This window comes from Nocardioides ultimimeridianus, from assembly GCF_054777895.1.
The window spans coordinates 1-111946 of record NZ_BAAHAB010000017.1 but is presented as its reverse complement, the minus strand read 5'-3'; the positions used below and the strand labels follow the sequence as shown (position 1 = coordinate 111946).

Below are 111946 nucleotides of genomic sequence, written 5' to 3'. Positions count from 1 at the left end.
CGACGCCGCCCACGACGGCCCGGGCCGAGCGCTCGGCCCGCAAGGAGGCGCCGCGCCTCGCCCGCCGGGAGGTACGCCGCCTGGCCGGCCTCGCCGACGACGCGGCCCGGCTGCCCACCGACGCCGAGCGGTGGGAGGCGCTGCACGACGTGCGCAAGGCAGCGAAGCGGACGCGCTACCTGCTCGAGGCCACCCGCAAGGTGCCGGGCGTGCGCGACGGCGCCCGGATCAAGGAGCTGACCGGCCTGCAGGACGTCCTCGGCGACCAGCACGACCTCGTCGTCGCGGCCGGGGTCGTGCGGGCGCTGGGGGCCGCCGAGCCGGCCGGGCTGGTCACGCTGGCCGACGCGCTCGAGGACGAGGCGGAGTCGCTCACGGCGGCGTACCTCGAGGCGTGGGCGGTGGTGCGCGACCGGGCCGCGGCTGCAGGATGGCTCGGGTGACGCGATCGTGGTGGGGCTGGGGCTCCGACGCCGCCCAGCTGGACGCGGCCGAGACCGCGGAGCTCACCGCGCGGGTGGGTGCGCTGCTCCCCGGTCACGACCTGACCGACCACCCGCCGCCCGACCCGCGATCGCTGGGGGTGCCGGCTCCCCGCATCGCTCCCCCGGCCTCGCTCGCCGGGCTGTGCTCCGACGACGTCGTCGACCGGCTCGGGCACGCCCGCGGCAAGGCCTTCCGCGACGTCGTCCGCAACCTGGCCGGCGACGTCGCGCACGTCCCCGACCTCGTCGTACGCCCGCGGGACGAGCAGGACGTGGTCGACGTCCTCGACTGGTGCACCACCACCGGCACACCGCTCATCCCGTACGGCGGCGGCAGCTCGGTCGTCGGCGGCGTCGAGCCGCGCTTCGAGGGTCCGGCGGTCACCCTCGACCTGGAGCGGCTGGGACGGGTGCTCGAGGTGGACCCGGTCAGCCGCGCGGCGCGGATCCAGGCCGGCGCCTACGGACCCGCGCTGGAGGACCAGCTGCGCCCGCACGGGCTGACGCTGCGGCACTTCCCGCAGTCCTTCGAGTTCTCCACGCTCGGCGGCTGGCTGGCGACCCGGGCCGGCGGCCACTTCGCCACCCTCGCCACCCACATCGACGACCTGACCGAGTCGATCCGGGTCGTGTCGCCCGCAGGGGTGGGCGAGTCCCGGCGACTCCCGGGCTCCGGAGCCGGCCCCTCCCCGGACCGGATGTTCCTGGGGTCGGAGGGCTCGCTCGGCGTGATCACCGAGGCCTGGATGCGCCTGCAGCAGCGGCCGGTCTGGCAGCAGACGGCGACCGTTGGCTTCGCGTCGTACGACGCCGCGGTGGGGGCCACGCGCGCCCTCGCCCAGTCGGGCCTGCACCCCTCGAACTGCCGGCTGCTCGACCCCGGGGAGGCCTTCCTCAACGCCGGCACCTCCACCACCGGTGGGTTGCTGTTGGTCGCCTTCGAGTCGGCCGACCACCCGGTCGACGCGTGGCTGGCCCGGGCGCTGGAGCTGGCCGGCGACCACGGCGGCACGCTGCTCGCGCGCCGCGACCGCTCCACGACCCCGGACGCCTCCTCCGACGCGGCCGCCGACGCCTCCCGGTCGTGGCGCTCGACCTTCATCCGGATGCCCTACCAGCGCGACGCCCTGGCCCGCCGCTCGATGATCGTGGAGACCTTCGAGACCGCGTGCACCTGGGATGCGTTCCCCGCGTTCCACGCGGCCGTGACGGCGGCGGCGCAGCGGGCGATCGCCGAGGTGTGCGGCGGGCAGGGTGTGGTGACCTGCCGCTTCACCCACGTCTACCCGGACGGCCCGGCGCCGTACTACGGCGTCTTCGCCCCCGGCCGCTGGGGCAGCGCCGTCGCGCAGTGGGACGAGATCAAGGCGGCCGTGTCCGACGCCATCGCCGCCAACGGCGGCACGATCACCCACCACCACGCGGTCGGCCGCGACCACCGCCCCTGGTACGACGCCCAGCGGCCCGCGCCCTTCGCCGCCGCCCTGGCGGCAGCCAAGCAGGCGCTCGACCCGGCGGGGATCCTCAACCCCGGCGTGATCGTCTGAATCAGGCCACCCATGCCTCGCTGCGCTCCCAGAGCTCGGCGGCCAGCTCGGGGGTCGCGACCTTCGACGGCTCCTTCTCGCGCTGGTTGTCGTAGTAGCGGCCGGTCGCGTCGGCGACCTCGGGCGAGGTCGCGCAGTAGATCGAGGTCTTGGCGCCCTCGGTCGTCGACTTCATGAACAGCTTCATCACCTGGCGCAGCCCCGGCGGCACCTCGCGCCACACGTCCGAGGCGATGGCACCGGGGTGCAGGGAGTACGTCGTCACCCCGGTGCCCGCCAGCCGGCGGCCGAGCTCCTGGGCGTGCAGCACGTTGGCCAGCTTGGAGACGCAGTACTCGTCGAACGCGGTCCGCGTGACCGACGGCTTGCGCACCGCGTCCCAGTCGATCCCCTTGGCCCGGTAGTGGCCGGTGCTGGCCACGTTGACGATCCGGCCGGGGCCCGTCTCGGCGACCCGGTCGCGGAGCAGCTCGGTGAGCAGGAAGGTGCCGACGTGGTTGGTGCCGAAGGCGAGCTCGAAGCCGCTCTCGGTCATCCCGCGCCTGCCCGCCAGGCCGGCGTTGTTGATCAGCACGTCGAGCCGGTCGCCGCTCGCCAGGAAGGTCGCGGCCGCGGCCCGCACCGACGCCAGGTCGCCCAGGTCCAGCGGGATCCAGTCGAGGTCGCTGTTGCCGGTGTCGGCCGCGATCTCGCGGATCGCCTCCCGGTTCCTCTCCTCCGAGCGGCCCGCCATCACCACCCGCGCACCCCGCCCCGCGAGGTTGCGCACGGTCTCCTTGCCGATGCCCGTGTTCGCGCCGGTCACCAGGAACGTCTTGCCGCTCAGCTCAGCCATGGTGGCCATCCTGGCGGCGTACGACGCCCCTGTCGTCCTCCCACGGTCGGAGCTACCCGAGGTAGCTCATCACGTGCTTGATGCGGGTGTAGTCCTCCAGGCCGTACATCGAGAGGTCCTTGCCGTAGCCGGAGTGCTTGAAGCCGCCGTGGGGCATCTCGGAGACGAACGGGATGTGGGTGTTGATCCACACCACGCCGAAGTCGAGCTTGCGGCTCATCCGCATGGCGCGGGCGTGGTCCTTGGTCCAGACCGAGGACGACAGGCCGTACTGCACGCCGTTGGCGTAGGACAGCGCCTGCGCCTCGTCGGCGAACGGCTGCACGGTGATGACCGGCCCGAAGATCTCGCTCTGGACCTGCTCATCGTCCTGCCGCAGGCCGGAGAGGACGGTCGGCTCGTAGAAGTAGCCGCCCTCGCCACCCGCGACGGTCGCGAAGCGACCGCCCGCGGCGACCGTCGCGTGGTCCGGGAGCCGGTCGACGATGCCGGCCACGCGGGCCAGCTGGTCGGCGTTGTTGAGGGCGCCGTAGAGCACGTCGGCGTCGTCGGGCAGGCCGGTGCGGGTCGCCCGCGCCTGCTCGGTCAGCGCGGCCACGAACTCGTCGTGCACGCCCGCGCCCACCAGCACGCGGGTCGCGGCGGTGCAGTCCTGGCCGGCGTTGAAGTAGCCGGCCGTCGCGATCGCCTCGGCCGCGGAGGCGATGTCGGCGTCGTCGAAGACGACCACGGGCGCCTTGCCGCCGAGCTCGAGGTGGACCCGCTTCAGGTCCGTCGCCGCCGAGCCCGCGACCTCCATGCCCGCGCGCACCGAGCCGGTGATCGCGACCATCTGCGGGGTCGGGTGCGCGACCAGCGCGCGCCCGGTGTCGCGGTCGCCGCACACCACGTTGAGCACGCCGGGAGGCAGGAACTCCTGGCACAGCTCGGCCAGCAGGGTGGACGACGCCGGGGTGGTGTCGCTCGGCTTGAGGACGACCGTGTTGCCGGCCGCCAGAGCCGGCGCGATCTTCCAGATCATCATCATCAGCGGGTAGTTCCAGGGCGTGACCTGGCCGACGACGCCGATCGGCTCGCGCCGGATCCAGCTGGTGTGGTCGGCGAGGTACTCGCCGGCCGACTTGCCCTCCAGCACCCGCGAGGCACCGGCGAAGAACCGGAAGTGGTCCCCCGCCATCCCGAGCTCCTCGTCCATGGTGAGCTGGAACGGCTTGCCCGTGTCGCGCACCTCGACGCGGCAGATGTCCTCGGCCCGCTCGTCGATCGCGTCGGCGATCCGGAGCAGGGCGCGGGCCCGCTCGCGCGGGGTCGTGTCGGCCCACCCCTCGAAGGCGGCGTCGGCGGCGGCGTACGCCACCTCCACGTCGTGCTCGTCGGACAGCGGCGCCGTGGCGTAGACCTTGCCGGTGGCCGGGTCGATCACGTCGTACGTCGCACCGCTGGCCGCATCGACCGGCTTGCCGTCGATGACGTTGCGGAACTGGATCTCAGACATCTCTATCCCTGGTCTGTCTCTTCGGATGGATCAGCGCGCCAGGGCCCGGGCGCGGCGTCGGTTGTTGATCTCGCCGGCGAGCACGATCGTGATCGAGATCAGGAACATGGCCGTGCCGATGACGTTGACCTGCATCGGCACGCCGCGCTGGGCGGCGCCCCACACGAACATCGGGAACGTGACGGTCTGGCCGGCGTTCAGGTTCGTGATGATGAAGTCGTCGAAGGACAGCGACAGGCTCAGCAGCGCGGCCCCCAGGATGCCGGGGAGCACCAGCGGGAAGGTGATCCGCCAGAACGTCTGCGACTCGGTGGCGTAGAGGTCCATCGCGGCCTGCTCGAGGTTCTCGTCCATGCCCGCCAACCGCGACTTGACCGTCACGATCACGAACGACAGGCAGAACATCACGTGGGCGATGAAGATCGTCCAGAAGCCGAGCCGTCCGCCCAGGCCCGCGGACAGGAACAGCGCCAGCAGCGAGGACCCCATCACGATCTCGGGCGAGGCCATCGGCAGGAAGATCACCGTGTTCGCGAAGGAGCGTCCGCCGAACTGGTGGCGGACCAGGCCGAAGGCGGCCATCGTCCCGATCGCCGTGGCGACGATCGTGGCCAGCAGGCCGATCAGCATGCTGACCCCGACGGCGTGGCACATGCCCTCGGGGGCGCACGGATGCAGCCAGTTGGCCCAGGTGAAGCCCTTGAACTCGTAGACGTTCTTGGACTTGCCGGGATCGTTGAAGCTCATCAGCACGACGACCGCGATCGGCACGAACATGTAGACCAGCACGAGCAGGCCGAGGATGAGGACCAGGTGGTCCTTGACCCAACGCCAGGTCTTCGCGAACCCGCTCACAGGAGCTCCTCCGTCCCGGCCTTGCGGATGTAGAGCAGCACCAGCGCCACGATGATCGCCATCAGGATCACCGAGAGCGCGCCGGCCTGCGCGTAGTCCTGGGTGGTGGTGAACAGGCTCTGGATCACGTTGCCGACCATGCGGCCGGTGGGGCTGCCGAGCAGCTGGGCGTTGATGTAGTCACCGGCCGCCGGGATGAAGGTCAGCAGGGTGCCGGCGACGACGCCGGGCATGGACAGCGGCCAGGTCACCTTGAAGAACGCGACGAACGGCGATGCGTAGAGGTCACCCGCGGCCTCGACCAGCCGGCCGTCGATCTTCTCCAGGCTGGCGTAGAGCGGGAGCACCATGAACGGCAGGAAGTTGTAGACGATGCCCGCGATCACGGCGAAGGAGGTGTTCAGCAGCCGGCCGTCCGCGCCCAGGATGTGCAGGTGGCGCATCGTGCTCACCACCGGGCCGTGGTCGGCCAGGATCAGCTTCCACGACAGCGTGCGCAGCAGGAAGCTGGTGAAGAACGGCGCGATCACCAGCACCAGCAGCAGCGTGCGCCAGCGGCCGGCCTTGAAGGCGATCGCGTACGCCAGGACGTAGCCGATCACCAGGCAGATCAAGGTCGCACCGGCGGCGTACCCGAGCGAGCGGAGGATCTCGGGGTAGTAGGTCTTGACCGCGTCGACGAAGTTCGCGACGTGGTAGCTCACGTGGTAGCCGCTGAGCACCGACCCCTTCGGGTCGTACAGGCTCGTGGCGATCAGCGAGTAGAACGGGATGACGAAGAACAGGCCGAGCCAGATGGCGCCCGGCAGGATCAGCAGGTAGCCGGTGGACCGGCGCTTGGCCGCCATCAGTCCTCCTCGATGCCCGCGTTCGCGTCCTGGCTCGCGTCGAGCAGGAAGGCGAACTCGGGCCGCCACGAGACGTCGACCTTGGTGCCCGGCGCGATGATGCCGCGGGTGCCGGTGTTCTGCTCGAAGGCGATCAGCTCCTGGCCCCACGGCATCTTGACCTGGTACTGCGTCGAGACGCCGATGAAGCTGACGTCGGTCACGACCGCGCCGTGCAGGTGGTTGCCCGGGGCGTCGATGGCCTCGCCGGCGGGGGCGAGCAGCACCTTCTCCGGTCGGATGCCGACCCAGCCGCGGCCCGAGTCGGCGTGTGCCCGCTCGGAGGGGATGGAGGCCTTGATGCCGTGCATGTCGACGACGACGCTGTCGCCGTCGCGGCCCTGGACGGTGGCCTCGATCAGGTTCGACTGGCCCAGGAAGTTCGCCACGAACGTGGTGCGCGGGTTCTCGTAGAGCTCGGCGGGCGAGCCCATCTGCTCGATCACGCCGGCGTTCATGACCGCGATGGTGTCGGCCATGGTCATGGCCTCCTCCTGGTCGTGCGTGACGTGCACGAAGGTCAGGCCCACCTCGGTCTGGATCCGCTTGAGCTCCAACTGCATCGCGCGGCGCAGCTTCAGGTCGAGCGCGCCGAGCGGCTCGTCGAGGAGCAGTACGTCGGGCCGGTTGATCAGCGCGCGGGCGAGGGCCACCCGCTGCTGCTGACCGCCGGAGAGCTGCGGCGGCTTCTTGCGCGCCTGGGAGGTGAGCTCGACCAGCTCCAGCATGTGCTCCACCTGCTGGGCGACCTCGGACTTCCGCTGCCGCCGCAGGCCGAACGCCACGTTCTCGTAGATGTCGAGGTGCGGGAACAGCGCATAGCTCTGGAAGACGGTGTTCACCGGCCGCTGGTAGGGCTTGGCATAGGTGATGTCGGTGTCGCCGATCCGGATCGACCCCGAGGTCGGCGTCTCGAGGCCGGCGACCATCCGCAGGGTGGTGGTCTTGCCGCACCCGGACGGGCCGAGCAGCGCGAAGAACGTGCCGTGCGGCACCTCCAGGTCGAGCGACTTCACCGCGGTGAAGGTGGCGAACTCCTTGGTGAGCTGCGAGATCCGCAGGCTCCGCGAGCCGTCGGTGGTGACGTCAGACGCCTGTGACATCGGAGAACGCTCCTTCGTATTCGCGCATCTGGTACTCCTCGAGCGCCATGAACGTGTGACAGACCGCGAGGGTCTTCTCGGTGGGGAAGATCAGCTCGTTGTGGGCAGCGGCGGGATCGATCTGCTCCATCGCCTGCTGGGCGCCCTTGACCGGGCAGATGTAGAAGTTGTAGTCGGAGAGCGTCGCCGCGATGACCGGGTCGTAGTAGAAGTTGATCCAGTCCTCGGCGTTCTCCTTGTGGGTCGCGAGGTTGGGGACCAGCATGTTGTCGGCCCAGATGTTCATGCCCTCCTCGGGCGCCACGAAGACGACGTTGTCGTCGTCCAGGTTCGCGATGTCACCGGACCAGGCCTCGCAGGCCAACACGTTGCCCGACTGCAGGTCGGCGGTGTAGTCGTTGCCGGTGAAGCGGCGTACCTGACCGTCGCTGGTGGCCTTCTTCAGCGCCTCCATGGCGTTGCCCCACTGGGCGTCGGTGAAGTTGGCGGGGTCCGCTCCCTGGGAGAGCATGATCAGGCCCATGGTGTCGCGCATCTCGGTGAGCAGCGTCATCTTGCCCTTGAACTTGGGGTTCGTGAGCAGGTCGTTGAACGACTTCACGCCCTCGGGCAGGTACTTCTTGTTGTAGGCCATCCCGGTCAGGCCGCTCTGCCAGGGCGCGGAGTACTCCCGGTCCGGGTCCCAGTCGACCTTGAGGGTGTCGATCAGGTTGTTGTGCAGGTTCGGCACCTTGCTCGCGTCGAGCTTCTGGATCCACCCCATCTGGATCATCCGGGCGGCCATCCAGTCGGTCAGCACGAACATGTCGCGCTTGGTGGATTGGCAGGCACCGAGCTGGTTGACGACCTTGGCGAAGAACTCGTTGTTGTCGTTGACGTCGGCGGTGTAGTCGACCGTGATCCCGTACTTCTCGGTGAAGAGCTGGCGCGTCGACGTGCCCTTCTTGTTGTTCGGGTCGATGTAGAGCGGCCAGTTGGAGACGATCAGCTCGCGCTGCGACGCGGACAGGTCCGGGGTCGTGCACGTGGCCGGGTCCTGCTTGCGGTCGGGGGTCGAGAACAGCGGCAGTACGCCGAGACTCGCGGCGGCGAAAGCTCCGGCGCCGACCCCCTTGAGCACGTTCCGGCGCGAAAGCGGCGCGCGCCGGGGCGGTGGCTCGATGGACATGCGTGTTCCCTCCGTCACATGATGGGCAGGGCGGACTCTGCCAGTCATTGCCCGGATGTGCAAGGGAATCCGTTGTCTGGAAACATGATTGCAACGGATTCCGTCATTTGACGTTCGGTTGAAGGACGAACCCGAAACGTGGCAACATCGCGCCCATGTCCGACGTACGCGCCACCACGGTCCTCGACAGCGTCTCCAAGGCGATCATCGAGCAGCTCCAGCAGGACGGCCGGCGCTCCTACGCCTCGATCGGGAAGGTCGTCGGACTGTCCGAGGCCGCCGTCCGGCAGCGCGTCCAGCGCCTGGTCGAGACCGGTGTCATGCAGATCGTCGCGGTCACCGACCCGATGGAGCTGGGGTTCGCGCGGCAGGCGATGGTCGGGGTCAAGGTGAACGGCCCCGTGACCCCGATCGCGGACAAGATCGCCGAGCTCGAGGAGGTCGACTACGTGGTCATCACCGCCGGCAACTTCGACGTCCTGGTCGAGGTCGTCGTGGAGTCCGACGCGCACCTGCTCGACGTCGTCTCCAGCGGGATCCGCTCCATCGAGGGCGTCTCCACCACCGAGACGTTCATGTACCTCGGCCTGCGCAAGCAGACCTACTCGTGGGGCGTCCGGTAGCCGAGAGGAACCCGCGACCAAGAAAAACAGAGCCGCCGCAGACGTCTCGGGTCATCTGCGGCGGCAAGAAGAATGGTGCCAGATGGGGAACCCGCTCGTCACCTCTTCGTGACCTCTCAAAGGTAAAGTTTTCCGGCACAGGTAACACCCGCCCCCACCCGTGACAGGTCCAGTGCCCCCGGGGCTCGCTAGCCTCGGGTCGTGTTCATCTACGAGTTCGAGGGCAAGCGGCCGCAGATCCACCCCGATGCGTTCGTGGCGCCGACCGCGACGCTGGTCGGCGACGTGGTGATCGAGGCGGGCGCGAGCGTCTGGTACGGCGCCGTGCTGCGCGGGGACGACTGCACGATCGTGGTCCGCGAGGGGGCGAACATCCAGGACAACGCGGTCCTGCACGCGGGCCCGGGCGAGACCCTGGAGATCGGCGCGTACGCGACCATCGCGCACGCCGTCGTGGCGCACGGCAAGTCCGTCGGGGAGCGCGCGCTCATCGCGAACGGCACCGTCCTGCTCGACGGCGTCGTCATCGGCGCGGGCTCCCTCGTCGCGGCCGGGTCGGTCGTCACCCCCGGCACCGAGATCGCCGAGGGCATGCTCGTCTCCGGCACGCCGGCCAAGCCGGTCAAGGAGCTCGCCGGGACGGGCGCCGCGATCTGGGTCGAGCTGAACCCGCAGTACTACCCGGCCCTCGCCCAGCGCCACAAGAACGGCGTCAAGCCGGTCGAGTGAAAGGCCCCGGCTAGCGGCGCGGCTTGGCGACGACGAAGCCCAGCGCCAGGCCGAGGCCGGCCAGTCCTCCGCCGATGTTGGCCCAGTAGGAGCTGGTGTCGCCCGAGCCCCCCACCCAGCCCATGCCGGCCGACCACAGGAACGCGCCACCGCCGATCAGCGCCAGCGCCAGCACCAGACCCACCACCCGACCGAAGCTCACACCGCGAGCCTAGAGGTCGACCAGACCCGCGAGCGCCGCGCGGTGGGCACCGGCGGTGCCGAGCGCGATCTGGTCGGCCTTGGCCTTCTTCAGGTACAGGTGCGTCGGGTGCTCCCAGGTCATGCCGATGCCGCCGTGCAGCTGGACGGCCTCCTCGGCGGCGTGGACCGCGATGTCGGAGCAGTACGCCGCTGCGACCCGGGTCGCGACCTCGACGTCCTCGCCGACGGCCAGCGCGGCCGCGGCGTAGCGGGCCGTGGCGGAGGCCGACTCGACCTCGGCGTACAGGTCGGCGAGGCGGTGCTTGAGCGCCTGGAACCCGCCGACCACGCGGCCGAACTGCTTGCGGATCTTCAGGTAGGCGACGGTCTCCTCGAGGCACCAGCGCGCGACGCCCACCTGCTCGGAGGCGAGCAGCGCGGCACCGGCGATCAGTGCCGAGCGGACCGCGGCGGCGCCCTGCTCGCCGTCGGCGAGCACCTGCGCCGGCGTACCGGTGAAGGTGACGTCGGCGAGCTGGCGGGCCATGTCGAGCGAGCTCACCGCCGTGATCCCGGCGGCCTGCGCCTCGACCAGCAGCAGGGAGCCGCCCGCGGCGACCAGCAGCACGTCGGCCTCGAGCGCGCCCGCGACCGAGCGGACGGTGCCGGTGACCGCGCCGTCGGCGACGGTCAGCTCGGGCAGCGGGGCGTCCGGCCCGGCCGACAGCGGTACGACGAGGGCGGCCGTCCGGTCGCCCGAGGCGACCGCCGCGAGGGTGGTCCGCGCCAGGTCGCTGTCGAGCGCGAGCAGGGCCGTCGTGGCGACGACCGCGCTGGTCAGGAAGGGCACCGGCGCGCACGCGCGGCCCAGCTCGTCGAGCACCGCGGCGGCCTCGCGGGCCGAGGCCCCGACGCCGCCGAGGTCCTCGGGCACGAGCAGTCCGGCCAGGCCGAGGTCGCCGGCGAGGGCCTTCCACAGCGGGGCGACCACCGAGCGGTCGCCGTCGTAGATGGCGGCGACGGCGGAGGACGGGCACTGGTCGGCCAGCAGGTCGCGGACGGTGCCGCGCAGGTCGGTCTCGACGTCGGTGGCGAGCAGGTCCACGTCGGCGGGGGGAGGCACGGTGCTCACTTGGCGAGCTCCTTCCAGGGACGGTCCTTGTCGGTGCGGTGCTCGGACGGGAGGCCCAGCACGCGCTCGGACACGATGTTGCGGATGATCTCGGAGGTGCCGCCCTCGATGGAGTTGCCCTTCGCGCGCAGGTAGCGGTAGCCGGCGTCGCGTCCGGTGAAGGACACCTTGCCGGGCCGCACCATCTCCCAGCCCTGCTCGTCCTCGAAGCGCAGGCCGTCCTCGCCGAGGATCTCGACCTCGAGGCCGGACAGCGCCTGGGCGGTCTTCGCGAAGAGCAGCTTCATCATCGACCCCTCGGGCCCGGGCTGGCCGGACGCGAGCTTCTGGGCGAGCTGCCGGCCGGTGATCCGGGCGGCCTCGGCGTCGACCCAGAGCCGCAGCAGGCGGTCCTGGAGCTCGGGGGTGTGCCGGTCGGGGTGCTCGCGCCAGGTCTTCGCGACCCGGCCGATCATCCCGGCCTCGCGACCGCCGCCGCTGCCGATCGCGACCCGCTCGTTGTTGAGCGTGGCGTTGGCGACCTTCCACCCCTCGCCGACCGCGCCGAGGCGCTGGCTGTCCGGGATGCGTACGTCGGACAGGAAGACCTCGTTGAACTCGGCCTCGCCGGTGATCTGCCGCAGCGGCCGAACCTCGACGCCGGGGTCGGTCATCGGGCAGAGGAAGTAGGTCAGGCCGGCGTGCTTGACCGCGTCGGGGTCGGTGCGCGCGACGAGGATCGCGAAGGAGGCGTTGTGCGCCCCGGAGGTCCACACCTTCTGGCCGTTGACGACCCACTCGTCACCGTCGCGGACCGCGCGGGTGGAGACGTTGGCGAGGTCCGACCCGGCGCCGGGCTCGCTGAAGAGCTGGCACCAGATCTCCTCGCCGGTCCACAGCGGGCGCAGGAAGCGCTGCTTCTGCTCCTCGGTGCCGAACGCCAGGATGGTCGGGGCGGCCATGCCGAGCCCGATGCCGTTGACCTCGGGCCGGTTGCTCGGCGCGCCCGCCTCCTCGAAGAGCCGGTCGACGTCGGGCTGCAGCGCGCGGGGCAGCCCCTGCCCGCCGTACCCCTCCGGGTAGGCGACCCAGGCCAGGCCCGCGTCGAAGCGCGCCCGGAGGAACTCCAGCGGCTCGGTCGCCGCGGGGTCGTGGGCCGCGAGGAAGTCGGCGACCTGCCGAGCGAGGTCGGCGCCCATCTCGGTGCGGAGGTCGGTCACGCCCGCGCCTCCCGGGCCGAGGACTGCCGGGCCAGCTCGGCCTTGGCGAGCGCGTTCTTGTGGACCTCGTCGGGTCCGTCGGCGAAGCGCAGGGTGCGGATGCCGGCGATCATGTTGGCCAGCGGGAAGTCCTGCGACAGGCCGCCGGCGCCGTGGGTCTGGATCGCCTTGTCCAGGATCCACTCCACCGTGGCGGGCGTGGCGATCTTGATCATCTGGATCTCGGTGTGGGCGGCCTTGTTGCCCTGGGTGTCCATCAGCCACGCGGCCTTGAGGCACATCAGCCGCAGCTGCTCGATCCGGACCCGAGCCTCGGCGATCCAGTCGCGGATGACGCCCTGCTCCGACAGCGGCTTGCCGAAGGCGACGCGGCTCTCGGCGCGGGCGCACATCAGCTCCAGGGCGCGCTCGGCCAGGCCGAGGGAGCGCATGCAGTGGTGGATGCGGCCCGGGCCCAGGCGCATCTGGGCGATCGCGAAGCCGTCGCCCTCGCCCATCAGCAGGTTGCCCGCGGGCACCCGGACGTCGGTGAAGCGCAGCTCGGCGTGGCCGCCGTGCTCGTGGTCGTCGTACCCGAGCACGTGCATGGGCCGCACGACCTCGAAGCCGGGGGTGTCGCGCTCGACCAGGATCATCGACTGCTGGCGGTGCCGCGCGGCCGACGGGTCGGTCTTGCCCATGACCACGAAGATCTTGGCGTTGGGGTTCATCGCGCCGGTGATCCACCACTTGCGCCCGTTGAGGACGTACTCGTCGCCGTCCCGGATGATGCTGAGCTCGATGTTGGTCGCGTCCGAGGAGGCGACGTCGGGCTCGGTCATCGCGAAGGCCGAGCGGATCTCGGCGTTGAGCAGCGGCTCGAGCCACTTCTTCTTCTGCTCGTCGTTGCCCGCGACCGCGAGGACCTCCATGTTGCCGGTGTCGGGCGCCGCGCAGTTCATCGCCGCAGGGGCCAGGTGCATGCTGCGGCCGGAGATCTCGGCCAGGGTGGCGTACTGCAGGTTGGTCAGGCCGCCGCCCTCCTCGCCGGGAAGGAAGAGGTTCCACAGGCCCCGGCTGCGCGCCTCGGCCCGCAGCTCGGCGAGCACGGGCACGGAGTCCCACGCCCAGCGGTCCTCCAGCGCCTCCATCTGCTCGTGGAACACCGGCTCGGCCGGGTAGACGTGCTTCTCCATGAAGTCGAGCATGCTCGCGCGGAGCTCCTCGGTCTTGGCGTCGAATGCGAAGTCCATGGTCAGTTCTCCTTGATAGCGGTGAGCCCGGCGTCGAGCAGGGGGTGGATCGCGTCGCCGATCCGGTCGAAGCCGGGGCCGACGGTCTGGCCGTGCAGATAGCGGTAGTGGATGCCCTCGAGGATCGCGGCGAGCTTGTACGCCGCGAGGCCGAGGTAGAAGCCGAAGCCGGAGAGGTCGCGGTCGCTGCCCTGGGAGTAGCGCGCGATGATCTCGTCCTCGGAGAGGAAGCCGGGGGCGATCGAGACGTTGCTGACGGCGTCGCCGCCGACCAGGCCGAGCCGGCCGTAGAGCAGCATCACGGCCAGGTCGGTGAGCGGGTCGCCGAGGGTGGCCATCTCCCAGTCCAGCACGGCGGTCAGCCGGTCGTCGTCGTCGACCAGCACGTTGTCGAGCCGGTAGTCGCCGTGCACGATCCCGGCCGCAGACTCGGGGGGCACGTTGGCGGCGAGCAGTGCGTGCAGCTCGTCGGCGGCCGGCAGGTCGCGGCAGTACGACGCGTCCAGCTGCTTCTTCCAGCGCCCGACCTGGCGGCCGAGGAACCCCTCGGGACGGCCGAAGTCGGACAGGCCGACCTCCGCGGGGTCGACCGCGTGCAGCGCGGCGAGCACGTCGACGAGCCGCTCGGAGATGGCACGGGTCCGCTCGGGTCCGAGGGGGATCAGCTGGTCGGCGAGGCGGTACGGCGTACCGGCGCAGCGCTGCATCACGTAGAAGTCGGCCCCGATGACCGAGGCGTCGGTGCACATCGCGTAGGTGCGCGGCACCGGGACGGCGGTGTCCTGCAGCGCCGACATCACCCGGTGCTCGCGGGCCATGTCGTGGGCGGTGGCCAGCACGTGGCCCAGCGGCGGGCGGCGGACGATCCACTCCTGGGAGCCGTCGGTGACGACATAGGTCAGGTTGGACTTGCCGCCCGCGATGAGGGTCGCCTCGAGGTTGTCGCCCGCGTCCGGCACGTTGCCGGCGAACCACGCGCCGAGGCGGCCGAGGTCGAGCCCGGGAGGCGGCTCCGAGGTCACGGGACGACCACGGACAGCATGTCCACGACGCAGGCCGGCTTGTCGCCGCCCTCGCGCTCGATGATCACCCGGGTCGCGACCTGGAAGCCCAGCGCGATGGGGGTGATCTCGAGCAGCTCCACGCCCGCGCGGACCCGGGAGTCCACCGGCACCGGGGACGGGAAGCGCAGCTTGTTGGCGCCGTAGTTGACGCCCGCACTGACGCCCTCCACCGCGTAGACCTGCGAGGCCAGCATCGGCAGCAGGCTCAGGGTGAGGAAGCCGTGGGCGATGGTGGTGCCGAACGGCCCGGCCGCCGCGCGCTCCGCGTCGAGGTGGATCCACTGGTGGTCGCCCGTCGCATCGGCGAAGGCGTCGATCTGCGCCTGGTCGACGGTGTGCCAGTCGGAGTAGCCGAGGTGCGTCCCGGCCGCGGCCTGGAGCTCCTCGACGCCGTTGAAGACCTTCATGTCTCTCCCTCGGATCAGAAGTGGGACGGGCCGCCGGCGACGGCCAGGACCTGGCCGTTGACGTAGCCGGAGCGCTCGTCGACGAAGAAGGACACCGCCTGCGCGATGTCGTCGGGGGTGCCGACTCGGCCCACGGCGATGCTCGTGGCGCCCATGGCCAGGAAGTCGTCGTACGACATCCCGATCCGCTCGGCGGTGGCCGACAGCATGGGGGTGTCGATGAAGCCGGGCGCGATCGCGTTGGCCGTGACGCCGAACTTGCCGAGCTCGATCGCGAGCGTGCGCGTGAAGCTCTCCAGCCCGCCCTTGGCCGCGGCGTAGTTGACCTGGCCGCGGTTGCCCTGGGCGGAGGTGCTGGACATGGTCACGACGCGGCCGAAGCCGGCCTTGGTCATGTAGCCCTGCACCGCGCGGGTCATCAGGAAGGACCCGCGCAGGTGGACGCCCATCACCTGGTCCCAGTCCTCGACGCTCATCTTGAAGACCAGGTTGTCGCGGGTGATGCCGGCGTTGTTGACCAGCACGGTCGGCTCGCCGAGCTCGGCCGCCACGCGCTCGACGGCGGACTGAACGGCGGCCTCGTCGGCGACGTCGACGCCGACGGCGAGAGCGCGCCCGCCGTCGGCCTCGATCTGCTTCACGACGCCGGCGCAGGCCTGTTCGTCGAGGTCGAGGATCGCGACGGCCAGGCCGTCGGCGGCCAGTCGCTGCGCGACGCTGGCGCCGATGCCGCGGGCCGCGCCGGTCACGATGGCGGTACGGGTGGTGCTCATGGGGGGATGCTCCTCAGGGAAGGGGTACGCCGGCGGTCACTCGCCGGCGGTCAGGCTGACGCCACCGTCGATCAGGACGGTCTGCCCGGTCATCCAGGCCGCGTCGTCGGACAGCAGGAAGGCCACGACGCTGCCGATGTCCTCGGGCTCGCCGAGGCGCTTGAGCGGGTAGGCCCGGCTCGACTCCTCCTCGTGACCCTCGTAGAGGGCGGCGGCGAACTTGGTCTTCACCACGGCCGGCGCGACCCCGTTGACCCGGATGTCCGGGCCGAGCTCGACGGCGAGCAGCTCGGTGATCGAGTTGAGCATCGCCTTGGAGGCGCCGTAGAAGCCGATCATCGGCGCGGTGCGGAAGGCGGAGAGGGAGGAGACGTTGACGATGGCGCCGCCGTGCTCCTTCATCCAGGCCCGGTGGGCCTGCTGCACCCACGAGACCGCGGCGATGCAGTTGACCTCCACGATCTTGCGGGCGGCGTTGAGGTCGAGGTCGACCAGCGGCCCGTAGACCGGGTTGATGCCGGTGTTGTTGACCAGGAAGTCGATGCTGCCGAAGGTGTCGATCGCCGTACGGATCACCTCGGCCTGGTGCTCGACGTCGTCGGCCTTGCCGGCCACCGCCACCGCCACCTCGGGGCCGCCGAGGTGGGCGACGGCCTCGTCGAGGGCCTCCTTGGTGCGGGCGGTGATCACGACCCGGGCTCCGTCGGCGACGAGCCGCTCGGCGATGCCCAGACCGATGCCCCGGCTCGCGCCGGTGACGATCGCGGTCCTGCCGTCGAAGCGCCCCATCAGGAGAGCCGCTCGATCACCATCGCCATGCCCTGACCGCCGCCGACGCACATCGACTCGACGCCGAACTGCTTGTCGTGCCACTGCAGGGAGTTGATCAGCGTGGCGGTGATCCGCGCGCCGGTCATGCCGAACGGGTGACCGACCGCGATCGCGCCGCCGTTGACGTTGAGCTTGTCCAGCGGGATGCCGAGCTGCTGGGCCGAGCCCAGGCTCTGCACGGCGAAGGCCTCGTTGATCTCGTAGAGGTCGATGTCGTCGATGCCCATGCCGGCCTGCTTGAGCGCGGCCGGGATGGCCTCGACCGGGCCGAGGCCCATGATCTCCGGCGAGAGGCCGGTGACCGCGGTCGAGACGATGCGGGCGAGCGGGGTCAGGCCCAGGGCCTTGGCCTTCTCGTCGCTCATGATGACCAGCGCCGCGGCACCGTCGTTGAGCGGGCAGGCGTTGCCGGCGGTGATGACGCCGTCGGGGCGGAAGACCGGCCGGAGCTGGCTGACCGCCTCGTACGTCGTACCGGCGCGGGGGCCGTCGTCCTTGGACACGACCGAGCCGTCGGCCAGCGTCACCGGGGTGATCTCGCGCTCCCAGAAGCCCTCCTCGATCCGCTGGCAGGCCAGGTTGTGGGACCGGACGCCGAACTCGTCCTGCTCCTTGCGGGACATGCCGAGGACCTGCGCGACGTTCTCGGCGGTCTGGCCCATGGCGATGTAGAGGTCGGGCAGCGCGCCGCTCTCGCGCGGGTCCTGCCACGTGTCGGCGCCGCCCTCGGCGCGCTTCGCGGTGATCGCCTGCGCGTCGGAGAAGAGCGGGTTCTGGCCCTCGGCGTTGTCCGACATCCCGTTGAGGAAGCGGCTGACCGTCTCGACCCCGGCGGAGATGTAGGTGTCGCCCTCGCCGGCCTTGATGGCGTGGAAGGCCATCCGGGTGGTCTGCAGGCTGGAGGAGCAGTAGCGGTTGACCGTCACGCCCGGGAGGCGGTCCATGCCGGCGAGCACGGCGACCGCGCGGCCGAGGTTGTTGCCGGACTCGCCGGCGGGCTGGCCGACGCCGAGGATCAGGTCGGTGACGTCGGCCGGGTCGAGCTCGGGGACCTTGGCCAGAGCGGCCTGCACCATCTGCACGGCGAGGTCGTCGGGCCGCATGTCCTTCAGCGAGCCCTTCATGGCCCGGCCGATCGGGGACCGTGCGGTGGAGACGATGACTGCTTCGGGCATGAGTGGCTCCTCAGGTGGTGACTAAGCGCTTGCTTAGCGTTACTCTCGTCCACATCGCGCCGGTCGTCAAGGAGGGAGTTCGAGATGACAGACACACGGACCCGCCTCCTCGAGGCGGCCATCGAGGCGTTCGCCGACAAGGGCTTCCACGGCACCACGACGCGGGACATCGCCACCACCGCGGGCATGAGCCCGGCCGCGCTCTACGTGCACCACCGCTCCAAGGAGGAGCTGCTCCACCAGATCTCCAAGGAGGGCCACGAGGCGACGCTGCGGCTGATCGGCGAGGCGATCGCGACCACCGACGACCCCACCGAGCAGCTGCGCCGCGTCATCCACGACTTCTGCCTGCACCATGCGCGCGACCACACCGGCGCGCGGATCGTGAACTACGAGCTCGCCGCGCTCTCCCCCGAGCACCTCACCGAGATCCGCGGCATCCGGCACCGGATCGAGAGCGAGATGCGCGAGCTCGTCGCCCGCGGCGTCGCCGCCGGCCGGTTCCGCGTGGCCGAGGTCGAGATGACCGCCGCGGCGCTGCTGTCGCTGGGCATCGACCTGGCGCGCTGGTACCGCGACGGTGTGAAGTGGACGCCCGAGCAGGTCGCGGACCAGTACGCCGATCTGGCCCTCCGCATCGTCGGAGCGGATCCCACCCGGGGCTGAGCCCGCTCGATTAGGCTGCCGGGCGTGCGCAGCCTCGTCCGTCACTCCGCGGTGGCCCTCGGCCTCGTCCTGGCCCTCGCCGTCCTCCCCTCCGCCTCGGCCACGAGGCTGAGTCCCGCCGCGACGCGTGCCTCCGGCACGGGCCTGGTCCTGCACTTCGGCGCCTGGGGGCCGCTGCGGCTCGGGATGACGAATCGCGAGGCCTGGCGGACCGGCATGGTGTCCCGCGCCGCTGACCACTGCGCGCCGGGCTACCAGATGGCGCCTCGCCTCCGCACCCGCGGCTGGGTGGTCTGGAAGGGCCAGTTCCCCGCCATGCGCGTGGCCGGCATCGTCGTCATCACCGACCGCGACCTCACCCGCCGCGGCATCGGTGTCGGGTCCACGCTGCGCCAGGTGCGCCGCGCCTACCCGCACAACTTCGGGCTGCATCCGATGTCGGAGCTCAACGGGAGCACCAGCACCGGGGGACGGGACCTCTGGGTCCTCAGCAAGTACGGGTCCCACGGGGTCCTGAACTTCCAGTTCGCGTACGGCGTGAAGCCCGGGCCCCGGACCCGGGTCGAGTCGGTCCTGATCGCTCCCCGTCCGGCGGCCTACCCCGGCTGCTGATGGCCGGCGTCCGCGACGACCTCGGCACGGCGTACGACGGAGCCCGGCCGGCGCTCCGCGTGGTGTCGCTGGTGCCGTCCCTGACCGAGACGCTCGCCTCGATCCACCCCGAGCGGGTCGTCGGCGCGACCGACTGGTGCACCCACCCGGCCGACCTCGCGACCACCCGCGTCCGCGGCACCAAGAATCCCGACCTGGCGGCGATCCGCGACCTCCGGCCGGACGTGGTGGTCGCCAACAAGGAGGAGAACCGCGAGCTCGACGTACGCCGGCTGCGCGACTCCGGCGTCCACGTCTGGGTGACCGACATCCGCACCGTGCCGGACGCGGTCACCTCGATCCGCCGCCTGCTCGCCGGCATCGGCTGGCCCGAGCCGGACTGGCTGCCTGCCGTCGAGGGACTGTGGTGCGGCGACCTGCCGCCGGTGACCCGCCGGGTCGTCGTACCGATCTGGCGGGACCCGTGGATGGTCGTCGGCGGCGACACCTTCGTCACCGACCTGGTGCGCCGGCTCGGGTGGGAGAACGCCTACGCGACCAGTGCCGAGCGCTACCCGAGCGTCACGGTCGCCGACATCGAGGCGACCCGGCCGGATGTGGTGCTGCTGCCCGACGAGCCCTACGTCTTCACGGAGGCCGACGGGCCGGAGGTCTTCACGGTGCCCACGGAGCTGGTCAGCGGGCGGCTGCTCACCTGGTACGGGCCGAGCCTGGTGGACGCGGCCGGGCTCAGTGCTGGCTGAATGCCCTCTCTGACGGTGTTCTCTCGGGCTGATGGTGGGCGGCCGCACCTTAGCCGCCCGGTCCCCGGCGTCAAGGATGCTCGCTGCGCTCGCCCCGCTTCGCGGCGCTTCGCGTCCTTGACCCCGGGTCCCTACCGGGCGGCATGACGGCGCGACAACGGCACGGGCTTCGCCCGCGCCGCCGCTTCGCGGCCGCCCATCAAAACCTGTCCTGACCTGCGATTTTGTTCGATTTCAGGGTTCTGAAATCGTTCGAACGCGTGTATCATGGAAGGCAGCTGATCAGTCCGTCTCGGGGAGCTAGTCATGGTCGCAGGAACGGTGTCGTTGCACCCGATCCTTGCCTGCGCCCAAGCCGTCCACGCCGAGCTGACGGTGGTCGCGGACATGCCGGCCGACTACCTCCGCACCCGCGACAAGGCCGACCTTCTTGTCGAGTTGGCGCGCGTCAAGGCGCAGCTCGCCGAGCTCGAGCTCCGAGTCCTCGCTGCAGCCGCGGATGTGGCCGAGGAGCACGGGTCCCGCGACGCCGGGTGCTGGCTCGCCCACACCACCCGCATCACCGCCTCAGCCGGCCGAGCACAGCTCCGGCTCGCAGAATCGCTCGAGCGGCACCCGCTGACCGCGGCTGCGCTCCGCTCTGGCGACGTGAACGAGGCCCAGGCCCGGGTCATCATCCGCGCGGTCGACAAGCTCTCCGACGCCGTCGACGAATCCACTCGCGCGAGTGCCGAGGCCCATCTGATCGAGCTCGCAGCGATCTACGACCCCAAAGACCTCCAGGTCCTCGGCACCAAGATCCTCGAAGTCGTCGCACCCGACATCGCAGAAGCCGAACTGGGCAAAGCCCTGGAACGTGAAGAACGGGCCGCACGGGACGAGGTCGCGATCAGGATCAGGAAACGCGGCAACGGGATCACCCGCTGGATCTGCGACCTCCCCGACTCCGTCTCCGAACGAGCCCTCACCTACCTCGAAGCCCAAGACTCACCCCGAGCCACCCAAACCCGAGCCCGCAACAGGGGCGAGGCGTTCTGCCGACTCCTCGAACTACTCGACCCCAAGCGCCTGCCCGACCACGGCGGAGACGCCACCACCGTCATGGTCACCATCCCCCTCGAAACCCTGCTGAGCGAGCTGGGCTCCGCGATGCTCGACGACACCGTCATCTCCGCCAGCGAAGCACGACGGCTCGCCTGCACCGCCAAGATCATCCCCGCCGTCCTCGGCGGCACGTCCGAACCCCTCGACCTCGGCAGAGCCCGCCGCCTCTTCGAACCACCCCAACGCAAGGCCATGCGGCTGCGGGACAAGCGCTGCCGCGCCGAAGGCTGCTCCATACCCGCAGCCTGGTGTGAGGCCCACCACCTCAAACCCTGGGCACAGGGCGGGAAGACCGACCTCGCCGACGGCGTACTCCTCTGCTCCCACCACCATCACCGAGCCCACGACACCCGCTACGACATGACCAAGCTCGCCACGGGCGACTACCGGTTCCACCGACGGACATAGAGGGGAGTTCTTCCGGCACCACACGCCGGAAGAACTCCCCGAAGACGATCGCACTCCCTGGCGGCCGCGAAGCGGCGGCGCGGGCGAAGCCCGTGCCGTTGTCGCGCCGTCAAGCTCGTCGTCCGGGACCCGCAGTCAAGGATCGCGAAGCGACCGCGCAGCGGCGCCGAAGGCGTCCTTGACGGTGGGGGCCGACGAGCTACGGTGCGGCCGCCACCACCAGCCCCGAGCAACCAGGCGCAGCAGAGGTTCAGTGCTGGCTGAACTCCCGCACCGGGTGCCGCAGCGTGCGCACCGGGTGGGCGAGGTGGTCGTGCCGGCACATCGCGCAGGCGTGGTCCTCGCCGCCCTGGCGCCGCAGCACGTGCCGATCACACTCGGGACACCGGCCGCGGCGCAGCACGCCCAGCTCGCCGAGCAGTCCGAGAACGAAGACGACGCTCGTCGCTGCGAGGAGAACTGCGATCAGGCCGCTGGTGATGACGTCGAGATCGAGCGTCATGGAGACCTCCTTCTGAGGGGGAATGGTCCGACTCGATTGTCGTCCGGGCCCCCGGAGATCACCTGAGAATCCGCGAAGAACCGCGGCGGCGGTCAGCGCGCCACCAGCGAGTCCAGCAGCAGCGTGGCGAACTCCCTGCCGACCTCCACGGGATCCAGGCCCCGCTCCTCGCGCCACCACATCGGCAGGTGGTGGACCGCGCCGAAGAAGTAGTCGACGACCAGGTCGGCCCGCACATCGCCGCGGAAGACGCCGGACTCCTGCCCGGCGACGATCATCTCGCGGAACATGTCGTGGTAGCGGCGGCGCTGGTCGCGGACCTCGCGCTCGTGCTCGGGGTTCAGCTGGTGCAGCGAGCGGAAGAAGATCGTCGTGCTCGGCAGGTTGTGGATCGTGGTCGTCACGACGTCCGCCGCGGCGTCCGCGACCCGCTCGGCGATCGGGGCGTCCGAGCCCACGAACGCCTCGAGGTGCGAGGTCTGCATCCGCAGCACCCGCGCGTAGATCTCGGCCAGCAGCTCGTCCTTGGACGCGAAGTAGTGGTACATCGCGCCCTTGGTCACTCCGGCCGCCGCGACGACGTCCTGCACCGAGGTGCTCTCGAAGCCCCGCTCGGCGAACAGGTCCCGGGCGACCTCGAGCAGCTTCTCCCGGACGGTCAGGCCGTCGACCACGACCGGCGGACGCCCGATGCGCCTTCCACCCTGCTGCGTCATGGACCCTCCTGGTGCTTGGTGTGCCAAGCCTACGAGAAACCGCCCGGGTGGTATGTCACCCCTCGCGCAAAGATCCGTCTTCGAGGGGACCGACCTGCACGAGCACCTTGCCCAGGTAGTCGCCACGCAGCAGCCCGCGGAAGGCAGCGGGCGCGTTCTCCAGACCCTCGACGACGTCCTCGGCGTACCGCACCGAGCCGTCGGCGATCCACCCGGCCATGTCCCGCAGGAAGGCGTCGTGGTGGGTCGGCACGAACTCGTCCTGGATGAACCCGCGCACGGTCAGGCTCTGGGTGAGGATCCGGCGCAGGAAGCCCGGGAACTGGTCGGGACCGGTCGGTGCCTCGGTGGCGTTGTACCAGGCGACGACGCCGCACACGGGCATGCGGGCGAAGCGGTTGAGGCGGCGTACGACGGCCTCGGTGACGTGCCCTCCGACGTTCTCGAAGTAGACGTCGATGCCGTCGGGCGTCGCCGCCGCGAGATCCTCGACGAAGGTGGGCGAGCGGTGGTCGACCGCCGCGTCGAAGCCGAGGTCCTCGATCAGCGAGCGGCACTTGTCCGGGCCGCCGGCGATCCCGACGGCCCGTGCGCCCTTGACCTTCGCGATCTGGCCGACGGCCGAGCCGACCGGACCGGTCGCCGCGGCGACGACGACGGTCTCGCCGGGCTGCGGGCGGCCGATCTCGAGCAGGCCGCCGTACGCCGTGAAGCCGGGCATCCCGAGCACGCCGAGGGCCGTCGACACCGGGGCGGCCGCGGGGTCGAGCCGTCGCGTGTGCCGCCCGTCGACGACCGCGTGGGTCTGCCAGCCGGTGAACGCGAGCACGATGTCGCCGACCGCACGCTTCGGCGAGCGCGACGCGACGACCTCGCACACCGTCGCGCCGATCATGACCTCGCCGAGCGGCACGGGATCGGCGTAGGACTTGGCGGTGCTCATCCGGCCGCGCATGTAGGGGTCGAGCGAGAGGTAGATCGTGCGCAGCAGGACCTGTCCGTCCTCGAGCTCGGGGAGCTCGACGGTGGCGGTCTCGTAGGCGTCGTCGCCGGGCTCGCCGACCGGGTACGCCGCGAGCCGGATCTGGGTGCTGGTGGTCATCGATGTCCTTCCTTCGCGTGCCTTCACGACACCGCGGCGTCGTACCCGACCCGGCCGACGGTGACGCCGTCGGCGAGCCGCTGCACACCGGCGGCGACCTCCTCCAGCGGCAGCCGCTCGCTGACCAGCGGGGCGATCGCGCCCTGGGCGGCGAGCTCGGCGAGCGCGTCGTGGCACTCCTGGACCGAGGCCGGGTCGTAGGTGTTGTAGAGGCCCCAGTGCAGCCCGACGATCGAGTAGTTCTTGACCAGCGCGTGGTTGAGCGCGGCGGACTGGATCTCCCCGCCCGCGAACCCCACGACGAGGATCCGGCCCTCGAAGGCGATGCACTTGGTCGAGCGCTGGTAGGTGTCGCCGCCGACCGGGTCGTAGATGACGTCGGCACCGCGGCCGCCGGTCTCGGCCTTGACGACCGCCACGAAGTCCTCGGTACGCCGGTCGATCACCACGTCGGCTCCGAGCTGCCGGGCGACCTCGGCCTTCTCGGGGCCGCCGACGACACCGATCACCCGCGCGCCCGCGGCCTTGCCGAGCTGGATCGCGGCACTGCCGACTCCGCCGGCCGCGGCGTGGACCAGCAGCGTCTCGCCGGCCTGCAGGTGCGCGCGACGGTGCAGCCCGAACCAGCCGGTCTGGTAGCCGATGTAGAGGCTGGCCGCCTGTGCGTCGTCGAGCTGCGGCGGGGCGGTGAAGGTGGTGGCCACGTCCATCAGCGCGAGCTCCGCGAAGCCGCCGTACGGCAGCACGGCGGCGCCGAGGACCCGGTCCCCCACCGCGAACCGCGTGACGCCCTCGCCGAGCGCGACGACCTCGCCGCACAGCTCCACGCCCGGCGTGAAGGGCAGCTCGGGCCGCACCTGGTAGAGCCCGCGACACATCAGCGCGTCGGGGAAGTTCGCCGCGGAGGCGAGCACCCGGACCACCAGCTGGCCGGCGCCCGGCTCGGGCACCGCGACCTCGGTCAGCTCCATCACCTTCGCGGGCTCGCCGAGCTCGCCCACCCGCCAGGCCCTCATCGTCGTCGTCATCGTCGAGGTCATCAGTTCTCCTGCTCCTGGTGCTGGTCGAGGTAGCGCTGCAGCTTGTTCATCCCGCCCAGCCACCGATCGGTGTCCTCGGCCCGGGCCTTGTAGTAGTCCCCCGCCTGCGGGTGCGGCAGCACCAGGAACCGTCCGTCCTGCAGGGCGTCCCAGGTGATGTCGGCGACCTCCTCCGGGGTGCGCGCGCCGTCGGCGGTGAGGATCTGGTGCATCGGGCCGGAGGCCGCGAGCATGTCGGTCTGCACGCCCTGCGGGCAGATCGCCTGCACCACCAGGCCGCGATGGCGGTACGTCGCCGACAGCCACTCCGCGAACGCGACCGCGCCGTGCTTGGTCACCGAGTACGTCGCCGTCTCCAGCGCCGTGAGGATGCCCGCGGCCGACGCCGTCACGACGAAGCGGCCCTCGCCGCGCTCGAGCCAGCGCGGCACGAGCAGCCGGGCGGCGCGCACGTGGGCCATGGTGTTGACCTCCCAGCTCGCGGCCCAGTCGGCCTCGCTCGCGTCGAGGCCCAGCCCGCGGGCGATGCCGGCGTTGGCGAACCAGGCGTCGATCTCGCCGAGCTCGGCGCCCGCGCCCTCCACCAGCGCGGCCACGCCGTCCTCGGAGGCGGCGTCGCCGGGGATCGCGATGGCGCCGATCTCCTCGGCCGCGGCGGCCGTCCGGTCGGGGTCGAGGTCATTGACCACGACCTGCAGGCCCTCGGCGACCAGCCGCGCGGCCAGCGCCTTGCCGATGCCGCCGGCGGCACCGGTCACGACCGCCGTACGGCCCTTGAATCCCTCATTGCTCACGCCGTTGCTCACGTCTTTCCTCATCCTCGTGACATGCCGAGCGTCCGTGCGCGCTCGACCAGCTCGACCTTGCGGATCTTCCCGGTGTCGGTCATCGGGAACTCGCCGACCACCACCACCCGCGGGACCTTGTACGTCGCCATGTTCGCCCGCGCCCACGTCTCGAGCCGCTCGGCGTCGATCGCGGCACCGTCACGCAGCGACACGAACGCGACCGGGCACTGGCCGCGCGCCGCGTCCTCGGTGGGTACGACGGCGGCGACCTCGACGTCGGGATGGCCGGTCAGCAGCATCTCCACCTCGGCGGGGAAGACGCTCATGCCGTTGACCTTGATCATGTCCTTGGCCCGGCCCAGGAAGTGCAGGCAGCCGTCCTCGTCGAGGCGGCCGTTGTCGCCGGTCATCAGCCAGCCGTCGCGCAGCTGGCCGGCGGTGGCGTCGGGGCGCCGCCAGTAGCCGGTCATCACCGACGGGCTGCGCACCACGATCTCCCCCACCTCGCCCAGCGGCACCGGCGACAGGGTTCCCGGCTCGACCACCGCGACGTCGGTGCCCGGCACCGGCAGCCCGCAGAAGATCGGCTCGGCCACCAGGTCGGCGTCGCCCGCGTCGAAGCCGTAGGGAGTCACGTCGAAGGTGTGCGTCTCGGTCATCCCGTACGCCGCCTCGCGCAGCACCGAGTGCGCACCGACCGCCTCCCGCCACGCCACGCGGACCTCCGGGGTGAGCACCTGGACGAAGGAGATCGCCATCGGCAGCCGCAGCGCGCTCAGGTCGGTCGACGCGAGCTCGTCGCGGCCCAGCAGCTCCAAGTAGTTCTCGACCGTGCCGACCAGCACGCCGACGGCGTACCGCTCCAGCAGGCGGAGCGCCTCGCCGGCGTCCCACCGCGCCATCAGGATCGAGGTCCCGCCGGCGACGATCGGGTTGAGGATGCCGAGGTCCTCGCCCGCGATCCAGAAGATCGGGAGGTAGCACAGGGCGGCGTACGACGGGCTGTCGGCGAATCCCGTGGCGCCGATCGCCGAGGCGGCCGTGTAGAGCATGTGCCGCTGGGTGTGCTCGCAGCCCTTGGGCAGGCCGGTGGTGCCGCTGGTGTAGTTGAGCGCGGCCAGTGCGTCGAGGTCGCCGGAGCGGTCGGTGCCGGGAGGGTGGCTGACCGCGTCGCGCCACGCGACGACCTCGACCCCGGCCCCCGCCCCGAGCGCCGGCTCGCCCCCCACGGCGGCCATCTCGGTGGCGGCGGTCACCAGGCAGCGGTCCAGGCGGTGGTCCGGACCGAGCGCCCCGGCGACCTCCTCGACCAGTGGCAGCAGGGTGTCGAGCGTGATCACGACACGGGCCCCGCAGTCGGTCAGCTCGTGGGTGAGCTCGGCCGCCTTGAACATCGGGTTGACCGGGACGTGCACCGCCCCGGCGCGCAGGATCGCGAGGAACGCGATCACGAACTGCGGGCAGTTGGGCAGCAGGACGGCGACCCGGTCGCCGGGCCGGACACCGGCGCCCTCGAGCCAGCCGGCGACCGCCGCGACGCGATCGGCCAGCTCGGCGTACGACATCTCGGCGCCGGCGAAGGCGAGGGCGGGGCGATCGGGCCGCTCGCGCGCCCAGTGCTCGACGTGGGCCGGCAGCGAGATCTCGCCGGCGGGGTAGGCGACCTCGGCGGGGGTGTCCGCGGGCCGGATCCGCTCCTGGCGTCGTCGTACGTCGCGGAGGTGCTCCTCCATCGTCGCCCTGTCCGTCACTGTGCCCTTCACCGTCCTCCCGGATCGCCGAACGCCGGCCAGCATAGACATTCCGACCGCTCGGTTTGTATCCTGCCTCAGATCGTGCCCCCGGAGGAAGGTGTCCCAGTGACGGACCGCGAACCGAACATCCAGTACGCGACCTGCGGGGACCTGACCCTCGCCTACGAGACCTTCGGATCCCCCGACGACCCGGCCCTGGTCCTGGTCATGGGCCTGGCCACGCAGATGATCGGCTGGCACGACGACTTCTGCTCGCTGATCGCCGACCAGGGCTTCTTCGTGGTGCGCTTCGACAACCGCGACATCGGCCTGTCCACCCACCTCGACGCGGCCGGCGTGCCCGACCTCTCGCCCCTGTTCTCGGGCAACCCGATCACCGAGGCGCCGTACCTGCTCGGCGACATGGCCGACGACACCGTGGCCCTGCTCGACGCGCTCGGCATCGAGCGCGCGCACGTCGTCGGCGCCTCGATGGGCGGCATGATCGCCCAGGAGATCGCGCTGCGGCACCCCGACCGCACCGCCACGATGACCTCGATCATGTCCACGCCCGCGCCGCAGATCGGTGCGCCCACACCCGCGGCGATGGGCGCCCTGCTCAGCCCGCCGCCCACCACCGAGGACGAGGCCGCCGAGCGCTCGGTGCAGGTCTACAGCGTGGTCGGCTCCCCCGGCTTCCCCCTCGACACCGAGGGCCTGCGCGCCCGCGGCCGCGAGTCCTTCCGTCGCGCCAACGACCCCGCCGGCGTCGCCCGCCAGCTGGCGGCGATCCACGTGTCCGGCAGCCGCATCGAGCGTCTCGCCGACCTGGCCGTCCCCACCCTCGTCCTCCACGGCGAGGACGACCCGTTGGTCCAGGTCGACGGCGGCCGTACGACGGCCAAGGCGATCCCCGGCGCGCGCCTGGTCACCTACCCCGGGATGGGACACGACCTGCCGAGGGAGCTGTGGTCCGACGTGGTGGGCGAGATCGTCGAGCATGCTCGTACCCGTGGCTGACCTGACCGACCCCGCACCCGATACCGCAGAAGCGCCCGCCGAGGGCCTCACCGAGGTCCTCGCCCGCGCCCATCTGACCACCGACGCCGCCCGGCAGGCGAAGGTCGACCGCTGGCACGCCCGCGGCCGGCGTACCGCCCGGGAGAACATCGCCGACCTGGTCGACCCGGGCAGCTTCGTGGAGTACGGCCGGTTCGTCACTGCCGCTCAGGAGCAGCGCCGGCCCCTGGCCGAGCTGGTCGTCGAGGCGCCCGCCGACGGCATCGTCGGCGGCACGGCCACCGTCGACGGCCTGCCGTGCGCGGTGATGTCCTACGACTACCTGGTGATGGCCGGCACCCAGGGCTTCCGCGGGCACCACAAGACCGACCGGCTGGCCGAGCTGATCGGCCGGATGCGGCTGCCGTCGGTGTTCTTCACCGAGGGCGGCGGCGGTCGCCCGGGCGACACCGACCTGCCCGTCGTCTCCGGCCTCGACGTCGCCTCGTTCGCGCTCTGGGCGGGCCTGGACGTGCCGCGCATCGCCGTCGTCTCCGGCCGGTGCTTCGCGGGCAACGCGGTCATCGCCGGCACCGCCGACCTGCGGATCGCCACCCCCGACGCCAACCTCGGCATGGCCGGCCCGGCGATGATCGCCGGCGGCGGTCTCGGCCGGTTCGCACCCGAGGAGATCGGCCCGGCCGACGAGCAGTCGGCCAACGGCGTCATCGACGTGCTCGTGGAGGACGAGGCCGAGGCCGTGGGCGTCGTACGCCGGATCCTCGGCCTGCTCGCCGACCGCGACCGCCCCGACACGGCCGGCGACGACACCGACCAGCGCGCCGCGCTGCGCACGATGCTGCCCGAGAACGACCGGGAGGCCTTCGATGTCCGGCCGGTCGTGGAGACGCTCTGCGACCACGACAGCGTCGTCTGGCTGCGCGCCGGGTGGGCGCCCGAGCTCGTCACCGCGCTGGCGCGGATCGACGGCCTCACCGTCGGGGTGGTCGCCAACCAGTCCACCCACATGGGCGGCGCGCTGACGGCCGACGCGTCCGCCAAGGCGGGCGACTTCCTCGAGCTGTGCGAGCGCTGGGGCCTGCCGGTGGTGAGCCTCGTCGACACCCCCGGCTTCATGGTCGGCCCCGACGCCGAGCGGACCGGACTGGTCCGGCACGCGTCGCGGATGGTCACCGCGGGCGCGCGGCTCACGACCCCGCTCGTCGGCGTGGTGCTGCGCCGCGGCTACGGCCTCGGCGCCCAGGCGATGCTCGGCGGCAGCACGCACCGCCCGCTGCTGACGGTCGCCTGGCCCGACGCCCACCTCGGGCCGATGGGCCTCGAGGGCGCCGTACGGCTCGGCATGGCCAAGGAACTGGCGGCCCTCCCCGAGGAGGAGCGCGAGGCCGCGGTGGTCGAGCACACGGCGGCGTACCGCAAGCACGCGAAGGCGCTCAACGCGGCGCGGGTCTTCGAGATCGACGACGTCATCGACCCCGCGGACACCCGCGCCGCGGTGGCGCAGACGATCAGGCGCGCAGCTCGCGCTTGAGGATCTTGCCGCTCGGGCCCTTGGGGAGCTCGTCGCGGATGATGATCGAGCGCGGGTACTTGTACGCCGCGAGCCGCTCCTTGCAGTGCGCGGTCAGCTCCGCCTCGTCGGCCGTCGAGTTCGGGCGGAGCACGACGAACGCGACGACCTCCTCGCCGAGCCGCTCGTCCGGGCGGCCGATGACCGCCGCCTCGACCACGTCGGCGTGCTCGTAGAGGATCTCCTCGACCTCGCGCGGGTAGACGTTGTAGCCGCCGCGGATGATGAGGTCCTTGAGCCGGTCGACGATGAAGTAGAAGCCGTCCTCGTCGCGGTAGCCGATGTCGCCGGTGCGGAACCAGCCGTCCTGCATGACCTCGGCGGTCGCGTCGGGCCGCTTGTAGTAGCCCTTCATGATGTTGTGGCCGCGGATCGCGATCTCGCCGCGCGCGTCCGGGCCGGTCTCGGTCACCTCGCCGTTCTCACCGAGGATCTTGAACTCCACGCCCCAGATCGGCTTGCCGACCGAGAGCACCTTGCGCTCCTCGGCACTGATGTTGAAGGTGGCCGTGCTCGCGGACTCGGACAGGCCGTAGCCCTCGAGCACGACCACGCCGTCGAACTTCTCCTCGAACGCCCGGATGACCTCGCCGGGCATCGAGGCGCCGCCCGAGCAGGCCGCGCGCAGCGAGGACGTGTCGCGGCCCGCGACGTCGGCCTGCACCAGCGCGATGAACATCGTCGGGACGCCGGAGAAGATCGTCACCTTGTGCCGCTCGATGGCGTCCAGCGCGCTGGCGGCGTCGAAGCGCGGCACCAGCACCAGCGTCGCGCCGTGGCGCACCACGATGTTGAGCACGCTGGAGAGCCCGAAGACGTGGAAGAGGGGCAGCACGCCCAGCGAGACGTCGTCGGAGCGGACGCCGAACAGCTCACCGGCGACGGTGCAGTTCATGTAGAGCTGGAAGTGGGTGAGCTCGGCGCCCTTGGGCCGGCCGGTGGTGCCGCTGGTGTAGAGCAGCACGGCGGTGTCGTCGGACGACATGGCGCGCTGGATGCCGGTGTTGCTGGCCTTGAGCAGCTCCTCGAAGTCGCGCGCCTCGTCGACAGCCGACGGGCCGTCGGTACCGACCAGGTAGACCGGGACGCCGCCGGCCTCCCGCGCGCCGTTGATCGCGGCGGGCGCCATGGCCTCGTAGCTGATCAGGAGCCGGGCGTCGCTGTCCTGGAGGTGGTAGCTCACCTCGGGGGCGGTCAGCAGCGGGTTGATCGGCACCATCGTCATGCCGGCCTTGAGGATGCCGAAGTAGGCGAAGACGAACTGGGGGACGTTGGGCAGCTGCACCGCGACCTTGTCGCCGCGGGTCAGGCCGAGCGCCTCGAGGGAGCTCGCCACCCGGCCGGAGAGATCGTCGACCTCGGCATAGGTGAAGGAGCGGTCGCCCACGTGGAGCATCGGCTTCTCGGCGTACGTCGCTGCCGACTGGGTGAGCATGGTGGCGAGGTTGAAGGACATCGGGTGGGGCTCCTTGGTCAACAGGGCGTGCGGCGCACGGCCGGGTCGAAGAGGCCGGAATCGTGGACATCCCGACCGGGCGGTTTGTATGTTAGCAACGTCACATCTCAAAGCCGAGAGGGCAAGCGATGACCAGCGAAGGATTTGCCGAGCAGTACCAGCGACCCAGCGAGCTGCTCTGGCGGACGGAGGCGCTGCGCACCGCGGGCGACTTCGCCGCCCTCTGGTTGAGCTGGCCCCGTCTCGCGCCGCTGGAGCGCGGCGACGGGCACGGGGTCCTGGTACTGCCCGGGTTCCTCGCCGACGACGCGAGCACGGTCACGATGCGCACCGTCCTGTGCGCCCACGGCTACCGCGTGCGGGGCTGGAGCCTGGGGACCAACCTCGGGCCGACCGCCCGGCTCTGGCGCGGCGCACAGCGCCGGCTGGAGCGCCTGTACGCCGACACCGGCCGCCCGGTCACGCTGATCGGGCACAGCCTGGGCGGCATCTTCGCCCGGGAGCTGGCCCGGCGGAACCCGGAGCTGGTGCGCCAGGTGATCACCCTCGGGTCGCCGTACCGGCTCTCGACCTCGGACGCGCCCGACGTCACCACGGTCGGCCACCTCTACCGGGCCCTGCGCGGGCTGCACACGGCCGCGTTCGACGCGGGCGACCGCGAGGAGGACCGCACGCCCCTGGAGGTGCCGGCGACCTCGATCTACTCGCGACGCGACGGGGTGGTGCCCTGGCGGACCTGCATCGACCTCGAGCGGCCCGAGGCCGAGAACGTCGAGGTCGGCGCCAGCCACTGCGGCATGGGCGTGCATCCCGACGTGCTCGCGGTGATCCTCGACCGGCTGCGCCTGCCCGCGGGCGGGTGGGCGCCGTACGCCGGCGGCTCGGGCCGGACCACGGTCACCGCGCTCGCGTCCTGACGGGACGCACGGACGGGGCCGCTCCCGGTAAGGGAGCGGCCCCGTCCTGCACCCGCGGGGGTCAGGCCTTCTTGGCGGCCTTCGGCGCGGGCGCCGCAGCGGCGGCCTTGTCGGCGGAGCTCGAGGCGACCTCGAGGACGCGCAGGGTCAGGTCGCGCTGGGCGGCCAGGAGCCGGTTGGTGAACTCGAAGTTCGCCTCGACGATCTCGCTGGGCTTGGGGAGGCGCTCGGAGAGGACCTCGTTGAGCTTCGCGAAGGGCTCGCCGGTCGGCAGGGTCGGGGTCGGGATGGCCTCGACGACGCGCTGGGCGTTCTCGGACAGCTTGGCGACGGTCTCCTCGGCGGTCTTGAGGGCGGCGACCCACTGGTCGGCGATCTGGGTGGTGATCTCGGTGTAGGTGGACATGGTGATTCCTTTCGATACGTGCTGCTCGGTTGTCGGCCGGGAATGGCCAGGTGGTAGGCGACGGGACGGCCCCGCTGGAGGAGGCCGTCCGGCGGCTCAGGAGCCGACCATCGCCTTGTACGTCGCGATCAGGGCGGACTTCTGCGCCTGGGAGAGCGCCTCGTCCCCGGCGATCGCTTCGAGGACTCCGGCGTACCCGCCGGTCGCCTCACCCGCGTCCGGCAGCCAGCCGGCCCTGCGGAAGAGCTGGTCCGGAGCCACGCCCAGTCCCTTGGCGATCGCCGAGAGGACGTCCGGCGAGGGCTGGTACATCCCCCGCTCGACCTGGCTCAGGTAGGAGTCGGAGACGTTGATGGCCCGGGCGAAGGCACGCAGCGAGACCTGCGCGATCTCGCGCTGTGCCCGCAGGTACTTGCCGAGATCGGCCATGGCCTCGGCGTTCGCTTCCTGGTTCATCTGCTTCTCCTATCTCGCATCTGCTTGATGTACCAAGCATGCAGGATGGGTGCGTGGTGTGTCAAGCACCCGCGCTGTCCTTTTCATCTTCGTGCGCGACGGCACCGTCCCGGCGCGCAAATGAGGGACGCCGCCGCCGGGGCGTACCCGGCGACGGCGTCCCCTTCCTTGGGCGTCGGTCAGGCCTGCCCTGCCTTGACCTTCGCCAGCTCGGCGGCGACCGCGGCGTCGTGCTCACGGAGCGCGGCCTTGGCCTTGCGCGGGTCCCAGTACCCGGCCATCAGCCAGATCATCGGCAGGAAGATCACCGCGCCGGCGACGCACAGCCACCAGTAGTGCTGCCACTGCTTCGGTGCCTTGGCCAGCGCCGGTACGACGATCGGAGCGTTCTCCGCGACGTACTCCACGTTGCCCGCGACCTTGGGATCGGTCATCGCCGACGACACGGCACCGACGGTCTGGGCGACCTTCGGGTCCTCCATCGCGGTCGACACCGCGCCGACCGTCTGCGCGACGCCGGCGTCCTTGGTCGCACCCTCGACGTCACCGACCGTCTTGGCGACCGTGGCGTCGCTCATCGCGGTCTTGACCGCGGTCAGCGTCCCGGCGACCTTCGGGTCCTTGAGCGCGCTCGCGTACGCCGGGTCGGTGGCCGCCTTCGGGTCCGCGATGATCGCGGCCACGGCCTTGTTCTCGGCAGCGCTCAGGGTCGGGAGCTTGCCCTGCGCCGCGGCGAGGACCGTGGCGACGCCCTTGTTCTGCTCGGCGCTGAGGCTCGGCAGCTTGCCCTGCGCCGCCCCGAGGACCAGCTCGACGCTCTGGTTCTGCTCCGCGGAGAGGGTCGGGATCTTGCCGCCCGCCGCGGCGAGGACCGTCGAGACACCCTTGTTCTGCTCGGCGCTGAGCGTCGGCAGGAGGCCCTGTGAGGCACCCAGGACCAGCTCGACCTGCTGGTTCTGCTCGGCGGTGAGCCGCTTGTCGAGGCCGTTGGCCATCACGCCCACCGTGTGCCCGCGACCGCCGTCGAGCGTGAGGCCGCCCGGGTTGTCGATGATCGGCGTGGCGGTGTTGATGATCGCCGGCATGATGACGACCGCGACCGCGAAGATGCCGCGGATCAGCAGACCCCAGACGGCCAGGCCGGTGGCCGTGAGCGCCGGGTTGCGGCGCTCGACCGTCTCGGTGTAGCTCGCCATCCACGACACGTAGGCCATGCCGGCGAAGAACAGGCTGCCGGCGACCAGGAAGGCCAGCTTGCTGAACAGCGGCGTACCGCCGAACGGAAGCGCCTCCGTGCCGAAGTGCGTGGCCTCCATGGCGAACAGGATCATGAAGATCGTCGACATGACGCCGCCGATGAGCATGAACGGCTTGCGCACGCCCAGCTTGTCGGAGATGAAGCCGAAGGCCACCAGGCCGCACGCGTTCGCGACCCAGGCCGCGATGAGGACCCGGTTGGCGTCCTGCTCCTTGTAGTTGAACACGATCTGGAAGTACGTCGGACCGAACGCCACCAGCACGATGTAGAACACCAGGAACAGGCTGATCGCGAGACCGGACAGCAGGATGTCGGGCTTGAGCATCTGCTTGATCGGGTGCTTCAGGCTCGCCTCGACGTCGATGCCGCGCATCTTGGCCTCGACCAGCGCTCGGTCACGCGCATCGACCATGACCTGGTCGCGGATCGACGGCGGGAGCTCCTTGAGCCCGAACAGCGTGATGACGCCGACCACGAGGCCGACGATCCCCGACACGACGAACTTGTCCTGCCACGTCTGGGTGTCGGACCCGGAGGCCACCACGACGGTCACGACGACGCTGCCGAGCACCGGCCCCATCGTCCAGAAGCCCATCGCCGAGGCACGGCCGACCTGCGGGCTGAAGTCGCGGACCACCGCGGGCGTCGCCACCAGGATCACGCCCTCGCACACGTTCAGCAGCACGAACATGATGCTGAAGGAGGCCTTGCTGCTGGCGTTCGGGATGCCGAAGATGCACAGCAGCGAGACCACGAACATCCCGATCGAGATGACGTTCGCCCGGCCGATCTTGTCGACGACGTGCGCGGCCTCGGCGGCGATGGCCGCCAGCACCAGCGCCGCGACGTTGAGGTAGACGAACGGCGCGAAGTCCATGTGCAGTGAGGCCATGACGTGGATCGCCACGCCCCCGGTCAGGTACAGCTGGTAGTACAGGACGACCGTCGCCGCGACCACGACGGCGAGCGACGTGTAGCGGACCGACGGCTTCGGATAGTGGTCGAGCTCGCGCTTCAACCACCCTGGTCGAGCCGCGACCTGTGTCGGTACAGCGGTCATGACAACTACCTCTTCTCTCTCGGTGCTGGCGGCAGGGTCCGCGTCTGCGGGTCCTGCCGGTCACGCCCGCGGTCGGCTTCGCCGAGCAGCCACGTCGAGGGCGGGATCATGGGTGGGACGAAGCCGGGTCAGGTGGTGAGGATGCCGCCCTCGACGGGCAGGGTGATGCCGGTGCAGTAGCCGCCGGCGTCGCTGGCCAGGAACAGCAGCGCGGCCGAGAGCTCGTCGTGGTCGCCGAGGCGGCCCATCAGGGTGCGGGGGATCACGGTCCTCTCGACGTACTCGCCCTCGAAGACGTCGGTCATCTCCGAGGCGAAGTAGCCGGGGGCGATCGCGTTGACCCGGATGCCCTTGCGGGGCGTCCACTGCTGGGCCAGGTCGCGGGTCAGGCCGATGACGCCCGCCTTGCTGGAGGCGTACGCCGCCTGCGGCAGGCCCATCGTGGTGAGGCCGAGAACGCTGCTGATGTTGATGATCGAGCTGCCCGGCTGCATCACCTTGCCGCAGGCCTGCGCCATCCAGTAGCAGGCGTTGAGGTTCAGCTCGATGACCGAGCGGAACTGGTCGGGGGTCTCCCGGGTGGCAGGTACGGCGGTGCCGACCCCGGCGTTGTTCACCAGGATGTCGACCCGGCCGAAGGTCTCCATCGCGGTGTCGACCAGGCGCTGGCAGTCCTCCGGGCTGGTCACGTCGGTGCGGACGGCGATGGCCTTGCGCCCCAGGCCCTCGACCTTGGCGACGGTGTCCGCGAGCTTCTCCTCCCGCCGAGCGCCGAGCGCCACGTCGGCACCGGCCTCGGCCAGTGCGACCGCGAAGCTCACCCCCAGGCCGCTCGAGGCTCCGGTCACCACGGCGACCCGGCCGTCGAGGCTGAACTTGTCGAGAACTCCCATGTCACTCTCCTCCCAGCACGTCGGCCATGCCGACCGCGCTCATCGCATCGAAGGTCTGCTCGGCGAGCAGCGCCAGCATGATCAGGTCCTGCACCTCGCCGGACCGGTCCCGGAAGTGGTCGCGCAACAGGGCCTCCCCGGTGAACCCGAGGCCCAGGAACATGTCGGTGATCCGCTGCTGCGTGGCCGGGACCTCCACCACCACCTTGAGCAGCCCGCTGCGGATCGCATGGGTCACGGCATGCTGGGCGAGCTGGCGGCCGATGCCGCGGCCCCGGGTCTGCGGGTCGACCACCAGGCGCAGCTCCGCGACGTGGTCGGACCAGCCGGTGAGCGGCAGCAGGGCAGCCAGGCCGCTGACGGTTCCGTCCTCGTCCACATCGACCCAGCGCCACCCCGGAGCGGTCAGCCAGCCGGCGACCGCCTCGGGCGAGACGTCCTCCTTGATGAAGGTCAGGTCGCTCTCGGGCAGCCGCGCGAACAGGTCGCTCAGACCCTCGACGTACTGCCTCCCGAAGTCCTGGATCATGCCTTGGCCTCGCTTCGCTGCTTGAGGAAATCGACGACGACGGGGAGCGTGTTCTTCGCGGCCGTGCGGCCGACCATGAGTCCGACGTGGCCCGCGTCGAGCTGGAGCTCCTGCTTGTCCTCGGAGCCGATCAGGCCGACCAGCGGCTTGGCCGCTGCCGGCGGGATGATGTGGTCGCGCAGACCGAGGATGTGCATGAACGGCACCCGGATGTCGCCGAGGCTCACCTTGTCGCCGCCCAGGAACACCCGATCGTTGATCAGGGCGTTCTCCGCGACCAGCTGCTTGAACTGGCGGGCGACACCGCCGGGCAGCGGCACCTGGTCGTTGCCCCAGCCCGACATCGCCTGGTACGCCGTGACGAAGTCGTCGCTCCACAGCTTCTCGAGCAGGTCCACCCGTCCGGTGATCTCGCCCATCGGCGCCAGGGCGCGGAATCCCTGCAGGATCACCGACGGCGGCACCATGCCGTCGACACCCAGCACGTTCTCCAGGTCGGTGCGGGCCATCACGTCGGTCATCGGCCCGAGGTGCTGCAGGTCGGCCGGCGTGGTGAGCACGGTCAGGCTGCGCAGCGGCGAGTCGAGGTGATGGGCGGCGTGCAGCACCGACAGCACCCCGCCGAAGCAGTAGCCGAGCAGGTTGATGCTGTCGCTCCCCGACAGCTCGCAGACCCGGTCGATGGCGGCGGGGATGTAGGAGTCGACGTAGTCCTCGAGCCGGTTGGCCGCGTCACGCTCGTCGGGAACGCCCCAGTCGAGCATGTAGACGTCGAAGCCGGCGGCGATCAGCTGCTCGATCACGCTGTTGCCCGGCCGCAGGTCGAGGATGTAGCTCTTGTTGAACAGGCTGTAGATGATCAGCAGCGGCGGCCGCAGGGACACCCGGTCGCTGCGGTAGTGCCACAGCTCGGTGCGCCCGTGGCTCCACACCACGTCCTTGGGGCTCAGGCCCACGGCGGTCTGCTGGATGCCGGTCGCCATGCGGATGCCGTTGCGCGCCCGCAGTGCGTTGCGCTCGACCTCCTTGCGGACGCGGTCAATCGTGCTCAGGCCCGGCATCGCCACGACGCTTCGCCTCCCTTCGCGCGCGCTCCAGCTCCATCGCGATCAGCCGCAGCTCCCGGTCCAGCGAGCCGACCTGCTGCTTGAGGCGCTGGACGTCGGTCCCGGCCGGCAGGTTCATGGCGTGCCAGGCGCGGGCCTGCAGCTTCTCGGCCTCCTTGCGCGCCACCTTGTTCACGGCGGTGGCGATCGCGGCCGCCTTGGCGAACTCCTCGGTGGCGATGACCTGGTTCGCGATCGGCGTGACGGCCTTCTCGAACTGGTTGTAGAGGTCGCGCAGTCCCATCACGCGCCCCTTCCCGGGAGGCACGTACGCCGGGCCGGGCCGGTCAGTCGCGGAGCAGGGCCCCCACGACGAGCCGCACCTTCTCCGGGTCGGGCGTCTCGCCGGCCACCACGTCGGCGTACACGAAGGTCTCGGTCATCCGGGTCGTGACGTAGGCCAGGTCGTGCAGCGGCAGCGACGGCTCCAGGTGCCCCGCGTCGATCTCCGAGCGGATCAGGTCCTCGATGAGCACCAGCAGCCTGCTCTGGAACCAGCTCGCCTTGGTGGTCAGCAGCCGCAGCGCCCGCTCCGGCTCGCGCTGTACGAAGCCCATGAACGGCGGCGACGCGATCGAGGCCTCGGCGAAGGCGCCCATCACCTCGGCGACCCGGCGCCCGCCGGTCAGCTTCGCGGTCCGCTCGACCGCGTCCCGGAAGGTCGGCTCGCTGATCGACCAGATGATCTCCACCAGCAGGTCGTCGCGCGAGCCCACCCAGCGGAAGACCGTCGCGCGGCTCACCCCCAGCTCGCCGGCCAGCTCCTGCATCTCGACGCGGTCGCCGGCGAGGAAGCGGCGGCGGGCCAGCCGGAAGGCAGCGAGAGCGTCGGGCTTCGCATCCCTCTCCGCGAGCATCCGGGACAGTGGCGTACTGCTCATGGGACACCTCCCTGCTTCCTCGACCTGTCATCACAGCAGACAGGGCCAAGGCCACCCGGTCGACTGCCGGACCGCCTTGCCGTGAAAGTGACGCACGTCTCATGTTGCGAAACGTTAGGGGTTGTGTCACGGCAATGCAACACTCTTGAAAATGTTTCATCACCGGGTGTAGAACCGACGCGGACCCCATCCCAGCTCAGGAGGAAACATGCGCCGCACCGTGTTCGACGAGGACCACGAGTCGTTCCGTCAGACGCTCCGCTCGTTCATCGAGGCCGAGGTGGTGCCGCACTACGACGAGTGGTTCCAGGCGGGCATCGTCCCGCGCGAGCTGTACGGCAAGCTCGCCGATCTCGGCATCTTCGGGATCAGCGTCCCCGAGGAGTACGGCGGCGCCGGGCTCGACAGCCACAAGTTCACCGCGATCCAGTACGAGGAGACCTCGCGCGCCGCCGTCTCCTTCGGCGGGTCGGGCGTCCACGTGCTGCTGGCCCTGCCGTACATCAAGATGCTCGCCACCGAGGAGCAGAAGCAGCGCTACCTGCCCAACTTCGTCTCCGGTGAGGAGATGTGGGCGCTGGCGATGACCGAGCCGGGCGCCGGCTCCGACCTCGCCGGCATGCGGACGACCGCCAAGAAGGACGGCGACGAGTACGTCCTCAACGGCGCCAAGACCTTCATCACCGGAGGCGTGCACGCCGACCGCGTCATCGTCTGCGCGCGCACCAGCCCGCCCAAGGACGACGACCGCCGCTTCGGCATCTCGCTGTTCGCGGTCAACACCCACTCGCCCGGCTACACGGTCGGCCGCAAGCTGGACAAGCTCGGCCTGCGCACCTCCGACACCGCCGAGCTCGCCTTCAGCGACGTCCGGATCCCGGCCGAGGACCTGCTCGGCGAGGAGAACATGGGCTTCTCCTACCTGGGCCGCAACCTGCCCTCGGAGCGCTGGGGGATCGCGCACGGCGCCTACGCCCAGGCGGCCGCCGCCGTCCGCTTCGCCACCGACTACGTCCAGCAGCGCACCATCTTCGGCAAGACCGTGGCGTCCTTCCAGAACACCAAGTTCGAGCTGGCCGCGTGCAAGGCCGAGGTCGACGCGGCCCAGGCCGTGGCCGACCGGGCGCTCGAGGCGCTCGACGCCGGCGAGCTCACGCCCGCCGAGGCCGCCTCCGCCAAGGTGTTCTGCACCGAGGTGGCCCACCGGGTCATCGACCGCTGCCTGCAGCTGCACGGCGGGTACGGCTTCATCAACGAGTACCCCATCGCCCGGCTGTACGCCGACAACCGCGTCAACCGGATCTATGGCGGCACCACCGAGGTGATGAAGACGATCATCGCCAAGGACATGGGGCTGTGAGCGCCGTCGATCCCAGCGACCGGCCGATCGCGGTCATCGGCGCGGGGACCCTTGGCCGGCGGATCGCGCTGATGTTCGCGACCGGCGGCGGCACGGTACGGATCTGCGATCTCGACGCCGGGCAGCGCTCGGACGCGAAGAGGTTCATCGAGGAGCAGCTCCCCGACGTGCTCGCCTCGATCCCGGGCAGCAGCGCGGGCACCGTCGAGCTCACCGGCGACCTCGCGACCGCCGTCGCGGACGCGTGGCTGGTCGTCGAGTCCCTGCCCGAGCGGCTCGAGGTCAAGGTGCCGATCTTCGGCCAGCTCGACCAGCTGGCACCCGAGGACGCGATCCTCGCGACCAACTCCTCGTCGTACCCCTCCAGCCAGGTGATCGACGAGGTCACCCGGCCCGAGCGGGTGGTGAACCTGCACTTCTTCATGCCGCCCGGCTCGCGGGCGTGCGAGCTGATGACCTGCGGGCACACCACCGAGGACGTCTTCGAGAGGCTGCAGGCTGCGCTCCCCCGCTACGGTCTCACGCCGTTCCGGGCCCGCAAGGAGTCGCGCGGGTTCATCTACAACCGGATCTGGGCGGCGATCAAGCGCGAGGCGCTGATGGTGGTCGCCGAGGGCGTCGCCACGCCGCAGGAGGTCGACGCGCTCTACGCGCAGGTGACCAACCAGAAGGAGGGCCCGTTCCGGAAGATGGATCGGGTCGGCCTCGACGTGGTGCTGGACATCGAGGAGAACTACGCCGCCCACCGCGAGGGCCTGCCCGAGAGCCCGCGCGAGCTGGTGCGCAGCTACCTGGAGCAGGGCCGGCTCGGCGAGAAGTCCGGCCGCGGCTTCTACGACTACGGGGAGCAGGCATGACCGAGGCACTCTTCGCGGGACTGAAGGTGATCGACTGCGGCAGCTACATCGCCGCGCCGGCAGCCACGACGATCCTCGCCGACCTGGGGGCCGACGTCATCAAGATCGAGCCGCCCGGGGCCGGCGACCCCTACCGGCAGCTCCCGAAGCTTCCCGGCAACCCGGTCTGCGAGCACGACTACGCGTGGATCCTCGACAACCGCGGCAAGCGCGGTCTCGCACTCGACCTGGGCTCGGCCGAGGGACAGCAGGTCCTGCACGAGCTGGTCGCGGACGCCGACGTGTTCGTGACCAACTACCCGCTCCGGGTGCGCGAGAAGCTGCGCATCGACGACGCGACGCTGATGGTCCTCAACGAGCGGCTGATCTACGGCTCGTTCACCGGGTACGGCGAGGCGGGTGCCGAGGTCGCGAAGCCCGGGTTCGACGCGACGTCGTACTGGGCGCGCTCGGGGATGATGGACACCGTGCGGCCCTCCGCCGACGCCACCCCTGCGCGTGCCGTCGTCGGCCAGGGTGACCACCCCTCGGCGATGACCCTGTACGCCGGCATCGCGACCGCCCTCTACCAGCGCGAGCGGACCGGCAAGGGCACCAAGGTGTCCTCGTCGTTGCAGGCCAACGGGCTGTGGGCCAACTCCTACATGGCCACCGCGGCCCTGTGCGGAGGGGAGTTCATCCCGCGGCCGCCGCGCGAGCGACACTTCAACGCGCTGAGCGTGCACTACCAGTGCGCGGACGCGAAGTGGCTGCTGCTGACGATCCTCAACGAGGAGCGGCACTGGCCGGTGCTGGCCCGCTGCGTGGAGCGGCTCGACCTCCTCGAGGACGAGCGGTTCGCCACCAAGCCGGACCGGCTGCGCAACGCCCAGCTGCTCATCGCCGCGCTCGACGAGGCCTTCGGCCGGCACGAGCGCGCGCACTGGGAGAAGGTCCTGGGCGAGAACGGCATCGTCTTCGACATCGTCGCGACCCCCGAGGACATCCCGCACGACGAGCAGATCCGCGCCAACGACCTCGTGGTCGGCTTCGCGGAGGACGACCGGGTCAGCACGATCGCGGTACCCTTCCGGCTCGCCGACGCCGAGACCGTGCCGGCCCGGTTGCCGCCCGCGGTCGGGCAGCACACCGACGAGGTGCTCGCCTCGCTGGGCTACTCCGAGGCCGCGATCGCGGAGCTGCGCGCGAGCGGAACGGTGGCCTGAGGTGCCGGTCGTCGCGATCGTGGGGGCCGGTGTCATCGGCCTGTCCTGGGCCCGGCTGTTCGCCGAGCACGGCTGGGAGGTCCGGATCAACGACCCGCGGCCCGACCTCGCCGAGGTCGTGACGACCGGCCTCGGCGGGCTGACCGGGGTGCGGATCGCCGAGGACCTGGACGCGGCGGCCGACGGCGCCGACTTCGTCCAGGAGGCGGGACCCGAGCGGATCGAGATCAAGCAGGAGCTGTACGCCGTGCTCGCGGCCCACACCCGCGACGACGTCGTCCTGGCGTCCTCGTCGTCCTCGCTGCTGCCCTCCCGCATCGCGGAGGGCAACCCGGCCGCGGACCGGATCCTGGTCGGCCACCCCTTCAACCCGCCGGAGCTGATGCCGCTCGTGGAGGTCGTGCCGTCGCCGGCCACCGGCGCCGCGGCCGTGCAGCGGGCGATGGAGGTCTACCGCTCGCTCGGGAAGCTGCCGATCGAGCTGAGGAAGGAGATCCCCGGCTTCGTCGGCAACCGGCTGCAGAAGGTCCTCAACGAGCAGGCCACCTACCTGGTCCAGCAGGGCGTCATCACCGCCCCCGACCTGGACGAGCTGGTCAAGGCCTCGCTGGGGCTGCGCTACGCCACCGTCGGGCCGTTCGAGGGCCGACGGCTCGGCGGCGGCCCGGCCGGCATGCGGCACCTGATCGAGCACGTGGGCTCGCAGATGCGCTTCGAGAACGGCATGCCGGACCGCGCGGCGATGGACGGCGTGATCGAGCAGGTGGAGGCGGCGTACGGCGCCGACGAGGAGAGCTACCGCCGGCTGGCCGAGCGCCGGGACCGGCGTACGCGCGCGGTGGCGGAGGCCCTGCGGGAGAGTGACGAGGGAGCGCGGGAATGACGGAGCTCGGACAGATCCTGGCACTGGCGATCCGCCAGGACTCGATCGCGCGGATCGACCTGGACACCGGGGCGGTGGAGACCTTCCTGACCGACGCCGGGGCGCGGCCCGACGGCATCGTCATCCGGGGCGGGTCGGCGTACTGGACGACGATGGGGCGCCCCACGTTCACCCCCGGCGAGCCGCCGAGCGAGAAGACCGCGGACTACACCCACCGCAACGGCGGCGTGCACGCGATCGACCTCGACGGCACCCACCTGCGCGACGTCGTCCCGGTCGGCGCGATCACGACCGGCAAGCAGCTCGCGACCGACGGCGAGTGGCTGTACTGGAGCGACCGGGAGGGCTCCCGGGTCAGCAAGGCACGCCTGGACGGCAGCGGGCTCACCGACCTGGTCGTGCGGGACCCGGCCGAGGGCATCGACGGGCAGTGCGTCGGGATCGCGGTGGATGCGGCCCACGGCCACCTGTACTGGACCCAGAAGGGGCCGGCCAAGGGTGGGCGGGGGCGGATCTTCCGCTGTGGGCTGTCCCTCCCCGAGGGCGAGGACCCCTCCCGGCGTACCGACATCGAGACGCTCTGGGACGGCCTGCCCGAGCCGATCGACCTCGAGCTCGTCGACGGGTGGCTCTACTGGACCGACCGCGGTGCCGCCCCCGCGGGCAACACCCTGAACCGCGCGCCGGTGCCCGCGCCGGGCGCGCTCGGCGAGGCGCCCGAGATCCTGGTCGACGGGCTGCGCGAGGCCATCGGCCTGGCCGTCGACACCGCCCGCGGATGGGCGCACGTCTCCGACCTCGGCGGCACCATCACCTCGGTGCGGCTGGAGCCGGGCGCGGACGGGACACGGGAGGTGCGCCGCGTGGATGCCGGTGCCCCGACCACCGGCATCACGCTGCTCGCGTAGGGCTCAGCCCTCGAAGATCCGCCGCGGCACGTCGACCAGCATGGTGTCGATCTGCTGCTGGGTCATCCCGTGCTCGAGGACGTAGGGGAAGACGTCCTCGAACAGGTGGGTGTAGTGCCACTGCGGCAGCAGCGGGATGACGCCGGGGTCGATCCAGTCGATGTAGCAGGACGCGTCCTGGCTGAGCACCATCTGGTCGGCGTACCCGCGCCGCACCATCTCCACCAGCGTGTCGGCGCGCGCCTCGAAGGTGGTCTCGAGGTTGATGCCGAACCGGTCCATCCCGAGGACGAAGCCGGCATCGGCGAGCGCGGTCAGGTGGTCGCAGTCGGTGGTGTCGCCGCTGTGGCCCAGGATGATCCGGCGCGGGTCGACGCCCTCCTCCTCGCACATGACGCGCCGGACGTGCAGGCCGGCCTGCGAGCCGGGGTGCGTGTGCACGGTGATCGGTACGCCGGTCTCCAGGTGGGCCTTCGCGACCGCGCGCATCACCCGCTCCACACCGGGCGTGAGGCCCTGGTGGTCGATGGCGCACTTGAGCATGCCGGCCTTGACGCCCGTCCCGGCGATGCCCTCGCGGATGTCGTGGACGAACATGTCGACCATCGGGTCCGGCACGTCGGTGCCCAGCGCCGCGCTGAGGGCGGGACCGCGGTGGTGGAAGAAGAACGGGACGTCCTCGTAGGTGTAGACGCCCGTCGCGACCACGATGTTCAGCGGCACCTGCTCGGCGATCCGCTGGATCCGCGGGAGGTAGCGGCCCAGCCCGATGACGGTGGGGTCGACGAAGGTGCGGGCCCCGGCGTCGTACGCCGCCTGCAGCTTGGCGACCGCGTCGCTGACGCGGGCCTCCTCATCGCCCCAGTGCTCGGGGTAGTTGGTCTGTACCTCGGTGGTCAGCACGAAGACGTGCTCGTGCATCAGCGTCACCCCGAGGTCGGCGCTGTCCACCTGGCCGCGGACGGTCTCCACCATCGCCATGATCTCTCCCATCGCTCATACCGCCCGGCCGGAGTTTCCGACCGGGCGGTATGCGGGAGCGTAGTGACCGTGGCGCGCGGAGTCGAGGGGCCCGCCCGCTCAGAAGTCGGGGCGGTAGTCGACCTCGCCGCAGGAGCACTCGAGGCGGCGTACGGACCCGTGGTCGGCATACTCCACCTCGGCGAGCTGCCAGGCGTGGCTGTGCGCGGGCGGCGGGGCCACCGCTCAGCCCCGCAGGGCGAGCGGGGTCACGGACGGGGGCCGACGTCGTGCGGCTCGACGTAGGTCGTGCGGCTGCCTCCGACGCCCTGCTCGTGGACCACGTCGGTACGCCGACGGGATCCCCAGATGACCATGGTCACGACCAGACCGATCACGCCGACGATCATCATGATCATGCCGACGGTCTGCAGGTCGACGCCGTTCAGGTCGTAGTTCACCGCGAACCGGAGGATTGCTCCGACGGCGATCAGGAACAGGCTTGCACCGATACCCATGACGTTTCCTCCGATGGTGTTCGACTCGGTTGAGGTCTCCCCAGTGCCCAGGAGGCGCGCGAACATGCGCACAATGGCAGCCCGCACCGCGTCGTACGCGAGGAGCTGAGCATGGGCAGGCACGACCTCTCCCTGACCGATCCGGCCGCCGAGGAGTTCTGGCGCGAGCGCCACCTCTGCGCGGTCACGCTGGTGCGGCCCGACGGCACGCCGCACGTCACGCCGATGGGCATCGCGCTCGGCACGACGCCCGGCACGGCATGGGCGATCACCAGCCGGACCAGCCTCAAGGCGCGCCTGCTCGGCACCGACGGGCCGATCGCCGCGTGCCAGGTCGACGGCCGGCGCTGGTCCACGCTGCACGGCACCGCGTCGCTGCGCACCGACCCGGAGAGCATCGCCGAGGCGGTCGCGGCGTACGCCGCCCGCTACCGCACGCCGCGGGAGAACCCGGACCGCGTGGCGATCCACATCGCGATCACCCGGGTCGTGGGCTCGCTGGGCCTCGCGGCCGGCTGAGCCTGCCTCAGGAGACCGTCTGCAGGAACGCGGCGTAGTCCGCGGCGGCCCGGCGCGGGATCTCGACCATCGGCATGTGCCCGACACCCGGGTAGGTGATCGAGGTGGCGTTCGGGATGCCGGCGGCCCACACCTCGGCGGCCGACGGGGCGACGATCCGGTCCTCGGAACCCCACACGACCAGCGTGGGCGCGGTGATCTCGGCGAGGTGGTCGTCGAGCAGGTCGCGCTCGTAGAAGCCCGCGAAGATCTCGGTCAGCTGGGCCTCGCGGTCGACGTACTGCTGGGCCATGGCAGCCCTGACGATCCCGGGCGTGAACGGCGGCTTCGACATCGCCATGGCGTAGAACGGGTCGAACCTCGCGGGGTCGCTGAACAGGAACGGGTTGGTGCCGTCCTGCAGCATCAGCTCGAGCTCGCTGGGCTGCGGGGCCCGGACGCCGGCGGCGTCGGACAGGCAGATCGACAGCGTCCGCTCGGGGTGGTTGCGGGCGAAGGTCGCCGTGACGAATCCGCCCATCGAGTTGCCGATGACGTGCGCCTTCTCGATGCCGAGGCTGTCGAGCAGGCCCGCGACGCGGGCGGCCTGGGCCGGCGCGGAGTAGTCGTCGCCCTGGGCGAACGGGGTGTCGCCGTGGCCGGCGAGGTCGGGGATGACGAAGTCGTAGTCCCGGGTGAAGTGCCGCGCGAACCGCGACCACAGCTGCCGGTCCGCGGAGTAGCCGTGCAGCATCACGATCACCGGCGCCCCCGGCGTACCGCCGCGGTGGTAGGCCATCCGGAGCCCGTCCACCTCGGCGTACCCCGTGCGGAGGCGGGCCACCAGCGCATCGGCCCGCATCCCCGCGGCGTACACCTTCGCGCCGAGGCGCGCGTATCGGTCAGATCGCTTCATGGGCCAAGGATGCCGGTCCCCCGGAGCCAGCCGCCGGGCACCTTCACCTCCCGAGGGATGTGTCGGTTGTTGGCAGCATCCTCGGCTCCATGGTCACCGTGTCTCCGCTTCCCGGCTGTCCCACGCCGGAGAAGGGTCGCTACCGCGACCGGGAGCAGGCCGAGGCTGCCCTTCACGAGATCAACCAGAAGTTCGGCCTCGACAAGATGGACACCCTGCACCCCTACGAATGCGCCTGCACCCGGTGGCACCTCGGCCGGAGCAAGTCCGGGTTCCAGTGGTGGTGGCGTCGTTGGGGACGCAAGGATCCCCGGTTCAGCCCGGCACCCGAGAAGCAGGAGGCCCGTGCCGTACGACGCACACCGGGCGGAGAGCCGATCAGCCACGAAGGTGAGCCAACCGCTCCCTGACCCGCTCGTACGCCTCGGTGCCGTCACGAAGCGGCGCAGCAACGCGGATCACCGGCGGCATGCCCATCGCCGGAGTCACGAGATCGCGCAGTGCGTCGTGGCCCCGGCCGCCTCGGCCTCCTGTGGCAGCCGAGCGGAACGCACTCTCCGTGTCGCCTCGCGCCATGCGCCCGAGGCTAGCCCGCGCCCGTGTCGGGCCCGGATGCTAGGAATCTGTGGTGGACATCGTCGATCTCAGTGATTACGACCGCGCTGCGTGGGCGGCCTGCATGGATGCCGTGTACGCGTCGGGCGGTCGACGACTCGTACCCGCACGCATGCGCGAGCTCGGCGGCAGGGCCGGTCAGGCGGTCACGGCCGGCTACGAGAAGCTGCCGCTCCACGACCACGCCGACCGACTGCTCGAGAAGGCCTTCGACGGCGCGATGGCGGTCACGTTCCGCCCCGCTCTCCGCTCGGTCAGCTCGACGTCCATGGTCAAGCGCGCCGCGAAGCGCCACCCCGAGGTCGTGGAGCTGAAGGATCTGCGTGAGCTGCTCCTGGCCGACTGCGACAGGCTGCGACGCTCGAGGCTCGGGCTGACGCTGGCGACCGCCGCGGAGGGCGGAGCGAGCTCGTTGGCCGTCACCGGCGCCGAGGTGGCGACGACGGTGTCCGGCGGGACCACGGCGGCGGTGGCGATCGCGGCCATCGCCGCGGATGTCACAGCGACGATGGCCGCCATGGGCCGCGCGATCGGGTCGGTGGCCTCGGCGTACGGATATGACGTGCGCGAGCCCGAGGAGGAGCTCTTCGCTCTCGGCGTCATGTCCCTGGCCTCGGCCGGAACGTTGGGCGGCAAGACGGCGGCGATGGCATCCCTGTCGCGACTCACCCAGCAGATGATGCGCCAGGCCACCTGGCAGCAGCTGCGCCAGAACCTCCTGGTGAGCGCCATCGACCGGACCTACACGACGCTCGGCTTCACGCTGACCAAGAAGAAGCTCGCCCAGGCCGTGCCGATCGCCGGCATCGCCCTGAACGCCGGCGTCAATGCCGGGCTGGTGAATCAGACCTTCAAGCAGGCCGAGGCCGTCTACCGGCTGCGCTTCCTCTCGGACAAGTACGGGATCGACCCCGCCGCATGGCAGCGCGACCAGATCGGTCAGACGACCGACGCCGAGGACGTCGTCCAGGTCGACGAGGAGCTGGCGTGGGTCGTCGAGCACGACCACCCCGCCGGTGCGCTCGGCTCCCGTCCCGAACCCGACGACGAGGAGAAGACGCCCTGACGGAAACGAAGAGGCCCACGTCGTACGACGTGGGCCTCTCCTGCGAGTGGACCTCGCTCGCGCGCCTGTAGGGATTCGAACCCCAAACCTTCTGATCCGTAGTCAGATGCTCTATCCGTTGAGCTACAGGCGCTCGTCCTCAGGCTCACGCCTGACGACCGGTCGAGAATAGCGGAGGGCGCCCGCCGATGCCGAATCACGGGCTCCGGAGCACCCGCTGTGCCACGATGACCGCATGCCCGGCCCGCCCTCCGACGACCGTGCGCTCTTCGAGAGCGAGGCCCTCGATCTGTACGACGCCGCAGTGGCCGAGAACGGCTTCGCCGAGAGCGATCCGCGGGTGCGGCAGGGCGGTCAGCAGACGCGGGCGTTCGCGCTGCTGGTGCGCATGGGCCTGCTGCAGAAGGACCCCGAGGACGACCGCTGGCGGCCGGTCGAGCCGTCGGTCGCGCAGGCGCGGGTCGTCGCTCCGCTGACCACCGAGGGCGCGCGGCTGCTCGAGGAGTCGGCCCACTGGAGCAAGCTGTTCCAGCAGCTCGCCACCACCTTCCGGGCCGCCCCGTCCGACGACTCCGGCGGCGCGTTCACCTACCTGCACGGGGACGCGATCGAGCCGTACCTGACGAGCCTGGTCACCGAGGCCACCAGCGAGATCCTCACCGCCCAGCCGCAGGCCGGCCGCAACCCGGCCACCGTCGCCTCAGCGGTACGACGGGACACGGCCGCCCTCGAGCGCGGCGTCGCGATGCGGATCCTCTACCAGCACAGCGCGCGACGGCACGCCTCCACGCACAAGTACGTCGAGGGGGTGAGCGCCCGCGGAGCGGAGGTGCGCACGCTCGACGAGTTCTTCAACCGGATGATCGTCATCGACCGCCGGGTCGCCGTCATCCCGGGGCCGGAGGGCACGGCCACGGCGGTCTTCGTGCGCGAGCCGGCGATCCTGGCGTTCCTCATGGACATCTTCGAGCGCACCTGGGCACGCGGCCGCCCGTTCGCCAGCCGGGAGAACAACGTGGCGCGCGCGATCGCGGCCGAGCAGCGACGGATGACCATCCGGATGCTGATCGAGGGTCACTCCGACGCGATCAGTGCCCGCCGGCTCGGCGTGAGCGCGCGGACCTACGCGGGCTACGTCGCCGACCTCCGTGCGGAGTACGACGCCGCCACCCGCTTCCAGCTCGGCTACCTGATGGGCCGACGCGGGATCTCCGGCGACGAGCCGACCGACCACTAGGCCGGCGAGCCGCCGGGAGGGATCAGATCGGCCAGCCCGTGTCGGCCGGCTTGACCGTCGAGTGCGAGTGCGTGCTGGTGGGCTTGGCGGCATGGGCCGGAGCCGCCGCGACACCCCCGGCAGTCGCTGCGATCGCCAGCGCGAGTGCGATCCTGCGAAGAACCTTGTTCATGTCGCTCCCCTAGATGTTCGTCGTCCCGACAGGCCGTCGGTCCAGCGTTCTGGAGAGCAGCCTACGACGAAGGGCCCCGGAGGGCTACTGCTCCCCGGGGTCCTTCACGCGGCGGAGGCGGAGGGATTTGAACCCTCGATGGGCGATAAACCCAAACCGCATTAGCAGTGCGGCGCCATAGACCGGACTAGGCGACGCCTCCAACAAGCGACCGGACGGATCCGGCGGCCCAAGGTTACCGGCCTCACGTTCCGTCGGCGAATCCGGTCCGCCTCAGCCGAGCGCGCCCTTGAGATGGCGGCGGACGTCGCGGGCGAAGTCGTCCTTGTCGGAGGCGATCAGGTCCATCGGGATGGTCGAGGAGCGGCCGTCGCGCAGCCGGATCACGACGCAGTCGAGGTCCCGCGGCGAGGCCGCGACGACGTCCTCGACGTCGGACCAGCTGCCCTCGGCCAGGCCGACCCCGCGGACCAGGCGGACCCGGTAGCCGCTGGTGGTGAGCCGGACGACCACCAGGCGGCTGGTCAGCCACCAGGCCAGCCCGATCATGCCGAGCACCCCGGCGCCGAAGACCAGCACCAGCACATCGGGGCTCCAGTCGGCGGCGATGACGGCGGCCGTGACGAGCAGGACCACCAGCGCCAGCAGGATCGCGTACGCGCCGACGAGGCGCACCAGCACCGGACGGGCCATCTTGTAGTCGGACGCGGGCAGAGCAGTCACCCGAGGATTGAACAAGACCGGCCCGTACGGCGCCAAAGCGACGACCCCGCATAGGATCGCAGCGTCGTACGCCTGCATGAGGTACGACGAGGACAGGTGCCGGAGTGGCCGATCGGAACCGCCTTGAAAGCGGTCGTAGGGAGACCTACCGCGGGTTCGAATCCCGCCCTGTCTGCCGGAGCGAGCGCCTAGGGTGGCCCGCATGAACCTGCGCGCATCCCTCGCGACGATCTCGGTGGCGCTGGTTGCCGCGACCCTGGCACCCGCACCGACCCACGCCGCGCCCGCGCCGGCTCCCCGGACGAGCCCGCTGAGCAGCCCGTTCTACAACTACTCCGGGTCCACCCCGCTGCGCGACCTCAAGCCCGGCACGGTGCTGAAGACGCGCACCGTCCCCTACAGCATCCAGGGCCTCGCGCTGCCGCTGCAGGCCACCCAGATCCTCTACCGCACCCGCAACCAGGTGGGCCGTGCCGTCGTGAACGTGACGACCGTGGTCAAGCCGGTGGTCCCGGTGAGCCCCACACCGAAGGTGCTGTCCTACCAGTCGTTCTACGACTCCCTGAACCCCGCCGACGAGCCGTCCGCGGCCATCGCCGGCGCCTCGGGCCTGGGCGCCGGCAACGCGAACGTCGAGACGCTCGTCTTCGCGCCCGCGCTGCTCGCGGGCTACACCATCAACATCCCCGACACCGAGGGACAGAAGGCCGACTTCGCCGCCGGCCCCGAGTACGGCTACACCACGCTCGACTCGCTGCGCGCGATCTCGCACTCCGCCGCGACAGGTGTCGGCGGCAGCTCCAAGATCGGCCTGATCGGCTACTCCGGCGGCGCGATCGCGAGCGAGTGGGCGGCCGAGCTGGCGCCGACGTACTCCCCCGGCGTCGCCTCCCGCATCGTCGGTACGGCGATCGGCGGGGTCCTCGTCCACCCCGGCCACAACCTGCACTACGTCCAGGGCTCGCTGGTCTGGGCGGGGGTGATGCCGATGGCGCTGGTCGGGCTGGCGCGGGCCTTCCACCTCGACCTGGCGCAGTACGCGAACGCCTACGGCCGCTCGGTGATGACGAAGATGCAGAAGGCGCCGATCAGCGCGGTGCTGGGGATGTACCCGGGGCTGACGTGGAAGAGGATCGCGAAGGCACGCTACGCCCAGCCCGAGCAGCTCCCGGTGTTCGTCCGGACCGCCAACAAGCTGATCATGGGCCGCTTCCACACCCCGACCGCGCCGATGTTCATCGGCCAGGGCACCGGCGGCGGGCTCGAGGGCACCTCGCCGAGCAAGGTCTACGGCTCGGGCGACGGCGTGATGATCGCGGGCGACGTGCGGTCCCTGGCGCGGGAGTACTGCTCGCGCGGCGTGACGGTGAAGTACACCCAGTACTCGCTGTCCCACTTCACCTCGGTGGCGCAGTGGCTGCCGGCGGCGTACAGCTGGATGATGGGGCGGTTCGCCGGCACGGCAGCCCCGAGCAGCTGCGGCTCGATCGCCAAGGGCAACTCACTGGCTCCGCTCAAGCTGCAGAGCTGACTACAGCAGCGGGCCCCACCGCGCGGGCTCGGGACGTACGACGTCGGGCCGCTGGGCCGCGCGACGCCGGCGACCCGGCTTGCTGGTGACCAGCAGGTCCACCCGGATGATCAGCCACCCGAGCAGCACGCCGATCACCAGGCCGTAGACGAGCGACAGCCCGGCCTCGCGGATGGTGATCGCGGGGTTGGCGAGCGCCGTCGCGGCCGGGGCCGTCGCGGCGACGCCGAAGGCGCACACCCACCAGCCCTGCCGGCGGCGCGCCCGCATGTGGCAGCCGTAGACGAGCGCGGGGACGCCGAGGAGCGTGACGATCGGGCGTGGGAAGGCGCCCAGCGTGCGTCGGCTGTCGTGCACCCACGCGAGCAGCTGGTCGACCAGGCCGGTCGACCCGTAGCGGCGCAGGAGCTCGGCGTACAGCAGGGTGACGGCGAGCAGGACGGTGCCGACCGCGACCACGAACAGGCCGCGGCGGCCCAGGCCGTGCAGGCCCGCCCCGAGCCGGTAGACGACGGCGAACGCGCCGAGCAGGGCGAGTCCGAGCACGCCGTACTCGAAGCGATAGATGTGCAGCGCGGGCTCGAAGCCGATCGCGGCCAGGCCGCCGATCGCGGCCAGCAACAGGGCGATGAGCGCCTCGCGGGCCGATCCGAGCAGGCCGCGCGTCGGCACGGTCACCATGACCGCGAAGACCGCCGCGACGGCGGCGACGAGCACGGCGGCGCCGGTGTGCAGCAGGTCGTAGTCGGTGAGCACGGTGACCAGGCCGAGGGCGGTCGCGAGCGCGCCGAAGATCAGCGGCCGGCCGCCGTCGCGGACCGCCAGCCCGATGGTGAAGGCCGCGCCGATCACCACCGCGCCGGCCGGGGCGAGCCAGGACGGGCCGGCCGGGACCACCGATGTGACCAGCAGTCCGGCGCCCACCGCGACCAGCGCGAACCAGCCACCGAGGAGCCCGCGCGAGATCGACACGAGGGGCAAGGCTACAAGCGCCGGTTGGCGAGGGAGGGATTGGTACGACGCGCCTCGGCCAGCACCTGCGCGTCCGCGTCCGCGCGGATCACCGTCTCCTCCTCGGGCCCCGCCTCGGCCAGGACCCGGCCCAGCGGGTCGATGACCAGGCTGGTCCCGCAGTAGCGCGGAGCGGGCTGACCGGCCGCGGCGACGTACACCGTGTTCTCGATGGCACGGGCGGTCAGGAGGGTGCGCCAGTGGTCGATCTTGCCCGGGCCCGCGACCCACGCGGCGGGCAGCACCAGCACCTCGGCGCCCCGATCGACCAGTGCCCGGGCGAGCTCGGGGAAGCGCAGGTCGTAGCAGGTCATCAGGCCGATCTGCCAGCCGTTCACCTCGACGAGCGTCGGCGCGGTCGGGCCCGCGGTGAGGCGGTCGGACTCGCGGTTGCCGAAGGAGTCGTACAGGTGGATCTTGCGGTACGCCGACGCCACCGTCCCGCGCACCAGCAGCGTGTTGAAGGGCCGGTCGGGGTCGGCGCTGATCTCGAACATGCCGGCCACCGCCGTGGTGGCGTCCCCCGCCGCCGCGGCGAGTGCGGCCGCGAACGGGCCGTCCGTGGGCTCGGCGTACGCGCTCACGTCGGAGCCGGGCGCACCGAAGTCGCGGGCGAAGGCCTCGGGGAACACCACCAGGTCCGCGTCGGAGGGGAACAGCCGGGCCAGCGTCTCGCGGTTGTCGGCCGGATCCAGGCCGGAGGCGGCCTGGACGAGCGCGAGACGCAGCGGGGGTCGCTCTGCGGTGGGCTCGGTCACGGTCGCCAGCCTGCCACGCTCCGGTAACACGGCTGTGGAACGCTGCCGGGGTGAACGCCGACCTCACCAGCTTCGCCGCCGTGATCCTCGCCGGCGGCCAGGGCGCCCGGATGGGAGGCGTCGACAAGTCCTCGATCGAGCTCGACGGGCGCTCCCTGCTCGAGCACGCGCTGGACGCCGTCATCGACGCCGCGGAGGTGGTCGTGGTCGGCGACCAGGTCCCGACCGACCGGCCGGTGACCTTCGTGCGCGAGGACCCGCGGCACGGCGGCCCGGTCGCGGCGCTGCTGACCGGGCGCGAGCTGCTGCTGCGGCGGTTCCCGCGGATCGTCGTACTGGCCGTGGACATGCCGCGGCTGACGTCCGCGACCTTCCGCCGGCTCGCCGACGCGGCCGAGGGGCACGACGGGGCGGTGCTGGTCGACCCCGAGGGACGCCGGCAGCTCGCGATGCTGCTGGAGCTGGCGCGGCTGGACGCGGTGGCGCCGCCGCTGGAGGAGCGCCACGGCGCCGCGCTGCGGACGCTGCTCGCGCCCCTGGACCTCGCCGAGGTGCCGGCGGTCGGGGAGGAGTGGCGCGACATCGACACCTGGACCGATCTGCGCGACCTCGCCGAGCCGCCCGGGCCCGAAACAGAGTCTTCACCCGGCGATTCCCGCTGACCCCTTGTCACAGCACCCGGATTGTCAGAATCTGGTCAGGTGAATCTGCACGACTGGATCGATGAGCTGTGCGACCTGCTCGACATCGATGCCGAAGCAGACGAGGGCCTGCTCGGCGACCTGTCAGTGGCCGCCTCCGACAACGTGTGTGCCGCGGCGGGACCCGTCACGGCCTTCCTGCTGGGGTGGGCTGCCGCCACCCAGGACGCAGACCCCGACGCCGTCGAGCGGCTCGCCGCCCGGGCGCAGCAGCTGGCCGAGAACTGGGACCGGCCCTCCTCGGTCGCCGACCCGGACGAGGACGTGGACGTGGAGGTCGAGGAGGTCGACCTGGACGAGGAGTACGAGCCCGCCTGATCCCTGCTCGCTAGGGTCGGGAGCATGCGCGCCATCATCGCCAGCGAGCCCGGCGGACCCGAGGTCCTGAGTCTCACCGAGGTGCCCGATCCGGTGGCCGGACCGGGCGAGGTCCTGGTCCGCGTCGCGGCCACCGCGGTCAATCGCGCCGACCTGTTGCAGCGGATGGGCTTCTACCCCCCGCCGCCGGGCGCCTCGGACATCATCGGTCTGGAGTGCAGCGGCACCGTCACCGCGCTGGGCGAGGGCGTGACCGGCTGGAGCGTGGGCGACGAGGTGTGCGCCCTGCTCGCCGGAGGTGGGTACGCCGAGCAGGTGGCCGTCCCCGCCGGACAGCTGATGCCGGTCCCCGCCGGTGTCGACCTGGTCACCGCCGGCGCCATCCCCGAGGTGGCGTGCACGGTGTGGTCCAACGTGTTCATGATCGGCGGGCTGCAGGCCGGTGACGCGTTCCTCGTGCACGGCGGCGGCGGTGGCATCGGCACCTGCGCGATCCAGCTGGCCGCGGCGCGCGGCGCCCGGGTCTTCACGACCGTGGGCAGCGAGGAGAAGGCCGCCGAGTGCCGCGCACTGGGCGCGGAGGTCACGATCAACTACCGCGACGAGGACTTCGTCGAGGTCGTACGCCGCCACACCGACGGCGCGGGGGCCGATGTGGTCCTCGACAACATGGGGGCGGCGTACCTCGGGCGCAACGTGGACGTCCTCGCCGACCAGGGCCGGCTGGTGATCATCGGCATGCAGGGCGGCGTCAAGGGCGAGCTGAACATCGCGACCCTGCTCAACAAGCGCGGCTCGGTCATCGCCACCTCGCTGCGGGGCCGCACCCTGGAGGACAAGGCGCGGATCTGCGCCTCGGTCGTCGAGAACGTCTGGCCGCTGGTCGCCGACGGCCGGCTCACGCCCATCGTCGGCGCCACCCTGCCGCTGGCCGAGGCCGCGGAGGCCCACCGCCGCATCGATGCCGGCGAGGTCGTCGGGAAGCTCCTGCTCACCACCTGAGCGCGAGTTCTGGCTTCTGGTCGACCGAAACCCTCCCTTCGGCTGACCAGAAGCCAGAACTCGCGGGTGGGTAGGGTCGGAGGCATGAGCGAGGAGCAGCACATCGTCGTGATCGGGCCCGACGGCCAGCCCGTGGCGCACCCGACGCCCGCGCAGGAGCCGGAGGACGGCGACCACGAGGGCGAGGGGCCGCTGACCGAGCTGGTCGAGCAGCCCGCCAAGGTGATGCGGATCGGCAGCATGATCCGCCAGCTGCTCGAGGAGGTGAAGTCGGCTCCGCTGGACGAGGCGAGCCGGCAGCGCCTCGCCGAGATCCACCGGTCCTCGATCAAGGAGCTCGAGCAGGGCCTGGCCCCCGAGCTGGTCGAGGAGCTGGAGCGGCTGTCGCTGCCGTTCTCGGAGGAGTCGGTGCCGTCGGAGAGCGAGCTGCGGATCGCGCAGGCCCAGCTCGTCGGGTGGCTGGAGGGCCTGTTCCACGGCATCCAGACGGCCATCTACGCCCAGCAGATGACGGCGCGCGCCCAGTTCGAGCAGATGCGCCGCGCGCTGCCGCCGGGCATCACCGCCGAGATGGCGCAGGCCCACCAGCAGCCGACCGACGGCTCGGGCGGCCAGGACACCAGCGGGATGTACCTCTAGGGGGTCCGGCCGGACCGGGCCATCCGCCCGATCAGCAGCAGGCCGAGGATCCCGATCAGGACCAGTCCGACGCCGGGCGCCATCAACCGGTTCAGCGACGGGACGTTGCGCAGGCCGCTGTGGGGCTGGCTCCACTGCACCGTGACGCCGGAGCCGGCCGGAGCCGTGAGGTCGGCGGTCAGCTTGGAGCGCAGCGCCTTCGACAGGCCGTGCGGGAGCAGGGCCGAGCCGCCGCACCTCTGAGCCGTGAAGCGGGCGCCCTGCTGGTGCAGGAACAGCAGGTACGTCGCCCGGCGGGTCAGCGGCGTCCCGGGCCGCCGGGTCACCGGCACCTGCGTCATCGTCGCGGTCACGCCGTTCTGCGCGGAGCCGCGGAAGGTGGCGACCACCCGGATCGTGTAGGTCCAGTAGCCCGAGTCGCGCACGCTGTTCAGCGGCGGGCCTGGCGTCTTCACCACCTTGACGATGCGCGCCGCGATGACCGAGTCCACACCGACCGCCGCCTGCTGCACGGCCGCCTTGTCCCAGGGCTTCACCGTGCACGACCGCGCGACGGTCGCGGGGGCCGCGGCGGCAGCGGTGGACGGGCCGGCGGGCACCAGCGCGACCAGCGCCAGGACGAGTGCCGCGAGGAGCGGACCCGCCCATCGGCGTACGGATGCAGGCACGGGAGTCACGCCCCCATCTCACCAGATCGGCGGTCGCCCGTGCCGAACCAGCGCTCGATCTCCAGGGCCGCGCCGTCCTCGTTCACGGTGGCAGTGACGGCGTCCGCGGCCTGCTTCACCTCGTCGACGGCCTGGCCCATCGCCACCCCGCGGCCGGACCAGGTGAGCATCTCGATGTCGTTGCGGCCGTCGCCGATGGCCAGCACGTCGGCGGCCCCGATGCCGAGCTGGTCGGCGACGTACTGCAGTCCCGAGGCCTTCGAGACCCCGACCGGCGCGAGGTCGAGCCAGGCGGTCCAGCCGATCGCGTAGTCGGTGCCCTGCAGGCCCAGGCCCTCGACGAGGCGGATGAAGTCCTCGACCTCGGCGTCGGGGTCACGCACGATGACACGGCTGACCGGGTGGGCCACCAGCTCCTCGACGTCGTCGACCACGGTCTCGCTGCCGCCGAGCTCGCCCTCGGGGAACGGCGCCGTCACGCGGTAGCCGAGCCCGCGCTCCTCGACCGCGACCAGCGCGGTCGGGTGGGCGGCGAGCAGGGCCCGGACGGCCGGGCCGGCGTCGAAGGTCTCCTCGAAGACGACCTCCATCGGCGGGTGCCGCAGCACGACGGCGCCGTTGGCCGCCACGATCCAGAGCCGCTCGGCGCGCTCGGGGTGCGCCGGGTCGTGCAGGTCCAGCATGTCGGCCACGGCGGTCATGTTGTGCGGCGCGCGGCCGCTGGCCAGCACGATGTGCGCTCCGGCGTCGAGTGCCTGCTGGACGGCCCGGTGGACGGCCGGCGTGACCTCCTCCTGGCTCGCGCCCTGTCCCTCGATCCAGCGCAGCAGGGTGCCGTCGATGTCGAGCGCGATCAGCCGAGGGCGCCAGCCTGGGTCGGTCATCGGTCAGCGCGCGACCGGCTCGAGCACCTCGCGGCCGAGCCACTTCTGCAGCGCCTTCGGCACGCGGACCGACCCGTCGGCCTGCTGGTGGGTCTCCAGCACCGCGACGATGCAGCGGGTGATGGCGGTGAGGGTGCCGTTGAGCGTCGCGACAGGCACGTTGCCGCCCTCGCCGCGCTGGCGGATGTCGAGGCGGCGGGCCTGGAAGTCCAGGCAGTTCGAGGTCGAGGTCAGCTCGCGGTACTTGCCCTGGGTCGGGATCCACGCCTCGCAGTCGAACTTGCGGCTGGCGCTGTTGCCGAGGTCGCCCGCGGCCACGTCGATGACCTGGTAGGCCAGCTCGAGCTTGTCGAGGAACGCCTTCTCCCACGCGAGCAGCCGCTCATGCTCGGCGTACGACTCCTCGAGGGTGGTGTAGACGAACATCTCCACCTTCTCGAACTGGTGGACCCGGATGATGCCCTTGGTGTCCTTGCCGGCGCTGCCGGCCTCCTTGCGGAAGCAGGAGGAGTACGCCGCGTAGCGCAGCGGGAGGCTGTCCGGATCCAGGATCTCCCCGGAGTGGTACGCCGCCATCGGCACCTCGGACGTCCCGACCAGATAGAGGTCCTCGCCCTCGATCCGATAGACGTTCTCCTCGGCCTGCTCCAGGAAGCCGGTGCCGTCCATCGCCTCGGGTCGCACCAGGGCGGGTGCGATCACCTGCGTGAAGCCGGCCTCCCGGGCTTGCTCCATCGCCAGGTTGATCAGCGCGAACTCCAGCTCCGCGCCGACGCCGGTCAGGTAGTAGAACCGCGAGCCGGAGACCTTCGCCCCGCGCTCGAGGTCGATCGCGCCGAGGATCCGGCCCAGCTCGACGTGGTCCTTGGGCTCGAAGCCCTCCGCGGCGAAGTCGCGCGGCGTGCCGATGGTCTCGAGGACCGCGAAGTCCTCCTCGCCACCGGCCGGGGTCTCCTCGGCGGTGATGTTGTGGATGCGCTTGAGGGCGGTGGTCCAGGCCAGCTCGGCCTCGCGCTGCGCCTCCTCGGCCTGCTTCACCTCGGCGGCCAGGGTCTTGGTCTGAGCGAGGAGCTCCTGCTTCTCCTCCGGCGACGCCTTCGGGATCAGCCCGCCCAGCCGCTTCTGCTCGGCCCGCTTCGCCTCGAAGTCCGCGATCGCCTGGCGTCGCGCGGCGTCGGCCGCGAGGGCCTCGTCGACGACCCCCTCGGACAGCCCGCGCTTGGCCTGGCTCGCGCGGACACGGTCGGGCTCGTCGCGGAGGATGCGCGGGTCGATCATGGCGTCAGGCTATCGGGCCATGAGAATCAGAAGGGGGCGACCTTCTCCGGGGCGGGGAAGAGCTCGTCCAGCTCGGCGAGGTCCTCGGCGGTGGGCACCCAGGAGGCGGCCGCGGCGTTGGCGGCGACCTGCTCGGGGCGGGTGGCGCCGGCGATGACCGAGGTCACCGGGTCCTGCGCCAGCAGCCAGCCGATGGCCACGGTCACCTCGGGCAGGTCGCGGGCCGCGGCGAACGCCGAGTAGGCCTGCAGCTGCGGCGACGCGGCCTGCTCGACCAGGTGCGTGCGGGTGCGGGTGAGCCGGCTGCCCTCGGGGGCCACGCCCCCGGCGTACTTCCCGGTGAGCAGGCCGTTGGCGAGCGGGAAGTAGGGCAGCACCCCGAGGCCGAACGCGCGGCCGGCGGGGAGCACCTCGAGCTCGGCGCGGCGGTCCAGCAGGTTGTAGTGGCTCTGGCTGGAGATGAACCGGGTGGTGCCGAGGGCGCGGGCGACGTACTCGGCCTCGGCGATCTGCCAGCCCGCCCGGTTGGAGTGCCCGAGGTAGCGGACCTTGCCCTCGCGGACCAGGTCGTCCAGCGCGCTGAGCGTCTCGTCGATCGGGGTCAGCGGGTCGGGCGTGTGGAACTGGTAGAGGTCGATCCAGTCGGTGCCGAGCCGGCGCAGGGACGCCTCGACCGCCGTACGGACGTAGCGGCGGGAGCCGCGCGCGCTGCCGTCCGGGCCGTTCACCCCGCCCATGTCCATGCCGAACTTGGTGGCCACGACGACGTCCGCCCGCCGCCGGCCGAGAGCGGCGCCGAGGCGCTCCTCGGACAGCCCGGGCGTCGCGCCGTAGGTGTCGGCCACGTCGAAGAGGGTGATGCCGGCGTCGATCGCCGCGCCGACGACGCGGTCGGTGCCCTCCTGCGACTCGGTGGCCGTGCCGGGCCGGCCGAGGTTGTTGCAGCCCAGCCCGACGGTGGAGACGGACAGGCCGGAGCGGCCCAGGCGACGGAGCGGTACGGCGGGAGCGTCGGTCATGCTCCGACGCTATCCCCGCACACCGACGCCGATATCCTCAGGCCGTGCTCGACCGTCCCCGCTGGGCCCCGCTGCTGTGGTCCGCGCTCCTGCTCGGCCTGTTCGCCGGGCTCACGGTCCTCGTGGACGTCCACTGGTCCCCGCTGGCCACGCTCGACGACCAGACGCGCAGCTGGGCCGTGACCGACTCCTCGCCCGCGTGGTTCGTGCACGTCCTGCGCGGCGTGGAGATCGCCTTCGACAACATCGGCATGACGGCGTACACGCTGCTGATCGCGGGCTGGCTGGCCTTCGCCCGCAAGCTGCGCCGCGCCGCGATCCTGGTGGTCGTCTCCATGGCGGCCTGCGCGCTGGTGACCACCGGTGTCAAGACCCTCATCGTGCGCGACCGGCCCTCATGGCAGTGGACCAGCGCGGTGCTGCACGGCCACTCGTTCCCCTCCGGGCACAGCTCCCACATCGCCACGCTGGCCGGCCTGGTCATCGTGATCGCGCTGATGCTGATCCGGCGCTCGGCCCTCCGGCGCCTCGTGTACGCCGCCGCGACGCTGGTCGTGCTCGTGGTGGCCGCCGACCGGATCCTGCTGGGACGCCACCACCTCAGCGACGTGGTGGGCGGGGTGCTGCTCGGCGCGGGCCTGGTCCTGCTCGGCCTGGCGGTCTACAGCCCGCTGCCGAAGAGCCATGCGCTCGGCGCGCTTCCCCTGCCCGAGGCCTACCCGGGCAACCGCGAGCTGGCCGTGGTCCTGAACCCGATCAAGGTCGAGTCGGTGCCGCAGTTCCAGGCGCTCGTGACCCAGATGGCCGTGGCCTCGGGGTGGTCCGAGCCGCGCTGGCTGTTCACCACGGTCGAGGACTCCGGCACCGGGCAGGCCCATGAGGCCGCCGTCGGCGGGGCCGAGCTGGTGCTGGTCTGCGGTGGCGACGGCACGGTGCGCGAGGTCTGCGCCGAGCTCGCCGGCACCGGCATCCCGGTCGGCATCATCCCGGCCGGCACCGGCAACCTGCTGGCTCGCAACCTCAGCCTTCCGCTGTTCATCCGGGCCGCCATCGACATCGCGCTCACCGGCCAGGACCGCGCCATCGACATGGTCGCCGTGTCCGGCGACGGCATCGAGGACAGCCACTTCATGGTGATGGCCGGGCTCGGCTTCGACGCCGCGATCATGGAGGGCGTCAACGAGGACATCAAGGCCAAGGTCGGCTGGCTGGCCTACGTGCTGTCCGGCCTCAAGGCGCTGATGTTCCCGACCATGCGCCTGGAGATCTCGGTCGACGACGGACCGTGGACCAAGCACCGCGCCCGCACCTGCGTCATCGGCAACGTCGGGTCGCTCCAGGGCGGGATGAACCTGATTCCGGACGCGGCGATCGACGACGGCCAGCTCGACGTGGTCATGCTCTACCCGCGCAAGTTCCTCAGTTGGATCCCGATCGTGGTGCGCATCCTCAGCCGGCGCGAGGAGCGGGCCGGGGAGTCGGTGGCGCGGATGACCGGCCGGAAGGTCGCCGTACGCGCGTCCACCGAGGTGCCCCGCCAGCTCGACGGGGACATCATCGGGGCCGGACGGGAGCTGACCATGGAGTGCATCCACGGCCGGGTGCTGGTGCGGGTGGCGCGCTAGCGCTGCACGGCTAGAGCCGGGCCATCCGGGCGTGGGCGACCGCCTCGGACTCCTCCGGGGACAGCTCCGCCTCGCCGGCCCAGCCCGCGATCGGCTTGGCATAGGTGCGGGCCTCGTCGCGGCCGCGGATCGAGGTGAGCACCACCCCGTCCCCGCCGTCGTCGAGGAGGGCCAGCGACCACGACAGCCGCCCGCCCATCTCGTCGAACGCGTCGTAGCGGACCACCGCGAGATGGCGCAGCGCCCCCTTGGCCTCCTCGCGCAGAGCGGCCACCTCCGCCCGCAGGGACGGTACGTCGGCGGGCAGGTCCGCCGCCGCGTCCGGGCGGGCCGCGGACCGGCGTACCTCCACCCGAGTGAGGACCGCCAGCGCCAGGGCGAGGATCGCGACGAGCAGGGCGAGGATGCCGAGGACCATGTGCGCAACGCTAGTGAATGACGACGCCCTACCCTTGGCGCCATGCCCCGCATCGCGTACCAGGGGGAACCCGGCGCCAACTCCCACATCGTGTGCAAGGAGCACTACCCCGACTGGGAGACGGTGCCGTGCGCCTCGTTCGAGGACGTCTTCGCGGCGGTGCGGAGCGGCGAGGCCGCGCGGGCGATGATCCCGATCGACAACTCGATCGCGGGCCGGGTGGCCGACATCCATCACTTCCTGCCCGGCTCCGGTCTGCACATCGTGGCCGAGCACTTCCTGCGGATCCAGTTCGCGCTGATGGCGCTGCCGGGCGTCGGCGTCGACGAGATCGAGACGGTGCACAGCCACGTGCACGCGCTGGGTCAGTGCCGCCGGGTGATCCGCGAGCTCGGGCTCAAGCCCGTCATCTCCGGCGACACCGCCGGCGCCGCGCGTGAGGTCGTCGAGGCCGGCGACCGGCGGATGGCGGCGATCGCCCCTCCCCTGGCCGCCGAGGTCTACGGCCTGGAGATCCTGCGCTCCGACGTCGAGGACGAGGACCACAACACGACCCGGTTCGTCGTGCTGTCGCCGGAGTTCGAGGCGGCTCCCGCGGGCCACGGCCCGATCGTGACCAGCTTCGTGTTCAACGTCCGCAACCTGCCCGCGGCGCTCTACAAGGCGCTCGGCGGGTTCGCCACCAACGGCATCAACATGACCAAGCTGGAGAGCTACATGGTCGGCGGGGAGTTCGCCGCCACGCAGTTCCTCGCCGAGGTCGACGGGCACCCCGACGAGCCGGGCCTGAAGCGCGCGCTGGAGGAGCTGGCCTTCTTCACCACCGACATCACCGTGCTCGGGGTGTACCCGGCGGACCCGTTCCGCTCGCGCTGACCGCGACACCGCGTCAGCGGTTCGGAAGTTTGTCCTCCCGCCCGGAGGCGTTCGGCACTAAGGTTCGAGCATGGCAACGTTCTTCGAGCACTTCACGCCGACCGAGATCGCACGGATCAGCGGCGCCGGCCGACGTGTGAAGCTCCCCGAGGGCTGGTCCCCGATCTGGGAGGACACCCCGGCCGACAAGGCGTACATCATCCTCAGCGGCACGGTCTCGATCCGTCGCGACGGCACCGAGATCGCGACGCTCGGCCCCGGCGACATCGTCGGCGAGACGGCGATCATGGGCGGCAAGCTGCGCTCGGCCACGGTCGTCGCGATGACCCCGCTCGAGACGATCCACCTCACCGACGAGACGCTGCGCGAGCTCGACCACGACTGGCCGGCCTTCCACCAGGCCCTTGCCGACGTGGCGCAGTCCCGCCTGTCCTGACGGTGACCGCAACCCCCGACGACGGGGTCGACGCAGGGTCTGACCCTGGGGTCGACGCCGTCGTCGCTGCGCCTTCGGACGACTCCGGGCTCCTCGAGATGCTCGAGGAGAGCCTGCTCGGCTCCCGCCCGACGATGAGCCAGGAGCAGATCGCCGAGCGTGCGAGCATCCCGCTGGAGCTCGCCAACGAGCTGTGGCGCCAGCTCGGCTTCGCCTCGACACCGCTTGGCGAGATCGCCTACACCGAGGCCGACCTCGAGGCGCTGCGCCTGACCAACGACCTGATCGAGCTCGGTGTCCTCAGCCCGGACCGCCAGGAGGGCCTGGTGCGCACCTGGGGACGCAGCTTCGCGCGGCTCGCCGAGTGGCAGGCGGCCCTGCTCGCCGACGTCGCCATGGAGAGCGGGATGGACCTCCACGACGCGATGGTGCTGCTCGGGGAGGAGGCGCTGCCGCGGGTCGAGAAGCTCCAGGACTACACCTGGAAGCGGCACCTGCTCAGCGCCGCGGGCCGCCTCCTGGTGGACCGCACCAACGCGCACGCGGCGGGCGTGTGCTTCGTCGACATCGTCGGCTACACCTCCCGCTCCCGCACCCTCGACGACGCCGAGCTGGTCGAGTGGCTCGAGGCCTTCGAGACCCGCGCCCTGTCCACCGTGGTCGAGCACCGCGGCCGGATCATCAAGAACATCGGCGACGAGCTGCTCATCGTGGCCGACAGCCCCCAGGACATCGCCGAGATCGCACTCGAGCTGGTCGCGCGCGGCGAGGACCCCGACGACGACTTCCCCGCGGTCCGTGCCGGCGTGACGTACGGCGACGTGGTCAGCCGGCTGGGCGACGTCTACGGCCCGGTCGTGAACATCGCGGCCCGGCTCACCTCGGTCGCGCGGCCCGGCAGCGTGCTCATCGACCGCGGTCTGCACGCCGCGCTCGGCGGCCGGCCCGAGGCCGCGGAGGGTGAGCCGACCGAGGACCACGAGCCCGACGTGGCGGCGTACCGCTTCCGGCGCCTGCGCCGGGTGTCGGTCAAGGGCTACTCCCGGCTGCACGTGTGGGTGCTCAGCCGGCGCTGATGCCGCTCAGCCCGCCGGCGGCTGCCAGGGCGTGACCCACGGCGTCGCGGGCCAGCCCTCGCGACCCGCGAGCAGCTCGATCGCCTTCGCGCCGTCGACGCCCTCGCGCACGATGTCGGCGTGGCCGGCGTGCCGGGCGAGCTCCTCGAAGAGGTGGAACCAGACCCAGCGCACGCTCCACGCCTCGACGTCCTTCGGGAACCACGGCGCCTCCGGCACGGGGACCGGGGTGTCGAGGTCCAGGGTCGCCACCGCGTCGAGGATGCGGCCGCAGACGTCGTCGTACGCCGCCAGCGCGGCCTCGACCGTGTCGCCCTCGCCCCAGGTGAACGCATCGGTCCACGCCGCCATGGCGTCCTGGTCGCTCACCCGGGCCGGACGCCCCGGGGCGGCGAGCGCCGAGGACAGCCAGGTGTCGAGCACCAGCGCGAGGTGCTTGACCAGCGTGCCGACGCTGAACTCGCTGGGCGAGCGGCGCTCGCCCGCCTGCGGGTCGGTGAGGCCGAAGACGGCCGAGCGCAGGGCGTCCTGCTGCTGGCCGAGGAACGCGAGGAGGGCGGAGCGCTCATCGGTGACAGGAGCGGCGTTGGCGGGCATCGGGGGTCCTTCCGAGAGCGGGATCAGGTGTGACCCACCCTGCACCCGACCACCGACAGCGGAGGGCCGCCGACACCGTCGGGTCAGCGGATGGTGACCTGACGGTTCGCGAGGCCGCTGCGGGCCGACCGCTCCTCGGTGGTCAGCTCGCCGTCGGCGAGCTCGGCCAGGGCGGCATCGAGCTTCTTCTTGAACTCCGCCGCCGGCGTCTCGACCGCCTCGGCGCCGGTGCCGACCGGCAGGTCCCAGACCGGCGCCAGCAGGCCGTGGGCACGGAACATCCCCACGAAGCGGGCGTCCGGCACGATGACGTCATCACCGCGTACGTGCAGCCGCGCGAGCGCGTCGAGCAGGCGGTCCTCGGGCTCCGGCATCACCCAGCGCAGGTGCTCCTTGGCGCCCATCCGGGTCCAGTACGCCGCCGTGACCTCGGTCAGCCGCGCGGTCGGTGCGGCGGCGCCGTCGGCCTCCTGGAGGGCCTGGGCCACCTCGTCGGTCGCGTCCATGTCGGCCACCCAGAAGTCGAAGCCGTCATGCACGGTGACGTCGAGCGGCGCGTCGACGAGCAGGTCCTGCAGCCGCGGGCCCTGGCCGGGGTCGCTGGTCAGGCCGACCACGCCGGGCTCGGCGACCAGCGCGGCCTCGAGCACGGCGCCCAGGTCGCGGGCCGGGTCGCCGTACGCGTGCTGGACCTGGAGGCCGAGCCAGATCGCGCCGTTCTCGCGCACCAGCGCGGGCGCGGCCATGGGCAGCAGCGTGCACAGCTGGACGGTGCGGTCCTCGTGGCCCCGGACGGTGATCGGGGCGCTGGCGGCCGGGACGAGCTCGCGCAGGGCGACGATGTCGCACTCCGAGGCGAGGCCCTCGAAGGGGCGCTTGACGAACACCTGGCCGCCGCCGGGCGCTCCGTGGCAGGCCTTGTACCGCTTGCCGGAGCCGCACGGGCAGGGCTGCCGCGGACCGACCTCACCGGGGGCGAGGGGCTTGGCGGTCTGGGTCCGGGTGCGCTTGGCCATGCCCGGAATCTACTGATCGAGCAGACCGAGCATGAACTTCGGGCGGTCGGTGATGATCGCCTTGACGCCCGCGTCCTGGCACAGCTTGAGCTGGTAGCCGTGGTTGACGGTCCACACGTGCATGTCGCGCCCGCTGCGCACCATCGAGTCCAGCGTGCGGGGGTTCTGCTCGAGCATCTTGATGCCGGGGCCCAGGATCCACTCCGGCGGCGTCGTGCGCTTGAGGACCGGCCAGTAGCTGGGGCGGTCGAGCAGCTGCACCAGCCGCAGCTCCGGGGCCAGCCGCTGCACGCGCTGCAGTGCGGTGTTGGAGAAGCTCATCACCCGGATCGGCGCGCCCGCGGTGTGCCACCCGAACTCGCGCAGCATCTCGACCAGCCGCTTCTCGACCAGCCCGCTGTAGCGCGTCGGGTGCTTGGTCTCGATCGCGACCTCGACCCGGCGGGGGTAGTCCGCGACGGTCTCCAGGAGCTTGCGCAGGGTGAGGACGCCGCGCAGGCTCTCGTCCTCGTCGGGCGCCTCGTCGTCGAGGTCGGCCCAGGGGTTCTTCCAGGACGCGAAGTCGAGGTCGGAGAGGTCGGCGAGCTCCATCCGGGAGACCAGCCCCTTGGTCGCGGCGGTACGCCGGAGGTCCCGGTCGTGCACGCAGACCAGGTGCCCGTCGGCGGTCAGCCGGACGTCGCACTCCAACCCCTCGGCCCCCACGTCGAGCGCCTCCAGGTAGGCGCCCAAGGTGTGCTCGGCCAGCTCTTCGCTCGCGCCCCGGTGGGCGACGACCTGCGGTCGCATGGGGACCAGTGTCGTGCATCGGGGCGACGGCGTCATGACCGACACTGGGCCGGTGCCCGAACTCGTGCCTCTCGTCGCTCTCGTCGCCCGTCTCCGCGCGGCCGGCTGCGTGTTCGCCGAGGACGAGGCGGCCGTGCTCACGTCCTCTGCGGGGTCGGCGGAGGAGCTCGAGGCGATGGTGGCCCGGCGGGTCGCCGGGGAGCCGCTGGAGCACGTGGTGGGCTGGGTGGACTTCGCCGGGGTGCGTGTCGCGGTGGGGCCGGGGGTGTTCATCCCGCGGCAGCGGACGGCGCTGCTGGTGGAGGTCGCTGCGGCTTGCTTGCGCGCAAGCAACTCCCTGCTTGCGCGCAAGCAAGGAGCGGCCACGGTGGTCGACCTGGGCTGCGGCAGCGGCGCCCTGGGCCTCGCCCTGGCGCGGACCCGGCCCCCCGGAGAGGTCGCCGTGCACGCGGTCGACATCGAGCCGGCGGCGGTGGCGTGCGCGCGCCGCAACCTGGCCGGCGTCCCCGGCGGTGTCCACCGGGGCGACCTGTTCGAGCCGCTCCCGCCGGAGCTGGCAGGTGAGATCGACGTACTGCTCGCCAACATGCCGTACGTCCCCACGCACGCCCTGGCACTGATGCCCGCCGAGTCGCGCGACCACGAGCCGCGGGTCACCACCGACGGGGGTGCGGACGGCCTGGACCTGATCCGCCGGGTGGCCGCCGAGGCCGCTCGCTGGCTGCGCCCCGGAGGCACCCTGCTGGTCGAGACCGGGGAGGACCAGGCCGAGGCGGTCGCCGCGACCTTCGCCGCCCACGGCCTGACCCCGGCCGTCCACCACGACGACGAGCGCGGCGCGACGGTCGTCTCCGGGGCGGTGTCCGCTATCTCACGCCCGTCCTGATTTCCGCCCGACCCCGCGGCCTCCCCTACGATCGCGGGGAGTTTCGCCGGAGCCCGAAGGGGATGCAGTGACTGTCAACGAGGACATCTTCGACCGCTGGAAGAACCGTGAGTCGACCGCGGAGGCGATGATCCCGATCATCGGCAAGCTGCAGCGGGAGAAGGACCTGACGATCCTGCTCCACAGCCGCTCGCTGATGAACAAGTCGGCCGTCAGCATCCTCAAGATCCACCGCTTCGCGCGCCAGATCGAGGGCGAGGAGCTCTCGGTCGTGCAGACGATGCCGTTCCTCGAGGCGATCGCCGACCTCGACGTACGGGCCGCCAAGATCGACCTGGCGCTGCTGCTCAAGGCCTACAAGGCCGCAGGCGAGCCCGACGACGTCGCGGCCTTCACCGCCGAGGCCCTCGCCGGCGCGATCGGCGAGCACGAGGCCCCCGTCGGCACCGACGTCGTCCTCTACGGCTTCGGCCGGATCGGCCGCCTCGTCGCGCGCCTGCTCATCGAGAAGGCCGGCTCCGGCAACGGCCTGCGGCTGCGGGCCGTCGTCGTGCGCAAGGGCGGCGAGGGCGACCTCGCCAAGCGCGCGTCCCTGCTGCGCCGCGACTCGATCCACGGCCAGTTCAACGGCTCGATCACGGTCGACGAGCAGCGCAACGTGATCATCGCCAACGGCAACGAGATCCAGGTCATCTACAGCAACGACCCCAGCGAGATCGACTACACGACGTACGGCATCGACGACGCGATCCTGATCGACAACACCGGCAAGTGGCGCGACCGCGAGGGCCTCGCCCAGCACCTGCGCCCCGGGATCCGCAAGGTGCTGCTGACCGCGCCGGGCAAGGGCGACGTCCCCAACATCGTGCACGGGGTCAACCACCTCGAGACCGACCGGGACGAGACGATCCTGTCCTGCGCGTCCTGCACGACCAACGCGATCGTGCCGCCGCTGAAGGCGATGGAGGACGAGTTCGGCATCATCCGCGGCCACGTGGAGACGGTGCACTCCTTCACCAACGACCAGAACCTGCTGGACAACTACCACAAGGCCGACCGCCGCGGCCGGTCCGCGCCGCTCAACCTGGTCATCACCGAGACCGGTGCCGCCTCGGCCGTCGCGAAGGTTCTCCCGGACCTGAACGCCAAGATCACCGGCAACTCGATCCGCGTCCCCACCCCGGACGTCTCGATCGCGATCCTCAGTCTGCAGCTCAAGCGCGAGACCACCCGCGAGGAGGTCCTCGACCACCTGCGCAAGGCCTCGCTGGTCGGCCCGCTGGCCCGCGCCCTCGACTACACCCAGGCCAACGACGCCGTCTCCACCGACTTCGTCGGCGCCCGCGCCGCCTCGATCGTCGACGGCAACGCGGCCATCGTCGACGGCGACAGCGCGATCCTCTACGTCTGGTACGACAACGAGTTCGGCTACTCCTGCCAGGTGCTGCGCACCGTGCAGTACATCTCGGGTGTCGAGTACCCCACGTTCCCCCAGCTCTAGGGTCCGTACGACGCAACGGCCCGGCCGCTCCTCGCGAGCGGCCGGGCCGTTGCGCATTCCCGGGGGCGGGCGCATAGTGACAAGTGGGGGGTAGTGATCGGACGACGAGATGCAGGACGAACTCTCCACGAATGTCGAACTGACCCACGAGGTGCTCGCGGCGCGACTGGACCACGCCCGTCAGAGCAGACCGACTCGAGACCGGCCCCGTGACCGATTCCCCGCGACCGACCGGTTCCTGGCGAGCGCCAGCCGGCACGTCGCGGCGGCCAACGCCGTGCTGCTGCCTGCGGTGGCACGACAGGTTCCCGAAGGTCGTCAGTTCGCCCGTGAGTTCGCCCGGCAGAGCCGTCGGCTCGAGGCAGCGCTGGCAGAGGCGAAGGGCAAGCTGTACGGATCGACGTACAACATCCGGACGCCGTGGACCTCGGTATGGGGCGAGATCCACGACGAGCTGGAGGCCTGGTTCGCGATGGAGGAGTCCCTGGTCGAGAGACTGGCGGCCTCCCCCGACGTACGCCGAAGCATCGCGCAACGTCTCTACGCCGACGAGTCACGGGCGCCGAGCCGACCCCACCCCTACCTGCCGCACCGGGGCCTCGCGGGCCGTGCGGCGCGGCAGGTCGCCCGCAGGGTGGATCGGTTCTGGGACACCGCCGAGGGGCGGATGCTCCCCGAACCGGTCCACTCCGCCACGCACGGCCGGGACGGGCGGATCACCCGCTACCTGCTGGCCGACCCGGACTTCACACCCGAGCCGGAGTAGCCCGAGCAGCTCAGGACTGCAGGTAGATCTCCCCGCCGGAGACCGCGATCGTCTTCTCGGGCAGCGGCGTGGACGCCGGGCCCTGGATGACCGAGCCGTCGGTGATCGAGAACTTGCTGCCGTGGCACGGGCAGTCCAGCGTCGAGCCCGCGGCGACCGAGCAGCCGGCATGCGTGCACACCGAGCTGAAGCACTTGAACTGCCCGGCGGTCGGCTGGGTCACGACGACCTGCTCGCCGGAGAAGACCGCGCCGCCACCGACCGGGATGTCGGAGGTCGCGCCGAGCTGGGTGCCCGAGGGCGTCCCGCCCTTGCCCTTCGCGGTGACCGTGGTCGTCGCGCTGGGCGGGGCCGTGGTCGCCGGGTCGCTGGCCACGTCGGAGCCCTTGCTGCCACAGGCGGCGAGCAGCGGGACGGCCGCTCCCGCTCCGGCCAGGGCGACGACGCTGCGGCGGGGGATCGAGCTCCCGCTCGTGTTCTCGGTCATGTCTCTCCTCGGATGAGCTCAGTTGCCAGCAGCGCTGGACGGGCTGGACGGGACGGTGTTCTGGACCTGCCCGGCCCACGCGGCCCGGGCACCGGAGTCGCCCACACGGTAGACCTGCACCCCAGCGGCGACCGCAGCCACCACCGCGAGCACGCCGACGACGCGCATCGGGTTGCCGGTGCGCCCACGCCGGTCGAGCACGACGAGCACGACGTCGAGCGCCAGCAGTGGCAGCGCGAACCAGATCAGCTGGTCGCCGAGCCGGGCGTGCTCGCCGGGATTGCCGACGTGCGTCTCCAGCGCCTCGCCGCTCGAGGTGGCGATCGGGATGAGCACGGTTGCGACCAGGGAGCACGCGACGAGCAGCGGACCGTAGCTGCGCCGCCAGGCCGGTCGGACCACGAGGGCGATCGTCCCGAGAATGGCCAGCGGGAGCAGCACGACGACCGCGTGGACGACGAGCGGGTGCACGGGCAGGCCGTTGATCACGTCGAACATGGGACCAGCCTTCCCACCGCGGGGTCAGGGCCGCGCCAACGCGACGTCAAGAGAACGTCAAGGATCGCCCGCGGGCCGCTGTCCATCACTACATTCGAGGAGTGGCGACGGTGATGGTGGTGGAGGACGACGGGGCGATCCGGCAGGCGCTCACCCGCGGCCTGTCCGCCCTGGGGCACGTGGTCACGCCCGTCTCCCACGGCGCGGAGGCCGTGACCGCGTTCGCGACGGCACCGGTCGAGGTCGTCGTGCTCGACCTCGGGCTGCCCGACATGGAGGGCGAGTCGGTGCTCGGCGTCGTACGGGCCCTCGGCGACGTACCGGTCATCGTGGCGACGGCGCGCGACGACGACCGGGACGTCGTACGGCTGCTCGACGCGGGAGCCGACGACTACCTGATCAAGCCGTTCTCCGTGGCGCAGATGGACGCCCGGATCCGCGCGGTGCTGCGGCGTACGGCGCTCCCCCAGGACGCGACCACCCGCCTCACCGTCGGCGAGATCGCCCTCGACGTCCGCTCGCGGGAGGCCGCGCTGGCGGGCCGGCCGCTGGAGCTGTCGCGGCTGGAGTTCGACCTGCTGCAGTTCCTCATGCAGCACGAGGGCGAGGTCGTCACCAAGCCTGTCCTGCTGGCCGAGGTGTGGCGCCAGCCGTGGGGCGGGGCGGACCGCACCGTGGATGTGCACCTGTCCTGGCTGCGCCGCAAGCTCGGCGAGACCGCGGCCGAGCCGCGCTACCTGATCACCGTGCGCGGCGTCGGCGTGAAGCTGGTCGACCCGGGAGCGACCCCATGAGACTGCGCACCCAGGTCACCGTGCTCGGCGTCGGCACCGCCGCGCTGGTCATCGTGCTCGCGAGCATCCCGATCGCGCTGCTGCTGCGCAACAAGGCGTACGCCGAGGCCGAGCAGCGGGCGACGTACGCCGCCCAGAGCACCGCCGACTACATGACGACCAGCAGCTACAACAACGCGACCCTCGCGCTGTACCTCGACCGGCTCAACGGACGCGTCTCCACGCCCGTGACCGTCATCGAGCCGGGCGGCGAGGTCGCCGGCGCCCCCCTGGGTGCGGCCGCCCGCGCCGCGGCGCTCGAGGTCGCGGAGCCGAAGCTCGGCGATCACGACAAGGACAACCACGACCTCGGCGCGGTGTCACGGCCGCAGACCACGACCATCGACGACGGCCGCGTCGTGCAGGTGTTCTGCGCCGCGGGCGGCGGCAGCGCCCGCGTGGTGTCGACCGTCGACTACGGCTCGGTGGGCGACGCCATCCGTGCCCAGAACCTGGGCATCGGTGGGGTCGCCCTACTCCTGCTCGCCCTGGCCTGGCTGGCCGCCGACATCGTCGGGCGCCGGATCACCCGGCCGCTCGGGCTTGCCGCTGACACCGCCAGCGCACTGAGCCGCGGCGAGATGCACGCGAGGGCGCCGGTGGCCGGGCCGCCCGAGGTCGCGCGGGTCTCCGAGGAGCTCAACGCGCTCGCCACGCGGATCGAGGAGCTGCTCACCATGGAGCGCGAGAACGCCGCCGACCTCTCCCACCGGCTCCGTACGCCGCTCACGGCGGTCCGCCTGGGCGTGGAGGCCCTGCCGCCGGGGCAGCAGCGCACCGAGCTGGAGCAACACGTCGCCGGGGTCGAGCGCAGCCTGACCCAGCTGATCCGCGCCGCCCGCCGCGGCGACCGCGAGGGCCTGCACCCCGGCTGCGACGCCGTCGCTGTCGTCCGGGATCGGGTGGCGTTCTGGAAGCCGCTCGCCGAGGACCAGGAGCGCACCCTCACCGTCGCCGTGCCGGACTCCGCGGCCCGGGTCCGGCTGGTGGCCGACGACCTCGCCGGAGCGCTGGACGGCCTGATCGAGAACGCCGTCGCGCACACCGCCGAGGGCGTGCCGATCACCGTCCGGGTCGTGGCGGACTCGGACGCGTGGCGCGTCGAGGTGCTCGACCAGGGCCCCGGCATCCCGCCCACCGCGATCGAGCGCGGCCGCAGCGACCGCGGCTCGACCGGCCTCGGCCTGGACATCGCCCGCTCGACCGCGGAGGCGGGCGGCGGGCGGCTGGAGCTGGTCAGCGAGGGTCGCTGGCGGGGCGTACGTCTGCTGCTGCCGGCCCCATGAGGTCCTCGGGCTCGGCGTGGGCCAGCGCGTGGTGGCCCTCCTCGTCGGCGTGGGTGCGCCACAGGTAGCCGACCAGCACGGCGAAGGCGAGCAGGCCGGCGGCCGTCACCGGGCCGGTGCCCAGCGCGATGCCGCCCTGGTCCTTGGCGTGCGCCAGCCAGTCGGCGACGCTCGCGCCGAGCGGCCGGGTCAGCGAGTACGCCGCCCAGAAGCACACCACCGCGTTCGCGCCGAGCCGCCAGGCGATCAGCGGCAGCACGATGAGGACCGCGAACAGGGCGATCGAGCCCAGGAAGCCCATGTTCATGTTGATCGCGGTGGTGTCGCCGAGCGCCGTGCCGAGACCGAAGGTGAGCAGCACCGTCGCCCAGTAGAACCGCTCGCGGCGGGCGGTGGTGATCGAGTGCACCGACAGGGTGCCCTCGCTGCGCCGCCACCAGGTCAGCACCCCGACGAGCGCCGCGAGGTAGACGCACGAGTCGACGTAGTACGGCGTACCGAGGACGACGTGGGGGCCGTCGGCCACCATCGTGCCGAACACGGCGACCATCAGCACCGCGGTCCAGTACCGGATCGGGCTGTACGTCGCGGCCCGCAGCTGCCACCACAGCGCCACGAAGAACCCGCCGATGCCGATGACGCCGGCCAGCACCAGGCTCGTGGTCCCCATGAAGTCCGCGCCGGTCTCGCCGATCGCGGTGGTCAGCAGCTTGACCACCCAGAACAGGACGAAGACCTCCGGCACCTTGGGGGCGACGAACGTACGGGGTGCGGTGCGTTCGGCAGTGCGCTCAGTCATGCGCAGGACGGTAGGCAGACCTTCATGAAGGGGACCTGAAACGGGCGAACCCTCGCGCACGGCCGCGACCAGGATCACAATGCGGGTTGTGTCCCTCAGTGCCCGCACCCTGGCCCTCGCGGCCCTCCTCGTGACGGCGGCCGTCCCCACGGCTGCCCACGCCGCCGCCGGAGGCGGCCACACGCGACCCATCGTCCCCGCGACGGGCCTGCCCGCAGGTGTGATGCCGCTGCGCTCACCGGGGAGCGGCGTCTCTCCGAACCTGCTGGTCGCGCCCCACCTCACCTATCGCGGCGGCCGGGTGCTCACCAACCCCGTGGTCGAGCCCGTGCTGTGGGGCACCGGCAAGACCTATCAGCCCGAGGTGGACGGCGGCACCACCCCTCCCGCCGGACTGGGCGGCTTCTTCGGCGCGGTGCTGCACTCGTCGTACCTCGCCTGGCTCGATGAGTACCGCACCGCCGCCACGGGCATCGGCGGCACCTCGTTGGAGTACGGCGACGTCGATGCGGCGACCCGGCTGACGTTCACGACCCCGGCGAGCGTCAGCGACGCGACCATCCAGAGCACCCTGGCCGCCGATGCCGCGGACGGCACCCTGCCGGCTCCGGTGCCGGACGGCAACGGGCACAGCGACACCGTCTATGCGCTGTTCTTCCCGGCGGGAACGACCATCACCGACCCCAACGGCAACAAGTCGATGGTCCAGTTCTGCGCCTACCACGGGACCACCACCGTCAAGGTCAACGACATGAACCTGACCTACCTGGTGCTGCCCGACCCCTCGCCGGCCGGCGGCGGCTGCGGCCCCGGCACCGACGCGCAGGTGCTCGAGAGCTACACCTCGCACGAGCTGGTCGAGACCATGACCGACCCCGACGTCGGGATCGCGACCGGCACCGGCGCCGGCGTCCTGGGCTGGTACGACGACAACAACGGCGAGATCTCCGACATCTGCGACACCGGGCAGGCCACCGACGACGTCGCTCTCGGCGACTACCAGGTCCAGAAGGCGTGGAGCAACAGCGCCAACATCTGCCTTGCCGACCGCTCCTCCCTCGCCGCCGCGGCGCCGACCGGGGTCGCGGCCCGGCTCAACTCCGACGGCTCCGCGACGCTCACCTGGACCCCGCCCGCCGGATCCCTCGCCGAGTACGACGTGCAGGAGGCCGCGCCGGGCAGCCCGGCCGGGTCCCTCGGCATCACCGTCGGCCACGTCGCCGCGGGCGGCACCGACTGGACATCCCCCGGCCCTGTCGACCCGGGCACCACCCTGAGCGTCGCGGCACGCAGCACCTCGCTGGTGGCGAGCCCGGCCGTCTCGACCCCCGTCCAGAAGGCGACGCCCACCGTCTCCGTGCCGACGACCTCGGTCCTGGTCACACGCACCTGGCAGGTCCACGTGAGCTCGCCCGGGCCGATCCCCACCGGCACCGTCACGGTGACCTCGTCGACCGGCGCCCCGCTCGGCTCAGCCCCGCTGGACTCCCTCGGCATCGCCCACGTCCGTGCGGCCACCGCGGGGACCTGGGCCGGGGCGCACGTGCGCTACAGCGGAGACCTCGCGACGACCTCCGCCCAGACCGTGACGTCGTTGAGCGCGCACAAGGCCGCCAGCAGCATCCGTGAGACCTCGAAACTGCTGAGCGGGCATCGGGTCCGGGTGACCCTGGACGTGACCTCGACGCTGCCGGTGACCGGACGGCTGACCATCAAGAACGGCTCCGCGACGATCAAGGCACTCACCCTGACCGCCGGCGAGCACGGCCACGTCGTCGTCACCCTCACGCTCGCCCGGGGACGCCACACCCTCACCGCGACGTACGCCGGATCGGCGACCGTCCTGGGCAGCAGGCACTCCTGGACGGTGAACGTCTAGCTCACTGTGGCGCGGTGGGTGCGGAGCACCGGGTTGCCGCAGTAGGTCGCCATCCGCAGCAGGTCGGCCTTCTCCGCGCGGTCGATCGCCAGGCCCCACCGCGTCTTCACCACGACCCAGGACCGCACGTAGCGGCACGGGTGGTCGATCGGCATCCACTCGTCCGGCTCCTGGTCGCCCTTGGAGCGGTTGGCGTGCAGCGAGACCGCGACGAGGGTGCGCGGGTCGGCGAGGTCGTTGGCGTAGGCCTCGCGGCGCGACGGCGACCAGCGCCGGCCCCCGGACGCCCAGACCTCCGACAGCGGCACCAGGTGGTCGATGTCGAGCTGGGAGGCGTAGCGGTAGGTGGTGTCGTCGTACCAGTCGTACCAGCGGCCGGTCTCGACCGTGCAGTTGTCGTTCGCGGTGATCTGCACCGAGGAGCTGCGGATGAGCACCTCGGCACGGGTGTCGAAGCAGTCCCCGTCCTGGTCGGTCCAGGTCGGGAACAGGTCGCGGTCGTAGCCGCTCGGCGTCTCGGCGGCCACCCGCAGCGCATTGATCGCGGCGCGCATCCGCAGCGTCACGGCCGTGCCGTTGCCGGCGTACGACGAGGCCTGGGCGGGGGCCGGGATCAGGAGGCCCGCCACCAGGAGCAGCGGGAGGAGGACGCGACGCACGAGGGCAGGCTACGTCGTCCCGTAGGTGGGAGAGTGACCTATCGGTCACTCTCACACCTACGGGAGCGCTCAGTGGCCCTGGTACGCCGGCGGGCGCTTCTCCAGGAAGGCACCCACCGCCTCGTTGAGGTCGTCGCTGAGCAGGAACGCCGAGTTCCACACCGCGACGTAGCGCAGCCCGGCCTCGACCCGTGGCCCGCGCTCGGCGTCGAGGACGTCCTTGATGCCCTGCGCGACGAGCGGCGAGTTGGCGGCCATCCGGCCCGCCAGGTCCGCGGCCGCGGCGCGGAGGGCGGCGCCGTCGGCGTACAGGCTGTTGACCAGGCCGATCCGCTCGGCGCGGGCGGCGTCGATGTCGTCGGCGGTGAGCGCGAGCTCGCGCAGGTGGCCGTCGCCGATGATGCCGACCAGGCGCTGCAGGCTGCCCAGGTCGGCCACGATGGCGACCTTGGCCTCGCGGATGCTGAACTTCGCGTCGACGGTGGCGATGCGGACGTCGCAGGCCGAGGCCAGGTCGACGCCGCCGCCGATGCACCAGCCCTCGATCGCGGCGATCGTGGGCTTGCGGCAGGCGGCCACGGCGGTGACGGTGGCCTGCCAGTCGCGGATCAGCTCGAGGAACTCGGCGCGGCCGGCGGCGCCGGGCCGCTGACCCAGGCTGCCGAAGGTTCCGGCCGCCTCGGCCAGGTCCAGGCCGAAGGAGAAGTGCCCGCCGCTGCCGGTGACGACGATCGCCCGGACGTCGGCGTCGCGGTCGAGCGCGGAGAAGGTCTCCCGCAGCTCGGCGAAGAACGCCCCGTCCATGACCGGCTTGCCGCCGGACCCGGCGAGGCCGACGGTGGCGACATGACCGTCACGGGCGATCGTGAACCGGCCGCTCACGCGCGGGCCGCCTTGTGCTCGGCCAGCAGGCCGGACAGCGCCTGCACGTGCGCGACGCGGTCGGCCGGGTCGGCGGCGACCGGGTTGATCAGCAGGGTGCGGACGCCGGCGTCGTCGAGCTCGGTGAGCTGGCGACGGATCGAGTCCTCGTCGCCCATCAGCGTCACGGCCTCGACCAGGTCGGCGGGCACGATCCTCGCCGCCTCGGCCTTCTGGCCGGACAGGTAGAGGTCCTGGATCTCCTTGGCCTCGTCCTCGTAGCCGTAGCGGCAGGCGAGCTGGTTGTAGAAGTTCTTGTCCCGCGCACCCATCCCGCCGATGTAGAGCGCCAGCTGGTCGCGCACCTTCTGCACCTCCTCCGGCGACGGCTCGCCGAGGTGGTAGCTGATCTGCAGCTGGATGTCGAGCTCGCCGAGGCTCGGGTCGCGCTTCGCGAGACCGGCGTCGAGCGCCGATCCCCAGGCCTGCCGGGCCTTGAGCGGGTGGAAGAACAGCGGCTGCCATCCCTGCGAGATCTCCGCGACCAGCTCGACGTTCTTCTCGCCGAGGGCGGCGATCGAGACCGGGATGTCGCTGCGGACCGGGTGGTTGATCAGCTTGAGCGGCTTGCCGAGCCCGGTGCCACCGTCCTCCTTGGTCAGCGGCGCCTTGTAGTACTTGCCGGCGTGGTCGAGCACCTCGCGCTTCCACACGGTGCGGCAGATCTCGACGACCTCGCGGGTGCGGCCGAGCGGGGCGTCGTACTTCACGCCGTGGAAGCCCTCGACGACCTGCGGCCCGGACGCGCCGAGACCGAGGATGAAGCGGCCACCGGACACGTAGTCCATGCCGGCCGCGGTCATGGCCAGCAGCGCCGGCGTCCGCGAGTAGACCTGCAGGATCGCCGACATCAGCTCGACCTTCTCGGTCTTCGCCGCGAGGAAGCCGAGCAGGCTGACCGCGTCGTAGGAGTAGGCCTCCGGCATGGCGACCATCTCGAGACCGGCCTGCTCGTAGGCGACGATGAGGTCGACGGTCTCCGCGAACTCGCCCGCGTAGTTGATGATCATTCCGAGCTTCATCGCCCGGCCTCCTTCGGGTAGCGGCCCGCGATGTCGCGGCCGACGATCTCCTTCATGATCTGGCTCGTGCCGCCATAGATGGTCTGCACGCGACAGTCACGATAGGCCCGGCCGATCGGGTACTCGTTCATGAACCCGTACCCGCCGAACAGCTGCAGGCAGCGCGAGGTCACCCGCACCTGCATCTCGGTCGCCCAGAGCTTGGCCTTGGACGCCTCCGCGGTGGTCAGCGTGCCCTCGTTGAGCGACAGCGCGGCGGCCTGCACGTAGGCGCGGGTCACCTCGACCTCGGTCTCGAGGTCGGCCAGCTCGAAGCGGGTCGCCTGGAGGTCGCCGATGCGCTGGCCGAAGGCCTCACGCTCGAAGACGTAGTCCTGCGTCCACCGCAGCGCGGCCTCGGCACCGGCCAGCCCCTGGAACGCCAGCGAGAGCCGCTCCTTGGGCAGGCGCTGCATCAGGTACATCAGCCCCTGACCGGGCTCGCCGAGCACGTTGTGCGCGGGGACGTGCACGTCCTCGAAGACCAGCTCGGCGGTGTCCTGGCCGGGGATGCCGACCTTGTCGAGCTTGCGGCCGCGGCTGAACCCCGCGTCGTCACGCTCGACCACCAGCAGGCTGAAGCCGCGCGAGCCCGCGTCCGGGTCGGTCCGGGCGAAGACGATGACCAGGTCGGCGTTGATGCCATTGGTGATGAACGTCTTCTGCCCGTTGAGCACCCAGCCGTCGCCGTCGCGGACCGCGCTGGTGCGGACGCCCTGCAGGTCGCTGCCGGCGCCGGGCTCGGTCATCGCGATCGCGCCGACGAGCTCGCCCGAGGCAAGCCCCGGCAGCCACCGCTGCTTCTGCTCCTCGGTGCACAGGTCGAGGAAGTAGGGCAGCACGATGTCGTCCTGCAGCCGCAGGCCGAGGTTGTACGACGTGGCACCGATCGCCGCGAGCTCCTCGGTGACGACCATCGGGTAGCGGATGTCCGGCTCGCCGCCACCGCCGTGCCGCTCGGGCACGGACAGGCCGATGATGCCGTTCCTGCCGGCCGCCAGCCAGGCGCTGCGCGGGACGAGTCGCTCCTCCTCCCACTCCAGGTAGTACGGCTCCACCTCGCGGCGCACGAACTCGCGCACCGAGGCGCGGTAGGCCTCGTGGTCCTCGGTGTAGAAGCCGCCGCGCTGGTTGAGGGAGGTCATCGCGGGGCCATCCGGATCGCGCCGTCGAGCCGGATCGTCTCGCCGTTGAGCATCGGGTTCTCGACCACGTGGGCCGCGAGGGCGCCGTACTCCCGGGGGTCGCCGAGGCGCGAGGGGTGCGGCACCTGCTGGCCCAGGCTGCGCCGGGCCTCCTCGGGCAGCGAGGCGAGCAGCGGGGTGTCGAACAGGCCGGGCGCGATCGTGACCACGCGGATGCCGATCGTGGACAGGTCGCGCGCGATCGGGAGGGTCATGCCGACGACGCCGCCCTTCGACGCGGAGTACGCCGCCTGGCCGATCTGGCCGTCGAAGGCCGCCACCGACGCGGTGTTGACGATGACCCCGCGCTCCTCACCGAGCAGGTCGAGGCCGGCCATGTGCGCCGCGGCGAGGCGGATGACGTTGAAGGTGCCGAGCAGGTTGATCTCGATGATCCGCTGGAACTTGTCGTAGGGGTAGGGCTCGTTGCCCTTGCCGACGGTCTTGATCGCGTCGCCGGTGCCGGCGCAGTTGACCACGACGCGGAGATCTCCCAGCTCAGCCGTGGCAGCGATGGCCGCCTTCACATCCGCCTCGCTGCGGACGTCGCCGGGGGCGAAGCGCACGGCGTCGCCCAGCTCCTTGGCGGCCACCTCGCCGGGTCCGCCCGGGAGGTCGAGGATGACGGCACGGCCGCCCTTGGCGAGCAGGGCCTCGACGGTGGCGCGGCCGAGGCCGGAGGCGCCGCCGGTGACGAGGGCGACGGTGTTGTCGATCTGCATTCTCAGTTCCTTCTCTATGACTCGAGGAGCTCGAGGGGTGTGTGGAGGTGGACGCCCGTGGTCAGAGACGCTCGATGATGGTGGCGTTGGCCATGCCCTGGGCCTCGCACATGGTCTGCAGGCCGTAGCGGCCGCCGGTGGCCTCGAGGTGGTGGAGCAGGGTGGTCAGCAGCCGGGTGCCGGACGAGCCGAGCGCATGCCCGAGGGCGATCGCGCCGCCGCGCGGGTTCAGCCGCGCCGGGTCCGCGCCGAGGTCGTGCGCCCAGGCGAGCGGGACCGGGGCGAACGCCTCGTTGACCTCGTAGGCGTCGATGTCGTCGATGCCGAGACCGGCCTTGGCGAGGGCCTTCTGGCTCGCCGGGATGGGTGCGGTCAGCATCATCAGCGGGTCGTCGCCGACCACGGCGTACGACACGAAGCGGGCGCGCGGGGTCAGGCCGAGCCGTGCCGCCATCTCCTCGCTCATGATCAGCGCGGCCGAGGCACCGTCGGTGAACGGCGAGGAGTTGCCCGGGTGGATCTGCCACTCGATGTCGGGGAAGCGTGCGGCCAGCTCGTCGGTGCGGAAGGCCGGCTGGAGCCGGCCGAGGCCCTCGGCCGTGGTGCTGGCGCGCACGGTCTCGTCGACGCGGTGCTCGACGGTGGAGCCGTCCGCCGCCCCCACCGCGATCGGGAGGATCTCCTTGTCGAAGGCGCCCGCGGCGATGGCCGCGGCGGCCCGGCGGTGCGACTCGGCCGAGTAGGCGTCGAGCGCGTCCCGGTCGAGCTTCCAGCGCCGGGCGACGAGCTCGGCGGAGACGCCCTGGTTGACCAGCCCCTCGGGGTAGCGCGCATGCACCTCGGGACCCGCGCTGTCCTTGCCCTGGGTGGTGCTCCCCATCGGCACCCGGCTCATCGACTCGACACCGGCGGCGATCACGACGTCGTACGCACCGGCCGCGACGCCCTGCGCCGCGAAGTGGACGGCCTGCTGGCTGGAGCCGCAGGCGCGGTCGATGGTGGTGGCCGGGACGGACTCCGGAAAGCCCGCGCCGAGCACGGCGGCGCGCCCGATGTTGAGCGCCTGCTCGCCGCCCTGCATCACGCAGCCGGTGATGACGTCGTCGACGAGGGCGGGGTCGAGGTGGTTGCGCTCGACGATCGCCTTCAGCACGTGGACGAGCAGCGAGGTGGGGTGGGTGCCGGACAGGGCGCCGCCCGGCTTGCCCTTGCCGGACGCGAGACGGACGACGTCGACGATGACGGGAGTGGACATGGGGACCTCCAGGACCGGATGATTAACCAGTCAGTCCTGACTGGTTTGTGCGAGGGTAGCCTTCGACTCCGCCGTTTGTCACCTGTCCGTCCGTGTTCGAGAGGAGCGCCACATGGCCCGAGCCGTGCAGACCCGCACGCTCGACGTCCAGCGCCGGATCCTCGACGCGGCGGTGGAGGTCCTGCTCGAGCACGGGTACGGCGGGGCCTCCACCGTGCAGATCCAGGAGCGGGCCGGGGTCTCCCGCGGCCGGCTGCTGCACCACTTCCCCTCGCGCGACGCGCTGCTCATCGCCGCGGCCCAGCACCTGGCCCGCGCGCGGGTCGGCGAGCTCCCCAGCGACCACGTCTGGCCCGAGGACCCCGCCGCGCGGATCGACGCGATCGTCGACACCATGGCGGCGACGTTCACGCAGGGCTACTTCTGGGCCGCCACCGAGCTGTGGATCGCGGCGCGCACCCACGAGGAGCTGCGGGAGGCGCTGCTGCCCGGCGAGCGCGAGATCGCCCGCGCGATCCGCACCGCCATGGACGGCTTCTTCGGCCCCGACCTGTGCGCGCGCGAGGACTACGAGGGCCTGCGCGAGATCCTGTTCACCAGCCTGCGCGGGATGGCGCTGACCACCGCCTTCGACCCCCGCCCCGAGCCGACCGCACGGCACGTGGAGCGACTCAAGGTGCTCGCGCGGTCGGTGCTGCTCTGAGGCGCGAGGGCCCCGGGCACCCTCAGCCGGTGATGTCACGGCCGATGAGGCGACGCGCGATGATCCACTGCTGCAGCTCGTTGGCACCCTCGAAGATCTCCAGGATCTTCGCGTCGCGGTAGAGCTCCTCGAGCCGCACCGACTCGCCGGTCTCGCCGACCTGGCGGGCGAAGCCGAGGGCGCCGTGGATCTGGAGCGACTCCCGGACGAGGTCGCCGGCGAGGCGGGTGCCGTACGCCTTCGCCATCGCGGCCTCCGGCTCGGCCGTCGGGTCGCCGCCGTCCAGCAGCAGCGCCGCCTTCTGGTAGAGGCTGCGGGCGCACTCGATCTCGGTGGCGCGCTGGGCCATCACGAACTGCCAGTGCTGCAGGGCTCCGAGCGGGCGGCCGAAGACCTCCCGCGTCTGCAGCCGGTGGACCGCCAGGTCGAGGGCCGCCTGCGCGACACCGACCCCCGCCGCGCCGATGCCGATCCGCCCGCGCACCAGCGCATGCAGCGCGACGGCCATGCCGCCGCCCGGCTCGCCGAGCAGGTTCTCGCGCGGGACGTGGACGTCCTCGAGCACGATGTCGGCCGTGATCTGGCCGCGGTGACCCATCTTGAGGTCGGGGGTGCCGATGCGGACGCCGGGACTGGTCAGGTCGATGAGCAGCATGTGCGCACGGTCGCCGTCGCGGCCGGCCCGCACCAGGATCGAGACCCAGCCCGCCACCACGCTGTTGGTGATCCAGCGCTTGCGGCCGTTGACGACGAAGCCGTCGGCGGTCTCCTCGGCCCACGTCTGCAGCCGCGATGCCGTCAGGTCCGAGCTCGTCTCCGGCTCGGTCGTCGCGAAGGCGAACGCCTGCTCGCCGGAGACCAGGTCCGGCACGAGGCGGTCCCTGACCTGCGGCCGGGCGAAGGACAGCGTGGCGGGTACGAGGATGCACTGGCCGTCGTACACCCCGGCCAGGGAGGACGACTCGTAGGCGATCTCCTCGGCCACCGTGCACACGCCGAGCATCGGGTGGTCGTAGCCGCCGAACGGCACCGCGAACAGGCCCTCGTCCGCGAGCCCGCGGAACGCCTTCCACGGGAAGCTGTCGGCGGACTCCTCGCGAGCGCCGATCTCGCGCGCCACCGGCGCGACGTGGGTGGCGACGGCCGCGCGGGCCCGGGCGCGCAGCGCGATGGTCTCCTCGGGCAGGAACAGGTCGTGGGTCATCCGATCCTGGGTGCGCGGGACGGTCATGGCGTTCTCCTTAGAATCGGACGGTCGTACGATTTCAATATAATCGTACAAGCGTCAGATTCGCTAGGGTGGTGTCGTGGAGTCCACCGAGACCAAGGCCGCGCGCACCCGCCGGCGCATCCTCGAGGCGTCCGCGCACGAGTTCGCCCAGCACGGGTACGGCGGTGCGAGCCTGCGTCGGATCGCGGACGCCGCCGGGCTGAAGGTCGGCAGCCTCGCGTTCCACTTCCCCGGCAAGGACGACCTGGTCGCGGCCACGCTCCAGGAGGGCGTGGACTCGGCACGCGCAGCGCTCGAGGCCGCGATCGCCACGGTCGACGAGGACGCCCTGCCGACCGAGCGGCTACGGGCCGCGGTGCGCGGGCACCTCGCCGCCCTGCACGCCAGCGACGACCGAGCGGCGTCGGTCGTGCGGATGGTCGAGACCCTGCCCCCGCACCTGCGCGAGGCGCACGTGGTCCACGAGCGCCGGTTCGCGAAGGTCTGGCTCGACGTCCTGGACCGCGGGCGGCGCGACGGCGTGGTCCGTGACGACGTCGACCTGCGGGTGCTACGCGACCTGGTCGTCGGCGCGCTCAACAGCACCTCGACCAGCCGCTCCACCCACCCCGACCTCGCCGCGGTGACCGAGACGGTCGTGGCCCTGCTCAGGCCGGAGCGCCGACCCGGTCGCCGGTGAAGACGGGGAGCGCCTCGACGCCGTACACGGCCGACAGCTTGCGGAACTCCAGGTCGGCGATGTCGGCGGCCATGGTGAGGTCCGGGAAGCGCTCGGCGAGCATCCGCAGGGCGGTGCGCAGCTCCATCCGCGCCAGCTCCGCGCCGACGCAGCGGTGCATGCCCCAGCCGAAGGCCAGGTGGCGGGTGGACTCGCGGGTGGGGTCGAAGTCGCCCAGGCCGTCGCCGAGCACCGGGTCGCGGTTCGCGGCCATCAGCGAGACGCCGACCGCGTCGCCCTCGTTGATGGTCACACCGGCGACCTCGACGTCGCGCTTGGCGAAGCGCAGGAACGCGAGCTGGACGACGCACAGGTGGCGCAGCAGCTCCTCGACCACCTTGTCGACCGACTCCGGGTCCGAGCGCAGCATCCGGCCGGCCTCGGGGTTGGTCGCGATCAGGTAGGTGCCGAGCGCGAGCATCGAGGCCGAGGTCTCGTAGCCGCCGAGGAACACGCCGTCGGCGATGCCGCCGAGGGTGAGGTCGTCGAGCTCGTCGCCGTGCTCCTTCAGCAGCGCGCCGATCAGGCCGTCGCCCGGGTTCTGGCGCTGCTCGCGCACCGCGTTGATGAGGAACTCGCGGGTGCCCTTCTGCGCACCGAACGCCCCGGCGCCGCCCTCGCTGAGATCGAAGCGCGCCACACCGAGCTCGAGGAACTTCGCGCGGTCGTCGACCGGCAGACCGAGCAGGTCGCAGATCACGTCGAACGGCACCGCGAAGGCGAACTCCTGCACCATGTCGACGGCGCGACCGTCGGTGCCGGCGGCCGCCATCGCGTCGAGGCGCTTGCCGACGATCTCCTCGATGCCCGGCTGCAGCCGCGCGAGGCGACGCATCGTGAACTCGGGCGTCAGGTAGCGGCGCAGGGCCGTGTGCAGCGGCGGGTCGGTCATGCCGAGGCCGCCGATCTGCTCCTCGTCGGACTTGCCCTCCTGGGACACGAACTGGCCGAGGTCGTTGGACCAGGTCTCCGCGTCGCCCGCGAGGACCTCCCGCGCGGCGTCGTACCCGCTGACCAGCCAGACGCTCTTGCCGAACAGCGTCGCGAGCTTCTTGACCGGCGCCTCGGCCTGCACGTCCATCAGCGCGGGCAGCGGGTCGAGACCGTCACGCTTGAGCGGCAGCGAGATCGACTCGGGCAGGAAGCGCAGCTTCCGCAGGTCGATGCCGTCCTTCATGGTCCGGTTGAGCAACCAGACTCCGACGCGGTTCTTCGCGAACCCGATGAGCCCCATGGCCCCCATTCCACCATCAAATGTGCGTCATTCCCGCCTCCACGACGTCGTTCACCCGCCGGAAACCAGCGGGCGGTGCGCTCCCCACTAGCCTGTGCGCATGCCGATTCCGCCCCTGGACTGGAGCAGGTACGACGCTGCGCTGTTCGACCTCGACGGTGTGATCACCCCGACCGCCGAGGTCCACATGCGCGCGTGGGCGCGGATGTTCGGGGACTTCCTGGCCGGTCATCCGGGCCAGGCGCCCTACACCGACGCCGACTACTTCACCTACGTCGACGGCAAGCCGCGCTACGACGGGGTCCGGTCCTTCCTGGCCTCCCGCGGCATCACGCTGCCCGAGGGTGCCCCCACCGACCCGGTCACGGCGGAGACGGTGTGCGGGCTGGGCAACCGCAAGGACGCCCTGTTCGGCGAGGTGCTGGAGCGTGACGGCGTAGCGCCCTACCCGGGCTCGCTCGCGCTCTTGGACCAGCTCAGGGCGCAGGGCACGCCGATGGCCATCGTGTCCTCGAGCCGCAACGCGCCCGCGGTGCTGACCGCGGCGGGGGTCTTCGACTACTTCGACGCCGTCGTGAGCGGCGCCGTCGCGGCCGAGCTCGGGCTGGCCGGCAAGCCCGCCCCCGACACCTTCCTGCACGCGGCCGAGGCGCTGTCCGCCACGCCCGACCGGGCGGTCGTGTTCGAGGACGCCGTGAGCGGCGTGGCCGCCGGGCGGGCCGGGCACTTCGGCCTGGTCGTGGGCGTGGACCGCGGCGCCGGGGCCGACGCGCTGCGCGAGCACGGTGCGGAGCTCGTCGTACAGGACCTGCAGGAGCTGGTCCGGTGACCCCCACCCCCGAGGAGCTGCTCAACCCCGGGCCCTCCCACCACGCCCCGCCGGCGACCGATCCGCTGGACCGCAGCCGCTTCCCGGCCGACGAGTGGCGGCTGGTCGAGACCCGCTTCGACCCCAGCGACCTCGGGGTCACCGAGTCGCTGTTCACCGTGGCCAACGGCTACCTGGGCCTGCGCGGCAACTACGAGGAGGGCAGGACCTACCACTCCCACGGCACCTTCCTCAACGGCTTCCACGAGACCTGGCCGATCCTGCACGCCGAGGAGGCGTTCGGGTTCGCGCGCACCGGCCAGACCATCGTCAACGCCCCGGACCCCAAGATCATCAGGCTGTACGTCGACGACGAGCCGCTCCACCTCACCAAGGCCGAGCTGATCGACTACCAGCGCTCGCTGGACTTCCGCACCGGCGTACTGACCCGCGACCTGGTGTGGCGCACGCCCGGCGGCAAGCGGGTGCGGGTCCGGAGCACCCGGATGGTGCCGCTGGAGCAGCGCCACCTCGCGATCATCACCTACGAGGTGACCCTGCTGAACTACCCGGCATCGGTCGCGCTGTCCTCGCAGGTGATCAACCGCCAGGACGGCCAGCCGACGTCCAACGGCGACGCCGAGGAGTCCACCGACCCCCGCAAGGCCTCGGTGTTCAACCGCCGCGTGCTGCAGCCGGTGCTGCACGGTGCCGACGCCGATACCGGCCGGCTCGAGCTCGGCTACCGCACCACCTCCTCCGGCATGACCATCGGCGTGGTGGCCGACCACCGGCTCGAGACCGAGGCCGACTTCTCGGTCCAGGCCCACGCCGAGGACGACCTCGCCAAGCTGATCTACCGCATCGCCGCCCAGCCGGGCCAGACGATCACGCTCACCAAGGTGGTCTCGGTCCACACCGCCGAGTCGGTGCCGGCCCGCGAGCTGATCGACCGCTGCGAGCGCACCCTGGACCGCACCTGGGAGCAGGGCATCGAGGCGCAGTACGCCGCCCAGCGCCGGCTCCTCGACGTCTTCTGGGAGCGCGGCGACGTGGAGGTCCCCGGCCAGCCCGCGATCCAGCAGGCCGTGCGCTGGAACCTCTTCGCGGTGCTGCAGGCCGCGGCCCGCGCGGAGGGGCAGGGCATCCCCGCGAAGGGGGTGTCCGGGTCCGGCTACGGCGGTCACTACTTCTGGGACACCGAGATCTACGTCCTGCCGTTCCTGACCTACACGATGCCCTGGGCGTCGCGGAACGCACTGCACTTCCGGCACACCCTGCTGCCCGCGGCCCGCGACCGTGCCCGCGAGCTGGCCCAGAAGGGCGCCCTGTTCCCCTGGCGCACCATCAACGGCCAGGAGGCCTCGGCCTACTACGCCGCCGGCACCGCGCAGTACCACATCGACGCCGACATCTCCTACGCCCTCAGCCAGTACGTCGGTGCCACCGGGGACGTGGAGTTCCTGGCCAGCGGGGCCATCGACATCTTCGTCGAGACCGCGCGGCTGTGGGCCGACCTGGGCTTCTGGCGCGACGAGTCGCGCCGGACCTTCCACATCCACGGCGTCACCGGGCCCGACGAGTACACCACCGTCGTGAACGACAACCTGTACACGAACGTGCTCGCGCGCTTCAACCTGCGCCGGGCCGCCCGGGCGGTGTGGGAGCTGCAGCGCGACGACCCGGCGGCGTACGCCGAGATGGTGCGCCGCACCGGCCTCACCGATGACGAGCCGGACGAGTGGGCGGCCGCCGCCGACGGCATGCTGATCCCGTACGACGAGTTCCTGGGCATCCACCCGCAGGACTCCCACTTCCTCGAGCGCGAGCTGTGGGACCTGGAGAACACGCCGCTGGAGAAGCGGCCGCTGCTGCTGCACTACCACCCGCTGGTGATCTACCGGTTCCAGGTGCTCAAGCAGGCCGACGTCGTGCTGGCGCTGTTCCTGCAGGGCGAGGAGTTCAGCGCGGAGCAGAAGAAGGCCGACTTCGACTACTACGACCCGATCACCACCGGCGACTCGACGCTGTCCGGCGTCGTCCAGTCGATCATCGCCGCCGAGGTGGGGTACGCCGACCTGGCGCTGCGCTACTTCCTCGGCTCGCTGTTCGTGGACCTCGACGACCGGCACGCCAACACCTCCGACGGCCTGCACATCGCCTCCACCGGCGGCGTGTGGAGCGCCCTCGCGTGCGGCTTCGGCGGCTTCCGGGACCTCGGCGGCAGCCGCGGCGACGAGCAGTGGCAGCTCGATCCGCGACTGCCGGAGTCGTGGGAGTCGCTGACGTTCCGGCTGACCCTGCGCAAGACCCGGGTGCGGGTGTGCGTGCGGGCGACCGAGCTGGAGCTGCAGATCGAGGACGGCGCCGGCCCGCTGACGCTCATGGTCCGCGGCGAGCCGATCGCGCTGAAGGACGACCAGCCCGTCGTCGTACCTCTCGCGCACCAGGGACCGCGGCTCGAGGGCGAGCCGGTCAACCCCGCCGGCGTCCAGCGGGCCGACGGGACGGTGCTCTCCGCGATCGTCCCCTCGGGCGACTGAGCCGCATCGTCAGGCGAGGTCGTCCGGCGGGTCGGCGTAGGAGATCGAGTCGGCGCTCAGCGGGGCGTCGTCGTCGGTGTTGACCGCGGCCGCACCGGCGGTCATGGCGGCGATCACGGCGGCCGAGGCGACCCAGCGGCCGGTGACCATCACGGTGCGGCGACGGCGCGCGCGGGGTGTTGCGGGTTCCTCCATGGCTCCCGACGATGACAGACCCCGCTGAGAGGGACCTGAGATGGAGCCGGGATCAGACCTTGCGGTCCTCGGGGCTCTGCGGCAGGAAGTTCTTGGAGAGCTCGCCCCAGGCCTTCTCGATGAGGTCCTCCATGTCGAGCTCCATGGCCTTGCGGATGTAGGGCTTGGCCAGCTCGACGCGGACGACCTTGAGCAGGAACCGGCGCAGCTCGGACTCCAGGCCGGTCATCTTCTGGAACACCGCGCCGCGGCGGGTGGAGGGCTGGATGCTCAGGCCGACCTGCTCCTCGGTCGGGGTGAGCAGCTCCATCTTGATGGTGGTCGGCGCGACGGTGTGCACGATGAGCTTGAGCGGCACGACGACGTCGGCGTCGAAGGTGAGCGTGTCGAAGGGCAGCTCGAGGGTGAAGGTGACGGCGATCGGCAGGTCGACGGCGTACGTCAGGAGGTCACCGGGGATCTCCGCGGCGCTGCAGCCGGTGAACCGGCCGAAGACCTTGACGCTCGCGAACGCCCGGCCCGGGCCGGCGCCCATCGGGCCGAGCTCGATCGTGGGGCCCAGGAGCGCGTCGATGGTGTCCGCGACCCGGCCGGGGTTCAGTACCCGGCGGATGTAGTGGCGGCCGAACTGCTCGTAGCTGATGTCCACACCGGTCGGCGCCTCGACCGGGCGCGGCCCGAGCTCGGCGACCGGGTCGACGGGCATGTCCACCACCGCAGCGGCGGGATCGACCTCGGGAAGCAGGCCGGGGCCGACCTCGAGCGCGGCCTCGCTGGGCGTGAGCCTCGGCGGGAAGGTCGGCACTGCGTCGCTCACCCTCGGTCACGCCCCCTGTCGTCGTCGGCCCCGTGCGGGCACGGCGCTGACGAAAGTTAAGCACCGACGGTCAGCCGGCATGGATGTGGGGTCGGCGCCGGCGGTCCGGTTCAGCGCGGCGTACGACCTCTCGGGTCAACGGTGCCACCTCGCCCCCGCCGAAGAGCAGGAAACGCGCCAACTGGCCCAGCGGACCGCCCTCGGTCCACTCGAAGTAGATGTGCGGACGTACGCCGGTGCGCGCGCAGATGTCCAGCAGCAGCGCCGCCAGGGCGTTCGGGACCGTGGCCGCGCGGACGGTCAGCACCCGGAACTCGTCGTGCAGCACCTCGCCGTGGACCTCGATCCTGCTCTCGAAGTCGGAGTAGTCGGCGACGGTGACCTCGACGAAGATGATGTCGCCCGCGTCCGGGAGCTCGTGGTCGTCGATGACCTGGAGCATCTTCTCGCGGTACTCCGCCACGTCGCGGGCGCCCGGCTCGTTCGCCACCAGCCGGATGCTGCGCCGGGCGCAGTCGCGGAGGAAGGACTCCGCGGTGCTGTCGTAGCTGATCTCGGTGGTCCGCAGCTCCAGCGAGCGGAAGATCCGCGAGACCAGCGACAGCACGATGATCGCGGCGATGAAGCAGGCACCGATCTTGACGCCGTCGGGGCGCTCGCGGACGTTGTCGACGGTCGTGTAGGCCATCACCAGCGAGATCGCCACGAATGCGGCCGTCCAGCCGGCCTGCTTGGCCTTCCGCGCGGCGAGCGCGACCGCGACGCTCGCCGAGGTCATCAGCACCAGCACCCCGGTGGCGTACGCGCCGCCCTGCGCGTCGACGTTCGCGTCGAAGATCCAGGTGATGAGGAAGGCGGTCGCCGTCAGCACCAGCACCAGCGGCCGCGTGGCGCCCGCCCACTCCGGCGACATGCCGTAGCGCGGCAGGTAGCGCGGGATCAGGTTGAGCATGCCGGCCATCGCCGAGGCGCCCGCGAACCAGAGGATCAGGATCGTGGAGAGGTCGTACGCCGTACCGAAGGTGTCACCGAGGTAGAGGTGGGCCAGGTAGGCCAGGGCGCGTCCGTTGGCCGATCCGCCGGTCTCGAACTCCTTGGCCGGGATCAGCCAGGTGGTGACCAGGCTGGACGCGATCAGGTAGACGCTCATGATGATCGCGGCCGTGGTGAGCAGCTTCTTGGTGTTGCGGATCCGCCCGGCGGGCCGGTCCGGCCGGTCACCGGGATCGCCCTTCACGTGCCCCATGACCGCGACGCCCGTCTCGAAGCCGGACATGCCGAGCGCGAGCTTCGGGAAGAGCGTCACCGAGACCGCGATCATCAGGGCGACGTTGCCGTGCTCGAGGGTCAGCGAGTGCCACCAGTCCGGTACGACGTGGCCGTGGTGCATCACGTGCACGATCCCCACCGCGATGACGACGGCGTTGAGCGCCAGGTACACGACGACGAGGCCCACCGCGACGCTGATCGCCTCGCCGAACCCGCGCAGGAACACCGCACCGAGCAGGGCGACCAGGAACAGCGTCACCCACATCTCCTTGCCGTGCAGGTACGCCGGCATGTGCGGGTTCTCCACCGCGTGGGCGGCCGCGTCCGCGGCCGAGAGGGTGATCGTGATGATGAAGTCGGTCAGCGCGAAGCCGAGCAGGACCAGCACGAACAGCTTGCCGCGCCAGAACGGCAGCAGCCGCTCCAGCATCGCGATGGAGCCCTGCCCGTGCGGGCTCTCCTGCGCCACCCGCCGGTAGACCGGCAGCGCGCCGAACAGCGTCAGCAGGACCAGGATGATGGTCGCCATCGGGCTCAGCAGGCCGGCGGCCAGGAACGCGATGCCCGGCTGGTAGCCCAGGGTGGAGAAGTAGTCCACACCGGTCAGGCACATCACCTTCCACCAGGTGTGCGGCTTGTCGTGGGTGCCGTCCCCGTCGGAAGTCGGGGGTACGGCGTAGGGAGCTGGCCCGGCGGCGACGGTCACACCGAGAGTGAATCCGGCCGACCTACCGATGCCGGTCCTCCTAACAACTTCCTAACACCCCTGTTAGGGCTTGTCAGGCCGCGGTTAGCGGCGCGTTAGGACGGCCCTGAGCAGCCTCGCCCGGGCATTGACTGCAGTCATGTCCACCTTGATCGACGAAGCCGGCGTGCGCGCCGCCATCGGTGGTGGGGCGCTCTTCGCCTCCGTCGCCGTGATGGGCGCGCTGTCCGTCCCGACCGGGTACGCCGTCGCCGCGCTCCTGGTCCTCAGCGCCTCCCTGTGCCTCGTGCTCCCCCTCGCCCACGCCGCGCTGGTCGCCGGGGCCGGATGGGCGCTGACCGACGGCTTCGAGCTGAACCGCTTCGGCCAGATCGTGCCGAACCACACGGCCCTGCTCCTCCTCGGCGGCTTCGCCGTGGCCCTGCTCGCCGGGCGCCCCCTGCGCGGAGTGGCGCGATGAGCGCCGAGAACGTCGTCGCCCTCGTCGTGAGCGCGCTGCTGCTGGGCTACCTCGTGGTCGCCCTCCTCCTCCCCGAACGGTTCTGACCATGGACGACACCGTGGCCGGCCTGCTCCAGGTCGGCGTGCTGATCCTTGCCCTCGCCGTCTGCTACCGCCCGCTGGGCGGCTACATGGCGCGCGTGTTCACCAGCGAGAACGACCTGCGCGTCGAGCGCGTCGTCTACCGACTGGTCGGGGTGGACCCCCGCTCGGAGCAGCGGGTCCGGACGTACGCCGGCTCGCTGGTCGTCTTCTCCGCGATCTGCGTCGTGGTCCTCTTCGTGATGCAGCGCGTGCAGCCACACCTGCCGTGGTCGCTCGGCCTCCCGGCCGTCCGGCCCGACCTCGCCTTCAACACCGCCGTCTCCTTCGTGACGAACACGAACTGGCAGGCCTACTCGGGCGAGTCCACGATGGGCTACACCGTGCAGATGGCCGGTCTGGCCGTGCAGAACTTCGTGTCGGCGGCGGTCGGGCTGGCCGTCGCCGTGGCGCTCATCCGCGGCTTCGTCCGGTCCCGCACCGACCGGCTGGGCAACTTCTGGGTCGACCTGACCCGCGGCGTCGTACGGATCCTGCTGCCGGGGGCGGTCCTGGCGACCCTCGCCCTCATCGCACTCGGCGCGGTCCAGAACTTCTCCTCGGGCATCGACGTGACCACCCTGGCCGGCCACGTCCAGCACCTGCCGGGCGGTCCGGTCGCCTCGCAGGAGGCGATCAAGGAGCTCGGCACCAACGGCGGCGGCTTCTACAACGCCAACTCCGCCCACCCCTTCGAGAACCCGAACGCGCTCAGCGACCTGCTCGAGATCTTCCTGCTGCTGCTCATCCCCGTCTGCCTCACCCGCACCTTCGGGGTGATGGTGGGCGACCTGCGCCAGGGCTACGCGATCGTCGCGACGATGGCCGGGATCTGGGTCGTCCTCGTCGCGGCGGTGTGGGCCCTCGAGGTGCACAGCCCCGGCACGGCGTCGCACCTCGCCGGAGCCGCGATGGAGGGCAAGGAGACCCGCTTCGGCGTACCGGCCTCATCGGTGTTCGCCGTCTCGACGACCGGCACCAGCACCGGCGCCATCAACGCCCTCCACTCGTCGTTCTCGCCGATCGGCGGCGGCCTGCTGATCCTCAACATGGGGCTCGGCGAGGTCGCTCCCGGGGGCGTCGGGACCGGCCTGTACGGCATCCTCGTCGTCGCGGTGCTCACCGTCTTCGTGGCCGGGCTGATGGTCGGCCGGACGCCGGAGTACCTGGGCAAGAAGATCACCGCCCGCGAGATGAAGCTCGTCGCGGGCAACATCTTGGTGATGCCGGTGACCGTGCTGCTGATGACGGGCCTCGCACTGTCGCTCAAGAGCGCACGGGCCTCGATCCTCAATCCGGGCCCCCACGGGCTGAGCGAGATCCTCTACGCCTACATGTCGGGGGCCAACAACAACGGCTCGGCGTTCGCCGGCCTGGCCGCGAACACGACGTTCTACAACACCACGATCGGCATCGCGATGCTGATCGGGCGGTTCCTCCCGATCGTGCTGACCCTGGCCCTGGCCGGGTCACTCGCCCGGCAGGCGCCCGTGCCGCGCACCGCGGGCACGCTGCCCACGCACGGACCGCTCTTCGTCTCCCTGCTCGCCGGCATCGTCGTGATCGTCGCCGGCCTGACCTTCTTCCCCGCGCTCGCGCTGGGCCCGTTCGCGGAAGGCCTGTGATGACTCCCCTGCTCGAACCCAAGGTCCTGCGCGACGCCCTGCCGGGCGCGGTGCGCAAGCTGGACCCCCGCCAGATGGTCAAGGCACCGGTGATGTTCGTGGTCGAGGTCGGTGCCGTGTTCTGCACCGTGCTCGCCGTCCAGCGACCCACCTTCTTCGCGTGGTCGATCGTCGTGTGGCTCTGGCTCACCGTGGTCTTCGCCAACCTGGCCGAGGCGGTCGCCGAGGGCAGGGGCCGGGCCCAGGCCGAGACGCTGCGGCGTACCAAGCAGGAGACGGTCGCAGCCCGTCTCCGCGAGGACGGCGCCACCGAGGAGCTGTCGGCCTCGACATTGCGCGTGGGCGACCGGGTCGTCGTGGTGGCCGGCCAGCTCATCCCGGGCGACGGTGACGTCGTCGAGGGTGTGGCCAGCGTCGACGAGTCCGCGATCACCGGCGAGTCCGCACCGGTGATCCGCGAGTCCGGCGGCGACCGCAGCTCGGTCACCGGCGGCACGAAGGTGCTCAGCGACCGGATCGTCGTACGGATCACGACGAACCCCGGCGAGAGCTTCGTCGACAAGATGATCGCGCTCGTCGAGGGCGCCAGCCGGCAGAAGACCCCCAACGAGATCGCACTCAACATCCTGCTCGCGAGCCTGACCATCATCTTCCTGTGCGCCACCGTCACGCTGAAGCCGATGGCGATCTACTCCCACGCCGACCAGTCGATCATCATCCTGACCTCGCTCCTGGTCTGCCTGATCCCCACGACCATCGGCGCGCTGCTCAGTGCCATCGGCATCGCCGGCATGGACCGGCTCGTCCAGCACAACGTGCTCGCGATGTCGGGGCGGGCGGTCGAGGCCGCCGGCGACGTCAACACGCTGCTGCTGGACAAGACCGGAACCATCACGCTGGGCAACCGGCAGGCCGCCGAGCTCGTGCCGGTCACCGGTTGCGGCGAGGCGGAGCTCGCCGGGGCGGCACAGCTGTCCTCGCTCGCCGACGAGACGCCCGAGGGCCGCTCGATCGTCGTACTCGCCAAGGAGCGGTACGGCCTGCGTGAGCCGGCCGCGGACGTGACCCACGGCGCCACCTTCGTCGAGTTCACCGCACAGACCCGGATGTCGGGGGTCGACCGACCGGGGCACCAGGTCCGCAAGGGCGCCGCGACCGCGGTGATGAAGTGGGTGCGCGACAACGGGGGCCACCCGACCGCTGAGGTGGGCGACATCGTCGACGCCATCTCCACCGCCGGGGGTACGCCGCTGGTGGTGGCCGAGCTGCGCGACGGATCCGCCGCACGGGCGCTGGGCGTGATCCACCTCAAGGACGTCGTCAAGGACGGGATGCGCGAGCGCTTCGAGCAGATGCGCCGGATGGGCATCCGCACCGTGATGATCACCGGCGACAACCCGCTGACCGCCCGTGCGATCGCGGAGGAGGCCGGCGTCGACGACTTCCTCGCCGAGGCCACGCCCGAGGACAAGATGGCTCTCATCAAGAAGGAGCAGGAGGGCGGCCGGCTGGTCGCCATGACCGGCGACGGCACCAACGACGCGCCTGCGCTCGCGCAGGCCGACGTCGGCGTCGCCATGAACACCGGCACCGCGTCGGCCAAGGAGGCAGGCAACATGGTCGACCTGGACTCCAACCCGACGAAGCTCATCGAGATCGTGGAGATCGGCAAGCAGCTGCTCATCACCCGAGGAGCCCTGACGACGTTCTCGATCGCCAACGACATCGCGAAGTACTTCGCGATCATCCCGGCGATGTTCGCCGGTGTGTACGTCGGCCTCGACCGGCTCAACGTGATGGGCCTGCACTCACCCCGGTCGGCGATCCTGTCCGCCGTCATCTTCAACGCGCTCATCATCGTGGCGCTCATCCCGCTGGCCCTGCGCGGCGTCCGCTACAAGCCCTCGAGCGCGGGCGACCTGCTCCGCCGCAACCTCGCCATCTACGGCCTCGGCGGCGTCGTCGCGCCCTTCATCGGCATCAAGCTCATCGACCTGCTGGTGTCCCCCATCCCGGGCATCGGCTGAGGAGACCCATGACCACCCGCCCCTGGCTCGCCCAGACCGTCGCCGGCCTGCGCATGCTCGTCGTCCTCACCGTGCTGCTGGGCATCGGCTACCCGCTCGCGATGACCGGTGTCGGACAGGCACTGTTCCACCGGCACGCGAACGGCTCGCTGGTCACCCGCGACGGCTCCGTCGTCGGCTCCTCGCTGATCGGCCAGGCATCCACGGCACGGCGCTACTTCTGGTCGCGCCCGTCGGAGGCCGGCACCGGCTACGACCCGATGTCCTCGGGAGGGTCGAACCTCTCGCCCGACAACCCCACCCTGGTCGCGACCGTCCGCGAGCGGATCGCCGCGGTCGCGAAGGCCGACGGGATCGCGCCGGCCGACGTGGCGCCCGACGCGGTGCTGGCGAGCGGCTCCGGCCTGGACCCCCACATCTCCCCGGAGTACGCCGAGGAGCAGGTCGCCCGGGTTGCGGCCGCCCGTCACCTGCCCGTCGCCGCCGTGCGGAGGCTCGTCGCCGATCACACCTCGGGCCGGATGCTCGGGTTCCTCGGCGAGCCCACCGTGAACGTGCTCCTGCTGAACCTGGCGCTCGACGACCTGGCCGCGACGACGGCAGCGCAACAATGAGCACATGAGACGGGGTCGGCTGCGGGTCTACCTGGGCGCCGCGCCCGGTGTGGGGAAGACCTACAAGATGCTCGAGGAGGCGGGGCGCCGCCAGAGCCGCGGCACCGACGTCGTGATCGGCATCGTCGAGACGCACGGCAGGGATCGGACCGCGGCGCTGCTGGCCGACCTCGAGGTGGTGCCGCGTCGTACCCTCGAGCACCGCGGGACCGTGCTGGAGGAGATGGATCTCGACGCCGTGCTGCGGCGCCGGCCACAGGTCGCCCTGGTCGACGAGCTGGCCCATACCAACGTGCCCGGCTCGCGCCACGCCAAGCGCTGGCAGGACGTCGAGGAGCTGCTGGACGCCGGCATCGACGTCATCTCCACCGTGAACGTCCAGCACCTCGAGTCGGTCAACGACGTGGTCGAGAAGATCACCGGCGTCCCCCAGCGGGAGACCGTGCCGGACGCGGTCGTGCGGGCCGCCGACCAGGTCGAGCTCGTCGACATGTCCGCCGAGGCCCTCCGCCGGCGCCTCGCCCACGGCAACGTCTACGCGCCGGACAAGATCGACGCGGCGCTGTCGAACTACTTCCGGGTCGGCAACCTGACCGCGCTGCGCGAGATCGCCCTGCTGTGGGTCGCGGACAAGGTCGACGACGCGCTGCAGGCCTATCGCCGCCGCAACGACATCGACAGCACCTGGGAGACCCGGGAGCGGGTGGTCGTCGCCCTGAGCGGCGGGCCCGAGGGCGAGCACCTGATCCGCCGGGCCGCACGCATCGCGGCACGCTCGGGGACCGGGGACCTGCTCGCCGTGCACGTGAGCCGCTCGGACGGGCTCACCGGCGCCGACCCGACGCACCTTGCCAAGCAGCAGCAGCTCGTCGAGTCCCTGGGCGGCACCTTCCATCAGCTGCTCGGTGACAACGTCACCGAGACCCTGATCTCCTTCGCGCGGGCCGAGAACGCCACGCAGCTGGTGCTGGGCGACAGCAGGCGGCGCCGCCTGGCGGCGTACTTCTCAGGCCCGGGTGTCGGGGTGACGACGACCCGCGCGTCCGGCGACATCGATGTGCACATCGTCACCCACTCGCACGCCGGCCGCGGGCGGCGCCTGCCCGTCGGCCGTGGCAGCCTGAGCGTCGACCGCCGGGTCCTCGGCTACGTCCTCGGCATGGTGCTGCCGGTGCTGCTCACCCTCGCGCTGCTGCCGGTCGACCGGCTCAACCTGACCAGCGACGTCCTCGCCTTCCTGTTCCTCGTCGTCGCGGTCGCCCTGGTCGGCGGCACCGGACCGGCCCTGGTGGCGGCCCTGCTGGGGTCGTTCCTGCTCAACTTCTGGTTCACCCCGCCCCTGCACACCTTGACGATCGGCGACACCAACAACGCACTCGCCCTGCTGGTGTACCTCCTGGTCGCGATGATGGTGTCGTGGGTCGTCGACGTGGCCGCCCGGCGGACGCGACAGGCCGCACGGGCGGTCGCCGAGTCGCAGGTCCTCGCCAGCCTGGCGGCGATGCCCCTGACCGGATCCTCCGGTCTCGCGTCGCTGCTGGAGCGGTTCCGGGAGACGCTCTCGCTCGACTCGGTGTCCTTCCTCGAGCGCTCCGAGGGCGCCTGGATCGTCGTCGACACCGCAGGCCAGGACCCCGCGACGGTGCCCGACACGGCCGACACGGTCGTCCCCGCCGGCGGGGACACGGCCCTGGCCGTCCGGGGCCGGGTCCTCGCGGCCGAGGATGCCCGCGTGGCGGCCGCCTTCGCCGCCCGCACCGCGCAGGCCCTGCAGCAGATCAGGCTCTCGGAGGCGGCCGCTCGGGCGGTCCCGCTCGCCGAGGCCGACCGGGTGCGTACGGCGCTGCTCGCGGCCGTCGGTCACGACCTGCGCACGCCGCTGGCGGCGGCCAAGGCCGTCGTGTCCGGTCTGCGCGCCGAGGACGTGTCCCTCACCGACGCCGACCGGCGCGAGCTGCTCGAGACGGCCGACGACTCCCTCGACAAGCTGTCCGGACTGGTCGACAGCCTGCTCGACCTGTCGCGCCTGCAGGCCGGGGCGCTGCCGGTGCACCTGCTGCCGGTCCAGGCCGAGGACGTCATCGCCGGCGCCCTCGACGACCTCGCTCTCGAGCCGCGCGCGGTCGTCCTCGACCTGGCCGAGGACCTCCCCGCCGTCCTCGTCGACGCCGGCCTGCTCGAGCGGGTCATCGTCAACGTGCTCGCGAACGCCCAGCGCCACTCGCCGCCGGACGTCCCCCCGCTGGTGACCGCGAGCGCGCTGCTCGGCCGGCTGGAGATCCGCATCGTCGACCGCGGCCCCGGCATCCCGGCCGACGACTGGGGCAGGGTGTTCCTGCCCTTCCAACGGCTGGGCGACCACACGAACACCACCGGCGTCGGGCTCGGTCTCGCGGTGGCCCGCGGACTCGCCGAGGCGATGGGCGGCACACTGGAGCCCGAGGAGACGCCAGGGGGCGGACTCACCATGGTGATCTCCCTCGCCGTCGCGGGCGGCGACGTCGACACCGGACCGGAGCTGGGGATCAGGGAGCGGGTGCAATGACACGGATCCTGGTGGTGGACGACGAGCCGCAGATCGTCCGCGCACTGTCGATCAACCTGCGCGCACGGGGCTACGAGGTGACCACGGCCGGCGACGGCGAGGAGGCGCTCGCGGTCACCGAGCTCGCGCCGCCGGACGTCGTCGTGCTGGACCTGGGTCTGCCCGACCTGGATGGGATCGACCTGATCGCGCGGCTGCGGTCGCGCTCCGGCGTACCGATCCTGGTGCTGTCGGGCCGCTCCGACAGCGCCGACAAGGTGGAGGCGCTCGACGCCGGCGCCGACGACTACGTGACGAAGCCGTTCGGCATGGACGAGCTGCTCGCGCGGCTGCGGGTGATGGTGCGGCGTACCGCACCGGTCGAGGAGGACGACCCGGTGGTCGAGTTCGGCAGGGTCCGCGTCGACTTCGGCGCGACCCGCGCCACCGTGGGCGGAGCAGAGGTCAGGCTGACGCCCACCGAGTGGCACCTGCTCGAGGTGCTGGCCCGCAACCCGGGCCGGCTGATGTCGCAGCGGCAGCTGCTGACCGAGGTGTGGGGGCCCGGCTACGAGACCGCCCAGGGCAACCTGCGCCTCTACATGGCCCAGCTGCGGCGCAAGCTGGAGCCCGACCCGGCCCGCCCGGTCCACTTCCGCAACGAGCCGGGGATGGGCTACCGCTTCGAGCCCTAGGTGCCCCCTGGGAGGATCGGGCCGTGAACGACGTCGGCAGGAGCGGGATGCCGACGCGCATCGCCGTGGCGGTCATCGCCCTGGTCGCGGCGGCGACGCGAATCCCGTTCCTGACCTGGCCCGCCACGATCGACGACGGCGGCTTCTACCAGGTCGCGCAGTCGTGGCTGCACGGCGGACCGAACCTGTACGGCGACTACTGGGTCGACCGCCCGCCGGGCCTGATCGGTCTGTTCGCGATCGCCGCCGGCACCGGGCACTTCGTCGTGATCCGGGTCATCGCGCTGGTCGCCGTGGTGGTGCTGATCCTCGCGGTGGCGCGCGCGGTCCGCGTCCTCGGCGGCTCGCCGGTGTGGGCGGCCGCGGTCGCGGCAAGCCTCACCCTGACCCCGCTGTTCGGCGCCCAGCTGGATCCCGGCGAGCTGCTGGCGAGCGCCGTGACCGCGGTCGCGTTCCTGGCGGCGGTCGAGGCCCGTCGTACGCCGGGGTGGTGGGGCGTCCTGCTCGCCACCACCGCCGGCCTCACCGGTGTCGCGGCGGCCTGCGTGAAGCAGAACTTCGTCGACGGCCTGGTCGCCGTGGCGGTACTGCTCGGAGCCGACCTGCTCACCCGCCGTCGCGTCGAGCGGCGCCGATCCGGGGGCCTCCTGCTCGCCGCCGGGCTCGGCACGGTCATCGGCGCCGTCGCGCTCCTGGTCGTCTCCGAGGTCGCCATGACCGGGCCCGCCGCGCTGTTCGACGCGCTCGTGACCTTCCGGATCGACGCGCGCGACTACCTCGCCACCACCCCCAACGCCCGGCTGATCACCCGGCTGGGGACCCTCGACGACCGTGCCCTGGTCTCGGGACTGCTCCCCCTGGTGCTCGTCCTCGCGGTCGCCGGGGTACGCCGGTTCCGCGACCCGAGTGCGGCCGGGCTGGCCGTCGCGGCGGGCCTGGCGATCAGCGTCATCGGCATCGTTGGCGGTGGGGGCGCGTGGTCGCACTACCTGATCTGCCCCACCGTGTGGGTCGCTATCGGGGCGGGCCTGGCGGCCCGGTCGCGGCTGACGCAGGCCGGCGTCCTCGCCGTGGTCCTGTCGTGCGCGATCAGCGTCGTGGTCCAGCTCGGCAGGGGTCCGACCCACGAGTGGCTGGACGCCCGCGCGGTCGGCCTCGCGATCCACCGGGCGGCGCAGCCGGGCGACACCGCGATCGCCCTCTACGGCGTGGCCGACGTCCAGTACTACACCGGCCTGCGCTCGCCGTACCCCTATCTGTGGTCGCTGCCGATGTTCGTGCGCGACCCCTCCCTGGAGCAGCTGCGGGCCGTCGTGGCAGGTCCCGACGCGCCGACCTGGATCGTCCAGACCAACGACAGGATCTTCGTCGGTCCGTACCGCGACGATCTCGGTGCGCTCGTCGCGGCCCGCTACCGGCAGGTCAGCGACTCCTGTCACAGCCGCGTCTGGCTGCTCGACGGCCAGGAGCGCCCCATCCCGGAGAGGTTCGGGTGCCGCCCGGCCTGAACCGTCAGCCGAAGGAGGAGTCGGCGTGCGCCTGGGCGACGTCCACCTCGACCCCCGGGTTCAGGCCGAGCAGGTTGTTGGCCACCGTGACCACCACCCGGATCGACCGGATCGTGATCCCGCTGTGCTTGGCGCCGATGCATGCGTGGTTCGCCGCACCGCCCGCGTCGCAGAACTGCTCGTTGAGGATCACGAAGCCGATGCCGGGCAGGTTGATGACCGTGTTCGGCGCCGGTGTGCCGCTGATGGGCACCCCGAGCACCTTCAGCCCGACCAGCTGGGTCCCGGTGTCGGACGAGCTCGATCCCGATGACGTCCCGGAGGACCTGGCCTCGGACCGCACCGTCGTCGCACTGACCACGCAGGACCCCGCGTTGCCGAGCACACAGAGCGGTCCTGACCCGTCACCGGCCACCTCGGCATAGCTGCGCGAGGTGCTCGCCGTGGCCGTCAGTGCCCCGTCGCTGTGCGAGTCGGCCACCGCCGCGCCCAGCACCGAGCCGTTGGCCGGCAGGGCCACCCCGGCGACGTGCTCGGTCTCGTTGCCGCCCAGCGGAGCGATCTGCACGTAGCCCTGCAGCAGGTCCGCGAGGAGCGGGCCGGTGAAGAGGCGAGCGACGTACGCATTGCCGCTCAGGGCCTGGTTGTGCGTCGTGCTGCAGACGAAGGTCTGCGGGAACTCGCTGTGCGCGGTCGCGGACGCCACCTTGAGCTCGACCGCCTGGACGCCTCCCAGGACGCCGGTGATCTTGAGGTGGATCATCGTGACCGACTCGTCACCGACGTACTTGCCGCTGACCAGGCCGGTCGAGGAGGTGTTCTCGTTGATCGCCACGTAGCTGCCGCGGCCGAAGACCGTGGCGTTGAGCGGGATGGTGGTGGTCTGGGTCAGGTCCACCGGGGTCGCCAGGCCGACGACCTTGAGGTCCTGGATCACCGAGCCGGTCTCGCTCGCGGTGGCGTAGGCGCCGTTGGCCGTCGTCGACGCGACACCGCGGACGGTGCCGGTCTGCACCGTGCAGACCCCGGCCACCGGGACCAGGCAGACGCCCGCGACCTCCGACGTCGAGGTCTGCCGTGCCTCCGCCGGTGCGGCGGTCACCGAGCTCGAGCTCGTCGTGGTGAGCACGCCCGCGCTCACCACCCCACCGATGTTCAGGCTGAGCACGCTGTCGCTGTTGCTGGTCGGGCCCCCCAGACCCGACTGGCTGCTGGCGGCGTTGCTGAAGTCGGCGGTCGTCGAGTTGACGATCTTGGCGTTCAGCAGACCGGTGATCAGGGTGAGCAGGCCCGAGGAGTTGAGCTCCAGGCCGGTGGCCGATCCGTTCGCCTTCGCGCCGCTGGGGTCGGGCTGGGGCGAGACCGGGTCGGTCACGGTGTTGGAGTCGATCGCCGGCGACGAGCCGACCTGCAGGTGCGCGACGTTCGTGACGCTGCACTGCTGGTTGCTGGTCAGCTTGACCGTCAGCTGCACCGAGCCGGTGCCGCCTCCGGGAGCGATCGTCCCGACCTGCCAGGTGGCCGTCGGCACCGTGCCGGTGAACGAGCAGCCACCCGTGCAGGAGATGTTCGTCGTACCCGACGGGACCGGGTCCGTGACCACCACGCCGTCCGCGGAGGCGGCACCGGTGTTGGTCCAGGTCAGGGTGTAGGTCAGGTACTGGTCGCCGTTGGTCCGCACGTCGACCGACGAGGTCTTGGTCAGCGACACGTTCGGCGAGGCGGGCACGCAGGCGGTCGTGGCAGCGCTGGTGCCGTTGGCCAGGGTGACGCTGTTGCCGACCGGGTAGCTGCCGGTCGCACAGCCGCCGCCACCGGACGCGCCGGTGAAGGTGCTCGGCATCGCCGCGGTGTAGGTGAACACCTGCTGCGAGCCGGGCTGGATCGTGCCGGTGGTGCACGACAGCGTGCCCCCGGACTGGGTGCAGCCGCTCGGGACCGTCGGCGACAGCCGGTTGTCGTAGTCGTCGACGAAGGTCGTCGAGCCGGCCACGGCACCGGTGTTGTGCACGGTCACCGTGTAGGTCACGGTCTGTCCCGGCGTGGGCGTCGTGGTGCTGACGCTCTTGTCCACGGTGAACTTCGGCGCTGCCGTGACGCAGACCGTCTGGTCGGCCATGTCGACGCCGCCGATGGTCACCTGGTTGGTGACGCCGTACTGCCCGGTGGTGCAGGGCGCGACGCCGGAGGTTCCGGAGTACGTCGCCGGCAGGACCGCGCTGTAGCTGAAGTCCTGGTGGTCACCGGAGTTGAGGACGCCGGTGGTGCAGGTCATCGAGCCGGTCCCGGCCGTGCACCCCGCTGGGAGGGTCGGCGACAGGCGGTCGTCGTAGTCGTCGACGTACGTCGTCGAGCCGGAGGCCGAGCCCACGTTGGTGACGGTCACCTTGTAGGTGACGGTGTCGCCGGGCAACGCGTTCGGCTTGTCGACGGTCTTGGTGACGGTGAACCTGGCCGAGGCACTCACGCAGACGACGGCATCCGCCTTGGTCCCGTTGGCGAGCGTCGCGACGTTGTGGACGGCGTACGCCGTGCCGCCGCAGCTCTGCGTGTCCGGCGACCCGGTGTAGGTGGCCGGCACCGTCGCCGAGTAGTCGAAGCTCTGGCTCGCGCCGGCCGCCAGCACACCGGTGGTGCAGGTGAAGTGGGTGGCGTCGGCGAGGGTGCAGCCGGCGGGCGCCGCGGTCAGGGACGCCCCGGAGACGTCGCTGAAGGTGGTCGATCCCGCCGCGGTCCCGGTGTTGGTCACCGTGATCCGGTAGTCGACCGAGCCGCTCGGCGTCACGATCCGCTGGGTGCTGGACTTGACGATGGTGAACGCCGGTGCGGCCGCGACGCAGACCCGGACCGCCGCGGTCGAGGCACCGATGCTGACCGCGTTGTCGACGGCGTACCGCCCGCTCGCGCAGGTCCCGACCGGGGCGTCCGCGGCGAAGGTCGCGGGCATCGCCGCGGTGTAGGTGAACGTCTGCGACTTGCCCGGGTCGAGCGAGGCGGTGGTGCAGGTGAATACCCGGTTGCCGGTGAGCGTCGGCGAGCAGTCGTTGCCGGCCGGGATCGACGTGGCGGTCGACGGGGTGAGCCGGTCGTCGAAGTCGTCGGTGAACGTCGTCGAGCCGGGCGCGGAGCCGCCGTTGGTGACGGTCACGGTGTAGGTCACCGTGTCACCGGCGCCCACCAGCGTCTTGTCGGCGGACTTCTTCACGCTGAACGCCGGAGCCGCGGCCACGCAGACGTCGGTGCTGGCCGACCTCGTGGTGCCCTGGATCGTGACGCTGTTGGCGATCTGGAAGGTGCCCGGGGCACAGCTCCCGGTGCCCGAGGAGCCGGTGAAGCTCAGTGGCACGACGGCGGTGTAGACGAACGGCTGGTGGCCGCCGGCCGCGATGGTGCCGGTCGTGCAGGTGAGCTTGCCTCCTGCGTCGGTGCAGCCCGCCGGCACGGACGGGGTGAGCCGGTTGTCGTAGTCGTCGACGACGGTCGTCGAACCCTGCGCGCTGCCGACGTTCCTCACGTCGATCGTGTAGGTGACCGTGTCGCCGGGCTGGACGTTCTTCTTGTCCACCGACTTGGTGACCGTGAAGTCCGGTCCGGCCGTGACGCACAGGTTGGCGGTGGCGTGGGTGCCGTTGGTCAGGGTGACCGTGTTGGCGATCAGGAAGGTGCCGGTGGCGCAGGGCCCGCCGCCACCCGCGCCCGTGTACGTCGACGGCACGACCGCCGTGTACACGAAGCTCTGCTGCTGGCCGGCCGCGATCGTGCCGGTCGTGCAGACGAACTCCTTGTTGCCCGACACCGTGGTCGGCGAGCAGTCGTTGCCGGTCGGGTTCGAGGCGGCCGTGCTCGGCGAGAGCCGGTCGTCGAAGTCGTCGGTGAAGCTGGTGCTCCCCGCCGCGGAGCCCGTGTTCGAGACGGTGATCGTGTAGGTCACCGTCGCGCCCGGCGCCGGGGAGGAGTTGCTGACGGTCTTCGAGACCACGAACGCCGCGGCCGCGCTGACGCAGACGTCCTGGGTCGCGGAGATCGACGTACCGGTGATGGTGGCGGTGTTGCTGACCCGGTAGTGCGAGCTGTCACAGGCCCCACCGCCGGCCGGGCCGTTGAACACCGACGGGAGCGTGACGCTGTAGGTCACGGTCTGCTGGCCGCCGGCGGCGATCGTGCCGGTCGTGCAGTTCAGGGTGGTGGTGACGTTGCAGGAGCCGGTGTTCGGCGACAGCGTGATGTTGGTGGGCGTCACCCGGCTGTCGAAGGCGTCGGTGAAGCTGGTGCTGCCCGCCGCGGTGCCGGTGTTCTTGACAGTGATCGTGTAGGTCACGACCTGGCCGGGCGAGGCGATCGCGTGATCCACCGTCTTCGTGATCTTGTACGCCGGCGCGGCGGCCACGCACAGCTCGACCGTCGCCGCGGGGCCGCTCGCGAGGGTCGCGGTGTTGTCGATCGGGTAGCTGCCGGTCGGGCAGGTGCCGCCGCCGGACGTCGTACCGAACGAGGACGGGACGACCGCGGTGTAGGTGAAGACCTGGGAGCCGCCGGCCGCGATGCTGCCGGTCGTGCAGTTGAACGCGCCGCCGCCGGTGGCGAGCGTGCAGCCGGCCGGGGTGGTCGGCGAGAGCCGGTCGTCGAAGTTGTCGGTGAAGGACGTGGAGCCTGCGGCCTTGCCGGTGTTGGAGACGGTGATCGTGTAGGTCACGGTCGCGCCGGGGGCGGGGGTGCGGTTGTCGACGGTCTTGGTGATCGCGAAGGCCGGGGTGCCGGAGACACAGACGACGGCGGTCGCGGAGCCCGCTCCGCCCGCGAGGGCTGCGGTGTTGCTGACCGGGAAGCGGTCGGTGCTGCAGCCCGCGGTGCCGGCGCCGGAGCCGAAGGTGGTCGGCATCGTCGCTGAGTAGGTGAAGGTCTGCGAGGCGCCCGGGTCGAGCGAGGACGTGGTGCAGTTGAGCACGTGGTTGCCGGAGACGACCGCCGGCGTACAGCTGCCGCCCGAGGGGCTCGTCGTCACCGCGCCCGGCGTGATCGACTCGTCGTAGTCGTCGACGAAGGTGGTCGATCCCGCCATTCCACCGGTGTTCTTGACGGTGATCGTGTAGGTGATGGCGCCGCCGGGACCGGCGGTCGTGGCGCTCGGCGTCTTGGTGATCGTGAACGCGGCCGGAGCGAGCGGGAGCGTGGCGCCCGCCTGGACGTTGCTGGACATCGACCCGATCGTGGTGCTGTCGATCGAGCTCAGCTTGAAGGCGTAGGGACCGCCGCTCACCGAGCTCGCGCCCAGGCCCTGGCCCCACGCGCGCGGAGCGGTGTCGGGTCCGCCGACGGCCAGGTGGCCGCCGAACAGCAGCACCGCGGAGTGGGACTTGGTGGGCGTCGGGTTGACGAAGCTGACCGTCACGGTCACCAGGTCGTCACCCGAGGCCGGGGAGCTGTGGCCGACGACCGAGTCGCCGACGACCGTCCCGCCGTACATCACCCAGTTGCGCTGCGCGGCCGGCAGCACATGGGCCGCGACCGCGGGCGAGATGCCGGCGCCGACCGGCGGGATGGTGGTGGCCGGGTCGACCGACATCGGCCAGGAGCTGGGGGTTCCCGTGCAGAGCGACGCCTGGGTGCCGGAGAGGTTGCCGCAGGGATCGGCGTTCTTCACCGTGGTGTTCCAGGTGCCCAGCGAGTCGTAGGCGTGCGAGTTGCTGCTGCCCTTGCGGTCCTGATAGGTGAAGGTCAGCGTGTGCCTGGCGTTGTCCGCGGGGAGCGTGAGCACCGCGCGCTGCGGGATCACGTCGTCCTCGTGGAAGTGCGAGTTCGTCGCCTGGATGGAGCCGTTGATCCAGCCCTGCGCACAGGTGGTCGCCGTCCCCGAGCCGTTGGCGCACTGGGCGAAGCTGGACACGCCCGCACTGGACGCGGCCCCCGCCGGGGGTGTGATCGCGACGCCGAAGCCGGCGGCGGTCATCGCACTGACGACGAGAAGACGCAACACACGCATGATGCCCCCCAGGACACTCGGCTGGTTCGGCCACCCGAGGGCCCGACAGGCGAGGGAGGCGCCTGCCGCGATCCGTGTCAGATCAATTGCGAACCTAAGACGCTTTACCCAGGTCGGCTGTCGAAGTCGGGTAAAGGTTGCTGGCGGATCTGAGCCTTGACGGTGTCGGTAAAGAGTGCGTCCTCAGATGAGGTCGACGCTGAAGTAGCGCGTCTCCTGGAACTCGCGGATGCCCTCGCGCGCACCCTCCCGCCCGATGCCGCTCTGCTTCACCCCGCCGAACGGCGCGGACGGGTCGGACACCAGCCCGCGGTTGACGCCGACCATCCCGGCCTCGATCCGCTCGGCCAGCTTCAGCCCGTCCTGCAGCCGCCCCGCATAGAGGTACGCCGCCAGCCCGTACTCGGTGTCGTTGACCTGGCGCACCATCTCGTCGGTGTCGGTCCAGGTGACGATCGGCGCGACGGGCCCGAAGATCTCGTCCTTGATGATCTCCGCGTCGGGGGCGACGTCCACGAGGACCGTGGGAGCGACGTACCAACCCTCGGGGGCGGTGGCCTGGTGGGCGATCCGGGCTCCCGCGGCGACCGCGGCGGCGAGCTTGGCGTTGATCTCCTTGGCGGCCTTCTGGGTGATCATCGGGCCGATGTCGCTGCCGTCGGCGGCGGGGCCGACCTTGAGGGCCTCGACCGCCTTGCCGAAGCGGGCGGTGAAGTCCTCGGCGACGTCGGCGTGCACGTAGAACCGGTTGGCCGCGGTGCAGGCCTGTCCGCCGTTGCGGAACTTCGCGAGCATCGCGCCCTTGACGGCCTCGTCGAGGTCCGCGTCGGCGGTGACGATGAAGGGCGCGTTGCCACCGAGCTCCATGCCGGTGTTGACGACCCGCTCGGCCGCCTGGGCGAGGAGGCGGCGGCCGACCGGCGTCGAGCCGGTGAACGAGATCATCCGGACCCGGTCGTCCTCCAGCCAGGCGGTGACCAGCGCGCCCGAGTCGGTGGTGGGTACGACGTTCACGACCCCGTCGGGCACGCCGGCCTGCTGCATCAGGTCGGCCACGGCGAGCGCGGTCAGCGGCGTCTCGCCGGCCGGCTTGAGGACGACCGTGCAGCCGGCCGCGAGCGCCGGTCCGATCTTCCGCGTGGCCATGGCGGCGGGGAAGTTCCACGGGGTGACGAGTGCCGCGACACCGATCGGCTGGTGGGTCACGATGGTGCGCGCGCCGGACGCGGGCGCGATCGAGTAGTCCCCCTCGCTGCGCACGGCCTCCTCGCCGAACCAGCGGAAGAACTCGGCGGCGTACGCCACCTCCGCCTTGGCGTCGGCCAGGCTCTTGCCGTTCTCGGCGCTCATCAGCGCGGCCAGACGGTCGGTGTCGGCGACCATCAGCTCGTAGGTCTTCCGCAGCACCTCGCCGCGCTGGCGCGGGGTGGTCGCGGCCCAGTCCGGGAGGGCGGCGGCGGCCGCGTCGACGGCGGCCGTGGCCTCGGCGGTGCCGCCGGCGGCGATCTTCGCGATGGTGGCGCCGGTGGCCGGGTCGTGCAGGTCGAAGGTGTCGCCCGTGGTCACGACCTTCCCGTTGATGCGCAGGCCCGGGTCGACGCTCTCGACGGCACTCTCGAAATCGGTGGTGAAGTCCTCGCTCATGCCTCCAACGTAACGCGATTGTGGAGGGTCGGACCGGCTGCGATGATCGGGGGATGCTGGGCATCACCGACCTGTCGACGTACCTGGCCGGTCTGATCGTGATCATCCTGCTGCCCGGCCCGAACTCGCTCTACGTCCTCTCGGTCGCGGCGCGGCGCGGCCGGCGGCCGGCGTACACGGCGGCCTGTGGGGTGTTCACCGGCGATGCGGTGCTGATGACGCTGTCCGCGGCCGGTGTGGCGTCGCTGCTGAAGGCCAACCCGGTGGCCTTCGACGTGGTGAAGTTCGTCGGCGCGGGCTACCTGGGCTGGCTCGCGTTCACCATGCTGCGCGCGGCGATCCGGACCTGGCGGATGCGGCGCGACGAGGTGCTGGCCGCGACCCGCGGCGTACCGGTCGAGGAGCTGGAGCGGCCCTACCGACGGGCGCTGGTGATCAGCCTGCTCAACCCGAAGGCGATCCTGTTCTTCATCGCGTTCTTCGTGCAGTTCGTGGATCCGGCCTATGCCCATCCCGCGCTGTCGTTCCTCTTCCTCGGCGTGCTGGCCGAGATCGCGAGCGCCCTCTACCTGTCCACGCTGATCTTCGGCGGGGTGCGGCTGGCCGAGACGTTCCGGCGGCGGCGCGGGCTGGCGGCCGGCGGGACCTCCGCGGTCGCGACCGTGTTCCTCGGGTTCGCGATCAAGCTGTCGCTGACGCACGGCTGATGGGCCCGGTCCTCGGGGTGGTGCTGGCGGCCGGGGCGGGCCGTCGGTACGGCGGTCCCAAGGCCTTCGTGCGCACACCCGGCGGTGAGACGTGGCTGGAGCGGACCTGCGGGGCCCTGCTCGGCGGGGGCTGCGACGCGGTCGTGGCGACGGTGCCGGTCGACGGGGAGGTGCCCCCGCTGGACGAGCGGGTGACGGTGCTGCCGCTGCGCACCTCCGGGCAGAGCGAGTCCCTGGCTGCGGCGCTGGACCTCGCCGTCGCGCGCGGAGCCTCCGCCGTGGTCGTGATGCTCGTGGACCTGCCCGACGTGGGCACCGACGTGGTGGCGCGGGTGCTCGGGACCGGGGTCGGGCCGGGGTCGCTCGCGCGGGCGACGTACGACGGGCGGCCAGGGCACCCGGTGCTCATCGGCTCCGCACACCTGGCCCCGTTGATCGGCTCCCTCGCCGGCGACACGGGCGCGAACGCCTACCTGACGGCGCACGGGGTTCAGCTCGTCGAGTGCGGTGACCTCGCGACCGGTGTCGACGTCGACACCCCTGGAGAGGACTGACCGTGTACGTGCCCCCGTTCAACCGGGTCGAGGAGCTCGAGGAGCTCCGGGAGATGGTCGCGGCGACGGCGGCCGCGTGGGTGGTGACGACCGGCCCCGGCGGCGTACCGCTCGCGACGCTGCTGCCGGTGGTCTGGGACGGCGACCGGGTCATCGCGCACCTGGCGAAGGCGAATGACCACTGGCGCTCGATCGCGGACGGTACGCCGGCGCTCGTGATCTGCCCCGGCCCCGATGCCTACGTCTCGCCGTCCTGGTACGCCGCCAAGGCCGAGCACGGCCGCGTCGTACCGACCTGGAACTACACCGCCGTGCACCTCACCGGCACCGCCGTCGTGCACCAGGACCCGGCGTGGTTGCTGGAGGCGGTGACATCGTTGACCGCCGTCCACGAGGGTGGCCGAACTGAGCCGTGGCAGGTCTCGGACGCACCCGAGGCGTACGTCGAGGGGATGCTCCGCGGGATCGTCGGCCTCGAGATCACGGTGACCGGAGTCGAGGGCAAGGCCAAGCTCAGCCAGAACCGCTCCGACGCCGACCGGGAGGGCGTGGTGTCCGGGCTGCGGGCTGAGGGGAACGCGCGTTCCGCGGCGGTCGCCGAGGCGATGAACGGTTGGAGGAAGAGCGCGGGCGGGTAAGCCCGCAGCCGTGAGAACTCGGACCCGCCTCGGCACGCACATCAACTGACGGGCTCACACGGCCGATTCGAGCCAGTGCCGAACGTCGAGGTCGAGGTCGAGGCCGCTCCGACATGCCCCGGCGAGGATGGCGGCCTTCCACCCCTCACCTCCGTTGAAGAGCCGCTCGGAGATGTTCAGCCGTCCTCCTGCACGATCGCGAAGGGTGCAAGTGGCGCCCGTACGAGCGCCGACGAACAAGGTGATCGTGGTCAGGTGATGAAGGTCGACGCTCTGTCGCCGGACGAAGAGGACCGTGGTCTTGAGGTGGTCGTCGTCCCATTCCAGGACGGGAGTCATCAACAACCCGCACACCACCGCTCCAGTGAGGAGAGCGACGATCGCGACGCTGATGCCGACAGGTCCGGTGTCGCGGCCAAGGTCGCTCGCGGCCGCGACCAGGCACAGCGCGCCGAACGCCACCGCGGCCGGCATGGCCTTCGAGCGCACGACGCCTGACACGTCACCACCGTCCCAGCAGGCCTTTTCCTTGTCCAGCAAGGGTTCTCGAGGCGGATCGAGTCGTGCTCCGATCCGGTCAGTGCCAGTAGAGCTCGCCGATGATGGTGCCGTCGTCGGTGGTGATGGGTTCGGCTTCG

At 71.5% G+C, this 111946-nt stretch carries 113 protein-coding genes and 3 tRNA genes (1 of these 116 cut by a window edge); 51 read left to right on the top strand and 65 right to left on the bottom strand.

The genetic code is table 11. The features are described from left to right. Together ACYU8V_RS15890 and ACYU8V_RS15885 are read left to right on the top strand one after the other, a co-directional pair. Positions 1-443, top strand: partial view of a CHAD domain-containing protein gene (locus ACYU8V_RS15890; RefSeq protein ID WP_460848719.1) — the 3' portion only. Its footprint begins 439 nt before the window's first position; the window shows 443 of its 882 coding nt (coding positions 440-882); the start codon falls outside the window, past its left edge; its stop codon occupies positions 441-443. After that, positions 431-2032, top strand: a complete 1602-nt coding sequence (locus tag ACYU8V_RS15885; protein WP_460848718.1) for an FAD-binding oxidoreductase — start codon at positions 431-433, stop codon at positions 2030-2032. The genes ACYU8V_RS15890 and ACYU8V_RS15885 overlap by 13 nt, the downstream gene beginning before the upstream one ends. Position 2033: 1 nt before the next feature. On the opposite strand, the gene ACYU8V_RS15880 is transcribed toward ACYU8V_RS15885, so the two are convergent. Genes ACYU8V_RS15880 through ACYU8V_RS15855 form a run of 6 tightly spaced genes read right to left on the bottom strand, consistent with a single transcriptional unit; the run spans position 2034 to position 8375 of the window. Then, complete coding sequence (locus tag ACYU8V_RS15880) at positions 2034-2867, bottom strand: SDR family oxidoreductase (RefSeq protein ID WP_460848716.1); 834 nt, start codon at positions 2865-2867, stop codon at positions 2034-2036. Between the two features lie 52 nt (positions 2868-2919). Continuing rightward, positions 2920-4362: a gamma-aminobutyraldehyde dehydrogenase gene (locus tag ACYU8V_RS15875; RefSeq protein WP_460848715.1), complete on the bottom strand. Its 1443-nt coding sequence runs from the start codon at positions 4360-4362 to the stop codon at positions 2920-2922. Between the two features lie 30 nt (positions 4363-4392). After that, on the bottom strand, positions 4393-5217 hold the full coding sequence (locus ACYU8V_RS15870) for an ABC transporter permease (protein ID WP_460848713.1): 825 nt from the start codon (positions 5215-5217) through the stop codon (positions 4393-4395). Then, the gene (locus tag ACYU8V_RS15865; RefSeq protein WP_460848711.1) at positions 5214-6065 is read right to left on the bottom strand and encodes an ABC transporter permease; all 852 of its coding nucleotides are present in this window, start codon (positions 6063-6065) and stop codon (positions 5214-5216) included. Before ACYU8V_RS15865 ends, ACYU8V_RS15870 begins: the two co-directional genes overlap by 4 nt. Next, positions 6065-7207 (bottom strand): ABC transporter ATP-binding protein, encoded by a 1143-nt coding sequence (locus tag ACYU8V_RS15860; RefSeq protein WP_460848710.1) that lies wholly within the window; start codon positions 7205-7207, stop codon positions 6065-6067. Before ACYU8V_RS15860 ends, ACYU8V_RS15865 begins: the two co-directional genes overlap by 1 nt. After that, positions 7191-8375, bottom strand: a complete 1185-nt coding sequence (locus ACYU8V_RS15855; RefSeq protein ID WP_460848709.1) for a polyamine ABC transporter substrate-binding protein — start codon at positions 8373-8375, stop codon at positions 7191-7193. Before ACYU8V_RS15855 ends, ACYU8V_RS15860 begins: the two co-directional genes overlap by 17 nt. A 155-nt stretch (positions 8376-8530) precedes the next feature. On the opposite strand from ACYU8V_RS15855, the gene ACYU8V_RS15850 reads away from it, so the two are divergent. Together ACYU8V_RS15850 and ACYU8V_RS15845 are read left to right on the top strand one after the other, a co-directional pair. Then, positions 8531-8998: an Lrp/AsnC family transcriptional regulator gene (locus ACYU8V_RS15850; protein WP_460848708.1), complete on the top strand. Its 468-nt coding sequence runs from the start codon at positions 8531-8533 to the stop codon at positions 8996-8998. 201 nt (positions 8999-9199) lie between these two features. After that, positions 9200-9727, top strand: a complete 528-nt coding sequence (locus ACYU8V_RS15845) for a gamma carbonic anhydrase family protein (RefSeq protein WP_460848707.1) — start codon at positions 9200-9202, stop codon at positions 9725-9727. 10 nt (positions 9728-9737) lie between these two features. On the opposite strand, the gene ACYU8V_RS15840 is transcribed toward ACYU8V_RS15845, so the two are convergent. The 9 genes from ACYU8V_RS15840 to ACYU8V_RS15800 are packed head-to-tail and all read right to left on the bottom strand — an operon-like array spanning position 9738 to position 17723. Then, a complete protein-coding gene (locus ACYU8V_RS15840) occupies positions 9738-9929 on the bottom strand; it encodes a hypothetical protein (RefSeq protein WP_460848705.1) in 192 nt (63 codons plus the stop codon). A gap of 9 nt (positions 9930-9938) precedes the next feature. Further along, entirely contained in the window at positions 9939-11042 is a 1104-nt protein-coding gene (locus ACYU8V_RS15835) for an acyl-CoA dehydrogenase family protein (protein WP_460848703.1), read from the bottom strand. Continuing rightward, positions 11039-12241, bottom strand: coding sequence for an acyl-CoA dehydrogenase family protein (locus tag ACYU8V_RS15830; protein ID WP_460848701.1), 1203 nt, complete (start codon positions 12239-12241; stop codon positions 11039-11041). The genes ACYU8V_RS15835 and ACYU8V_RS15830 overlap by 4 nt, the downstream gene beginning before the upstream one ends. Further along, positions 12238-13473 carry an acyl-CoA dehydrogenase family protein gene (locus ACYU8V_RS15825; RefSeq protein ID WP_460848700.1) on the bottom strand — a complete coding sequence of 412 codons (1236 nt, stop codon included), beginning with the start codon at positions 13471-13473 and terminating at the stop codon, positions 12238-12240. The genes ACYU8V_RS15830 and ACYU8V_RS15825 overlap by 4 nt, the downstream gene beginning before the upstream one ends. Positions 13474-13475: 2 nt before the next feature. Next, positions 13476-14495: a phosphotransferase family protein gene (locus tag ACYU8V_RS15820; RefSeq protein ID WP_460848699.1), complete on the bottom strand. Its 1020-nt coding sequence runs from the start codon at positions 14493-14495 to the stop codon at positions 13476-13478. Then, positions 14492-14944, bottom strand: a complete 453-nt coding sequence (locus ACYU8V_RS15815; RefSeq protein WP_460848697.1) for a MaoC family dehydratase — start codon at positions 14942-14944, stop codon at positions 14492-14494. Before ACYU8V_RS15815 ends, ACYU8V_RS15820 begins: the two co-directional genes overlap by 4 nt. Positions 14945-14958: 14 nt before the next feature. Beyond that, positions 14959-15717, bottom strand: coding sequence for an SDR family oxidoreductase (locus tag ACYU8V_RS15810; RefSeq protein ID WP_460848696.1), 759 nt, complete (start codon positions 15715-15717; stop codon positions 14959-14961). Positions 15718-15753: 36 nt separating this feature from the next. Then, positions 15754-16506, bottom strand: coding sequence for an SDR family oxidoreductase (locus tag ACYU8V_RS15805; protein ID WP_460848695.1), 753 nt, complete (start codon positions 16504-16506; stop codon positions 15754-15756). Further along, entirely contained in the window at positions 16506-17723 is a 1218-nt protein-coding gene (locus tag ACYU8V_RS15800; RefSeq protein WP_460848693.1) for an acetyl-CoA C-acetyltransferase, read from the bottom strand. The genes ACYU8V_RS15805 and ACYU8V_RS15800 overlap by 1 nt, the downstream gene beginning before the upstream one ends. An 84-nt stretch (positions 17724-17807) precedes the next feature. Here ACYU8V_RS15800 and ACYU8V_RS15795 point away from each other — a divergent pair, with 84 nt between their 5' ends. The 4 genes from ACYU8V_RS15795 to ACYU8V_RS15780 all read left to right on the top strand — a co-directional run bounded on the left by ACYU8V_RS15795 (position 17808) and on the right by ACYU8V_RS15780 (position 21256). After that, the gene (locus tag ACYU8V_RS15795; RefSeq protein WP_460848692.1) at positions 17808-18389 is read left to right on the top strand and encodes a TetR/AcrR family transcriptional regulator; all 582 of its coding nucleotides are present in this window, start codon (positions 17808-17810) and stop codon (positions 18387-18389) included. Between the two features lie 24 nt (positions 18390-18413). Beyond that, a complete protein-coding gene (locus tag ACYU8V_RS15790; protein ID WP_460848691.1) occupies positions 18414-19001 on the top strand; it encodes a hypothetical protein in 588 nt (195 codons plus the stop codon). Continuing rightward, positions 19001-19744, top strand: a complete 744-nt coding sequence (locus ACYU8V_RS15785) for a helical backbone metal receptor (protein ID WP_460848690.1) — start codon at positions 19001-19003, stop codon at positions 19742-19744. Before ACYU8V_RS15790 ends, ACYU8V_RS15785 begins: the two co-directional genes overlap by 1 nt. A 306-nt stretch (positions 19745-20050) precedes the next feature. Then, positions 20051-21256 carry an HNH endonuclease signature motif containing protein gene (locus ACYU8V_RS15780; protein WP_460848689.1) on the top strand — a complete coding sequence of 402 codons (1206 nt, stop codon included), beginning with the start codon at positions 20051-20053 and terminating at the stop codon, positions 21254-21256. Between the two features lie 250 nt (positions 21257-21506). On the opposite strand, the gene ACYU8V_RS15775 is transcribed toward ACYU8V_RS15780, so the two are convergent. From ACYU8V_RS15775 to ACYU8V_RS15750, 6 genes are all read right to left on the bottom strand, one after another. Then, entirely contained in the window at positions 21507-21758 is a 252-nt protein-coding gene (locus ACYU8V_RS15775) for a hypothetical protein (RefSeq protein ID WP_460848688.1), read from the bottom strand. A gap of 92 nt (positions 21759-21850) precedes the next feature. Further along, positions 21851-22474 carry a TetR/AcrR family transcriptional regulator gene (locus ACYU8V_RS15770; RefSeq protein ID WP_460848687.1) on the bottom strand — a complete coding sequence of 208 codons (624 nt, stop codon included), beginning with the start codon at positions 22472-22474 and terminating at the stop codon, positions 21851-21853. A gap of 55 nt (positions 22475-22529) precedes the next feature. Then, positions 22530-23576, bottom strand: coding sequence for an NADP-dependent oxidoreductase (locus tag ACYU8V_RS15765; protein ID WP_460848686.1), 1047 nt, complete (start codon positions 23574-23576; stop codon positions 22530-22532). 23 nt (positions 23577-23599) lie between these two features. Beyond that, complete coding sequence (locus ACYU8V_RS15760; protein ID WP_460848685.1) at positions 23600-24616, bottom strand: NADPH:quinone oxidoreductase family protein; 1017 nt, start codon at positions 24614-24616, stop codon at positions 23600-23602. Next, a complete protein-coding gene (locus ACYU8V_RS15755) occupies positions 24616-25422 on the bottom strand; it encodes an SDR family NAD(P)-dependent oxidoreductase (protein WP_460848684.1) in 807 nt (268 codons plus the stop codon). Before ACYU8V_RS15755 ends, ACYU8V_RS15760 begins: the two co-directional genes overlap by 1 nt. Positions 25423-25430: 8 nt before the next feature. After that, positions 25431-27137 (bottom strand): AMP-binding protein, encoded by a 1707-nt coding sequence (locus tag ACYU8V_RS15750; RefSeq protein WP_460848683.1) that lies wholly within the window; start codon positions 27135-27137, stop codon positions 25431-25433. 126 nt (positions 27138-27263) lie between these two features. Here ACYU8V_RS15750 and ACYU8V_RS15745 point away from each other — a divergent pair, with 126 nt between their 5' ends. Then, positions 27264-28157 (top strand): alpha/beta fold hydrolase, encoded by an 894-nt coding sequence (locus tag ACYU8V_RS15745; RefSeq protein WP_460848682.1) that lies wholly within the window; start codon positions 27264-27266, stop codon positions 28155-28157. Further along, the gene (locus ACYU8V_RS15740) at positions 28150-29688 is read left to right on the top strand and encodes an acyl-CoA carboxylase subunit beta (protein WP_460848680.1); all 1539 of its coding nucleotides are present in this window, start codon (positions 28150-28152) and stop codon (positions 29686-29688) included. Before ACYU8V_RS15745 ends, ACYU8V_RS15740 begins: the two co-directional genes overlap by 8 nt. On the opposite strand, the gene ACYU8V_RS15735 is transcribed toward ACYU8V_RS15740, so the two are convergent. Continuing rightward, a complete protein-coding gene (locus ACYU8V_RS15735; protein ID WP_460848679.1) occupies positions 29666-31183 on the bottom strand; it encodes a long-chain-fatty-acid--CoA ligase in 1518 nt (505 codons plus the stop codon). The two genes, ACYU8V_RS15740 and ACYU8V_RS15735, sit on opposite strands and share 23 nt — an antisense overlap. Positions 31184-31311: 128 nt before the next feature. Between ACYU8V_RS15735 and ACYU8V_RS15730 the strand changes: the two genes are divergently transcribed. Beyond that, entirely contained in the window at positions 31312-32100 is a 789-nt protein-coding gene (locus ACYU8V_RS15730) for an alpha/beta fold hydrolase (RefSeq protein WP_460848677.1), read from the top strand. A 61-nt stretch (positions 32101-32161) separates the two neighbouring features. Here the strand turns inward: ACYU8V_RS15730 and ACYU8V_RS15725 are convergent, their stop codons facing one another. The 8 genes from ACYU8V_RS15725 to ACYU8V_RS15690 form a co-directional block, all read right to left on the bottom strand. After that, positions 32162-32506: a hypothetical protein gene (locus ACYU8V_RS15725; protein WP_460848673.1), complete on the bottom strand. Its 345-nt coding sequence runs from the start codon at positions 32504-32506 to the stop codon at positions 32162-32164. A 96-nt stretch (positions 32507-32602) separates the two neighbouring features. After that, positions 32603-32962, bottom strand: a complete 360-nt coding sequence (locus ACYU8V_RS15720) for a helix-turn-helix domain-containing protein (protein ID WP_460848672.1) — start codon at positions 32960-32962, stop codon at positions 32603-32605. Positions 32963-33141: 179 nt separating this feature from the next. Beyond that, positions 33142-35280 carry an MFS transporter gene (locus tag ACYU8V_RS15715; RefSeq protein ID WP_460848670.1) on the bottom strand — a complete coding sequence of 713 codons (2139 nt, stop codon included), beginning with the start codon at positions 35278-35280 and terminating at the stop codon, positions 33142-33144. Between the two features lie 128 nt (positions 35281-35408). Beyond that, positions 35409-36173 carry an SDR family NAD(P)-dependent oxidoreductase gene (locus ACYU8V_RS15710; RefSeq protein WP_460848668.1) on the bottom strand — a complete coding sequence of 255 codons (765 nt, stop codon included), beginning with the start codon at positions 36171-36173 and terminating at the stop codon, positions 35409-35411. A gap of 1 nt (position 36174) precedes the next feature. Next, a complete protein-coding gene (locus ACYU8V_RS15705; RefSeq protein ID WP_460848667.1) occupies positions 36175-36702 on the bottom strand; it encodes a GNAT family N-acetyltransferase in 528 nt (175 codons plus the stop codon). After that, entirely contained in the window at positions 36699-37763 is a 1065-nt protein-coding gene (locus tag ACYU8V_RS15700) for an alpha/beta fold hydrolase (RefSeq protein ID WP_460848664.1), read from the bottom strand. Before ACYU8V_RS15700 ends, ACYU8V_RS15705 begins: the two co-directional genes overlap by 4 nt. After that, positions 37741-38052, bottom strand: coding sequence for a hypothetical protein (locus ACYU8V_RS15695; RefSeq protein WP_460848662.1), 312 nt, complete (start codon positions 38050-38052; stop codon positions 37741-37743). The genes ACYU8V_RS15700 and ACYU8V_RS15695 overlap by 23 nt, the downstream gene beginning before the upstream one ends. 43 nt (positions 38053-38095) lie before the next feature. Next, entirely contained in the window at positions 38096-38689 is a 594-nt protein-coding gene (locus ACYU8V_RS15690; protein WP_460848661.1) for a QsdR family transcriptional regulator, read from the bottom strand. A gap of 208 nt (positions 38690-38897) precedes the next feature. On the opposite strand from ACYU8V_RS15690, the gene ACYU8V_RS15685 reads away from it, so the two are divergent. The 5 genes from ACYU8V_RS15685 to ACYU8V_RS15665 are packed head-to-tail and all read left to right on the top strand — an operon-like array spanning position 38898 to position 43902. Further along, entirely contained in the window at positions 38898-40049 is a 1152-nt protein-coding gene (locus ACYU8V_RS15685) for an acyl-CoA dehydrogenase family protein (protein ID WP_460848659.1), read from the top strand. Continuing rightward, complete coding sequence (locus ACYU8V_RS15680) at positions 40046-40906, top strand: 3-hydroxyacyl-CoA dehydrogenase family protein (RefSeq protein ID WP_460848658.1); 861 nt, start codon at positions 40046-40048, stop codon at positions 40904-40906. Before ACYU8V_RS15685 ends, ACYU8V_RS15680 begins: the two co-directional genes overlap by 4 nt. After that, entirely contained in the window at positions 40903-42111 is a 1209-nt protein-coding gene (locus ACYU8V_RS15675) for a CaiB/BaiF CoA transferase family protein (protein WP_460848656.1), read from the top strand. The genes ACYU8V_RS15680 and ACYU8V_RS15675 overlap by 4 nt, the downstream gene beginning before the upstream one ends. Position 42112: 1 nt before the next feature. After that, positions 42113-42994 (top strand): 3-hydroxyacyl-CoA dehydrogenase NAD-binding domain-containing protein, encoded by an 882-nt coding sequence (locus tag ACYU8V_RS15670; protein ID WP_460848654.1) that lies wholly within the window; start codon positions 42113-42115, stop codon positions 42992-42994. Next, on the top strand, positions 42991-43902 hold the full coding sequence (locus ACYU8V_RS15665; protein WP_460848653.1) for an SMP-30/gluconolactonase/LRE family protein: 912 nt from the start codon (positions 42991-42993) through the stop codon (positions 43900-43902). The genes ACYU8V_RS15670 and ACYU8V_RS15665 overlap by 4 nt, the downstream gene beginning before the upstream one ends. Before the next feature lie 3 nt (positions 43903-43905). Here the strand turns inward: ACYU8V_RS15665 and ACYU8V_RS15660 are convergent, their stop codons facing one another. The 3 genes from ACYU8V_RS15660 to ACYU8V_RS15650 form a co-directional block, all read right to left on the bottom strand. Beyond that, positions 43906-44895, bottom strand: coding sequence for a phosphotriesterase family protein (locus tag ACYU8V_RS15660; RefSeq protein ID WP_460848652.1), 990 nt, complete (start codon positions 44893-44895; stop codon positions 43906-43908). Between the two features lie 87 nt (positions 44896-44982). Next, positions 44983-45105: a hypothetical protein gene (locus ACYU8V_RS15655; RefSeq protein ID WP_460848650.1), complete on the bottom strand. Its 123-nt coding sequence runs from the start codon at positions 45103-45105 to the stop codon at positions 44983-44985. Between the two features lie 26 nt (positions 45106-45131). Next, entirely contained in the window at positions 45132-45380 is a 249-nt protein-coding gene (locus tag ACYU8V_RS15650) for a DUF6458 family protein (RefSeq protein WP_460848649.1), read from the bottom strand. Positions 45381-45491: 111 nt separating this feature from the next. Between ACYU8V_RS15650 and ACYU8V_RS15645 the strand changes: the two genes are divergently transcribed. After that, on the top strand, positions 45492-45899 hold the full coding sequence (locus ACYU8V_RS15645; RefSeq protein ID WP_460848648.1) for a pyridoxamine 5'-phosphate oxidase family protein: 408 nt from the start codon (positions 45492-45494) through the stop codon (positions 45897-45899). Between the two features lie 7 nt (positions 45900-45906). Here ACYU8V_RS15645 and ACYU8V_RS15640 read toward each other — a convergent pair whose 3' ends face one another. Continuing rightward, positions 45907-46794, bottom strand: a complete 888-nt coding sequence (locus ACYU8V_RS15640) for an alpha/beta fold hydrolase (protein WP_460848647.1) — start codon at positions 46792-46794, stop codon at positions 45907-45909. Between the two features lie 89 nt (positions 46795-46883). Here ACYU8V_RS15640 and ACYU8V_RS15635 point away from each other — a divergent pair, with 89 nt between their 5' ends. Both ACYU8V_RS15635 and ACYU8V_RS15630 read left to right on the top strand, forming a co-directional pair. Further along, on the top strand, positions 46884-47204 hold the full coding sequence (locus ACYU8V_RS15635) for a hypothetical protein (RefSeq protein ID WP_460848646.1): 321 nt from the start codon (positions 46884-46886) through the stop codon (positions 47202-47204). A 218-nt stretch (positions 47205-47422) separates the two neighbouring features. Then, on the top strand, positions 47423-48475 hold the full coding sequence (locus ACYU8V_RS15630) for an EcsC family protein (RefSeq protein WP_460848645.1): 1053 nt from the start codon (positions 47423-47425) through the stop codon (positions 48473-48475). 60 nt (positions 48476-48535) lie between these two features. Here ACYU8V_RS15630 and ACYU8V_RS15625 read toward each other — a convergent pair. Continuing rightward, positions 48536-48608 (bottom strand) — tRNA-Arg (locus tag ACYU8V_RS15625). Between the two features lie 102 nt (positions 48609-48710). On the opposite strand from ACYU8V_RS15625, the gene ACYU8V_RS15620 reads away from it, so the two are divergent. Beyond that, positions 48711-49712, top strand: a complete 1002-nt coding sequence (locus ACYU8V_RS15620; protein WP_460848643.1) for a TrmB family transcriptional regulator — start codon at positions 48711-48713, stop codon at positions 49710-49712. Positions 49713-49734: 22 nt separating this feature from the next. Here the strand turns inward: ACYU8V_RS15620 and ACYU8V_RS15615 are convergent, their stop codons facing one another. The 3 genes from ACYU8V_RS15615 to ACYU8V_RS15605 all read right to left on the bottom strand — a co-directional run bounded on the left by ACYU8V_RS15615 (position 49735) and on the right by ACYU8V_RS15605 (position 50607). After that, positions 49735-49884, bottom strand: coding sequence for a hypothetical protein (locus ACYU8V_RS15615; RefSeq protein ID WP_460848642.1), 150 nt, complete (start codon positions 49882-49884; stop codon positions 49735-49737). Between the two features lie 112 nt (positions 49885-49996). Then, a tRNA-Ser gene (locus ACYU8V_RS15610) sits at positions 49997-50086 on the bottom strand. Between the two features lie 71 nt (positions 50087-50157). After that, positions 50158-50607: a hypothetical protein gene (locus tag ACYU8V_RS15605; RefSeq protein WP_460848640.1), complete on the bottom strand. Its 450-nt coding sequence runs from the start codon at positions 50605-50607 to the stop codon at positions 50158-50160. Positions 50608-50697: 90 nt separating this feature from the next. On the opposite strand from ACYU8V_RS15605, the gene ACYU8V_RS15600 reads away from it, so the two are divergent. Beyond that, positions 50698-50782 (top strand) — tRNA-Ser (locus ACYU8V_RS15600). Between the two features lie 27 nt (positions 50783-50809). Next, on the top strand, positions 50810-52138 hold the full coding sequence (locus tag ACYU8V_RS15595; RefSeq protein ID WP_460848639.1) for a lipase family protein: 1329 nt from the start codon (positions 50810-50812) through the stop codon (positions 52136-52138). On the opposite strand, the gene ACYU8V_RS15590 is transcribed toward ACYU8V_RS15595, so the two are convergent. Further along, positions 52139-53110: a hypothetical protein gene (locus ACYU8V_RS15590; protein ID WP_460848637.1), complete on the bottom strand. Its 972-nt coding sequence runs from the start codon at positions 53108-53110 to the stop codon at positions 52139-52141. 11 nt (positions 53111-53121) lie between these two features. After that, complete coding sequence (locus ACYU8V_RS15585) at positions 53122-53907, bottom strand: carbon-nitrogen hydrolase family protein (RefSeq protein WP_460848635.1); 786 nt, start codon at positions 53905-53907, stop codon at positions 53122-53124. Between the two features lie 50 nt (positions 53908-53957). Between ACYU8V_RS15585 and mobA the strand changes: the two genes are divergently transcribed. From mobA to ACYU8V_RS15565, 4 genes are all read left to right on the top strand, one after another. After that, on the top strand, positions 53958-54569 hold the full coding sequence (gene mobA, locus ACYU8V_RS15580) for a molybdenum cofactor guanylyltransferase (RefSeq protein WP_460848633.1): 612 nt from the start codon (positions 53958-53960) through the stop codon (positions 54567-54569). Positions 54570-54608: 39 nt separating this feature from the next. Further along, the gene (locus ACYU8V_RS15575) at positions 54609-54926 is read left to right on the top strand and encodes a DUF6457 domain-containing protein (RefSeq protein WP_460848632.1); all 318 of its coding nucleotides are present in this window, start codon (positions 54609-54611) and stop codon (positions 54924-54926) included. A 24-nt stretch (positions 54927-54950) separates the two neighbouring features. Continuing rightward, a complete protein-coding gene (locus ACYU8V_RS15570; protein WP_460848631.1) occupies positions 54951-55928 on the top strand; it encodes an NAD(P)H-quinone oxidoreductase in 978 nt (325 codons plus the stop codon). An 84-nt stretch (positions 55929-56012) separates the two neighbouring features. Next, complete coding sequence (locus ACYU8V_RS15565) at positions 56013-56567, top strand: bacterial proteasome activator family protein (protein ID WP_460848629.1); 555 nt, start codon at positions 56013-56015, stop codon at positions 56565-56567. Here the strand turns inward: ACYU8V_RS15565 and ACYU8V_RS15560 are convergent. From ACYU8V_RS15560 to ACYU8V_RS15545, 4 genes are read right to left on the bottom strand one after another with little or no spacing between them, the layout of a single operon-like run. Further along, complete coding sequence (locus ACYU8V_RS15560) at positions 56564-57244, bottom strand: hypothetical protein (protein ID WP_460848628.1); 681 nt, start codon at positions 57242-57244, stop codon at positions 56564-56566. The genes ACYU8V_RS15565 and ACYU8V_RS15560 overlap by 4 nt on opposite strands. Beyond that, complete coding sequence (locus ACYU8V_RS15555; protein WP_460848626.1) at positions 57241-58119, bottom strand: HAD family hydrolase; 879 nt, start codon at positions 58117-58119, stop codon at positions 57241-57243. The genes ACYU8V_RS15560 and ACYU8V_RS15555 overlap by 4 nt, the downstream gene beginning before the upstream one ends. A 3-nt stretch (positions 58120-58122) precedes the next feature. Next, the gene (gene serS, locus ACYU8V_RS15550; RefSeq protein ID WP_460848625.1) at positions 58123-59397 is read right to left on the bottom strand and encodes a serine--tRNA ligase; all 1275 of its coding nucleotides are present in this window, start codon (positions 59395-59397) and stop codon (positions 58123-58125) included. Between the two features lie 26 nt (positions 59398-59423). Further along, the gene (locus tag ACYU8V_RS15545) at positions 59424-60416 is read right to left on the bottom strand and encodes an aldo/keto reductase (protein WP_460848624.1); all 993 of its coding nucleotides are present in this window, start codon (positions 60414-60416) and stop codon (positions 59424-59426) included. Between the two features lie 44 nt (positions 60417-60460). On the opposite strand from ACYU8V_RS15545, the gene ACYU8V_RS15540 reads away from it, so the two are divergent. After that, positions 60461-62041 carry a bifunctional phosphatase PAP2/diacylglycerol kinase family protein gene (locus ACYU8V_RS15540; protein ID WP_460848623.1) on the top strand — a complete coding sequence of 527 codons (1581 nt, stop codon included), beginning with the start codon at positions 60461-60463 and terminating at the stop codon, positions 62039-62041. A 10-nt stretch (positions 62042-62051) separates the two neighbouring features. Here ACYU8V_RS15540 and ACYU8V_RS15535 read toward each other — a convergent pair whose 3' ends face one another. Further along, positions 62052-62459 (bottom strand): DUF4446 family protein, encoded by a 408-nt coding sequence (locus tag ACYU8V_RS15535; RefSeq protein ID WP_460848622.1) that lies wholly within the window; start codon positions 62457-62459, stop codon positions 62052-62054. A 42-nt stretch (positions 62460-62501) separates the two neighbouring features. Between ACYU8V_RS15535 and ACYU8V_RS15530 the strand changes: the two genes are divergently transcribed. The 3 genes from ACYU8V_RS15530 to ACYU8V_RS15520 all read left to right on the top strand — a co-directional run bounded on the left by ACYU8V_RS15530 (position 62502) and on the right by ACYU8V_RS15520 (position 64847). Then, entirely contained in the window at positions 62502-63335 is an 834-nt protein-coding gene (locus tag ACYU8V_RS15530) for a prephenate dehydratase (protein ID WP_460848621.1), read from the top strand. 70 nt (positions 63336-63405) lie between these two features. Beyond that, positions 63406-63771: a Crp/Fnr family transcriptional regulator gene (locus tag ACYU8V_RS15525; RefSeq protein ID WP_460848620.1), complete on the top strand. Its 366-nt coding sequence runs from the start codon at positions 63406-63408 to the stop codon at positions 63769-63771. A gap of 98 nt (positions 63772-63869) precedes the next feature. Next, the gene (locus ACYU8V_RS15520) at positions 63870-64847 is read left to right on the top strand and encodes an adenylate/guanylate cyclase domain-containing protein (RefSeq protein WP_460848617.1); all 978 of its coding nucleotides are present in this window, start codon (positions 63870-63872) and stop codon (positions 64845-64847) included. A 6-nt stretch (positions 64848-64853) separates the two neighbouring features. Here the strand turns inward: ACYU8V_RS15520 and ACYU8V_RS15515 are convergent, their stop codons facing one another. From ACYU8V_RS15515 to ACYU8V_RS15505, 3 genes are all read right to left on the bottom strand, one after another. After that, a complete protein-coding gene (locus ACYU8V_RS15515; protein WP_460848615.1) occupies positions 64854-65444 on the bottom strand; it encodes a DinB family protein in 591 nt (196 codons plus the stop codon). A gap of 83 nt (positions 65445-65527) precedes the next feature. Next, positions 65528-66460, bottom strand: coding sequence for a DUF5926 family protein (locus ACYU8V_RS15510; RefSeq protein ID WP_460848613.1), 933 nt, complete (start codon positions 66458-66460; stop codon positions 65528-65530). A gap of 9 nt (positions 66461-66469) precedes the next feature. Beyond that, entirely contained in the window at positions 66470-67249 is a 780-nt protein-coding gene (locus ACYU8V_RS15505) for a glycerophosphodiester phosphodiesterase (protein ID WP_460848612.1), read from the bottom strand. Between the two features lie 52 nt (positions 67250-67301). Here ACYU8V_RS15505 and ACYU8V_RS15500 point away from each other — a divergent pair, with 52 nt between their 5' ends. The 3 genes from ACYU8V_RS15500 to ACYU8V_RS15490 all read left to right on the top strand — a co-directional run bounded on the left by ACYU8V_RS15500 (position 67302) and on the right by ACYU8V_RS15490 (position 70402). Continuing rightward, positions 67302-68135: a putative protein N(5)-glutamine methyltransferase gene (locus tag ACYU8V_RS15500; protein ID WP_460848609.1), complete on the top strand. Its 834-nt coding sequence runs from the start codon at positions 67302-67304 to the stop codon at positions 68133-68135. 67 nt (positions 68136-68202) lie between these two features. Next, complete coding sequence (locus ACYU8V_RS15495) at positions 68203-69636, top strand: glyceraldehyde-3-phosphate dehydrogenase (protein WP_460848608.1); 1434 nt, start codon at positions 68203-68205, stop codon at positions 69634-69636. A 109-nt stretch (positions 69637-69745) separates the two neighbouring features. Then, on the top strand, positions 69746-70402 hold the full coding sequence (locus tag ACYU8V_RS15490) for a hypothetical protein (RefSeq protein ID WP_460848606.1): 657 nt from the start codon (positions 69746-69748) through the stop codon (positions 70400-70402). A gap of 10 nt (positions 70403-70412) precedes the next feature. Here ACYU8V_RS15490 and ACYU8V_RS15485 read toward each other — a convergent pair whose 3' ends face one another. Beyond that, positions 70413-70889, bottom strand: coding sequence for a Rieske (2Fe-2S) protein (locus ACYU8V_RS15485; protein WP_460848605.1), 477 nt, complete (start codon positions 70887-70889; stop codon positions 70413-70415). 18 nt (positions 70890-70907) lie between these two features. Continuing rightward, entirely contained in the window at positions 70908-71387 is a 480-nt protein-coding gene (locus tag ACYU8V_RS15480; RefSeq protein WP_460848604.1) for a DUF2231 domain-containing protein, read from the bottom strand. Between the two features lie 101 nt (positions 71388-71488). Between ACYU8V_RS15480 and ACYU8V_RS15475 the strand changes: the two genes are divergently transcribed. Then, positions 71489-72181, top strand: a complete 693-nt coding sequence (locus ACYU8V_RS15475; protein ID WP_460848602.1) for a response regulator transcription factor — start codon at positions 71489-71491, stop codon at positions 72179-72181. Continuing rightward, a complete protein-coding gene (locus ACYU8V_RS15470) occupies positions 72178-73506 on the top strand; it encodes a HAMP domain-containing sensor histidine kinase (RefSeq protein WP_460848600.1) in 1329 nt (442 codons plus the stop codon). Before ACYU8V_RS15475 ends, ACYU8V_RS15470 begins: the two co-directional genes overlap by 4 nt. Here the strand turns inward: ACYU8V_RS15470 and ACYU8V_RS15465 are convergent. Then, positions 73457-74305 (bottom strand): COG4705 family protein, encoded by an 849-nt coding sequence (locus tag ACYU8V_RS15465; protein ID WP_460848599.1) that lies wholly within the window; start codon positions 74303-74305, stop codon positions 73457-73459. The genes ACYU8V_RS15470 and ACYU8V_RS15465 overlap by 50 nt on opposite strands. An 88-nt stretch (positions 74306-74393) precedes the next feature. On the opposite strand from ACYU8V_RS15465, the gene ACYU8V_RS15460 reads away from it, so the two are divergent. Then, a complete protein-coding gene (locus tag ACYU8V_RS15460) occupies positions 74394-76184 on the top strand; it encodes an Ig-like domain repeat protein (RefSeq protein ID WP_460848598.1) in 1791 nt (596 codons plus the stop codon). On the opposite strand, the gene ACYU8V_RS15455 is transcribed toward ACYU8V_RS15460, so the two are convergent. The 6 genes from ACYU8V_RS15455 to ACYU8V_RS15430 form a co-directional block, all read right to left on the bottom strand. Continuing rightward, complete coding sequence (locus ACYU8V_RS15455) at positions 76181-76843, bottom strand: HNH endonuclease family protein (protein ID WP_460848596.1); 663 nt, start codon at positions 76841-76843, stop codon at positions 76181-76183. The two genes, ACYU8V_RS15460 and ACYU8V_RS15455, sit on opposite strands and share 4 nt — an antisense overlap. 69 nt (positions 76844-76912) lie before the next feature. Continuing rightward, complete coding sequence (locus ACYU8V_RS15450; protein WP_460848595.1) at positions 76913-77725, bottom strand: crotonase/enoyl-CoA hydratase family protein; 813 nt, start codon at positions 77723-77725, stop codon at positions 76913-76915. Beyond that, the gene (locus ACYU8V_RS15445; RefSeq protein ID WP_460848594.1) at positions 77722-78786 is read right to left on the bottom strand and encodes an LLM class F420-dependent oxidoreductase; all 1065 of its coding nucleotides are present in this window, start codon (positions 78784-78786) and stop codon (positions 77722-77724) included. Before ACYU8V_RS15445 ends, ACYU8V_RS15450 begins: the two co-directional genes overlap by 4 nt. Continuing rightward, positions 78783-79970 (bottom strand): acyl-CoA dehydrogenase family protein, encoded by a 1188-nt coding sequence (locus ACYU8V_RS15440; RefSeq protein WP_460848593.1) that lies wholly within the window; start codon positions 79968-79970, stop codon positions 78783-78785. Before ACYU8V_RS15440 ends, ACYU8V_RS15445 begins: the two co-directional genes overlap by 4 nt. Beyond that, positions 79967-80731 carry a 3-hydroxyacyl-CoA dehydrogenase gene (locus ACYU8V_RS15435; RefSeq protein ID WP_460848592.1) on the bottom strand — a complete coding sequence of 255 codons (765 nt, stop codon included), beginning with the start codon at positions 80729-80731 and terminating at the stop codon, positions 79967-79969. The genes ACYU8V_RS15440 and ACYU8V_RS15435 overlap by 4 nt, the downstream gene beginning before the upstream one ends. Positions 80732-80792: 61 nt before the next feature. After that, complete coding sequence (locus tag ACYU8V_RS15430; RefSeq protein ID WP_460848590.1) at positions 80793-81986, bottom strand: thiolase family protein; 1194 nt, start codon at positions 81984-81986, stop codon at positions 80793-80795. Between the two features lie 112 nt (positions 81987-82098). Between ACYU8V_RS15430 and ACYU8V_RS15425 the strand changes: the two genes are divergently transcribed. Continuing rightward, complete coding sequence (locus ACYU8V_RS15425; protein ID WP_460848589.1) at positions 82099-82689, top strand: TetR/AcrR family transcriptional regulator; 591 nt, start codon at positions 82099-82101, stop codon at positions 82687-82689. Between the two features lie 22 nt (positions 82690-82711). Here the strand turns inward: ACYU8V_RS15425 and ACYU8V_RS15420 are convergent, their stop codons facing one another. Next, entirely contained in the window at positions 82712-83920 is a 1209-nt protein-coding gene (locus ACYU8V_RS15420; protein ID WP_460848588.1) for an acyl-CoA dehydrogenase family protein, read from the bottom strand. A gap of 76 nt (positions 83921-83996) precedes the next feature. Between ACYU8V_RS15420 and ACYU8V_RS15415 the strand changes: the two genes are divergently transcribed. Further along, positions 83997-84599, top strand: coding sequence for a TetR/AcrR family transcriptional regulator (locus tag ACYU8V_RS15415; RefSeq protein ID WP_460848587.1), 603 nt, complete (start codon positions 83997-83999; stop codon positions 84597-84599). Here the strand turns inward: ACYU8V_RS15415 and ACYU8V_RS15410 are convergent. Then, complete coding sequence (locus ACYU8V_RS15410) at positions 84568-85872, bottom strand: cytochrome P450 (protein ID WP_460848585.1); 1305 nt, start codon at positions 85870-85872, stop codon at positions 84568-84570. The two genes, ACYU8V_RS15415 and ACYU8V_RS15410, sit on opposite strands and share 32 nt — an antisense overlap. 100 nt (positions 85873-85972) lie before the next feature. Here ACYU8V_RS15410 and ACYU8V_RS15405 point away from each other — a divergent pair, with 100 nt between their 5' ends. After that, complete coding sequence (locus ACYU8V_RS15405; protein WP_460848583.1) at positions 85973-86701, top strand: HAD family hydrolase; 729 nt, start codon at positions 85973-85975, stop codon at positions 86699-86701. Further along, on the top strand, positions 86698-89223 hold the full coding sequence (locus tag ACYU8V_RS15400; protein ID WP_460848582.1) for a glycoside hydrolase family 65 protein: 2526 nt from the start codon (positions 86698-86700) through the stop codon (positions 89221-89223). The genes ACYU8V_RS15405 and ACYU8V_RS15400 overlap by 4 nt, the downstream gene beginning before the upstream one ends. A 9-nt stretch (positions 89224-89232) precedes the next feature. Here the strand turns inward: ACYU8V_RS15400 and ACYU8V_RS15395 are convergent, their stop codons facing one another. The 3 genes from ACYU8V_RS15395 to ACYU8V_RS15385 form a co-directional block, all read right to left on the bottom strand. Then, positions 89233-89418: a hypothetical protein gene (locus tag ACYU8V_RS15395; RefSeq protein WP_460848581.1), complete on the bottom strand. Its 186-nt coding sequence runs from the start codon at positions 89416-89418 to the stop codon at positions 89233-89235. A gap of 52 nt (positions 89419-89470) precedes the next feature. After that, positions 89471-90235, bottom strand: a complete 765-nt coding sequence (locus ACYU8V_RS15390) for a hypothetical protein (RefSeq protein WP_460848579.1) — start codon at positions 90233-90235, stop codon at positions 89471-89473. A gap of 70 nt (positions 90236-90305) precedes the next feature. Next, positions 90306-92210 (bottom strand): APC family permease, encoded by a 1905-nt coding sequence (locus ACYU8V_RS15385; protein WP_460848577.1) that lies wholly within the window; start codon positions 92208-92210, stop codon positions 90306-90308. 139 nt (positions 92211-92349) lie between these two features. On the opposite strand from ACYU8V_RS15385, the gene ACYU8V_RS15380 reads away from it, so the two are divergent. The 8 genes from ACYU8V_RS15380 to ACYU8V_RS15345 are packed head-to-tail and all read left to right on the top strand — an operon-like array spanning position 92350 to position 101785. Next, positions 92350-92670 (top strand): hypothetical protein, encoded by a 321-nt coding sequence (locus ACYU8V_RS15380; protein ID WP_460848575.1) that lies wholly within the window; start codon positions 92350-92352, stop codon positions 92668-92670. Beyond that, complete coding sequence (kdpF, locus tag ACYU8V_RS15375; RefSeq protein ID WP_460848573.1) at positions 92667-92756, top strand: K(+)-transporting ATPase subunit F; 90 nt, start codon at positions 92667-92669, stop codon at positions 92754-92756. The genes ACYU8V_RS15380 and kdpF overlap by 4 nt, the downstream gene beginning before the upstream one ends. A 2-nt stretch (positions 92757-92758) precedes the next feature. Beyond that, on the top strand, positions 92759-94417 hold the full coding sequence (gene kdpA / locus ACYU8V_RS15370) for a potassium-transporting ATPase subunit KdpA (RefSeq protein WP_460848572.1): 1659 nt from the start codon (positions 92759-92761) through the stop codon (positions 94415-94417). Further along, positions 94417-96444 (top strand): potassium-transporting ATPase subunit KdpB, encoded by a 2028-nt coding sequence (gene kdpB / locus ACYU8V_RS15365; protein ID WP_460848571.1) that lies wholly within the window; start codon positions 94417-94419, stop codon positions 96442-96444. The genes kdpA and kdpB overlap by 1 nt, the downstream gene beginning before the upstream one ends. A gap of 8 nt (positions 96445-96452) precedes the next feature. Next, positions 96453-97058, top strand: a complete 606-nt coding sequence (gene kdpC, locus ACYU8V_RS15360; RefSeq protein WP_460848569.1) for a K(+)-transporting ATPase subunit C — start codon at positions 96453-96455, stop codon at positions 97056-97058. A 4-nt stretch (positions 97059-97062) separates the two neighbouring features. Next, positions 97063-99603, top strand: a complete 2541-nt coding sequence (locus ACYU8V_RS15355; RefSeq protein WP_460848567.1) for a sensor histidine kinase — start codon at positions 97063-97065, stop codon at positions 99601-99603. Next, entirely contained in the window at positions 99600-100277 is a 678-nt protein-coding gene (locus tag ACYU8V_RS15350; protein WP_460848565.1) for a response regulator, read from the top strand. Before ACYU8V_RS15355 ends, ACYU8V_RS15350 begins: the two co-directional genes overlap by 4 nt. 23 nt (positions 100278-100300) lie before the next feature. Then, the gene (locus tag ACYU8V_RS15345; RefSeq protein WP_460848564.1) at positions 100301-101785 is read left to right on the top strand and encodes a hypothetical protein; all 1485 of its coding nucleotides are present in this window, start codon (positions 100301-100303) and stop codon (positions 101783-101785) included. 4 nt (positions 101786-101789) lie between these two features. Here the strand turns inward: ACYU8V_RS15345 and ACYU8V_RS15340 are convergent, their stop codons facing one another. Continuing rightward, a complete protein-coding gene (locus ACYU8V_RS15340) occupies positions 101790-107756 on the bottom strand; it encodes a choice-of-anchor P family protein (RefSeq protein WP_460848562.1) in 5967 nt (1988 codons plus the stop codon). A gap of 192 nt (positions 107757-107948) precedes the next feature. Beyond that, complete coding sequence (locus ACYU8V_RS15335; protein WP_460848561.1) at positions 107949-109409, bottom strand: NAD-dependent succinate-semialdehyde dehydrogenase; 1461 nt, start codon at positions 109407-109409, stop codon at positions 107949-107951. 53 nt (positions 109410-109462) lie between these two features. Between ACYU8V_RS15335 and leuE the strand changes: the two genes are divergently transcribed. From leuE to ACYU8V_RS15320, 3 genes are read left to right on the top strand one after another with little or no spacing between them, the layout of a single operon-like run. After that, positions 109463-110116: a leucine efflux protein LeuE gene (gene leuE / locus ACYU8V_RS15330; RefSeq protein ID WP_460848560.1), complete on the top strand. Its 654-nt coding sequence runs from the start codon at positions 109463-109465 to the stop codon at positions 110114-110116. Then, positions 110116-110670, top strand: coding sequence for a nucleotidyltransferase family protein (locus ACYU8V_RS15325; protein WP_460848559.1), 555 nt, complete (start codon positions 110116-110118; stop codon positions 110668-110670). Before leuE ends, ACYU8V_RS15325 begins: the two co-directional genes overlap by 1 nt. Positions 110671-110672: 2 nt before the next feature. Next, a complete protein-coding gene (locus ACYU8V_RS15320; RefSeq protein WP_460848558.1) occupies positions 110673-111308 on the top strand; it encodes an FMN-binding negative transcriptional regulator in 636 nt (211 codons plus the stop codon). A gap of 54 nt (positions 111309-111362) precedes the next feature. Here the strand turns inward: ACYU8V_RS15320 and ACYU8V_RS15315 are convergent. Beyond that, positions 111363-111946, bottom strand: a 584-nt coding sequence (locus tag ACYU8V_RS15315) for a hypothetical protein (protein WP_460848557.1), incomplete at its 5' end; no start/stop codon positions are given.

Bases quoted from the DNA above. Each gene is read 5' to 3' on its own strand.
- ACYU8V_RS15750 (WP_460848683.1), bottom strand. From the start codon at position 27,137: ATGGAGGAGCACCTCCGCGACGTACGACGACGCCAGGAGCGGATCCGG.
- ACYU8V_RS15770 (WP_460848687.1), bottom strand. From the start codon at position 22,474: ATGACGCAGCAGGGTGGAAGGCGCATCGGGCGTCCGCCGGTCGTGGTC.
- ACYU8V_RS15335 (WP_460848561.1), bottom strand. From the start codon at position 109,409: ATGAGCGAGGACTTCACCACCGATTTCGAGAGTGCCGTCGAGAGCGTC.
- ACYU8V_RS15570 (WP_460848631.1), top strand. From the start codon at position 54,951: ATGCGCGCCATCATCGCCAGCGAGCCCGGCGGACCCGAGGTCCTGAGT.
- ACYU8V_RS15705 (WP_460848667.1), bottom strand. From the start codon at position 36,702: ATGATCCAGGACTTCGGGAGGCAGTACGTCGAGGGTCTGAGCGACCTG.
- ACYU8V_RS15850 (WP_460848708.1), top strand. From the start codon at position 8,531: ATGTCCGACGTACGCGCCACCACGGTCCTCGACAGCGTCTCCAAGGCG.
- leuE (WP_460848560.1), top strand. From the start codon at position 109,463: ATGCTGGGCATCACCGACCTGTCGACGTACCTGGCCGGTCTGATCGTG.
- ACYU8V_RS15725 (WP_460848673.1), bottom strand. From the start codon at position 32,506: ATGTCCACCTACACCGAGATCACCACCCAGATCGCCGACCAGTGGGTC.
- ACYU8V_RS15515 (WP_460848615.1), bottom strand. From the start codon at position 65,444: ATGCCCGCCAACGCCGCTCCTGTCACCGATGAGCGCTCCGCCCTCCTC.
- ACYU8V_RS15735 (WP_460848679.1), bottom strand. From the start codon at position 31,183: ATGTCCTTCAACCTCGCCACCATGCTCACCCAGTCGGCAGCGACGTAC.
- ACYU8V_RS15510 (WP_460848613.1), bottom strand. From the start codon at position 66,460: ATGGCCAAGCGCACCCGGACCCAGACCGCCAAGCCCCTCGCCCCCGGT.
- ACYU8V_RS15800 (WP_460848693.1), bottom strand. From the start codon at position 17,723: ATGCCCGAAGCAGTCATCGTCTCCACCGCACGGTCCCCGATCGGCCGG.
- ACYU8V_RS15410 (WP_460848585.1), bottom strand. From the start codon at position 85,872: ATGGGGCTCATCGGGTTCGCGAAGAACCGCGTCGGAGTCTGGTTGCTC.
- ACYU8V_RS15660 (WP_460848652.1), bottom strand. From the start codon at position 44,895: ATGGGAGAGATCATGGCGATGGTGGAGACCGTCCGCGGCCAGGTGGAC.
- ACYU8V_RS15805 (WP_460848695.1), bottom strand. From the start codon at position 16,506: ATGGGGCGCTTCGACGGCAGGACCGCGATCGTCACCGGCGCGAGCCGG.
- ACYU8V_RS15645 (WP_460848648.1), top strand. From the start codon at position 45,492: ATGGGCAGGCACGACCTCTCCCTGACCGATCCGGCCGCCGAGGAGTTC.
- ACYU8V_RS15695 (WP_460848662.1), bottom strand. From the start codon at position 38,052: ATGGGACTGCGCGACCTCTACAACCAGTTCGAGAAGGCCGTCACGCCG.
- ACYU8V_RS15355 (WP_460848567.1), top strand. From the start codon at position 97,063: ATGAGACGGGGTCGGCTGCGGGTCTACCTGGGCGCCGCGCCCGGTGTG.
- ACYU8V_RS15780 (WP_460848689.1), top strand. From the start codon at position 20,051: ATGGTCGCAGGAACGGTGTCGTTGCACCCGATCCTTGCCTGCGCCCAA.
- ACYU8V_RS15710 (WP_460848668.1), bottom strand. From the start codon at position 36,173: ATGGGAGTTCTCGACAAGTTCAGCCTCGACGGCCGGGTCGCCGTGGTG.
- ACYU8V_RS15595 (WP_460848639.1), top strand. From the start codon at position 50,810: ATGAACCTGCGCGCATCCCTCGCGACGATCTCGGTGGCGCTGGTTGCC.
- ACYU8V_RS15690 (WP_460848661.1), bottom strand. From the start codon at position 38,689: ATGAGCAGTACGCCACTGTCCCGGATGCTCGCGGAGAGGGATGCGAAG.
- ACYU8V_RS15650 (WP_460848649.1), bottom strand. From the start codon at position 45,380: ATGGGTATCGGTGCAAGCCTGTTCCTGATCGCCGTCGGAGCAATCCTC.
- ACYU8V_RS15635 (WP_460848646.1), top strand. From the start codon at position 46,884: ATGGTCACCGTGTCTCCGCTTCCCGGCTGTCCCACGCCGGAGAAGGGT.
- ACYU8V_RS15720 (WP_460848672.1), bottom strand. From the start codon at position 32,962: ATGAACCAGGAAGCGAACGCCGAGGCCATGGCCGATCTCGGCAAGTAC.
- kdpC (WP_460848569.1), top strand. From the start codon at position 96,453: ATGACCACCCGCCCCTGGCTCGCCCAGACCGTCGCCGGCCTGCGCATG.
- ACYU8V_RS15520 (WP_460848617.1), top strand. From the start codon at position 63,870: ATGCTCGAGGAGAGCCTGCTCGGCTCCCGCCCGACGATGAGCCAGGAG.
- ACYU8V_RS15465 (WP_460848599.1), bottom strand. From the start codon at position 74,305: ATGACTGAGCGCACTGCCGAACGCACCGCACCCCGTACGTTCGTCGCC.
- ACYU8V_RS15760 (WP_460848685.1), bottom strand. From the start codon at position 24,616: ATGACCTCGACGATGACGACGACGATGAGGGCCTGGCGGGTGGGCGAG.
- ACYU8V_RS15325 (WP_460848559.1), top strand. From the start codon at position 110,116: ATGGGCCCGGTCCTCGGGGTGGTGCTGGCGGCCGGGGCGGGCCGTCGG.
- ACYU8V_RS15380 (WP_460848575.1), top strand. From the start codon at position 92,350: ATGTCCACCTTGATCGACGAAGCCGGCGTGCGCGCCGCCATCGGTGGT.
- ACYU8V_RS15815 (WP_460848697.1), bottom strand. From the start codon at position 14,944: ATGAAGGTCTTCAACGGCGTCGAGGAGCTCCAGGCCGCGGCCGGGACG.
- ACYU8V_RS15480 (WP_460848604.1), bottom strand. From the start codon at position 71,387: ATGTTCGACGTGATCAACGGCCTGCCCGTGCACCCGCTCGTCGTCCAC.
- kdpF (WP_460848573.1), top strand. From the start codon at position 92,667: ATGAGCGCCGAGAACGTCGTCGCCCTCGTCGTGAGCGCGCTGCTGCTG.
- ACYU8V_RS15430 (WP_460848590.1), bottom strand. From the start codon at position 81,986: ATGTCCACTCCCGTCATCGTCGACGTCGTCCGTCTCGCGTCCGGCAAG.
- ACYU8V_RS15485 (WP_460848605.1), bottom strand. From the start codon at position 70,889: ATGACCGAGAACACGAGCGGGAGCTCGATCCCCCGCCGCAGCGTCGTC.
- ACYU8V_RS15715 (WP_460848670.1), bottom strand. From the start codon at position 35,280: ATGACCGCTGTACCGACACAGGTCGCGGCTCGACCAGGGTGGTTGAAG.
- kdpA (WP_460848572.1), top strand. From the start codon at position 92,759: ATGGACGACACCGTGGCCGGCCTGCTCCAGGTCGGCGTGCTGATCCTT.
- ACYU8V_RS15505 (WP_460848612.1), bottom strand. From the start codon at position 67,249: ATGCGACCGCAGGTCGTCGCCCACCGGGGCGCGAGCGAAGAGCTGGCC.
- ACYU8V_RS15425 (WP_460848589.1), top strand. From the start codon at position 82,099: ATGGCCCGAGCCGTGCAGACCCGCACGCTCGACGTCCAGCGCCGGATC.
- ACYU8V_RS15775 (WP_460848688.1), bottom strand. From the start codon at position 21,758: ATGACGCTCGATCTCGACGTCATCACCAGCGGCCTGATCGCAGTTCTC.
- ACYU8V_RS15615 (WP_460848642.1), bottom strand. From the start codon at position 49,884: ATGAACAAGGTTCTTCGCAGGATCGCACTCGCGCTGGCGATCGCAGCG.
- ACYU8V_RS15470 (WP_460848600.1), top strand. From the start codon at position 72,178: ATGAGACTGCGCACCCAGGTCACCGTGCTCGGCGTCGGCACCGCCGCG.
- ACYU8V_RS15445 (WP_460848594.1), bottom strand. From the start codon at position 78,786: ATGAAGCTCGGAATGATCATCAACTACGCGGGCGAGTTCGCGGAGACC.
- ACYU8V_RS15555 (WP_460848626.1), bottom strand. From the start codon at position 58,119: ATGACCGACCCAGGCTGGCGCCCTCGGCTGATCGCGCTCGACATCGAC.
- ACYU8V_RS15855 (WP_460848709.1), bottom strand. From the start codon at position 8,375: ATGTCCATCGAGCCACCGCCCCGGCGCGCGCCGCTTTCGCGCCGGAAC.
- ACYU8V_RS15675 (WP_460848656.1), top strand. From the start codon at position 40,903: ATGACCGAGGCACTCTTCGCGGGACTGAAGGTGATCGACTGCGGCAGC.
- ACYU8V_RS15530 (WP_460848621.1), top strand. From the start codon at position 62,502: ATGCCCCGCATCGCGTACCAGGGGGAACCCGGCGCCAACTCCCACATC.
- ACYU8V_RS15395 (WP_460848581.1), bottom strand. From the start codon at position 89,418: ATGGAGGAACCCGCAACACCCCGCGCGCGCCGTCGCCGCACCGTGATG.
- ACYU8V_RS15405 (WP_460848583.1), top strand. From the start codon at position 85,973: ATGCCGATTCCGCCCCTGGACTGGAGCAGGTACGACGCTGCGCTGTTC.
- ACYU8V_RS15825 (WP_460848700.1), bottom strand. From the start codon at position 13,473: ATGGACTTCGCATTCGACGCCAAGACCGAGGAGCTCCGCGCGAGCATG.
- ACYU8V_RS15565 (WP_460848629.1), top strand. From the start codon at position 56,013: ATGAGCGAGGAGCAGCACATCGTCGTGATCGGGCCCGACGGCCAGCCC.
- ACYU8V_RS15885 (WP_460848718.1), top strand. From the start codon at position 431: ATGGCTCGGGTGACGCGATCGTGGTGGGGCTGGGGCTCCGACGCCGCC.
- ACYU8V_RS15875 (WP_460848715.1), bottom strand. From the start codon at position 4,362: ATGTCTGAGATCCAGTTCCGCAACGTCATCGACGGCAAGCCGGTCGAT.
- ACYU8V_RS15435 (WP_460848592.1), bottom strand. From the start codon at position 80,731: ATGCAGATCGACAACACCGTCGCCCTCGTCACCGGCGGCGCCTCCGGC.
- ACYU8V_RS15525 (WP_460848620.1), top strand. From the start codon at position 63,406: ATGGCAACGTTCTTCGAGCACTTCACGCCGACCGAGATCGCACGGATC.
- ACYU8V_RS15665 (WP_460848653.1), top strand. From the start codon at position 42,991: ATGACGGAGCTCGGACAGATCCTGGCACTGGCGATCCGCCAGGACTCG.
- ACYU8V_RS15685 (WP_460848659.1), top strand. From the start codon at position 38,898: ATGCGCCGCACCGTGTTCGACGAGGACCACGAGTCGTTCCGTCAGACG.
- serS (WP_460848625.1), bottom strand. From the start codon at position 59,397: ATGATCGACCCGCGCATCCTCCGCGACGAGCCCGACCGTGTCCGCGCG.
- kdpB (WP_460848571.1), top strand. From the start codon at position 94,417: ATGACTCCCCTGCTCGAACCCAAGGTCCTGCGCGACGCCCTGCCGGGC.
- ACYU8V_RS15700 (WP_460848664.1), bottom strand. From the start codon at position 37,763: ATGCCGGGCCTGAGCACGATTGACCGCGTCCGCAAGGAGGTCGAGCGC.
- ACYU8V_RS15420 (WP_460848588.1), bottom strand. From the start codon at position 83,920: ATGACCGTCCCGCGCACCCAGGATCGGATGACCCACGACCTGTTCCTG.
- ACYU8V_RS15810 (WP_460848696.1), bottom strand. From the start codon at position 15,717: ATGAGCACCACCCGTACCGCCATCGTGACCGGCGCGGCCCGCGGCATC.
- ACYU8V_RS15640 (WP_460848647.1), bottom strand. From the start codon at position 46,794: ATGAAGCGATCTGACCGATACGCGCGCCTCGGCGCGAAGGTGTACGCC.
- ACYU8V_RS15490 (WP_460848606.1), top strand. From the start codon at position 69,746: ATGCAGGACGAACTCTCCACGAATGTCGAACTGACCCACGAGGTGCTC.
- ACYU8V_RS15620 (WP_460848643.1), top strand. From the start codon at position 48,711: ATGCCCGGCCCGCCCTCCGACGACCGTGCGCTCTTCGAGAGCGAGGCC.
- ACYU8V_RS15440 (WP_460848593.1), bottom strand. From the start codon at position 79,970: ATGACCTCCCTCAACCAGCGCGGCGGCTTCTACACCGAGGACCACGAG.
- ACYU8V_RS15535 (WP_460848622.1), bottom strand. From the start codon at position 62,459: ATGGTCCTCGGCATCCTCGCCCTGCTCGTCGCGATCCTCGCCCTGGCG.
- ACYU8V_RS15860 (WP_460848710.1), bottom strand. From the start codon at position 7,207: ATGTCACAGGCGTCTGACGTCACCACCGACGGCTCGCGGAGCCTGCGG.
- ACYU8V_RS15865 (WP_460848711.1), bottom strand. From the start codon at position 6,065: ATGGCGGCCAAGCGCCGGTCCACCGGCTACCTGCTGATCCTGCCGGGC.
- ACYU8V_RS15730 (WP_460848677.1), top strand. From the start codon at position 31,312: ATGACCAGCGAAGGATTTGCCGAGCAGTACCAGCGACCCAGCGAGCTG.
- ACYU8V_RS15880 (WP_460848716.1), bottom strand. From the start codon at position 2,867: ATGGCTGAGCTGAGCGGCAAGACGTTCCTGGTGACCGGCGCGAACACG.
- ACYU8V_RS15545 (WP_460848624.1), bottom strand. From the start codon at position 60,416: ATGACCGACGCTCCCGCCGTACCGCTCCGTCGCCTGGGCCGCTCCGGC.
- ACYU8V_RS15350 (WP_460848565.1), top strand. From the start codon at position 99,600: ATGACACGGATCCTGGTGGTGGACGACGAGCCGCAGATCGTCCGCGCA.
- ACYU8V_RS15765 (WP_460848686.1), bottom strand. From the start codon at position 23,576: ATGACCACCAGCACCCAGATCCGGCTCGCGGCGTACCCGGTCGGCGAG.
- ACYU8V_RS15785 (WP_460848690.1), top strand. From the start codon at position 19,001: ATGGCCGGCGTCCGCGACGACCTCGGCACGGCGTACGACGGAGCCCGG.
- ACYU8V_RS15795 (WP_460848692.1), top strand. From the start codon at position 17,808: ATGACAGACACACGGACCCGCCTCCTCGAGGCGGCCATCGAGGCGTTC.